Origin of the sequence: Nonomuraea spiralis (genome assembly GCF_014648435.1) — a bacterium.
Classification (GTDB): domain Bacteria; phylum Actinomycetota; class Actinomycetes; order Streptosporangiales; family Streptosporangiaceae; genus Nonomuraea; species Nonomuraea spiralis.
This window is the reverse complement of the sequence record NZ_BMRC01000009.1, coordinates 114,355-227,173: the sequence shown is the minus strand read 5'-3', so window position 1 is coordinate 227,173 and position 112,819 is coordinate 114,355. Positions and strand designations below refer to the sequence as shown.

The following is a 112,819-nucleotide window of genomic DNA, read 5'->3' as shown; positions in this document are numbered from 1 at the left end:
TCCTGCGGTGCTGGGCGACGACGTTGGTGGCGATGCCGTACAACCAGCCGCGGACGACGCCGCGGCCGGAGTCGAAGCCGGCCCGGCCGTGGAAGGCGGCCAGGAAGATCTCCGCGGTGAGGTCGTCGGCGGCCTGGGTGCCGAGCCGGCCGGCGACGTACCGGTGGATCTCGGGAAAGTAGCGGTCGTAGAGCACCCCGAACCTCTCGGGGGAGCGCAGGGACTCGGCGATCACCCGCTCGTCCTCGACCGTCATGGTTTGTGTCACACCCCTACTTGGTGGGAGCGCCCGTCCCTATTCACGCCCTGTCAGCTCGTGCGGGAGGGCCGCGCATTCCGCGCCCCGCCGACCAGGCGGGAGCTGGGCCGTCGTTCGTCGGCCGAGGCGAACGCTGTGGGCAATTTTCCATTTTTGACCCCATTCGCCCCCGCGGCCCGCGATGATCAAGGGCGGTCGACTGCCCACGGGGGGCGCATCGACCGTTGATTGGAGCGCAATTTTGCGGAAGAAACTCCCTCTGCTCGCCACCGCCTTCGTGGCGCTGGCAGCGTTGATTCCCGTACCGGCGGCCGTCGCGGACTCGACCGCGACGACCCGCACCATCACCTGGGCGCCCTGTGAGGAGGAGCCCAGCGCCGAGTGCGGCAAGCTGACCGTCCCGATCGACTGGTCCAAGCCGAACGGGGCGAGCATCGACCTCGCCGTCGCCCGCCGCAAGGCCACCGACCCGGCGGCCCGCGTCGGCTCGCTGGTGATCAACCCCGGTGGCCCGGGCGGCTCCGGAGTGGAGGCCGTGTACGGCGCTCCCGGTTCCTACACCGAGGAGCTCCAGAGCCGGTTCGACATGGTCGGCTTCGACCCGCGCGGCGTGGGCCGCAGCCACCCGGTGATCTGCTCGGCGTCGGTCTACAACCAGATGCCGCAGACCGTGATGCGCAGCCAGGCCGACTTCGACGCCTGGAACGCCTTCACCAAGAAGCTGCACCCGGACTGCCGGGCCCGTACCGGCCCGCTCTACGACCACGTCGACTCCGTCTCCGTGGCCCGTGACATGGACGCCCTCCGCGCCGCCCTCGGCGAGGAGAAGCTCACCTACTACGGCATCTCGTACGGCACCCTGATCGGGCAGATGTACGCCGAGCTGTTCCCCGGCCGCATCCGGGCGCTCGCGCTCGACAGCAACATGGACCACAGCCTCGGCCTCCGGGGTTTCTACGCCACCGAGGCCCTGGCCGTCGAGGACGGGTTCGACCAGTTCGTCGGCTGGTGCGAGCAGGACACGAGCTGTGTGCTGAACGGCCGCGACATCCGCGCGATCTGGAAGAGCCTGCTGGACAAGGCCCGCCGCGGCCAGCTGGTCTACCCCAGCACCGGACAGCGCATGACCGAGCTGCAGGTCATCTACAACGCCGCGCTGGGCAACGAAGGGCCCGACTGGCGCACGCTGAGCGAAGTGATCAACTGGCTGAACGGCGGCCCGGCGCCCGAGTGGGTGCCGCCGCTGCCCGGCCGCGGGCCGGTGCAGGGGGACGTGGCCGAGCTGCCGACCACGATCCTCTGCCAGGACTACAACCTCAAGGTGCGCAACTACGCCGAGTACGCGGAGCTGATGCGGACCGCCGGCCGGCTCGCCCCGGACACGCGGTACCACCCGTACCCGACTGACGACCTGCCCATCTGCCTCAACTCCACCACCAAGAACCCGCCGCACACCCTGCGTTACACCGGCAAGGCTCCGCTGCTGCTGGGCAGCTCGATGCACGACCCGGCCACGCCGTGGATCTGGTCGGCGAACGCGGCCCGCCAGCTCGGCCCGAAGGCCGTGCTGCTCACGTACGAGGGCTGGGGTCACCGCATCTACGGCAAGGACAAGTGCCAGACCGACATCATCGACCAGTACCTGACCGACCTGAAGGTCCCGCCGAAGGGCACCCGCTGCGCGGTGGGCACGCCTGAGGAGACGTTCAAGAAGCAGACGAAGCGGGCGTGGCCGTCCGACAAGCTGCCCTGGGCCGGCTAGTAAGCACGTCATGGGTACGGCTCCCAGTGGGCCGTACCCATGCCCTCAAAGGGATATTTGCCCTGCTGAACCCCTCGTTATGGACAATTCAGCGTAAGAAGGAAACTGACGAAGGGGGGTGAGTCAGTCATGATCGAGATCAAGAGCATCGACAAACCCGACGAACGGCGCGACTTCCCGAAAGGCCACCTGGAGGTCTGCGAGCTGAGCGGCCTGACTTTCGGGGTCGCCACCTTCGAACCGGGATGGCACTGGACGGATTCCGTCAAGCCGATCGCCGGAACGCCGTCGTGCCAGTTGCACCACAACTGCTTCATGGTCTCCGGCCGGATGCGTCTGCGGATGGACGACGGCACCGAGGCCGAAGTGGGACCGGGCGACGTCTTCGTGTGTTCGCCGGGCCATGACGCCTGGGTCGTCGGGGACGAGCAGGTCGTCCTGTACGACTTCGCGGGCGCCGCCGCCGAGTACGCCAAGGCAGCCGGCGGCTGACGCCGCGAGCCGGTCAGGCGGGCGCGTGAGACCGCCTGGGAATGACCTCTTCCAGAGCCTCGGCGACGGTGGCGCGTACGCCGAGGCGGCCTTCCAGACCGGTGATGCGCATCAGTCTGGCCGGCTGCGGGGTCGGCGCGGCGACCATGACCGTCCGTCCCGTTGCGGTGATACGTTTCCACGCGCCGATCAGCGCGCCGAGTCCGGCCGAATCCATGAAGCCGACGTCGGACAGATCGATCAAAGTGACGGCGGCCGGCCGGCCGTCGAGGTAGCCGGTCGCCCAAGCCTCTATGGCTCCGGCGGTGTGCAGGTCAAGGTCACCGGCCGGGTGCAGAACGACCGTTTCTCCCGCGGAGTTGGCGAGAAGTCGGAAAGTGTCCACTTTCACTGCTATCACTTCCCTTCCCGATCCGCTCTCCCCTCGACAGGGCCCGACAAACCCCGCCACCAGCCCGTACGCGGCCGAGCCGCTGCTCGATCGGCGTTTCTTCGCAGGCGATCGGGGTGAACTCGCGCGGCCATTCCCGAGCCGAATGTGCGTTCATTTCATACATAAGTAAAGAAATGCTGGGAAGCGGCAAGGACACATGATCGCCGACGTACGAGGAGATGAGAATCATGGTCCTGCTCGGCCTGCTGCTCATGGTCGCCGGGTCGGCCGCCGTGGCCGTCCTGTTCACGCGGACGACGGCCACCGCCACCGCCGACCTCACGCTGCTGGGCGTCACCTTCCGGGTCGGTGACCTGGAACTGTTCAGCGCGGGCGCCGCCACCGCCGCCGCGTTCATCTTCGGGGCGTTCCTGATCGCGGCCGGGACGAGCCGCAGGCTGGCCCGCCGCCGCGAGCTGCGCCGCCTCCTGTCCGAACGCGCCGACGCCCCGCAGACCGAGACCGCCCCCGCCCCACAGACCGAGAGTGTTCCGGCCCAGCGGACCGAGAGTGTTCCCGCGGAGGAGAGCCGGACCGTGCCCGCCCGTCGCCGGGCTCCGGCCGACCGGCTGGTCGCCGGCCGCCGCCGCCCCGCCACCGGGTGACCGGCGCGCCGGCCGGTCAGGCCGGCAGGGCGTCGGCCGTGGCGACCACCAGGCCGAACAGGTCGCCGATCGTGGTCAGGGCGGCGTCGTGCAGGGCCCCGGCGGACAACGGCGTGCCGTCGGGACCGGCCAGCGGGCGGGTGGCGCAGGCGTCGGCGACGACCGTGGGACGGAAGCCCAGGTTGAAGGCCCCCTGCGCGGTGAACGCGACGCACATGTGGGTCATGAACCCCGCCAGGACCAGGTCGGGCCCGGCGCCCAGGTCCGTCAGCACGTCCCGCAGGCCGGTCTGCTGGAAGGCGTCGGGGAACGTCTTGACCACCACCGGCTCCCCGTTGCGCGGCGCGACCTGCGGGCTGATGGCCCCGATCTCGGCCCGGACGTCGTACGGCGTGCCGGGGCCGCCGTCGTTGACGACATGCACGACGCGGGCTCCGGCGGCGCGGGCACGTTCGAGCAGGCGGGCCCCGGCCGCGAGGGCCTGGTCGGCGCCGGGCAGGGCCATGACGCCGGTGCGGTAGGTGTTCTGGTAGTCGATCAGTACGAGGGTCGAGTCGGCCAGGCGGGCCGGTTCGGCGGGCAGTCCGACGACCTGGCGCAGGGTGGGCGAGACGGTGGTGCTCATGGCGGGGGTTCCTTTCGGGCAGGCTCGCGCCGCCGCCCGGCATGGACGGCGTACGCGGGAGAATCAAGGGGTCAGGCCACCGTGTGGAAACGGCGGCGGTAGGTGCCCGGACCGGTGCCCAGGCGGCGGCGGAAGGCGCGGTGCAGGGTCTCCACCGAGCCGAGCCCGCTGTCGGCCGCCACTCGCGGCAGCGGCAGATCGGTGGTCTCCAGCAGCCGGCGCGCCACCTCCACGCGCGCCGACTCGACGTACGCGGCCGGGGTGAAGCCGGTCCGCTGCCGGAACACCCGGCTGAACTGCCGCTGGCTCAGCCCCATCCGCGCCGCCAGCTCGACCGTGGTCAGCTCCTCGGCGAGGTGCTCGGCGATCCACAGGCGCAGGTCGTCGATGTCGCGGCGGCCGGAGGCGGCCTGCGCCAGCGGGACGCTGAACTGGCTCTGGCCGCCCTGGCGCTTGAGGTAGACGACCAGTTCGCGGGCCACCGCGAGGGCGATCTCCTCGCCGTGGTCCTCGGCCACCAGGGCGAGGGTCAGGTCGAGGCACGCGCTGATGCCCGCGCCCGTCCACACCCGGCCGCTGGACCGCAGGAAGATCGGGTCGGGATCGACCGTGACCCTCGGGTGGTCGGCGGCCAGTTGCGCGGCGGTGGACCAGTGGGTGGTGGCGGTCAGGCCGTCCAGCAGGCCGGCCTCGGCCAGGATGTGCGCGCCGACGCACACCGAGGCCACCCGGCGGGCGCCCGGGGCGGTCCGCCGTACCCAGGCCACCACTTCGGCGTCGGTCAGGGCCCGCGGCCCGGTGGGGGTGACGGTCACCGCGCCGGGCACCACCAGGGTGTCCACCTGGTCGCCGACCTCCTCGAACGTCAGGTCGGCCACCAACCGCACCCCGGCGGACGTGCTGACCTGGCCACCCTGCGGACCGGCGAGCCGCACGTCGTACAGGGCGCGCCCGGCGACCCGGTTGGCCAGGGCGAACACCTCGGCCGGGCCGGTGACGTCGAGCAGGTCGACGTCCGGGAAGAGCACGATGACGACGCGGTGCGCAGCAGGCATGACCCGATTGTCACCGACCTGGCGGAATGACCGCAACGACACTTATCTGGCACATTCGGCCATCGCCCGCCCGTTCAGGCACGGGCGCCGCGCAGCGCGGCGGGATCCCCGAGGCGCACGGCGAGCAGGGCGACGTCGTCGGTGAAATCGGCTCCCCCGTGGGCGAGCAGCAGTTCGCACAGCTCCTCCAGGGGCAGGTCACGCAGGCGGTCGGCGGTGTGCGCCAGGCTCGCCATGCCCCGGTCGAGGCCGTGCGCGGGGTCCTCGACGAGCCCGTCGGTGTAGAGCAGCAGCGTGGACCCGGCCGGGATGACCTGCTCGTGGTCGGGGCGGGGCAGGTCGGGGGTGACGCCGAGGGGATGGCCGCCGTCGGCGCGCAGGTAGCGGGCGCGCCCCTCGACGGGCAGCAGCAGCGGGGGCAGGTGGCCGGCGGTGGCCCACCGCAGCCGCCAGGCGTCGTCGCCCTCCTCCTCCAGGCGGGCCAGCAGCACGGTCGCCATCGGGCCGCCGTGCAGGGCGTGCAGGATCTCGTCGAGGCGGCGCAGGATCTGGGAGGGCGGCTCGCAGTGCTCGTAGGCCAGCACCCGCAACATGTTGCTGATCTGGCTCATGACGGTGGCCGAGCGCAGGTCGTGGCCCATCACGTCGCCGACCATCAGGCAGGGTACGCCGTCGGGCAGCGTGATGGCGTCGTACCAGTCGCCGCCGATCCGCGGGACGCTGCTGGAGGGCAGGTAGCGGGCGCAGGCCGCCAGGCCGTTCAGGGCGGGCAGCGGCGGGAGCAGGCTGCGCTGGAACTCCTCGGTGTTGCGGCGGATGCGCTCGTAGAGACGGGCGTTCTCGATCGCGACGCCGGCCGCGCTGGCCAGCGCCGCGACGATCCGCTCGTCGTCGCCGGTGAACGGCATGCCCGTACGTTTGTCGGCGAAGTACAGGTTGCCGTAGACCGTGCCGCGCACCAGGATCGGCGTGCCCAGCAGGGTACGCATCACCGGATGGCCCGGCGGGTACTCGCGGAAGCTGGGATGGGCGGGCACGTCGTCCACGCGCAGCGGCCGGGGGTGGGCCATCAGCTCCTCCAGCAGGCCATGGCTGGTCGGCAACCGCCCGATGGCCTGGTAGACCTCCTCGGAGACCCCGTACGTGAACAGGTCGGCGAACTCGCCCTCCTCGTTGAGCACGCCGAGCGCGCCGTAGCGGGCGTCCACCAGGTCGGCCGAGACCTCCACGATCGTCCGGAGCGCCGTGTTCAGCTCCAGCTCGGAGCTGATCGCGAGGACGGCCTCCAGCAGGCGGGCCATCCGGCCGTGCAGGTCGCCGATCTGTTCCAGGCTCGCCTGCAACCGCCGGAGCTTCTCGGCCCCGAACGGCCCCAGATCCCCGCCGAACGCGCCGCCCTCCCGCGGCCGCTGTCCGCCCACCTCACCCCCCGAGCTGCCCTTGCCCAGGTCATGCCCCCGGTCACCGGCATGACACCTGGTCAGGGCACCGGCCGTGCGGGGCGGTCAGACGCCGAACGGCGCCGGGTAGGTGATGGTCCCGTCCGGCACCGGCAGCGTGTCGTCGAAGACCAGCGCCATCATCGCCTCGTCGGGCGCCTCGAACGACGGGCGGATCCCGTACGCCGAGGCGCGGGTGAAGCCGAACCTCGGGTAGTAGGCGGCGTGGCCGAGCACCACGACGAGGTTCTCGCCCATGGCGCGGGCGGCGTCGAGGCCGTGGCGGATGGCGGCCGAGCCGGCGCCCTGCTTCTGGAAGCCGGGCAGGACGGCGCAGGGGCCGAGGGCCAATGCCGGCTCCTCGCCGACGAGGCAGCGGGTGAGCAGGGCGTAGCCGGCGATCGTGCCGTCGGACGTCTCGGCCACGACGGACAACCCCGGGATCCACGCCGGGTCGGAGCGCAGCGCCTCGACCAGGTCGGCCTCCAGCGAGGTGGGGAAGGCGGCGAGGTTGACCTCGCGGATGGCGGGGATGTCCCGTTCCGTCTCGGGACGGGCGGTCCAGGCGCGGGTCATGACGCTCCTCACGGGTCGGCGCGGGCACGGCGGCCGGAGACCGGGATCGAGGACGACCGCCATCGGGCCAGCGTACCGACCGCCAGCCGACCGGCCCCCGTGCCGGCCGGCCGCCGCGGGTCAGCCGGTCAGGGTGGTGACGCGCAACCGCGGGTCGGACCTGATCTCGGCGTCGGTGAAACGTTCGGTCACCCAGCCGCCGCGCGAGAACAGCGCGGTCTGGTCGGCGTGGTGCGGCGAGCTCGTGTCGGTGGACAGAGAGTAGGTGAGGATCGTCCGGGTGCGGGGGCCGTCCGGGGTGAGTTCGACGGCCATCATGAAGCTGGAGCCGGTGTTCACGTCGGGGTAGCGCCCGTCCTTGCCGAGCGGGCCGGAGTTTCGGACGCGGTCGAAGCAGCCCTCCCCCTCGGTGCAGCCGGGGATCGGGACCGATCCGTAGTGCTGGGCCTGGCCGGTGGTGAGGGTCAGCGGCAGGCGGTTGGCCTGGAAGAACAGCGCGGCGTCGGCCAGGGCCTGCCGCACGGTGGTGGCGTCCCGTCTGAGCCCGCGCGGCGTGGTGAGCGGCTGCTCGGGGTCGAACGGCACCCGCCACCACGGCTGCTGGGGCTCCCCCGGCTTGCCGGGGCGCTGCAGCCCGTCGAAGAACTGCCGCCACAACACGGCCCCCTCGCCGTCCAGCGTGGCCCGCCCGTCCCAGCGGGTCAGCGTCCGGCACGCGGCCCGTACGTCGACCCGCTCCCCCGAGGTGGCCCGCAACTCGCGGTGTTCGCGGCACAACGCCGCAAGGTCCGGGCGCATGAGCTCGAACCCGTAGTTGCGCTTGCTCCGGGCGGTGGCCTGGAGCGTCTCCAGGGTGAAGCCGGGCGCGCCGAGCCCGTCGGCGCCCTTCAGCCGCCGGTCGATCATGTCCAGGCTGACCCGGGGCCGCAGCTCCACGTCGGTCCGTACGGCGCCCCAGACCTGGTCGTAGCCGGTCAGCGGGGCGGCCGGGTTCGTCATCCACGGGCTGTTGTTGGAGTTGGCGACGTAGTCGGCGCGGGTCAGGCCGGGCCGGCTGCCGGGGCCGAAGATGCCCGGCACGACCGCGTCGGCGTCCTTGCCCCACAGGCACGCGGACGTCGAGCCGTCCAGGACGAAGGCGTCCAGCGACGGGTCGGGCGCGGGCCTGGCGCAACGGCGGGCCAGGGCGTCGGTGACGTGCGGGACCACCGAGGCGTCGGCGAAGGACGCGGTCCCCCCGACGTCGGTGGCCAGCGTGTAGACGAACGGCAGTCCCTGGTACCTGTCCTGCGCGGCCCGCAATCCGGGCAGGTCGGCGGCCTTGGACATCGCCAGCCACTCGTCGGCCGAACGCAGGTTGGCGGCATTGGGATCGGCGAGCGCGTACGCGTACCCGCCGCCGCGCCCGGCGGCCAGCACCGGGCCGTAGCGGGAGGTGAACAGGGTGCGCGAGACGAAGCCGCCGTCCTGGAGCGGCACCTCGACCTCCTGGCGGCCCATCGGCTCGGGCCGCCCGTCGATCAGGTAGGTGGTGGGGTCGCCCTTGGCCAGTTCGAGCCGGTAGAGGGTGAAACGCTGGGCGTGGGAGACGGTGTGGGTCCAGGCGACGTTCCTGGTGTGGCCGATCTGCACGACGGGGGTGCCGTACAGGCTGGCGCCGGAGACGTCGAGCACGCCGGGGATGGTGAGCTGCACCTGGTAGAAGCGGCGGATGCCGTTCCACGGGAAGTGCGGGTCGGCCAGCAGCATGCCGTTGCCGCCGCGGGTCGCCTCGCGGCCCAGTGCCCAGGCGTTGCTGCCGGGCGCGCGGCGTGGGCCCTCGTCCTCGTCGTCGCCGCCGACGATGGCCTCCTTGAGCGCGGAGCCGCCGGACATGCGGTTGAGGTCGAGGAGGTTGGCCCAGACGTCCTCGGCGGTGATCGGGCCCACCCACTCCTTGCCGCGGCAGGCGGGGTCGGGCAGGTTGGCCACGCCGGTGTCGTCGAGGTAGCGGTTGTAGCCGGCCGCGTACCCGTTCACGAGTTCGCGCAGGTCGGCGCTCGGGCCGAGCGGGGCGGGCGAGGCCAGCAGCCGCCGGACGACGCCGGAGTCCGCGACGCTCTTGTGGTAGAGGTCGCTGGTGAGGTTGGCGACCGGGCGTACCGGGTCGTCGGACTTCGCGTCGGGGCCGAAGAACCGGGACCGTTCGCCGCGCAGCGTCACCACCCACGAGGCCATGACGCACAGGTTGTCCTGGGCGAAGGCGTACCCGTAGCCGAAGCCGAGGCCGCCGTGGTCCTTCGCGGACACGTGCGGGATGCCGTATTCGGTGCGCCGGATCTCGGCCGAGTAGCGGCCGTCGGCGGCCACGGCCGGCGGGCCCGTGAGCAGCGTGGCGACCAGGGCCGGCACGAACGCCGCGGCCAGCGGTCGAAGCTTCATGTGGCTCCTATTCGAAACGCGCGTTGTCGGGCGCGGTCATGTGCCGCAGCAGCGGCAGCGCGGTCAGGATCACCAGCAGGGACGCGGCCAGCCCGCCGCCGACGCTCGCGAAGTAGACCGGCCCCGGCATGGCCAGGGAGGCCCCCTTCATCCCCATCGCGTCGATGAACGGCGCGGCCACCCCGAACCCGGCCCCCGCGGCGACCACGGCCGCCAGGACGAGCGGCAGCGCCGACTCCAGCAGCACGACCGCGCCCAGAGTGCGGCCGGGCGTGCCCGACAACCGCAGCAGCGTGAACGGCTGCCTGCGCTCCATCAGCCCGCCGCCGACCGCCACCACGAGGCTGCAACCGCCGGCGAGCAGGGTGAGCGCGACCATGGCCAGCGCGACGTTCTCGGCCTGGGTGTAGAGCGTCGCCCTGACCTGGGCGACCTCGTCGAACGTCATCGGCGGGCCGGCGCTCTGGGTGGCCAGCAGGGTGCGGATGCGTTCCAGCGCCGCCGGGTCGGCCATGGTGACCAGCACGGCGGACAGGTTGAGCCCGGTCGCGGAGACGGCCTGGCTGCCGGGGCCGGCGAGGGGGATCAGTTTGTCGATGGTGAGCGGGTTGTCGGCCCATACCACCCGGTCGAACTGGCCGGCGACGGCCTGCGCGCCCTGCGGGCATTGCCCGAGCGCGGGGAAGCGGGCCAGGTTCGCGCACTCGACGACCGCCCGGGGCGGCGGCGGCCGGTCGGGGCGGATCACCCGGTTCTCCTCCTCCTTGGCGGCGTAGACCGGCAACACGCCGACGCCCGGGTAGGCCCGCAGCCTGGCCAGCAGGTCGGCCCCGGCCTGCGGCGACAGCCCGTTGCCGCCCAGGGGGCCGAGCGGGGCGCGCAGCACGCCGGACAGCGTGCCGCCGGCCACCGCCCGCTGTCCGTCGAGCACAGCGGGGACGATCCCCGCGATGGCCGTCCCGATGAACACCGCGAGGACGAGCCCGCTCACCGACCGGAAGGCGGCCTTCGGGTCGGCGGCCAGCCGGCGCGCCGCGAGCAACATCGCCGCTCCCCTGGTCAGCCGGGCGGCCAGGCGGGCGGCCAGCATGGTCAGCCAGGGCCCGGCCAGGATCAGCCCGATCATGATCAACGCCAGGGCCGCCGTGGCCGACACGGTGTCCGGCTTGCGGTCCTCGGTCCGGAACACCGGGCCCGCGAACAGCGCCAGCCCGGCCAGCAGCGGGATCACCCGCCAGGCCCGTGGCGGTCGCGGCGCCCCCTTCCTGAGCGCGCCGAGCGGCGAGATCCGTACGCGGCGCAGCGACCACAACGCGCTGGCCCCCGCCAGCAGCGGGACGCCGGCCAGCACGGCCGCGTACTGCCATCCGGCCGGGGCCACCGTGTCGGGGAAGAATCGGGAGCCGGTGATGGGGATGCCGGTCACGGCCGGGCGTACCAGGAGGAACAGTCCGATCCCGGCAGCCGTGCCGGTCAGCGCGCCGAGCGCCGAGTCCACCGCGGCGAACAGGTTGACCTGCCGGGACGTCCCGCCCACCAGCCGGATCGCGGCGAAGCGCGCCTCGCGGCGGGCGGCGGCCAGCCGGGTGGCGCTGTTCACCAGCACGACCAGCGGCACCAGCAGCCCGACGGCCGCGATCGCGAACCCGAACTGGTAGATGTCGGCGTTGTCATCGACGGCGGGCTCGGCGGCCGTCGTGTCGACCTGCCTGGTGCCGAGCAGCGCGGCGACCTGTTCGGGCGTACGTCCGAGCACGATGGTCAGGGCGTCGGGGCCGGACAGGGCGGCGCGGCCGATCGTGCCGGCGCGGGAGCCGGGGAACCGGTCGGCGAGCTGCTCGCGCGGCACCGAGTCCAGCAGCCGGGCCAGCGCCGGGGAGACGTAGTACTGGCCTGGGGCGGGCATGCGGGACAGGCCGGGGATGACGGGGGCGCGCGCGCCGAGCGCGGCGGCGTCGAGGCGCTTGATCGCCCGGCCCGCGTAGTAGTCCTCGCGGTAGTTCCACAGGGCGCCGGTGGCGGTGGGGTCGAGGACCCAGCCACTGGGGGCGGTGCCGCGGGTGCACTCCCAGCAGGTACGTTCGTTGGCCGCCTGGAAGGCGTTGAACAGGGAGAGCGTGGTCAGCAGCACCGCCACGCCGACCGCGACCCCGGCGACGATCAGCGCGAGCCGGGCCGTCGCCTCCCTGCCACCGGCCAGCGACAGCCGCAGGCCGAGGGCGATCATCGTACGACCTCGCCGGCGTAGGGGTCGGTGAGCCTGCCGTCGCGGACGATGACCTCCCGGTCGGCGGAGGAGGCGACGCGGGCGTCGTGGGTCACCACGATCACGGTCGTGCCCTCCTCGCGGGCCAGGCCCACGAGCAGCTCCATGACGTGCTCGCCGGTCAGCGAGTCGAGCGCGCCGGTCGGCTCGTCGGCGAACAACACCCGCGGCCCGGTCGCCAGCGCCCTGGCCACCGCCACGCGCTGCGCCTGACCGCCGGACAGCTCGCCGATGCGCCGGCCGCCCAGCCCGTCCAGCTCCAGACGCTCCAGCCAGCCGTCCGCCCGCCGGTACGCCTCCTTGCGCCTGGTACGTGCGAGGAGCAGCGGCAGTGCGACGTTGTCGGCCGCCGTCAGCTCCGGCACGAGCTGCCCGAACTGGAACACGAAGCCGAACGCCGTGCGCCGCAGCCGGGTGCGCCGGTCGTCGCTCATCGTGTCCAGGCGCCGCCCGTCGAACCACACCTCGCCGCTGTCGGGGGTGAAGATCCCGGCCAGGCAGTGCAGCAGCGTCGACTTGCCCGAGCCGCTCGGGCCCATGACCGCCAGGACCTCCCCGGCGCCGACCTCCAGGCTGGCCTCCCGCAGCGCCGGTGTCCGGCCGTACGAGCGGCTGATCTCGCGCGCTTCCAGGATCATGACGTACGTACCAGCTCGGCCAGCGCGTCCAGCCGCGCCTGGGTGACGTCGATCCAGCGCAGGTCGGCTTCGAGGTGGAACATGCCGTGGTCGGCCAGCAGCGCGTCGGCCAGCGAGTCACCCCGCTTGATCTGGGCGAACTCCCGCATGCGCCGCAGATGCGTGGCCCGCTGGAGGTCGAGGTAGGCCGCCGCGTCGCGGCCCAGCATCAGCGCCAGCACGACCTTGGTGAACAACACCGTCTGCAGGTACGGCTCGGCCGCGACCGGCTCGCTCAGCCACTCCTCGACCTCCCGCGCGCCGATCGGGGTGATCGCGTAGCGCTTGCGCTCGGGGCCGTCGCCGGGCTCGCTCTGCCCGGCGGTGACCTTGCCGTCCCTGGCCAGCCGGCCGAGTGTGGAGTACACCTGGCCGAAGGGCAGCGACTTGCCGCGGCCGAAGTAGGTGTCGTAGTCGCGCTTCAGGTCGTAGCCGTGGCTCGGCTCCCGTTCCAGGAGACCGAGCAGCGCAAGAGGAACGCTCATGCCCCGTGACTAGATACCGAGAGTATATCCGCGAGGCATAAGCGTCCGGGCGAGGGCCGCGTGGCCCTTGGTCAGGAGGTGGTCGTGGACGGGCTCGGCGCCGGGGCGCCGGACCGGTCGCCGTGGTCGCGGTGCCGTCGGCCCTGCCCTTCGTCCTGCCCTTCTTCGTCCGAGGCGCGCCCCTTCCCGTGGCGGGCGGTCACGTCGTGGATGGTCATGGCGGTGGACGTGCCGTCGGTGACCTTGGCGGTGAGCATGACCTTCTGCCCGGTCTTGATCGCGCTGATGCCCTGGTCGCGGCGGCCGACCCGGGTGTCGGCGTTGACGACGTACTCCTTGGTGTAGCCGTCCGCGCTCTTGACCGTGACGGAGTCCTGGCTCACGGCGGTGACCTCGCCGTACTGGGCGGCGACCGTCACGTACGCCCCCTTCCCGTCGGGGACGACGAACTCCCCGTGGACGGGCGGGCCGCCGAACCCGTGTCCCATGCCCTTGCCGGGCGAGGTGGCGGTGGCCGAGGGCGTCTCGGTGGGCGACGGGGACGGCGACTGCGCCGAGGCGTAGGCGACCCCGGCCCCCGTGGCCAGGACGACCGCGGTGGTCGCGGCGAGCAGCAAGGAACGGGAGAAGCGGCGCTTGGGTGGCTCGTTCGTCATGGTCTCCGTCGTACCGAATCCGTCGGAACCAGCGTTCATCATCTTTCCTCCCTACCGACTACAACAGCACAACAGTGCACTAACCCAACCAAAACGGTCATAAACCAACAAAAGGTGCGGCCAGCACGCGAACCGCGTGCGGGCCGCACCTTTCGGCTCAGGATCCGAACCTTCGGCTCAGGACCGGGATCTTCGGCTCAGGAGCCGGAGACGCGTACCGTCGCGCGCTCGCCGTCGCGCAGGACGGAGATCCGGGTGCCGGTGTCAGGCACCTTCACCCCGAGCTCGGGCAGGTCGGGGTTCCAGTAGACGCCACGCCGGTCGTCGAACACCGGGACGCCCGGACGGGCCGGGAACACGGCCGGCACGCCCGCCGAGTGCAGCCGCAGCCGGTCCGTACGCTCGGTGCCGAACGGCGCGTCGAACACCTGGAGCCGCGCCCCGGCGGTAGTCCCGCTGGTCCAGCGCAGCGGCTCCGGACGGGCGTCCACGGGCAGGATCATGCCCTCGCCGGGGTGGTTGCGGGTGGTGTTGTCGCCGTACCAGGCGTCCCACAGCCAGATGAGCACCCCCTGCTGGTACGGGTAGTGCTCGACCCGCTGACTGCCGGTCCATCCGAAGTTGTACGGCCCGGTCCGCAGGTAGGCGTTGTAACCGGTGTACCGGCGGTTCTCGGCGAGGTAGGCGCGGGAGAAGCGCTGCACGCCCACCTCGCCGCTGCGCGTGAACCCGACCGCCGTCCACTCGCCCTCACCCTGCTCGACGTCGTCGGCGAACACGCCGGGCACCTCGATGCCGTCCACCCGGAAGCCGGACTCGGAGGTGTTGGAGTCGGTCGAGTAGCGGAAGCGGAACCAGATCTTGGCGCCCGCGTACGGGCTGAGGTCGTAGCTGAGCTCGCGCCAGTCCGACTGCCCGGTGAGCGGCTGCCCGACCGGCGTCCAGGACGCGCCGTCGCGCGAGACCTCGGCGTACAGGTAGTCGTAGCCCTGCTCGATCGCGTAGGCCGCGTGCGCCTTGAGCGTCGCCTCGGTGGCCCGGCCGAGGTCGATCTGCCGGGTGAGCGTCTGCTCAAGGTTGTCGCCCTTGCCGCTCCACCACTGCCACTCCCCCTGGTACGGCCTGCCGAGCGGCGTACTGATCTCGCGCGGCGGAAGGTCCACCACCAGCGCCTGCGGATCGCGGGTGTTGTAGGAGCCGACGCCCAGGGTGTGCGTGGACGGGGTGGCCGCGCGCGCCCGGTCGTAGGACAGCCAGCCGAGCTGGAGCTTGCTCCAGGCGTCCAGGTCGCCGGCGTACTCGCCCAGCGGCCCGGTCCGCGAGCTCAGGTAGGACCCGGACGACATCAGCGACCAGAAGTTGACCGCGTTGTCGCCCGCGCCCGAGTACAGGTCCGGCAGGCCGAGGTCGTGGCCGTACTCGTGGGCGGTCAGGCCGACGCCACTGTTCTCCCCGGCCGTCAGGTAGTCGCCGATCCAGATGCCGGTGTCGCCGATCTGCGTGCCGCCGTTGCGGTTGCCGTCGGGGCCCGCCTGGCCGCGCTCGGGCCAGTAGGCGAAGTAGCGGTGGGCCCAGACCGCGTCCGCGCCCTGCGCGCCGCCGCCCCACGTCTCGTCCACACCCGCGTGTACGACCTGGTAGTGGTCGAGGTAACCGTCGGGCTCGTCGAAGTCGCCGTCGTTGTCGTAGTCGTAGCGGTCCCAGACGTCGTACTTGGCCAGTTCGGCGCGGATCTGCTCCGCGGTCCTGCCCTTGGCCTTCTCGGCGTCGTACCAGGCGTTGGCCGAGTCGCGTACCAGGTCCCAGTTGTTCCAGCAGATGCCGCCCTCTTCGGGGGCGCACCGGTCGCTGCCGTAGCGGGCCTCGTTGTACGGGACGCGTACCCAGTCGCTGACGTAGCCGTCGATGTCGTAGCGGCCGGAGGACTGGAGGCGGTAGTAGTCGCGCAGCGAGTTGCCGCCGGTCGCGAAGTAGGACTTGTCGTAGGAGGCGCGGTTGAAGTCCGGACGCCAGAGGGTGTGGTTGTCGTCGGTGCCGCGCGGGTCGGGGATCGCGTTGTGGCGGGGGCCGGGCTGTCCGCCGTACTTGACCTGGCCGTCGATCTTCGTCTCGTTGTCGACCTTGTCGCCGAACTCGGCCAGTACGACGAAGATCTGGTCCTTGCGCTCCTGAGCGAGCTCGACGTAGCGGTGGCCGACCTTGACCGAACGGCCGGTGCGTGCCTTGGCCGCCGCCGCGTCCGGGGATAAGACGCCTTCGACGGCCTGCCTGCGCAGTGCCGCCTGCTCGCGTTGCTGGGGGCTGAGCGGGGAGATCTCCCGGCTCGTCTTCTTGGCCGGTGGCGCCTGCGCGGTCGCGGCGGAGACCGGCTGGGTGAGGGGCGGGGTGACGAGCGCGGCGAACGCCACGAGGGCGGCCGCCGCGGAGAGAGTGATTCGCATGGCATGTAACATGTCACACTCCAAGCCCGCCCTCTACCCCCGCACGATCTTCCCTTCGGGCACGCGCCCGTCGTCACTCGACGATCAGGTTGACCGGGATGTTGCCGCGGGTGGCGTTGGAGTAGGGGCAGACCTGATGGGTGGCCTCGACGAGCTCGCGGGCCGCCTCCGGCGCGATGTCGTCGGGCAGCTCGACGCGGAGCGTGGCGTCGAGCTGGAAGCCGCCGGCGCCGTTGGGCGAGAGGCCGATCTCCGCCGTGACCGACGCGTCCGAGACGTCGAGCTGCTTCTGTGCCGCCACGAGCCGCATCGCCGAGGCGAAGCAGGCGGCGTAGCCGGCGGCGAAGAGCTGCTCGGGATTGGTGCCCTCGCCGTCGCCGCCCAGCTCCTTCTGGAGGGCCAGCTTGACGTCCAGCCTGCCGTCGGAGGAGACCGCGCGCCCGTCACGGCCGGCGGAGGTGGCGATGGCGGTGTACATGCTCATGTCCGGTGAACCCTTCTTCGGTGAGCCAGACAGACCTGTCTGTCTGGTCTGTTGGACATGAGACTAGACAGGTCTGTCTGGTAACGTCAAGGGGTGAGTGCACCGACCCCGAAGGACCCCCGTCCGAGCCCGGCGCGCGCCCGCGTCCTGGAGACCGCGGCACGGCTGTTCTACGCGGAGGGCGTGCACTCGGTGGGGATCGACCGCATCATCGCGGAGGCGGGCGTCGCCAAGGCGACCTTCTACCACCACTTCCCGAGCAAGGACGACCTCGTCCGGGCGTACATCACCGAGCAGAGCGCGCTGCAGCGGACCGTGGCCGCCTCGATCCGCGCGGCCTCGCCCCGGGAGACGCTGGAGGCCATCTTCGCGTTCATGTGCGAGTTCGGGTCGAGCGCCCAGTACCGGGGGTGCCCGTTCGTCAACACGGCGGCCGAGTACCCCGATCCGGCGCATCCCGTACGGGAGGCGATCGCCGAGCACCGGCGCTGGAACCGCGACCTGTACCGCGACCTCCTCGACGCCGACGGCCACCCCGACGCCGAGCGCACCGCCGACATCCTGCTCCTGATCAGGGACGGCCTGGTGGTCGGCTTCGACCTCGACGACCCGGCACGCGTCCGCGCCACAGTCAAAGAAACCCTGACCCGCACCCTGACCCCTTAACCCCACCCCCTAAGCACCACCACTCCGAGCCCAACGCCCACCTCACCCCCGACGCCCCGCCCCCTGCCCCGGCCCTGCCCGACCCGGCCTCACACTCCCGCCTCGGACGCCCTCACCGCCTCCCGCCATCGGCCATCGCCCCCGCGCCCTCACCCGAGTCGGCGTTGGCGTAAACCAGGGTCGGGTTCCCTGCCCCCGCACCCCCGCCTCGGGCCAGCCCTCACCCAGGCGACTCCGATCCGGAGCCCCCGGTCCTGGGCCGCCCTGATGCGGAGCCACCCCGATTCGGGCCGCCCTGATGCGAGGCAGGGGCGTCTCGCGTCCGGGTGCCCTTCGTGGTCCCGCGTGGGATGCGCCCGTCGGATGCGCCGGCCCCCTCCTCTCCCACCGGGCCCCTCACGCTGGGCCCCTCACGCTGGGCCCCTCACGCTGGGCCCCTCACGCTGGGCCCCTCAACGCTGGACCCCTCACGCTGAGTCCCTCTCGCTGAGTCCCTCTCGCTGGGTCGCCCTTCCTCTTCCGCCTGGGCCCTCCCTCTCGCCTGGCTGGATCCGGTGGCCGCAACCTTGGAGGATTGTGGGGGTTTTGTGTCTTATGGGTGGTTTGTCTGGTATTACTTGGCAGCGCCATTCCTCCCCTCCCCACCGCTAACGAGGCAGTCATGTCGATGTCCGGAAATATCAGGAGAAGCGTGGCTGTGGCGGTGACCGTCGTCCTCGCCCTGCTCGTCGCCTCCCCCACGACCGGCGCGACCGCCGCCACCACCCCGGCCACCCCGGCCGCTCCAGCCACTCCGGCCGCCCCCGCCCGGCCCAACATCATCTTCTTCCTCGTCGATGACATGTCGGCCGACCTGCTCCCCTACATGGACACGGTCCGCGGCCTGGCCGACGGCGGCACCACGTTCACCGACTACTACGTGTCCGACTCCCTGTGCTGCCCCTCCCGGGCCACGATGTTCACCGGCCAGTTCCCCCACAACACCGGCGTACGGACCAACCAGGGCTACGACCGCGGCGGCTACCAGGCGTTCGCCAAGCACGAGGGCCGGACGTACGCCGTCCCCCTCCACGAGGCCGGCTACCGCACGGGGTACCTGGGCAAGTACATCAACGAGTACCCCGCCCGCCCCGGCTACCAGGTGCCCCCTGGCTGGGACGAATGGCACGTCTCCGCGGGCGGCGGCTACAACGAGTTCAGGTACCAGCTCACCCGCTACATCAAGGAGAAGTCGGGCGCCCGGCGGCCGATCACCCCTTCCAAGGGCACGTACCTGGTGGACGAGCTGGGCAGGCGTGCGACCGCCTTCATCGAACGATCCCGCGAGTACGCCCCCGGCCGCCCGTTCTTCCTCCAGGTGTCCCCCTTCTCCCCGCACAACAGGGTGGACGTCAAGCCCGGCGACACCGAGCCCCGCTTCCCGCCCGCGCCGCGCGACCGGCCGAAGGATCGGTTCCCGGCCGGCGAGTTCCCCCACGGCGACTGCGGCGGCCCCGACTGCGACACCATCGACGTGACCACCCTGCCCGCCTTCGACGAGGACACCGCCGACAAACCCTCCTGGGTACGCCGCAAGCCGATCGGCGCCAAGCGCGTCAAGGAGCTGCGTGAGGACTTCCGCGACCGGATCCGCATGGTCCAGTCGGTCGACGACATGGTGGGACGGGTCCTGTCCACGCTGACCGAGCGCGAGCGCGGCAACACCTACGTCGTGTTCGCCAGCGACAACGGCTTCCACCTCGGCCAGCACCGCCTGGTACGCGGCAAGTCCACCGCCTACGACCACGACGTACGGGTCCCGCTGCTGGTCAAGCGGCCGGCCACGGGACAACACGACCGCCTGGTGAGCAACGCCATCGCCCAGAACGTGGACCTGTTCCCGACCTTCCTCGACATGGCCGGCATCGCCCCGGCGACGCGCGACAGCCGGGACGGCCGCAGCCTGCTCCCCCTGATCGAGGGCCGGCAGGTCACGGACTGGCGGCAGGCGGCCCTGGTCGAGCACGTACGCCCGGATCCGCGTACGCCGGGCAAACCCGACCCCGACGCCGACCGGCTGAAGAAGGGCAACGCGCAGCCGCCCACGTACAACGCCGTACGCACCGCCGGTGAGCTGTACGTCGAGTACGAGGGCGACCCGAAGCCCGAGTACTACGACACCGTCACCGATCCCCGCCAGGAGTCCAACGACCCCGGCAACACCCGGACGGCGTACCTGGCCAAGGTCCTCCAAGGTCTGACGACCTGCGGCCGGCCCGGCGCGCCCGACTGCTGGACGGCCGCCCACCTGCGCTGAGCCGCGGGCGGGACGGACGGCGGGGTACGGCGGCCGATGTACCCCGCAGGTTGACCCTCTTCGGATCGGCGGTTGACGCCCCGACCGCCGGTCCGTCCGTAGCCTGGGACGGTCGGGAGTCCGAACCGAAGGAGAACCATGCGGTTCACGTCCACCCTGGCCGGATTACTGCTGATCACGGGCGCGATGACGGCGCCGGCGACGCCCGCCGAGGCGGCCGCGTGCGCGACCGTACTCTCCCACCCTGACGGCTACGGCATCACCTGCGCCGACGTGCAGCGGCGCCCGCAGAGCGACGGCTCTGAGCTGCGGGACGTCACCATGACCTCCACCGCGATCTTCCAGGCGGCCGGCGGCACGCCGGTCATCAACCCGCTGTCGCGCCCGATCACCGTCCGCGTCTACCTCCCGAAGGGGTACGACCCGCAGCGCGCCGCCCGCTACCCGGCGCTCTACCTGATCAACGGGGGCGGCGACAACTACGACTCGTGGACCGCCAAGGCCGACCTCGTCTCCCTCGTCCGGACCGCGGGCGCCTTCAAGGGCATCGTGGTGATGCCGACCGGCGGGATGACCGGCTGGTACGCGGACTGGGCCGGCCGTACGGACGGATATTTCGCGCCGAAGTGGGAGACGTACCACATCAACCAGCTCATCCCGTGGATCGACGCCAACTTCAACACCGTCGCCAACCGGTCAGGACGCGGCCTGGCGGGGTTGTCCATGGGCGGCTACGGCACGCTCAGGTACGCCGCCGCGCACCCCGGCGTGTTCTCGGTGATCGGCGCCTTCTCACCGGGCATCGACCTGCGCGCCAAGCCCGCCCAGGCCACGATCTCCGACTCGATGTGGCAGTCCGGCGCGGCCGTCAACCTGACGGACCTGGGCGAGTTCCGGGTCAACAAGTACGAGAACGGCAGCCCGCTGCCCGTCCCCGACCAGGACGTGCAGCGCCGCTACCGCCTGGACACCCTGTTCGGCCCGCACACCACCACCGTCTTCCACGGCCGGACCGTCGACGACTGGCCCGCGGCCAACCCGGCCGACCTGGTCACGCAGGGCAAGTACGCGCCCTACGACGGACGCCTCGCCCTCTACGCGGGCGGCTGCGCGACCGTCCCGCACGTTCCCGGGGGCAGCGAGCCCGCGCCCGCCGAGTGCGGCTACGACACCAGGGCGAGCGACAACGCCGGGGGTGTCAGCGAGCCGATCCTCGGGGCGTACGCGAGCGAGTTCGACGCGACGCTGACCGGCCTCGGCGTCGGCCACCGCTACTGCTACACGAAGGGCGGCCACGACTGGAACGCCTGGCCGGCCTACCTGGTCGACTTCCTCCAGTACGCCTACGGCACCGCCCCGGCCCGCTGCCCCGCCGTCTGACGCCCCCTGCGCATCCGTCTCCCGTTCCCATCCCGCTTCCAAGTCGCCCGCAAGTACCGGCCGGTACTCCTGGACCGGTGACGAACCATCGCCTGACCCGAGTCCTGGCCGCCCTGGGCGCCGCCGTCCTCGTGCTCGCCGCGCACAGCACCGCCGCCGCGGCCGACCCGGCGAGCTGGAGGTGGGGCGCCCTGCACTCCACCGACGGCCTGGCGAGCGCCCGGGGCAAGGTCGTCGCCGGCCAGTCGGGGCTCGCCGTGACCGGCTACCTCGACGACGACCGCGGCAAAGGCTGCTCGTGGGTGGTCCTCAGGTACCAGAGCGCGAGCAACGGGCGCTGGCGGACGTTCGGGATCTACAACTGCGTACCGGGCACGGGCTCCTTCCGGAAGGGCGTCGGCGGGGTGCTGCAGATCCGGGCGCAGGTGTGCCGGGGCACCTCCAAGCGCCCGGTCGGCAGGTGCTCGCGCTGGCGGACCATCTACACGCAGGGCGGATGACCGCCGCGTGAGCCCTCGGGCCGTCAGCCGAAGGATGTAGCCCGATCTCGTCAACCGGCAGGAGTTCCGGCCGCCGGGCCGTCACTAGGGTCGTCTCAGACCCCATGACCTGCCCGGAAGGACCGAAGATGGCCTCTGCCCGCAAGACGCTTCTCACGGGCTCGCTCACTTTCGTGGCGGGCCTGGCGCTCTGGCTGTTCGGACTGGACGAGGAGATCTTCATCGTCACGCCGTCGAAGGTCGGCGTCGTCCTGATGGTCCTCGGCGGCCTGGAGATCCTGTACGGCGTGCTCAAGACCGTCCGCGACGACGCCTAGGGTCAGCCGGCGCGCTTCTTGCTGGCGATGATGTAGAGCACCAGCTCACCGCAGGCGTGGCAGACGGTCACGTCCCCGTCCGCGCGCAGGTGGTCGGGCACCGCCCGCGCGCCGCAGAACGCGCACGGCCGCTCGACCGGCTCCCGATCCCCGCGCGTGGCCCCGGCCGTCGCCAGCAGCGCGCAGCCCAGGCAGATCGAGACCGACTTGCCGACGACGAGGTCCGCGGGATCGGGCGCCGAGCCGCAGAAGGCGCACTCGAACACCGCCGCCACGCCGATGTAGTCGCTCGGCCGCCCGTTCTCCTCGGACAACACCGTCCGCAGGACGGTCAGGCAGCGGCTCGCGACCTCGTCCGTGACCCCGGCCCGCAGAAGTTCCGCCCTGAGCGCCGCGCGGGCGCCGGCGTTCTCGGGCGGGAGCGCCTTCAGCAGCGCGAGCAGCGCCTCGTCCAGGGCGCGCAGTGCGTCGGCGGCCTGGGCGGCGAGGTCACGCATGCCGCCTCGCCGCCCCGGCCGCGCCCTCCGGGTCGCTCGCCCCCTCGCCGGCGAGCGACGGACGCGGAATGCCGGGCCCGTACTCGCGGGCCGTCCCATCGCGTACGAACCATTTCCACTCCGGGCCCGCCCGGAAAGGAGCCGGACGGCACTGCCGGGCGCTTTTGGCGACTCGCCGAGAAACGCTTCTTCGTGATCGTTCTAGAATTCCACACCAATGTGCGCGGCCCGCGTCAATGGCCGTCGGCGCGTCCACTCCGGGCCGGTTGAATTCGTGCGGCACGAAATCGGCGGCCGGCTCGATCCGGCGCGCGCCGATGAGCGCCGCACCGTCCGGCGCGAGGGGCATCCGCTCAGCCCCTGCCGCCGACCAGCGGGGCGGACGCCTCTGCCGGGTGGCGCGGACGGCGATAATTTTCATCCTTAAACCGGATCACGTATTCCTCATTTCAGACGGAGGTCGAGGCACTCCTTTCGCGGCCATCATGGCCCCGGTCGCAAAATGCGTCAACGGGAGCCGGGCCTACATTTTCCCTATATTGCGGCGTGCCGCCGTCTTGCGAACTTCGATCTGTCCCGGCACGCTGGCAGGCGTGGCGGATAACCGTACTGGAAAGGGCCGCGAGCGAGCGGCGCGCCGATGGTGGGCCGCGCCGCGCGGCGAAATGTTCAGCCTTCCGGAAATCCTCGCCAAGCTCGCGGACCCCGACCGCGAGGCGCCCGGCGATCCAGAGCTGCGCGAGCTGTTCGAACGGGACCAGGACGACCGGCGCGACGGCGTGCTCAGGGACGGCGGCGGCGGGCGCGACCTGGCCCGGCGGGCGCGGTGCATGGAGAAGTTCGCGGCCGGCGAGGTCAGGTCGCCGGGCGACTACTACCACCTGGCCATGGTGATGCAGCACGGCGGGCTGGCCGAGCACTACCACCTGGCGTTCGAGTTGTCGCGGCGGGCGGCCGACGCCGGTTGCCGGCCGGCCCGGCGGCTGGCGGCGGCGGCCCTCGACCGATGGTTGCTGCACATGGGCCTGCCCCAGCGGTACGGCACCCAGTACGTCGACACGGGCGGCCACTGGTCCCTCTACCGCGTCGACCCCGTCACGACGGACGCCGAACGCGCGGTCTGGGACGTCCCGCCCCTGGCGGAGGCCCTGGCACGGGCGGAGGAGATGAACTGGGCGGACGGCCCGCGATGACCCACCCGCGAATCACCACGAACACGGCTCAAAGCCGATAAAGGAGGTGATGTCGGGCTCATCTGCTTGTGTTGCTGAAAGTGGGGCCCGCACCGGGAAAACGGCCAGGATTTTGCCGCCGGTTTTCCTGCAGATCCGGGCCGTCGGCGGGGTCGCGGGTGAATCTGGCCATGACATTTTCCCGTCCCGGTCGAGACAGGCAGGTTTCCCATGGTCAGACGGGCTCTCGTGGCGCCGGTCCCGCTCGCGCTCTCTCTGGTCGCCGCCCTGGCGATCGCAACGCCGGCCCACGCGGTGACGCAGGAGGAGAAGCTCTCCGCGCTCGCCGGGCTCACCCAGCCCACCGCGGCCAGCGCCGCCTCCTGGCGGGACGCCTGGAAGGACCGGCGGTCGTGGGCGGACTTCGGCTTCGACTGGTCCAGCGACGGCTGTTCGAGCAGCCCGGACGAGCCGCTCGGCTTCGACTTCCGGCTGGCGTGCCGGCGGCACGACTTCGGCTACCGGAACTACCAGGCCGTGCACGAGTTCCGTGCGAACAAGGAGCGCATCGACCAGGCGCTCTACTTCGACCTGCAGCGGGTGTGCGCCCAGTACTCCTTCTTCCGCCGTCCGAGCTGCGAGGCCCTGGCCCTGATGTACTACCACGCGGTCCGCCGGTTCGGCGCCCCCCGCGTCAGCGACGACGAGGTCCGGGACGTACGGAACAGGCCCCGGCCGAACGACGACGCACGCGAGGACGACATCCCGGACGAAGACCTGCCGGACGTCAACCTGCGGCCCAACAGCCTGCCGATCGACGACGTGCTGAACGCGGCGCTGAACTTCTTCTAGGGCAGCAGGGCGCTGCTGAGCCCGCACACGGCGGTGATCAGGTTGTCCCCCAGCGAGCGCCACGCCTGCTCGGGGGAGGCGGCGGCACGGCCGGCGGCCAGGTCGGCCTCCAGCTCGGCACTCATGTGCACGACGAGCAGCCGGATCATGGCCGCCTGCCGCTCGGACAACTCCAGCGCCCGGTCCCGCATGGACGGCGGGCGCAGGAGCTCCAGGCGGCGGAACGAGGGCGTGCTCAGCGTCGCCTGTGCCGCGTACTCGCGGAAGGTGGGCTCCACGACGGCCTGGGCGAGGAACCGTCCGTACCAGGACGGGGTGCCCAGCTCGATGTGGTGCTCGATGCTCGGCGCGATGGCGCACGTGATCCAGTCGCGCAACGTCACCTCGCCGGACGCCTCCAGCGCGGCCACCATCGGCAGGCGGTGCAGGTCGATGGCGGCCGCGTGCCGGGACAGGATCGCCTGGATCAGCTCGTCACGGGTGCTGAAGTGGTATTGGACGGCGGACTTGTTCCGCTGGCCGGCCGCTTCGCGGATCATCCTGATCGACACGTTCGCGAAGCCGTGCTCGGCGTAGAGCCGCTCCGCGGTCGCCATGATCTTGTCCTTGACGCGGGTCGAGCGGGCAGGCGGCGCGGCGACCGCCGTACTGACGTCCATGACCGTCCTCGATCTTGTCTACAGCACCGTCCCCGAGCGAGTATCCCATGCCGCCGGAAGGGGACAGAAGGTCACCAGGTGACCCAGACATCCTGAAGGCCGCCGGACAGACCACCCGTACGCAGCCGCAGGTCCTCGGGAGCGTCGCGCAGCCGCAGGTCGGGCAGGCGGCGTGTCAGCAGGCCCAGGACGACCTGAAGCTCCACCCTGGCCAGCGGCTGGCCGAGGCAGTAGTGGCGGCCGGCGCCGAAGGTGAGGTGCTGGCTGCCGTTGTCCCGCCGCGGGTCGAACCGGTCGGGATCGGTGAACTTGGCCGGGTCGCGGTTCGCGGCGGGGACGTTGGGGATCAGCGTGCTGCCGGCGGGCACGGTGACCTCGCCCAGCTCGACGTCCTCGGTGATGAACCGGGGCACGCCGCCGATCGCCGACAACGTGCTGTCCAGCCGCAGGACCTCCTCCACCGTGCCGGGGATCAGGTCGGGGTCGTCGATCACGGCCTCGTAGCGCCGCCGGTCGGAGAGCAACATCGCCGTCATGATCGCGATCATGTTGGACGTGGTCTCGTGGCCGGCCAGCAGCAGCCCGCGTACGGTGGCGATGAGCTCGGCCTGGCTGAGCCTGCCGTCCTCGGCGTCGCTGATCTGGGTCAGCTCGCTGAGCAGGTCGTCGCCGGGGTTCGCGCGGTTGCGGTCGACCAGGTCCGACACGTACGCGTTGAACTCCCGGTAGGCCGCGTCGACCTCCTCCTGCGTGTTGCGCGTCAGCGTCAGCATCGTGCGCGACCAGTGCGCGAACTTGTCCTGGTCCTCGCTCGGCGCGCCGACCAGGGCGCAGATGACGCGTACCGGGAGGGGCAGGGCCAGACCGGATGACAGGTTGCCCGGGGAGCCCTTGGCCAGCATGTCGTCCAGCAGGTCCTCGGCCATGACCTCGACCCGGGAGCGCCACACCTCCATCTTGCGCGCGGTGAACCAGCGGCTCAGCAGCCGCCGCCAGCGCATGTGGCCCTCGCCCTCGTTGATGTCGCCGGCGCCTTCCTTGCTCCGGCTGAACAGGCCGCCGTCCTCCGTGGTGGACAGCCGGGCGGCGCCGTCGCGGGCGAGGTTGCGGCTGAAGCGCGGGTCGGCCAGCACGGCGCGGGCGTCGTCGTACCTGGTCACGAGGGTCGCCACGTCGCCGCTGGGCAGCCGTACGTGGGACACGGGACATTTCGCCCGCAGGTCGGCGAGTTGTGGCGGCGGTTCCAGCGCCATGGGGCGGTCGAAGGGGAAATCGGGGATCGCTTCTGCAGTCATGCGTCCTCCAGCTTGAAAGCCCGACACTTCGGAATATAAGGCGATCGCCTTATTTAAGGCAATCGCCTTGACTGGATGGATTACTTTGGGTTTGGGGATCTACCTGGGCATGACGAAGTGAAGGGTGTGCTGGTCAGCGGGGATTACGCGCCCTTGAGGAAAGCCCGACCCCTTGAGGAAAGCCCGCGGCCCCGGTCCGGGGAGAGCCCGCGGCGCGGGTTCGGGAGAGCCCGCGGCGCGGGTTCGGGAGAGCCCGCGGCGCGGGTGCCGCTCTTGTCGTCGCCGCGGGGTGGTCAGCGGTAGCCGGTGAGGCCGTCCGCCAGTTCTTCCGCGTCGCCGTCGTGGTGGGCGGACAGGGCCTGTTGCAGGGCGAAGGTGTGGCGGATGGCGGTGACGCGGGCGGCCAGGGCGGCGTCCGCGGAGGCCGTCCGCGCCAGTACGCGGGCCAGGAAGTCCCCGCCGTACCCGGCTTCCAGGGCCGCCAGGTCCTCGGCCGGGTCGCCGATCGTCACCTCGTCCCAGTCGATCACGCCGGCGAGCCGGGGCAGGCCGTCCTCGTACTCCCACAGGACGTTCTCGGGCCCGAGGTCGCCGTGCACCACGGCCTCGGCGACGTACGGGAGATCGTCGAGCGCGGCGAGTTCCCGTTCGGCGCGACGGCGTCCGTCCGGCGACATGAGGGCGAACAGGTCGGCGCGGACCTCCGCCGCGAACCGCCGCCACTGGTCGCGCGGCGCGGGCAGGACCGCGCGGGCCCGCTCGTCCGCGCCCGCCGCGGCGAGCCCGGCCAGCAGCGCGGCGTACTGCGCCGCCGCCGCGTCGGCCACCCGGGGGTCGGCCACCTCGTACGGCTCCAACGGCGCCCCTGGCACACGCGTGAGCACCAGGTACGGCGGCTCCCCCGTGCCCTCCGACAGCGGCAGAGGCGTACGGAACCCGAGATCGAGCCCGGCGAGTACACGCAGCACGGCGGCCCGCCGCGGCAACCGTACGGCCGCCGCCCGGGTACGCGGCAGGCACACCACCCGATCCGGCCCGACCACCACCCGGTGGAACTGCCCCTCCCGGACGACCGGCTCGCCATCCCCGAGACCGGGCGCCACCCGCTCCAGCAACGCCCGCTCATCACGCTCAAGACCGGACGCGGGGGTGTGGTCGCTCATTCGGACTCCCAGAAGGCTCGGACCATCATGAACCGATACGCATCGGATTACTGCGATGCGTCGATGACTCCCTATGATCGCATCCATGACGGAGTCCTCACTCATGACCGATTCCGAGCTGTCCGACGCCCTGCGCGCGCTGGCGAACCCCACACGCCTGCAACTGCTGTCGTGGTTGCGGGAGCCGGAGCGGAACTTCTCCCTGGAGGGGGCGATCGCCGACCCGGTGGAGGTCGGGGTGTGCGTGACCCACATCCAGGCCAGGGTGGGGCTGGCGCAGTCGACGGTGTCGGCGTACCTGGGCGAGTTGCAGCGCGCCGGGCTGGTACGGGCCACCCGCGTCGGCAAGTGGACCCACTACAAGCGCGACGAACGGCGCATCGCGCAACTCGTCGCCACGCTCGGCCACACCCTGTAGAGGCGGCGACCGGCCGGCCGGCGGGATCCTCGACTTGTGTCGTATCGACATTTTGCGATATTTCTATATCTCTAATGATCGACAGATGACGAGGGGACCCCCATGGCCACCATCGACGGCCTGGATCTCGGCACGTTCGGGATCTACACGTTCGACTTCGAACACCAGCCGGCCGCGCGGATGCGCGAGTCGATCCAGGAGCTGGAGGAGCTGGGCTGGCGGGCGTTCTGGGTGCCCGAGCTGCTCGGACGCGAGGCGCTCACGCACGCCGGTTTCCTGTTGTCGGCCACACAACGGATGCACGTCGTGAACGGCATCGCCCGAGCCTGGGCCCGCGCGGCGAAGTGGACGTACGGCGCCGCGCTGTTGCTGGCCGACGCCTACCCCGACCGGCACCTGCTCGGCCTGGGATTCGGCGGCGAGCCCCGCCCGGGGACGACGCCGCTGGCGGCCATGCGCGCCTACCTGGACGAGATGGACGAGCTGGAGACGCCCAACCCGGCGCCCGCGTCCGGGGTGCGGCGCATCCTGGCCGCGTACGGGCCCAAGATGCTCGAACTGGCCCGCGACCGGGCCGCCGGCGCCCAGACCTACCACGTCAACGTGGCGCACACGGCCGAGTCGCGGGACCTCCTCGGCCAGGACGCGTTCCTGGCCGTCGAGCATGCGGTGTTGTTCGAGACCGACCCCTCCGTGGCGCGGGCCGTCGCGCGCGAGCACCTGCACCTCTACCTGAGCTCGCCGTACAACGTGGCGAAGTTCCGGCGGCTGGGATACACGGAGGAGGAGATCAGCGGCGGCGGCAGCGACCGCCTGGTGGACGACCTGGTGTTCTGGGGCGACCTGGACACCATTGCGGGCAGGCTCCGCGGCCACGTCGAGGCGGGCGCCGACCACGTCGCCGTCCAGGTGATCGGGATCGAGCCGGGCGGGACGGCGATGCCCCACTGGCGCGAGCTCGCCGCCGCGCTGTCCCCTGGCCAGACCTCCTGAAGTATGCAACCGATCGGTCGTTAATATAGTTTGTGCGGCATGACTCAAGAGACGCCGTCCACCGAAGGGCCGGACGCACGCCCATGCTGACCTCGCGCTGGATCGCCGGCCCCGAGAGCCGCAGCCCCGGGCCGCTGGTGGCCGCCCTGACGGACTTCCGCATGCGGCGGCTGCTCGACCTGCCCGGCATCGTCCGGCACGGCCGTTCGCTGAGCCGCCACTGGCCGGAGTTGCCCGGCGCGGTCGGCATGTGGCTGTGGGCCGATGTCCCCGGCCGCCGCGTCGGTTCGCTGTCGGTGTGGCGGAGCGAGGAGGACCTGCACGGGTTCGTACGGCTGCGCGAACACGTCGCGATCATGCGCGCCTACCGCCATCGGGGCACCCTGCGATCCCGTACGTGGGAGGTCGAGCACCTGGACCGGGCCGAGCTGCTGCGGGCCCTGCGGTGATCGGCGTCATAGCCGACGCCCGGCGGGCACGCTAGGGTCGGGCGGGAACGGGCAGCCGGAAGGCGGGGACGGATGGCGTGGGCAACCCGGGTGGTCGCCGTCGTCCTGGCCGTGGTCTCGCCGGTGCTCGTGCTCGCGGCCGTGCTGCTCTACGCCGCGCTCCCCGCCGAGTGGCAGGTCCCGGAGATCTTCACGCCGCTGGCGGCGGCGGGGGCCACGTTCCCGGCGTTCGCCGCGTTCCTCATCGCGCACCGGCCCGGGCTCAGGCTGGCGTGGCTGATGTGCGCGGGCGGCGTCGGCGGCGCGGTCAACACGTTCTGCCAGGCGGCGATGTTGTCCGCCGCGGCGGACGGGAACATCGAGCTGGCCGGGCTCGTACGGTTCCCGGCCCACATCGGCTGGGCGGTGTCCGGGCTGATGCTGGAGATGTTGTTGCCGCTCTACTCCCCCGACGGCAGGCTGCCGTCGCGGCGCTGGCGGGCCGTGGTGCTGCTGGGCGTGGTGTCCACGGCGGTCGAGCTGACCCACATGTTCGTACGGCCGGACCCGCCGGCCGAGGGTTACCCGCTGCCCGCGGTCATCCACAACCCGCTGGAGATCCCGGAGCTGGCGCCGTACTGGCCGGTGGTCTCGCCGATGGCCTGGACCGGCATCCTCGCGACGCTGCCGCTGGCCGCCTGGTCGCTGCTGCTGCGTTTCCGCCGGGCCGATCCGGTGGGCCGGCGGCAGATCGGCTGGCCGCTGTTCGCCTTCGGCGGGTACATCGTGTTCATGCTCGTGGGCGTCGTCGCGCTGGAGCTGACCTGGTTGTCGATCGTCTGGGCGGCGCTCATCCCGGTCGCGCTGGTGTTCTCGGTGACCCGCCACCAGCTCTACGGGATCGACACGGTCGTCAGCCGGACGTTCGTCGCCGCCGGGCTGCTGGCCGTGATCGGCGGGGTCTACTTCGGGATGGCCACGCTGTCGAGCCTGGTCGTGGCGGGGTACCACCAGGTCGCCGGGCTCGCCTCCGCGCTGCTCACGGGCGCGTTCTTCCAGCCGTTGCGCCGGACGCTGCAACGCGCCGTCGACCGGCTGCTCTACGGTTCGGTGGGCGATCCGCGCGACCTGGCCGAGCGGCTGGCCCAGGAGGTACGCCGGGGTGATCCGGGCCAGGCGCTGGCGGCGGTGGTCGGCGTGCTGCGCGAGGGCCTGGCGGTGCAGGGGGTCGCGGTGGAGGTGACCAGCGGCGAGCCCGGCCACCCGGTCATCGTGGCGAGCGCGGACCGCGAGCAGGCCGGCGACCGCCCGCGCGAGGTGCCCCTGGTCTGGCACGGCGAGTGGGTGGGGCGGCTGCTGATCGGCCCGCCCGCACCGCGCCGCTTCCCGGCCGCGCACGACGAGCGGGTGCTGGACACGCTGGTCCCGTACGCGGCCGACGTGGCCCACGCCGTGCGCATGGCGGCCGACCTGCAACGTTCCCGCGAACGTATGCTGGCCGCCCGCGAGGAGGAACGCCGGAGGCTGCGCCGCGACCTGCACGACGGCCTCGGCCAGACGCTCAGCGGCCTGGCCATGACCGTCAACATGGCCAGGCTCAGCCTGCGAACCTCTCCCGAGGCGGCCGACGGGCTGCTGGGCGAGCTGCGTACCGGCATGGACGCGGTCACGGGCGACCTGCGGCAGCTCGTCTACGGCCTGCGCCCGCCCGCCCTGGACGACCTGGGCCTGGCCGCCGCCGTACGGGCGCTGGCCGGGCCGGACGGTTCGGCCGCCGAGGTGGTCACCGAGGGTGACCTGACCGGCCTGCCCGCCGCCGTCGAGGTGGCCGTCTACCGGATCGCGCAGGAGGCGCTGACGAACGTGCGGCGGCACGCGCGCGCCACCCGCGTCCGCGTCGAGCTGCGCCGCGAGCCCGGGGCGCTGCGCCTGCTGGTCGCCGACGACGGCGTCGGCCTGCCCCCTGGCCACCGGCCGGGCGTCGGCCTGGCCTCGATGCACGAGCGTACGGCCGAGCTGGGCGGGATCTGCCTGGTCACGGGCGCCCCGGACGCGGGCACGACGGTCGAGGTGATGATTCCCGTCCAGCCCGCCTGACCGTGTGCCTTACCGGGTGTCCGCCCTTCGATCACGTAAGGTGCTAGACGATCACTCTCGGTAACTCTCACGGAGGTGTCCATGAAGCTCATGGGCCGTATCGCCTGCGCCCTCGCCGGGGGCGCGCTGCTGACCACCGTCCTCACCACTCCGGCCTCCGCCGACTCGATTGCCGCCGGCGGGCCCGTCGGCGCGCTGGTGCAACCGGTGCTGGACATGCTCAACCTTGTCAACGACACGACCACCCTGGGCGCGCTGCTCCCGAGTGGCATCATCGCCGTCCGCTGACGATCGCCCCTTCCCCCCGGGGCGATCCCGACACGGTCGGGACGTACCGTGGGCGGATGGTGGTCGAGGGCATGCGGAGGTGGGAGCCGTCCGGGCGAGGAACTGCCGCCGTTGTGGCACTGGGCGGCATTGGCCCGGTGGCCCGTCTCGTCGGTGGTGGGTGGCGACGGGCATCCGCGCCCGGCAGCCCGGCGGCGGCCGAGGCGGCCGTGGCGGCGCGTACGGCCGGTTCCCCGTTCCGCGGGGCGGGCGCCTGGGATTGGCATTTCGACACCGACCCGACCCTGCTCATGCGCTTCTCGGCCGCCACCGCCAACGCCCACCGCATCCACTACGACTGGCCGTACGCCACCCGGGTGGAGGGGTGTCCCGGCCTGGTGGTGCACGGGCCGCTCATGACGCTCGCCCTGGCCGAGACGCTGCGGCTGGAGGGGCGGGCCGAGCGGGTGACGCGGGTGGGACATCGGAACAACAGGCCGCTGTTCTGCGGCCAGCCGGCCCGGCTGCGGGGCCGCCGGACCGCGGACGGGTTCGCGCTCGACCTGCTCGGCCCCGAGGCCGGCACTCCGTGCACCAGCCTGACCGTGACGGCCCGGTAGCCGCTCTCCGCACCCGCCCGGAGCCCGTCAGAGGGCGATGACGTGTTCGGCCAGCTCGCGGGCGGCGGCGCCCGGGGCGGTGCCGGGGCGGGTCGCGCCCGCGGCGAGGGTGCCGTCGATGAGGATGAGGAGCTGGTCGGCGGCGTGGCCCGGGTGCGGGTGGCCGAGCGCGGTCAGCTCGCGTTCCAGCAGGTCGTGCACGCGCTGCCGGTAGTCGCGGGTGATCTCGTGCGCGGGATGGCCGGGGTCGGCCAGCCCCAGGTCGGCGGCCAGATAGCGGCAACCGTGGAAGCCGGGCAGCACGACGATCTCGCCGATCCGGTCGAAGACGGCCAGCAGGCGTTCGCGCGGGTCATGGCCGGCGGCGTCCATGGTGCGCGCGTAGTCGGCGGCGTCGGCCTCCGCCGCCGACCTGAGCACCTCGACGATCAGGCCGTCCTTGCCGCCGAAGTGCTCGTACAGGGATCGTCTGGCCACGTTGGCGGCCTTGAGCAGCGCGTCGACGCCGATGTTCACGCCCTGGCTGTAGATCAGCCGGTCGGCGGCCTCCAGCAGGCGCTCCCGGGGGCCGGGTCCCGTACGAACACTCATGACCTCAGACTGCCACGGGTTGACGAGTAGATCAACCGGTCGATATACATAGATAGACCGATCGATCTACCAACCAACTTCTCGGAGTGATCATGTCTTTCGCGTCCACCGCCGACGTCATCGACCGTTTCAACCGCGCCTTCGTCGAGCGTGACCGCGACCTGCTCACCGATGTGGTCGGCGAGGACTGCGTGATGGAGTCCGTCCAGCCGGCCCCCACCGGGGAGCGCGTCGTCGGCCGCCAGGCGTGCCTGGACTGGTGGGGTGCGCTCGTGGACGACCGCACCAGCCGGTTCGAGCCGCAGGAGGTCATCGTCGCCGGCGACCGGGCCACGATCCAGTGGCACTACCACTACGGCCCCGGCCCCTCCGACTGGGTCAGCGGGGTGAACGTCATGCGCGTCCGCGACGGGCAGATCGTCGAGGCGCTCGGCTACAGCAAGACCGCCGGCGAAGTCCCGCTGGCCACCGACAACTGAAGAAGGACGTCATGCGCAGCTACCACGTCGACAGCGGGGCCGGGATCGCCGGCCTGTCGATCAAGGAACACCCCGTCCCCCGGCCCGGCCCCGGCCAGGTGCTCGTCGCCGTACGCGCCACCTCCCTCAGCTTCCGCGAGCTGATGATCCTGCGCGGCGACTACGTGCTCCCCGTCAAGCCGGACGTGGTGCCGATCTCCGACGGCGCCGGCGAGGTCGTGGCACTCGGCCCCGGCGTCACCGCCGCCAGGGTCGGCGACCGGGTCACCGCCACCCTGTTCCCGAGCTGGCAGGACGGCCCCTTCGGCGTCCAGCACCTTCCCCAGCTCGGCGGCTCCCTCGACGGCCTGCTCACCGAGTACGCGCTGCTCGACGAACGGGCGCTCGTACCGATCCCCGACCACCTGTCGTACGAGGAGGCCGCCACGCTCCCCTGCGCCGCGGTCACCGCCTGGAACGCCCTGACCGGCCACGGCTCCGGCCCCCTGCCGGGCCAGACCGTCGTCACCCAGGGCACCGGCGGGGTGTCGCTGTTCGCGCTGCAGTTCGCCAAGGCGCTCGGCGCCCGCGTGATCGCCACGACCGGCAGCCCCGCCAAGGCCGAGCGCCTGGCCGAGCTGGGCGCCGACGACGTCGTCGACTACCGCGTCACCCCCGACTGGCCGTCCAGGGTCCGCGAGCTGACTTCGGGACAGGGCGCCGAGCACGTCATCGACGTCGCCGGCGACCTCGGACGGTCGCTGGAGGCGACCTCGATCGCGGGCCAGGTGGCCAGCGTCGGGTTCGTCGCCGGGGACCCGCCGCCCCTCGACCCGAGGGCGATCTTCAGGTCGGGCGCCACTGTCCGCGGCATCGCCGTCGGCAGCCGCGCCCAGTTCGTGGCCATGAACGAGCTCATCGAGGCCCACCGGCTGCGCCCGGTCATCGACCGGGTCTTCCCTTTCGAGCACGCCCCCGACGCCTATCACCACTACGCTTCGGGCCAGGCGTTCGGCAAGATCGTGATCACGGTCTGAACCGCCGCCGGAAGAGAGCCGTCCTGCCGGGAGAGCCGCTTGGTGGTGTTCGCATGCGCGGGATGCGGTGCCGTCCTGACCGCGAGGGTGTCGCGGGTCGACTTCCCCGACCACGCCGACCAGCGCCACGGCTACGGCCTGCTCCCCGCCCTTCTGGAGCCCGGCACGTACACGATCCGGGACGAACCGGTGGGGCCACCCTGGTTGTCGTGGGCCGAGATCGGCGCGGACGCGGCGGCGGCCCGAGGCGTGTACACGCAGGTGCGCTCCCTGTCGTACGGCCCCCGGGGAACGGTCGGGATCGCGCCGGGCGACCTGCGCGGGACCGTCCACATCCTGGAGGCGTGCGGGGGCGCCTGTTGCGGCCTGGACGACGGGTACGGCCCCAACCTGGCGTGCGCCGGATGCGGGCGCGCGGTGGCGGTCCGCGTGGACGACTGCGGTCGCTGGCAGGTGGTGTGGCTGAACCCGCGCGCCGTACGCCCGGTCAGCGTGGAGGGCACCGCCCACGCCGCGCTCGCCTGGACGGACCTGCGGGAGGAGTGGCCGGTCACGCCGCCCGTGGACCATCCCGGCACATGGAGCCCGCGCTGGGCGGCGGCGGTCGCGGTGGCGCTGGCCCAGGTGCTGGCGCTGTCGGGCGGCGGCCGGGTCGCCGTCCCCGAAGGACGGGCCGCCATGGCCTTCCGCCCCACGCTCGACAAACTGCTCCCATCGGGCCCGCCGAACCGACGGCTCACCCTGGCCGGCCCCGGCCTGCCCGGCGGCGGCCGGGACCTCGCCCTGGTCCCGCGGCATCCGCAGACGGGCGAGGTCTGGCCGTGCGACGACGCGGAGGCGGTGGTGCCGCTGGCCGCCGGTGTGTGGCTGCACATGGCCTTCCACGACGAACGGCGGCTCGTCCCGGCGGCGGCCGGGATACCTGCCGGTGTCCGGCGGGACGACCCGCCGCCGATGTCGCCCTGGTGTGCCTTCCGGCCTGACGCGGACGTGTTCCTCGGTGCTCTGGCGCGGTTGCCGGCCGTGCGGGAGCCGTGGTTGCGCGCGATCCACGACAGGGTGAGCGAACGCCCGTACAGCAGCCTCTAAGGGCGGCGGGTCAGCAGGGGGTCTCGTAGAACTCCGGGTACGAGCCGCGGGTGCCCACCCACGTCACGTCGCCGACGCAGTTCTCGTACTTGACCCCCACCACTGTGGTGCGGGTGGAGTCGCTGTAGTAGTACGTCTCGCAGTGGTAGTCGATCTGGCAGGCGCGGGCGTGCGCGGGCGAGCCGATGACGGTGAGGGTGCCGAGGGCGAGCAGGACGGCCAGCGATGCGCGGCGAATCATGGAGATCCTTCCTGACGCGAGGAAGCGCTATTGCCCTTGATGGTCGATCATCGGAGCGAACAGAGCAATACAGTTCAATACGGTCGATGCCGGGTACCGTCGCGGAGGCGAAAAGATCGACCTTGCTCCCGACATAGGATCTTTCCATCTGGTAATCGCCCGTTTGTCGAAAGGCTTCCATGACCCACCCCCTCAGCCGCCGGTCCGCCCTGCTGGGGGCCGCGGCCGTGGCCGGACTCGCCGCGTGGGAGCGACCGGCCGAGGCGGCCGGCGCGGCCGGGGCCGGTGGGGCGGCCGCGTTCGACGCCGCGCGCGAGCGATGGGTGAGCCTGCTGGCCGGCGGCTCGTACGACCCCGCCTACCTGGAGAAGACGCGGGCGGTCGAGGGTTCGGCCAACGCGGTGCTGCGCAAGATGAACCCGGTCGCCGGCCGTCCCAGCCTGTGGCCCGACCTGCCGCTCGACGACCCCCGTACGGGCAACTTCAACCGCGCCTACAACCGCATGCGCGCCCTCGCGCTGGGCTGGGCCACGCCCGGCACCTCCATGCACCGCGACCCGCGGGTCGCCGAGACCGCCGCCGGCGCGCTCGACTTCCTGTACGAGCACGCCTACCGCGAGGGCCTCGACCGCCGGGGCAGCAACTGGTACTGGTGGGAGATCGGCGTCCCCCGCGCGCTGACCGACACCTGCGCCCTGCTCTACGACGGCCTCCCCCAGGACCGCCTGCGCCGCTGGCTGCGCCCGCTGCGCCACTGGTGCCCCGACCCCGAGCGCCGCGTCAGCCATCCCGGCGTGGTCGAGACCGGCGCGAACCGGGCGAGCAAGGCCATGGCGGTGGCGATGCGCGGGCTGCTCACCCATGACGCCCGGCTGGTCAGGCGGGCCAGGAACGCGGTCTCCGACCTGCTGCGGCGCACCGGCGGGCCGGGCGACGGCTTCTACCGGGACGGCTCGTTCATCCAGCACGACGTGTACCCCTACAACGGCAGCTACGGCGTGGACTACCTGGAGAGCGTGGCCAAGCTGATCGCCATGCTGGCCAGATCGCCGTGGGAGATCAGGCGGATCGGGAACGTCTACGACATCGTGGACCGTTCGTTCATGCCGTTCATCTTCGACGGGCTGATGATGGACTGCGTACGCGGGCGGCAGATCTCGGTGCAGGGCCACCGCGACTACCACTCGGGGCAGAAGGCGGTCGAGGCCATCCTCACGCTGCTGGAGGCGGCGCCCGAACGCCATGCCCGGCGCTGGGGTCCGCTGGTGAAGGGCTGGCTGACCCGCAACCGGGCCGTCCCGTACGACACGGTCGCGCCGCTGGCGGGCATCGCGCGGGCCGAGGCCCTGCTGGCGGACCCGTCGGTGCCGGTGGGCCCGCGCATGACCGGCACGTACGTCTTCGCCGACATGGACCGGGTCGTGCACCGCCGTCCCACCTGGGCGTACGCGATCGCGATGAGCTCGGAGCGCATCGGCGCGGCCGAGGCCATGAACCAGGAGAACCTGCACGGCTGGTACACCGGCGACGGCATGACCTACCTCTACACCGGCGGCGACCTGACCCACTGGAACGACGACCTGTGGCCGACGATCGACCCGTACCGGCTGCCGGGCACCACGGTCGACACGCGCGGGCGCGCCGACCTCCCCCACGGCAAGCGCCGCCTGCCGCCCACCCCGTGGGCGGGCGGCGTGGCGCTCGACGGCGAGTACGGCGTGGCGGCCATGAAGCTGATCGCCGACGGCTCCTCGCTGCGGGCCAGGAAGGCCTGGTTCCTGCTCGACGACGCGGTGATCGCCCTCGGCGCCGGCATCACCGCCTCCGACGGCCGCCGCGTCGAGACCGTCGTGGAGAACCGCAACACCCACGGCGCCCACCCGCCGCTGACCCGGGGCGACGGCTGGATCCACCTGGACGGGGTGGCCGGGTACGCGCTGCTCGACGGCGCCGAGGCGAAGGTGGTGCGCGAACGGCGCACCGGCCGCTGGCGGGACATCGACACCGGCGCCACCACCGGAGGCGACACGACCCCCGTCAGCAGGCACTACACCACGATCATCGTCGACCACGGCGTCGATCCGCGCAGGTCCCGCTACGCCTACGCCGTGCTGCCCGACGCCTCCGCCACGCAGACCGCGGCCTACGCCGGGCGAGTCAAGGTCCTCGCCAACAACCGTACGGTGCAGGCCGTCTCCCGCGACGACCTGATCGCCGCCGTCTTCTGGCGCGCGGGCAGCGTCGAGACCGCGCACGGCCGGCTCACCGCCGACGGCCCGTGCACGCTGCTGGCCCGCCGCGACGGGCATCGGGTACGACTCGCCGTCTCCGACCCGTCCAGGACCGCCGACGAGGTGCGGATCAGGCTGCCCTGGCCGGTCAAGTCGGTCAAGGAAGCCGACCGCGGCGTACGCAGGTCCAAGCGGGCGGTCAAGGTCGAGGTCGGCGGCAGCCGCGGCCACGCCCGTACGGCGGTGGTACGGGTCTGAGCCCGTTCAGGAGGCGGGTACCCGTGGCAGGAGGTCGGCCATGGGGACGTCCGGATCGGCGAGCCGCCGCGGGTCGGCGGAGTGCCCGGCGGCGACCAGGCCGCGCAGGTGGCCGGCGGCGCCCGGGTTGTCCACGGTCAGGGCGGCCACCGGGATGCCGCGGTCGAGCCAGAAGGCGGTGAACCCGGGCTCGCCGGGGACGCCCCGGGTGACGACGCGGTCGGAGGTGGCGGGCAGCCCGACGTATTCGAGGGTGGACCCGTACTGGGTGGAGAAGAAGTACGGGACGTGGTCCACGACCGTGGGGCGGCCGGCCAGCGTGGCCGCGGCGGCGGTCCCGTGGACGACGGCGTTGTCCCAGTGCTCGATCCGTACCGGTTTCAGGTAGCGGGGGTGCCGGTGGCGGGCGACGTCGCCGGCCGCCAGCGCCGCCGGGTGCGAGGTGCGCAGGTGCCCGTCGGTGAGCACGCCGCCGTCCACGCGCAGCCCGGCGGCCTCGGCGAGTTCGGTGTTGGGGGTGACGCCCACGCCGACGACGACGAGGTCGGCCGGGACGCGCCGCCCGGCGACGGTGCGTACGGCCTCGACGGACCGCGTCCCGAGCACGGCCTCGACGCCGTCGCCGGTGAGCAGGTTCACGCCGTGGTCGAGGTGCCTGCGGGCGAGGAGGCCGCCGATCCGGTCGCCCAGCACGTGGTAGAGCGGCGCGGGCAGCGGATCGACGACGGTGGTGCGTACGCCGAGCGCGCGGGCGGCGGCGGCGACCTCGCAGCCGAGCCAGCCGGCGCCGATGACGACGACGTCGGAGGCCGCGCGCAGGGCCGCGCCCAGGCGTTCGCTGTCGTCGCGGTCGCGCAGGTAGTGGACGCCGTCGAGGTCGGCGCCCGGCACCCGCAGGCGGCGCGGGCGGGCGCCGGTGGCGATCAGCACCTGGCCGAACGCGAGCTCCACGTTGCGGCCCAGACGTACCCGGCGGGCGTCCAGGTCGAGCGCGGTGGCTGGGGCGCCGAGGGCCAGGGTGACGTCCTGGTCGGCGTAGAAGCGCGGTTCCAGGACGTCGAGCTCGCCGGGCTCGATGGTGCCGAGAAGGTAGCCCTTGGACAGCGCGGGACGCTGGTAGGGCAGGTGGTTCTCGTCGCCGACGAGCGTGATCGGCCCGTCGTAGCAGTGGTCGAGCCGCAGTGCGCGGGCGGCCTGGGCGCCTGCCAGGCTCGCGCCGATGATGACGACGCCGGGGTCGGCGGCCATGGGGATGCTCCTCGTGAACGGGGTGAGCGGTCAGACGACGCGGTCAGACGACCTGGAGGTTGGCCATCATGGCCATGTCCTCGTGCTCGGCGTTGTGGCAGTGGAACAGGAAGCGGCCGCGGTAGCCGTCGAACCGGGTGATGATCTCCACCGCCTCGCCGGGCCGCAGGGAGACGGTGTCCTTGAGCCCCGCGTCGTGGGGCAGCGGAGGCCGGCCGTTGCGCGAGAGCACCCGGAAGCCGACCAGGTGCAGGTGGACGGGGTGATGGACGTCGGCGACCATCCGCCACACCTCGACGTCGCCGAGGCCGACGGTGACGTCGGAGCGCGCGGGGTCGAACGGCAGCCCGCCGATCAGCCAGCCGCGGCCGTGGTCGAGCTGCCCGGCGCGGAAGGAGAAGTCGCGCACCCGTACGGCGTCGGCCCGGCGCCATCCGGGCAGGTCGGCGGACAGGACACGCGGGACGCGGCTGTCGTCGGCCGCCGCGCGCGCGACCCGGAAGGCCATGACGTCACGGGTACGGCCGGAGCCGAGCCGGTTGACGATCCGGACCAGGCCGCCGACCGGTACGGCGGAGAAGTCGACGACCACGTCGTAGCGCTCGGCCGGCGCGATCGGCAGCAGCCGGTGGACGACGGGGGCCGCGAGCAGCCCCTGGTCGGCGCCGATCTGGACGAGGTCGAGCCGGCGCCCGTCGTCGAGGACGGCTTCCAGCTCGTAGTGCCGGGCGTTGGAGGCGTTCAGGATGCGCAGCCGGTGGCGGGCCGCGTCGACCTCGTGCACGGGCCAGGGTGCGCCGTTGACCAGGATCACGTCGCCGAGCACCCCGGCGAGGTACGGTTCCAGCACGCCCGGCCGCTCCCGCAGGGTGGGGTCGAGCGCGGGGTAGGCCAGCTCGCCCTCGGCGGTGAAGGCCCGGTCGGCGATCATGAGGGGCAGTTCGCGTGACCCCGAGGGCAGGCCCAGGGCCTCCTCGGCGTCGTCGCGGACGATCTGCAGCCCGGCCAGGCCCCGCCAGATCGCCGGGGCGGTGAAGTCCATCCGGTGGTCGTGGTACCACAGCAGCGTCGGCCGCTGGTCCATGGGGAAGGTGTAGTCCCTCGTCCGCCGGCTCAGCACCGCGTGCGGGTCGCGCATGTTCCCCATGCCGTGGCCGGAGCCGTGGCCCATCGTGGGCTCGGTCCAGCCCTCGGGCAGCACGAGGTCGGTCGGGTAGCCGTCGGAGTCCGCCGGGGTGCGCCCGCCGTGCAGGTGCACGACGGTCGGCACGGGCAGGTCGTTGCGGTGGGTCACGGTGATCGGCCGGCCGCGGCGCGCCTCGATCGTCGGGCCGGGCAACGTGCCCCCGTACGTCCAGGCCCGGGTCCGGACGCCGGGCAGGATCTCCAGGGTCGTCTCGCGCTGGACGATCTCGTAGCGGTCGGCGCCGCCGGAGGTGCCGGCCGGCGCCAGCACGGCGGGGATCGGCAGCGGCACCCGGAACGGCGGCGGCAGCGGCAGCTCGCTGCGCAGCTCGGCGCCGGTGACCGACGGGCGGCGGGCCAGCGCGGCCGAGGTGCCGAGCCCGGTGGCCGCCATGATCCCGAGCGCGCCGCCGATGCCCAGCGCCTGCCGCCTGGTCACGCCGCGGGGGCGTCCGGGAGCGGCGTCGTGCTCACGCATCGCGGTCCTCCCGCCGAGGGAAGGGGCGGCGCCAGACGGTGATGAACTGCACCGTGAGCGCGGCCACGGTCATCACGCCGAGCGGGATGTGCAGCCACAACGCGCCGTCGAGCCCGGCGAAGTACTGCACCGTCTCGGCCGCCACCACCGCCGCCGTGGCCACCGTGGGCCAGAACTCGCGCAGCCGTACCCACACCACGATCGCCGCGATCAACTGGAGGTAGCCGAGCGAGGTGACCACGTCGGCGCCGACGGCGTGCCAGCGCAGGCTGTCGTAGTCGCCGGTCAGGTACACGCCGGCGAACACCGGCTGCCCGGCGATCGCCACCATGTGCGTGCTGACCAGCGCGCGCAGCGTCCACCCCGCGGGTCCCGTTCGGCGTGCGGCGTCGGCTCCCGCTCTGCCGGCCACGGTGAGCATGAGGGATCCCTCCCACTCTGTTCTCGTTCTTCCTGTACGCCTCCAGACGCTATGGCTCTCGGGTTATCTTGTCCAAGATCTGTATTGCTATGCTGTTATGACCGAGGAGGCATGATGGATCTGAACGCGCTCAGGCAGTTCCTGGTCGTGGCCCGGCTCGAACACCTCAGCGCGGCGGCCGAGGAGCTGCGGGTGGCGCAACCGTCGCTGAGCCGGACGATCGCCCGGCTGGAGAGCGAGCTGGGCACGCCGCTGTTCGACCGCGCCGGCCGGCTCAGGCTCAACGACGCGGGCCGGCTCTTCCGCGGCTTCGTCGAACGTTCCCTGGGCGAGCTGGACGCCGGGCGCAGGGCCGTCGCCGAGTCCGCCGGCGAGGGCTACGGCACCGTACGGCTGGCGTCGGAGACCTTCCTCACCCTCACCGGGCCGCTCGCGGCCTACAAGCGTGCCCATCCCTCCGTCGAGGTCGAGCTCCACTGGGCGCCCGCCGACGACATGGCCGGACGCCTGCGCGCGCAGGAGTTCGACCTGTGCGTCGCCTCGCAGCCGATCCACTCCGAGGGCCTGGAGTCGGTCCAGTTGCTCGACGAGCCGGTGGGGGTGGCCACGCCGCTCGACCACCCGCTGGCGGGCCGTACGTCGGTGACCATCGACGAGCTGGCCGACCAGCCCTTCGTCACCGCCCGCAAGGGCCACTGGCAGCGCCGGCTGCTCGACCGGCTCTTCGCCGCCCGCGACCGCACGCCGCGGATCGTCTGCGAGGGCGACGAGTCCAGCGCCATCGCCGACCTGATCAGCGCGGGGCTCGGCATCGGGCTGGTCCCGTCCATCGCCCGGCGGTCCACCACCCGCGCGCCGCTGAGCTGGGTCGATGTGGACAGCCCCGACTGCCGCCGTACGCTCACGCTGTTCTGGGGCGCCGACAGCCACCTGTCGACCGCCGCCCGCCTGATGCGCACCACGATCACCAGCTGGGACTGGGTCACCAGCGACCCCCAGGAGAAGCGCGGCTGACCGAAGGCCCTCAGATCGTGACGGCGAACTTGCCGAAGGTCCCGGCGGTGAAGTCGGCGATCGCGCTCGGCGCCGCGGCCAGCGGGTAGGAGCGGGCGACCGGCACCCGCAGGCGGCCCTCGACCACGTCGGTGGCCAGCCGGGCGAGGGTGGCCGGGTTGGGGTCGGCCATCACGGCCGTGGCCTTGAGGTCCCTGGCGGGCTCCTCGGGCAGGTAGTGCAGGGTGGAGGCCAGCCGCCCGCCGTCGGCCAGCAGGGCGGCGACGGCCGGGCCGTCGCCCGCCAGGTGCAGCGCGGCGTCCACGCCGCCGGGCGCGATCGCGCGCACCGCCGCCGTCAGGTCCTCGTGGTCGACGGTCCAGGCGGCGCCCAGTCCGGTGACGAACGCGGCCTCGGCCCCCGGCCTGGCGGTGGCGATCACCCTGGCGCCGCGCGCGGCGGCCATCTGGACGGCGAACGCGCCCACGCCGCCGGTCGCGCCCGAGATCAGGACGGTCTCCCCCGGCGCGGGGGCGACGGCCTCGACCGCGTCGAACGCGGCGGTGCCGGCCAGCCCCAGCACGCCCGCGCGGGTGTGGCCGAGCCCTTGGGGCATCCGCGCCAGGCCGTACCCGTGGTTCACCGAGACGTACTCGGCGTAGCCGCCCTGGCCCAGGGTGGGACGCATGACCACGCCGAAGACGTCCTCGCCGGCGGTCAGGCCGGTCACCCCCTCGCCGACGGCGGCCACGGTGCCGGCGAAGTCCTTGCCGAGCACGACGGGGAACTCGTACTCGTACACGCCCTTGAGGTGGCCGCCCAGCACGCCGAGGTCGAAGCCGTTGACCGAGGAGGCCAGCACCCGGACCAGCACCTCGCCGGGGGCGGGCTCAGGGGTGGGCAGGTCGGTGGCCGCCAGGCCGGCGCCGAAGCCGGTGAATGCCATGGCACGCATGATGATCACTCCGTTGTGTCGCGAATGCAGCAGTAATTTCCGTGCGCTGGTTACTTCTTGTGCGCGGATCGATCCTGCTGCACAATGCCGCCATGGCGGAAGAAGGCACTTTGGCCCGCGTAGGGCACACCGATGTGCGCGACCCGATCGGCGAGGGCCACCCGACCTGCCGGCTGCGCGACGTTCTCGACCGGGTCGGCGACAAGTGGAGCGTCCTGGTGATGAACCTGCTGGGCGACGGCCCCAAACGTTACTCCGAGCTGCGGCGCTCCATCGAGGGCATCTCCCAGCGGATGCTCACCCTCACCCTGCGCAGTCTGGAACGCGACGGCCTGGTCGAGCGGACGGTCACCCCCACCTCGCCGCCCCGGGTGGACTACGCGCTCACCCCCGTCGGGCAGACGCTCTCCGTCCAGGTCTCCGGGCTCATCGCCTGGGCCGAGGAGCACCGCCCGTACGTGGCCACCGCCCGCGCGCGCTACGACGACGGCTCGGCGAACGTCTCGGAGATCAGGCCCGGCCAGTAGGCCGCCCGCCATCCGGCGGCTCAGAGGCTGCGGGCGGTGATGTCGCCGTACGCGGTGGTGGCGTGGATGTCGAGGGGGGCGCCGGCGCCTTCGGCGTTCATGAGCGAGTTGTGGACGCGGCCGTAGGAGGTGCCGGCGTCCAGGGAGGCCGAGACCCCGGCGGCGGCGCCGACCGACACGTCGCCGGCCTCGGTGCGCAGCACGACCTTGCCGCTCACGGCCTCGGTGACGTGGATGTCGCCCTTGCCGGTGCTGATCTGCGCGGAGCCGTTGAGCCGGCCGATCGTGACGTCGCCGGCCGCGGTGGTGAGGCGGGCGGACGCGGCCTCGTCGATCTTGATCGTGCCGAGCGAGCCGTCGAGGACGACCTCGCCGAACCGTCCGACGGCGCGGAAGTCGGCGGCGGCGACCTTCGCCTCGATCCGGGAACCGGCCGGGAGCTGGACCGTCACCTCGACGGAGCCGGAGGGGCCGAGGTACTGGTTCTTCACGGTGGTCTCGATCCGCAGGACGCCGTCGCCGTACTCCACCTTGGTCTGCTCGGCGGCCTGCGCGTCGCGGCCCTTGGAGGCGTCGGCGGGCCGGATCTCGACCACGGTGTCGGCCCTGTCGGCGGCGATGAGCTGCACGCGCCCGGCGGGGATGTCGAGGACGGCGGCGATGGGGGCGGGGGTGGTGAAGGTCTGCATTGCTCTCTCCTGCGCTCGTTGTTTCTGACAACGGAAACGCTACGTTGCTTTCCAAGAGCGCGCAACATCCATGTTGCGAAGAAAATGCATTCATGCAGGTCAACGTCAGCTAATCGTTGCGCCGGCTTGCCGGATAACGCAACGACCTTCGCTCGTTTCGTTGCAATGGATTGAACGTTAACGCTATGCTGGGCGGCGATCGGGAGAGACGAAGGAGATCGCGATGCCGGGAGGCAGGCTCACCCAGCACGACCGCCAGCAGATCGCCGTGGGGCTGGCCGACGGCCTCGCCTACGCGGAGATCGCCAGGCGGCTCGACCGTCCCACCTCCACCGTCACGCGCGAGGTGATGCGCAACGGCGGGCCCACCGCCTACCGCGCCGACCTGGCCCACCGCGCCACCGAACGCCGTACGCAACGGCGCGCCCAGCCCGCGCCGCGCGCGCCCCAGGCCGTCCCGCAGGCCCACGGGCGCGACGCCGAGGCCGTGCGCGAGTACGAGGAGACGTTCACCACCGTGCTGATGCAGGGAGGGCTGCCCAAGATGATGGCCCGGGTGCTGGGCTGCCTGTTCACCACCGACGCGGGCAGCCTCACCGCGTCCGAGCTCGCCCAGCGCCTCCAGGTCAGCCCGGCGACCGTCTCCAAGTCGATCGCGTTCCTGGAGGGCCAGGGCCTGGTCCGCCGCGAACGCGACGAACGCCGCCGCGAGCGCTACGTCGTTGACGACGAGCTGTGGTACCAGTCGATCATCACCAGCGCCCAGGACAACGCCCGGCTCGTCGAGATCGCCCGCCAGGGCGCCGGCGTCCTCGGCCAGGGCACCCCGGCCGCCACCCGCCTGGAGAACGTCGCCCGCTTCCTCGACTTCGTCACCGAGAGCCTCATCCGCGCCGCCGAGCAGGCCCGCGCGGTCCTCCACACGAAGCCCGGGCCCCGTGTGCCGGACGAGCGCTGATCAGGAGCGCCTTCGTCACGGAAGGCCCTCCGCCCGCCACCCTGCGCATCCATACTGTCCCTGTGGACGACCTGGCGCTCGTGCTCTTCGACTACATGCTGGATCTTCGCAATCGCGGCATCTACTCGGAAGAGGAGGCCGTCCGGCGGGTCCGCGACCTGCCGCCGCTCGGCGCGGGCGACGCCGAGCGGGCCGCCGACCGGGTCAAGGAGCCGCCGCTCCTGCTCCCGGAGCCGGCCATGATCCTGTTGCAGGACATGAACGTGGGCGTGCCGCTGCTGTTCAGCACCCTTGAACACCGGCGCAACCACTTCCTGCTGCTGCACGAGAGCCTCCGGCCGCGCGACGGCGGCTCGCTCGGCCCCCACCGGGCGGTGCGCGACTGCCTGACCGCCACCATCGACCTGCTGACCGACCGGCACGAACCGGCCGTCATGGACCGCGGGGCCCGGCTGGCGGACGCGTTCGCCGCCGCCACGGGCTCGGCCCTCGCGTTCAACCTCGCCGGCCGCGTGCACTTCGAGCCGTACTCGCCGGCCGCCGGTTCCCAGTCCTACGAGCACGACGTGGCGATGCGCGCGTTCCGCCGGGCCTGGAACTCGGGCATGCCGCGCCCGGCGAGCGGAACGCCGGACACGTTCCCCGGCTACGACGACTCCTTGGAACGTGCCGAAGACTGCTTCCGGCGCGCCGCCGCCCTCGACGACGGCGTCGAACGGGGACGCGCGCTGGCCTACCTGGCGCTGATCGACCTGACCCGGGCGATGACCGGCAGGCCGCCGGACCTGCGGCAGGTCGAACGCCGGCTGGAGGAGGCCGACCGGCTGCTCCCGACGCGGGCGGACCCCACGGTCTGGGCCAGGCTCTGGCTGTTCGCCGGTGACCTGCGCGACCCCTCGGTCCTGCTGCGCGCCCCTCGTGTCCACGTACGCAACGCCGGGCAGATGATCGCCGAGCACGGCCTGCACGCCACCGCCTGGCTCTACCTCACCGCGATGGAGCTGGCGTGCGGCGCGGCGGACCGCGACCGGCTCGCCGTGTGCTCGCAGCACCTGCGGCCGTTCCTCCCGAGGACCGGCATGGAGCAGGCCCGGCTGCACGCCGCGAGCCTGCTGCTGCACGCCCTGCCCGGCGACCCGACCGGCTGCGGGCAACATCTGACGGGCATGCCTCCGGAGACCTTCCTCGACTACGGCCAGCCGGCGGCCGCCGTCCACGCGCTGCTGCACGCCCGGTACGACGGACCGACCCTGGACCGGGTCGGCGCCGCGGCCCGCCGCGGGAACGGCGCACTGAGCAGGGCGTTCAGCCTCGCCAGGACCATCTCCTTCGACCCCGTCGCCGACCCCGGGGACCAGGAGGCCGACCCCGTCGCCACGGCCGACGCGGCACTCGGCTACCTGGTCGAGAACTGCCCCGACACCGCCACCGTGTGCCTGGACGGGCTGCCGCGGCAGATCAGGCAGCTCCCCGCCCGGTCCGGGGCCGACGTCGCCCACCTGCTGCTCCGCATGGTGGGGCTGGTCGGCGGCGCGGGCGTGCATCTCGGCGACCAGGGACATCGGCTGATCCAGCAGTCGCTGTTCGAGATCGTCTCGCTCGCCGCGGTCCGCGGTTTCCCCGACACGGACGCCATCTGGCTGGCCGCGCACCAGCTCGCCAAGGGCTTCGTACTGGCCGCGGCGCTCGACGGCGACAGGCGCCCGGTGGACGCCATGACCCAGAACGTGAGCCAGGCCCTGCGGGTGCACGGCACGACCGGCGCCGAGTTGTCCGCCGGGGCCTGGCAGGTCAACGGCGGGGCGTCGGCGCAGCTCGCCGCGCCCGTCACCGTCCGCGAGGGGCAGCCGGGCGCCGACGAGGCCCAGACCTCCGCCAACTGGCGCCGCGTCTACCACCGCACGCTCGCCCGCGACCTGGCCAGGGCCGGCATGGCCGCCGACCGGCCGATCCGCGGGCTCCGGCAGGTGCAGGACGTCCTGGGCGACTCGGCCTGTCTGCTGTCCCTGCTCACCGGCGACATGCAGGGCGACTACGGCAACACCGTCACCGCCGAACTGATCACCGGGCGGGCCACCGAGGTCGTCGTCACCTACAGTCCCGGCCGGCCCGGCCTCTGGGGCACGATGCTCCTCGGCGGCGAGCGTGGCGTGATCGACCTGTCCGTCCTGTTCGGCGGCATGCCCACGCTTTTGGACGCCGTACAGGAGGACGCGCTCACCCGGCACCTGTCGCGCGAGGCCGAGGAGCGCCTGCGGGAGGAGGCCGGGCGGCTGGGCCCGATGCTGGACTGGCTGTCCGGGCTCGACGACACGGTCACCACGCTCTATCTGTGGCCGCACGAGGCCGCCCATGTGCTGCCGTTCTGGCTGCTGCCGTTCGGCGACGGCATCGTGGCCGACCGCTTCACGGTCAGCGTGCTGCCGTGCCTGGCGCCGCTGTTCCGGGCGGACGCCGCGGCGCAGGAGGAGGGGGTGCTCGCCGTCGCCTCGGCCGCGGGCGGCACCCGGTACGGCCTGCCGTACGAGGAGTCGGTGGAACGCAGCGCGGCCGGGATCGCAGCCCTGTTCGGCGGCCGGGCGCTGACGGGAGAACGGGCGACGCCGGCCGAGCTCCTGACCAGGGCGGGCCGGACGCCGTACATCCACCTGGCCGCGCACGGGATGCAGGACCCCGACGCGCCGCTGTTCCACTGCCTGTTCCTGGCGGGCGAGGACGGCAGGCTGTTCGCCGACCAGATCCTGCGCTGCGACCTGAGCGCGGTCCGGCTGGTGACCATCGAGGCGTGCGAGTCGCTGCTGATGCGCTACGACTACCTGGACAACCTGTTCGGCCTGCCGTCGATGTTGCTGCGCGCCGGCGCCGGGGCGGTGGCGGGCGCCTGCTGGTCGGTACGCCCCGAGGTGTCGGCGCTCTTCTTCGCCACGCTCTACCAGCACCTCTACCGTTCGGGTGAGGTCGGAGCGGCCTTCGCCCACGCCCAGGCCCTCACCCGCCGGGCCTACCCCCAGTACGCGGACTGGGGAGCGTTCTGCCTCGTCGGGCACGCCGGATAGGAGAACCATGGACGAAACGATCTTCGAGCTGCCGCTGCGACCGGCGGCCGAGCATCCGGTCGAACTGGAACCGCGCCGCGTGCTGGGCGGGCCGCCCGGCGGGCCGCTGGCCAGGCGGATGTCCTTGGGCGAGCCCGTACTGGCGCCGCTGGAGCAGCCGGAGGGCGAACGCGCCGCCGTCGACCGCTACCTGCTGGACACGCTGGCCACCCACGACTTCTTCGAGCTGCACCTGGTGATGACGCTCTACCCCGACCCCGGCGAACCCTTCGAGGACGCGGCCATGGGCGTCAGCCTCACCACCCCCGACGGCCGCGAACGGCCCATCGCCTGGTCGCTGTTCCCGCTGCGCTCCGCGGTGCCGGTGAAGGTGACGAACAACGTCGGGATCAACGCCAAGCTCGGGTTCGCCGAACCGTCGCTGGCCCACAACACCGAGCACAGCAGGGACGACGTCTTCGTCCTGGGGCTCGGGGAGCGGGAGAGCGATTTCGAGTGGCGGCTGCGCCGTACTCGGGCGGCCGAGCTGTCGGGCGTCCAGCGCATGTTCGCGGTGGTCAAGGCCAGGAAGGGCACGCCGTTCGAGATGACGATGATCGTGTCGGCCTCGGTACGCCGGTCCAGGCTCGGCCTCTCCCGCTTCCGCGCCAGACTGCCCGAGGTAATCCGCAACGTCTCCTGGCCCGCCCGCTGAACCGCCGGGTTCCACGGCCGTCAGGAAACGCCGATCCAGCGGCGGTAGGCGTCCGGGTCGACGTTGCCGCCGCACACGACGGTGACCACGTGCCGGCCCGCGAAGCGGTCGCGGTCTTCGAGGATCGCGGCGAGGCCGAGCGCGGCCGACGGCTCGACGACCAGGCCGGCGTGGTCGAGGAACATCCGCATCCCGGCGATGATCGACGCCTCCCGGACCAGGACGGCGTCGTCGGCGACCAGGAGGAGATCGTCCAGGACGGCCGGGATGGGACGCCGGCCGGCCACGCCGTCGGCGATGGTGTCGGTCGGCCCGGTGGTGACGACCCGCCGCCGGCGCCACGAGTACGTCATCGCGGGCGCGCCCAGCGGCTGGACGCAGATCACCTCGACGTCGGGCGCCAGGGATTTCAGCACGTGCCCCACCCCGGTGGCCAGCGCCCCGCCCCCGAGCGCGATCAGGACGGCGTCGAACGAGGGCACTGCCGCCACCAGCTCCAGGCCGATGGTCGCCGCGCCTTCGCAGGTCTCAAGATCCAGGCTGTCCTCCACCAGGCGTACGCCGTCGTACCGCGCGATGGCCGCCGCCCGTTCGCGGGCCGTGTCGAAGTCGCCGTCCACGAGTTCCAGCCGGGCGTCCAGGGCGCGGATGCGGTCGAGCTTGGCGGCGGGGACGGAGCGGGAGGCCACGACGGTGACGTCCAGGCCACGGCGGCGTCCGGACCAGGCGAGGGCCTGGCCGAGGTTCCCCGCGCTGGCACAGACCACGGCCGCCGCCCTGCCGTCGACGCCGGTGAGCAGGCTCGTGACCAGTTCCGTGCCGCGGGCCTTGAAACTGCGGACCGGGTTCGCCGTTTCCAGCTTGACGCTCACCGCACAACCGAGGTGGGGTTCCAGCGCCTCACAGCAGTAGAGCGGGGTGTCGAGGAAGATCGGGTCGATCACCCGGCGGGCCGCCCGGATGCGAGCGGTGTCGAGGCGCGTCGCTTGCACGGCACAACAGCGTAGCGACGCGACGCCTGTCAGCACGATCTTCTCCGTACGAACAGCCAGGGCTCGGCGAAACCCCCGACCGGCGATTCCAACAGGCCCCGGCCGGAGGGGATGCCGTACCGCCAAGTCCGGACACGTTGTGTGATCGCCCCTACACTGTCTGGCGCGGGTCTGTGCGGCCTCATGGGCCGGTCAGGAGAGGCGGGGTTGAGGGCGATGAGCGAGGTCCCTGGCGTCGGAGAGACCGCAGGGCTCGGGCTGGAGTCGGTCACCTGCCATGAGGACCTGGTGAAGCTGCTGGCCGAGCGGTTCGTACGGGCCGACGTGTCGTTGCGGGAGTTGCAGGCGCGGGCCGACAAGGCGGGCGGCGCCCGGCTGCCGCGTACCACCTGCGCCGACATGCTGGCCGGGCGGCGTTTCCCGAAGAAGGCGGTCATGGTGGCGTTCCTGCGGGGATGCCGGGTGCCCGACCATGAGCTCCCCGCGTGGGAACGGGCGTGGGAGCGGGTACGTGTCGGCCGCCTGTCCGGCAGGACGGCCGGGGACGACCACGTCCCTCCGGCCTCCCACGACACACCGCCCCCCGCCGCCCCCGAGCCTGGGGCGTCGGCGTCTGGTGGGTGGCGGCGGCGGGGGGTGTCGGCGGCTGCGGTTGTCGTGTCCGTGGTTGTCGTGGCGGTTCTGGGGGTGGTCGTCGTACTGCGGCTGGAAGGGCAGGGGGAGGTGCCCGGCGGGGTGCCGGCTCATGTCGTCGATCCCGCCCATGTCGTCAGTGACGACGGGCGCGCGTTCCCTCGGGGCGGGTCGAGCCGGTTCACCGTGAGGGTCAGCGCGGCCAACACCGGCGTACGGCTGATCCGCCGCCTCGACGTAGGGGTCGGCCTCCAGGACGCCACCGTCACCGTCAACGGCACCCCGGCCGCGAGGTGGCGCCCCCTCCTTGAGGACGGCGTCTACAAGTGGCGCAACCAGATCGTCGACGTGCCCCCGAAACTGACGGCGGGCCGGCGTTCGCTCACCGTCGTCAACACGTGCGTGTCCGCCTCGGGCTGCAACGAGTTCCTCTACACCGTCGAGCACGAGGTCAACGGCGTCTGGTCGATCGCCGACACGGTCGACGTCGGCCGCGACCACAGCGCGAGCGAGGCCGCGCACGACTACCGCGTCGTCGGCGAGGACTGGGCAGACCGCCAGACCTTCGCCTACCCGCCCCGGAAGGACGACTGGAACGTCCGGTGACGCCGTACGGGCGGGATCGTGCTCGGGCATTATGGAAGGACGTACTATTCTGTAATCCCATAGTGAAGGACGTACACAATGGCCTCCATCCGGCATGAGATCGTCGTCGACGCCTCCCCCGAGCGTGTCTGGGACGTGTTGCGCGACGTCGGCGCCGTGCACGAACGCCTGCTGCCGGGCCGGGTGACCGACACCAGGATCGAGGGCGACCAGCGGTTCCTGACGTTCCCCGACGGGCACGTCATCAGGGAGCTGATCGTCGCCGTCGACGACGACGCCCGCCGCCTGGCCTATGCCGTCGTGGAGGGCGCGCGGCCCCCGCTGGAGCACCACCACGCGACCTTCGAGGTCCGCCCGGAGGGCGACGGCGCGGGCCGGCTGATCTGGACCGCCGACGTGCTGCCCGACTCCTCCGCCGCCGAGGTCGGGGTGCGCATGGAGTACGGCGTACGGGAGATGAAGCGGGCGATCGAGGCCGGTGAACGCTCTTGACAACGATGTCACTAGGATGACCGGCCGGACGTGTCATCGTCCGTCCGACCGGCCGACCCACGAGAGGCGCACCACCATGGCGGACCCCGACGCCACCGCACTCGACGACCCGGTGGGCGCCTCGCTGCGCGGCCACCACGCGCACCTCGCCCGCCGCCTCGGCGCCGCCGCCACCTACGAGGCGGAGGTCGCGACCTTCTCCGCCGTGTCCGCCGACCCGGACGAACGGGAGTGGGCCGACCTGGCCCGGCTGCTCGGCCGGGGCCGGCTCGCCGACCTGTTCAGCCGCCCGGCGGTCCCGCCGCCGGACTGGGAGCCGGTCTTCGTCCTCGAAGGCCGCCAGCTCGTCCGGACCGGCGCCCCGGCCGCCGGGACCGCCGTGAACAGCGGGGACGTGGTCGAGCTCGGTGCGGAGAGCGTGCCCGGGATGCTCGATCTCGTCGCGCGGACCCAGCCGGGGCCGTTCTGGCCGCGTACCCGCGAACTGGGCACCTACCTCGGCGTCTTCGAGGACGGCGCGCTGGTCGCGATGGCGGGCGAGCGGCTGCGGCCGCCGGGCTGGACCGAGATCAGCGCCGTCTGCACCGCGCCCGAGGCCCGCGGCCGAGGGCACGCCGCCCGCCTGGTCAGCGCCCTCGTCGCGCGGATCGTCGCCCGCGGCGAACGTCCCTTCCTGCACGTCGCGGAGGCGAACACCGGCGCGATCGCCCTCTATGAACGGCTCGGCTTCGAGACCCGCGGGCCCGTGACCTTCCGCGGGTTCCGCACCCCCTGACGGCCCGCCCGGAAAAACCCGTTGCCGGGGATGCTCCGCGAACGTAGGGTTTTGCGCTCGTGATCGCAGTGGTGGAGCGAGTCCTGCCTGCCCGGCTGGGTACGGGATTCCGATGGTTGCTGGCCTCCAGCTGGTTGACGAATCTCGGTGACGGGGTCGCGGCCGCCGCGGGCCCCCTGTTGATCGCGACGCTGACCCGCGATCCGCTGATGATCTCGTTGTCGGCCCTGGTGAGCTGGGCGCCGCCGCTGCTGTTCGGCCTGTACGCGGGCGTCCTGTCCGACCGGTACGACCGGCGCAGGATCGTGCTCGTCGCGAACGCCGTACGGGCCGTGGTGCTGGCGGTGCTCGTCGTGCTCATGATGACCGGCACCGTGAGCGTGGTGACGGCGCTGGCCGCGCTCACGCTCCGGGCCGTCGCCGAGGTGTTCGCCGACAACGCGACGGCCACGCTGACGCCGATGATGGTCGACCGGGACGATCTCGTCGTCGCCAACGCCCGCCTGGGCACCGGGTTCATCACGCTCAACCAGCTCGCCGGCCCGCCGATCGGCGCGGCGCTGTTCGGCCTGGGGCTGACCTGGCCGTTCGCGAGCCAGTTGCTCCTGGTGCTGGCCGGGATCGTGCTGGTCTCGCGGATCACGCTGCCGCCGCGCGACCAGCCGGCCGGCGGTCGCGGGCCGGGCACCGTACGGGAGCTCGTGGCCGGGTTCAGCTGGACGTTCCGGCACGCCGCGGTCCGTACGCTGGCGCTCACCATCCTGATCTTCAACTTCACGTTCGGCGCGGCCTGGTCGGTGCTCGTCCTCTACACCCAGGAACAGCTCGGCCTCGGCGCCATCGGGTTCGGCCTGATGACCACCCTCAGCGGGATCGGCGGCCTGGTCGGCACCGCCCTGTACGGCACGATCACCCGCCGTCTGAGTCTCGGCGCCCTGATGCGGATCGGGCTCATCATCGAGACGCTGACCCACCTGGGCCTGGCCCTGACCCATTCGCCGTGGGTCGCCGGCGCCATCTTCCTGGCCTTCGGCGCGCACGCCTTCATCTGGGGCACGACCTCGGTCACCGTCCGCCAGCGCGCGGTCCCGCGCGAGCTCCAGGGCCGGGTGGGCAGCGTCAACACCGTCTGCGTCTACGCCGGCCTGGTGGTCGGCTCGCTGATCGGCGGCGTCCTGGCCACCCGGTTCGGGGTCGCGGCGCCCTTCTGGTTCGCGTTCGCCGGTTCCGCGGTGTTCGTGGTGCTGCTGTGGCGGCAGCTCATGCACATCGCGCACGACGACTGAGCGCCCCTCCCCCACGCTTCGTGCCCTTGCCCTTGCGCAGGGCCGACGGCTTGTGCACGGCCTGCTGCCCGCTTACCGGTCTGCTTCGTCCAGGCCAGGGCGCGTGCGGCTGACAAAATGCCAAATCGTAAAGTGAGCAGGATCGCAACTGTGATGTAGGGAGTACCCGTTGCACGAGAAACTGTCGTCGATCTACGACAACGTCCTGCGCCGCAATCCTGGCGAGGTTGAGTTCCACCAGGCGGTGCGGGAGGTGCTCGAGAGCATCGGCCCGGTTCTCGGCAAGCATCCCGAGTACGCCGAATCGAAGATCATCGAGCGGATCTGCGAGCCCGAGCGGCAGATCATCTTCCGGGTGCCGTGGCTGGACGACCGGGGCGAGGTGCAGATCAACCGGGGCTTCCGGGTGGAGTTCAACAGCGCGTTGGGGCCGTACAAGGGTGGGCTGCGGTTCCATCCGTCGGTCTACCTGGGCATCGTCAAGTTCCTCGGGTTCGAGCAGATCTTCAAGAACGGCCTGACGGGCCTGCCGATCGGCGGCGGCAAGGGCGGGTCGGACTTCGACCCCAAGGGCCGTTCCGACCGCGAGGTGATGAGCTTCTGCCAGAGCTTCATGACCGAGCTCTACCGGCACATCGGCGAGTACACCGACGTCCCGGCCGGTGACATCGGCGTCGGCGGGCGCGAGATCGGCTACCTGTTCGGCCAGTACAAGCGCATCACCAACCGCTACGAATCCGGCGTCATCACCGGCAAGGGGCTCGTGTACGGCGGCGCCCAGGTACGCACCGAGGCCACCGGCTACGGGTGCACGTTCTTCGTCGACGAGATGCTCAAGGCGCGCGGCACGTCGTTCGACGGCAAGCGGGTCGTGGTGTCGGGCTCCGGCAACGTGGCGGTCTACACCGTCGAGAAGGTCCAGCAGCTCGGCGGCGTCGTGGTGGCCTGCTCCGACTCCTCCGGCTACGTGCTGGACGAGAAGGGCATCGACCTCGACCTGCTCAAGCAGATCAAGCAGGTCGAGCGCGGCCGTCTGGACGCGTACGCGGAGCGCCGGGGCGGCCACGCCGTCTTCGTGCCCGACCACAACGTGTGGGAGGTGCCCTGCGAGGTGGCGATGCCGTCCGCCACGCAGAACGAGATCACCGGCCGGGACGCCGCGTTCATGGTGGACAACGGTTGCATCGCGGTCGGCGAGGGGGCCAACATGCCGACCACGCCGGAGGGCATCAAGCTGTTCCTGGAGGCGGGCGTCGCGTTCGGGCCGGGCAAGGCGGCCAACGCGGGCGGCGTGGCGACCAGCGCACTGGAGATGCAGCAGAACGCCAGCCGTGACTCGTGGACGTTCGACTTCTCCGAGCGCCGGCTTCAGGAGATCATGCAGGACATCCACGCCCGCTGCCTCCAGACCGCCGACGAGTACGGCATGCCGGGCAACTACGTGGCCGGCGCCAACGTCGACGGCTTCCGCCGCGTCGCCGACGCCATGCTGGCCCTGGGCCTGATCTAGGGGCCCCTGCCGGTGCCGCCGACGCCCTGATCGGGCCTCCCGGAGTTCGCCGTCGCCTCCCGTGGACGATCTCAGACCGCGATACTGGGGCAAGCAGGATAAGCGGGGCAGGGAGGGACGGGGACGTGCCTGGCTGGGCGGAAGCGGGAGTGTGGGGCCTGGTCGCCGGGGGCGCGCTGATCCTGGGCGCGGGCATCGCCTGGCTGTTCCGGGTCCCGGCGCGGCTGATCGCGACGATCATGGCGTTCGGCGCCGGCGTGCTGATCTCGGCGTTGTCGTTCGAGCTCATGGACGAGGCCGAACGCACCGGCGGGCTCGCGCCCACGGCCGCCGGCTTCCTCGCGGGGGCCGGCGCCTACGTGGCCGCCAACGCCTGGCTGGCCCGCCACGGCGCCCGGCACCGCAAACGTTCGGGTGATCAGCAGCCGGGCGAGGGCGACGTACAGGGCAGCGGCGCCGCCATCGCCGTCGGCGCGCTGCTCGACGGCATCCCCGAGTCGGTGGTGCTCGGCCTCTCGCTGCTGCACGGCGGCGAGATCGGGATCGCCGTCGTGGCGGCGGTCTTCATCTCCAACGTGCCCGAGGGCCTGTCCAGCGCCGCCGGGATGAAACGGGCGGGCCGCAGCCTGTCCTACGTGCTGGGGGTCTGGGGCGGCATCGCCGTGGCCAGCGGCGTGGCCGCCGCGGCCGGCTATCTGACCCTGCGATCGGTCTCGCCGGCCGTCATCGCCGTCATCACGGCGGTCGCCGCGGGCGCCATCCTGGCCATGGTCGCGGACACGATGATCCCCGAGGCGTTCGAACGCGCGCACGTCCTCACCGGCCTGATCACCACCGTCGGCTTCCTGTCGGCCTTCGCCATCGACCGGCTGAGCACCTGACGGACCGGCGCCCCCGCGGCCGGGGGCGGGCGGGATGTCAGTGGTGCATGTCGTGGCGGCGGCGCGGGGCCTTGCCGTAGCCGAACACGCCCATCATGCCCTGCTCCTGGTGGTAGAGGTTGTGGCAGTGGAACATCCACTCGCCGGGGTTGTCGGCGTGCACGTCGATCTTCAGGCGCTTGCGCGGCATGACGTTCACGGTGTCCTTCCTCGGCCCGCGCCCGCCGCTCGTCAGCACCTGGAAGGTGTGGCCGTGCAGGTGCATGGGGTGCCACATGTGGGTGTCGTTGTGCATGACGATCCTGATCGTCTCGCCCTGGTCGACCCGCAGCCGCATCGGGTCGTTGGCCAGGCGGCCGTTGAGCGTCCACTCGTTGCCGCCGACGCGCTGGCGCCAGCCGAGCGTGACGGTGACGGTCCTGGACGGCGGGGGGAGCCGGTCCGCCCTCAGCGACCGCAGATCCTGATAGCTCAGCGTCCGCCGCTGGAGCTCCGGGACCTGGCCGTTCGGCGACGGCGTACGGGCGCCGGGCGCCGTACGCACCACCGCGAACGCCCTCCCGGCCTTGCCCTCCGCCATCGCCATCAGCGGGAACGCCCCCGCCTCCAGCGTCACGAGGAAGTCGTAGCGCTCGCCCATCCCGACCACGAACGTGTCCACGGTGACGGGCTCGCAGGGGAACCCGTCGGCGTGGGTGACGGTCATGCGGTGGCCGCCGAGTGAGACCCGGAAGGCGGTGTCGGCGGCCGCGTTGATCACCCGGAACCTGACCCGGTTGCCGGGACTCGCGGTGTACGTCATGGGGTCGTCCGCGGTGCGGCCGTTGACCAGGTAGTACGGGTAGCGCACGTGGCCGGACGTGCCGCCGAGGACATGGCTGGTGAGCGTCACGTCGTGCGGGGTGGTGTTCATCTTCCGCAGCGCGTCGTCGGCGTTGCCGTTGACGCCGTCCAGCCAGTCGTCGAGCATGACCGTGAACTCGTGGTCGTAGGAGTGCGGCTCGTCCGGGTCCTCCACGATGAGCGGGCCGTACAGGCCGCGGTCGCTCTGCATGCCCACGTGCGAGTGGTAGAAGTACGTGCCGGCGTCGGGGACGGTGAACACGTAGTCGAACGTGTCGCCGGGCTGGGTGGCCCGCTGCGAGAAGCCGGGGGCGCCGTCCATGGCGTGGGCGATCCTGATGCCGTGCCAGTGAACGGTGGTCGCCTCGGGCAGGTCGTTGACGAGCCTGGCCCGTACGGTGCCACCGGCCGTCGCCCGGATGGTCGGGCCGGGCAACAGGCCGTCGTAGGCCCAGGTCTGCAGGGCACGCCCGTCGAGGACCACGGTGCCGGGACTGGCCCGCAACACCCGGCCTCCCGGCGCCGCCGTGGTGCCCCCGCCCTCGGACGCCGCCGCGGCGACCGCGGGAACGCTGCCAATGGCGGCGAACATGCCGCTGACGAACAACCTGCGAGTCACGACCCCGCGCGAATCTTCCATAGTGGATCCCCCCGTCCACCTCGCAAAATAACGGAGAGTCGCCGGGAGAGCGCTGTGCCACGCTAGGCGGAGCGCCGCCTAGGTCTCAAGTCGTGACCGCCGAGGCGTTTTCGCCCGCCCCGGACCGGGTGCACGCGGCCCCGAACTCCAGGGACAACCGCCGGTTGTGGCCGGGCGACCTGCGGTTGTTTGATCGCCGGGCGTCGTACTCGCTTTGATGCTTCCGATCGCGGATCGGTCGTACGGGCGAGTGACGAGGGGCGGCGCACATGGGGAACGGGCACCGGTTGGGGCGGCGGTTCGGATGGCTCTGGGGGGCGTACGGGACCAGCGCGCTCGGCACCTGGCTCGCCTTCGGCGCGTTCCCGCTGATCGCGGTCCAGGTGCTGCACGCCGGGCCGGCGGAGGTGGCGGCGTTGTCCTCGGTGGGGGCGGCGGTGGGCGCGGCCGTGGCGGTGCCGCTCGGCCCGTGGGTGGAGTTCCGCAGCAAACGGCCGGTGCTGATCGCGACGGACCTGGCGCGGTTCGCGGCGCTGCTGACGATCCCCGCCGCGTTCGCGCTCGGCGTCCTGTCCTTCGCGCAGCTGCTGCTGGTCTCGGTCGTCGTCGCGGCGGCCGACATCACCTTCCGGGCCGCCTCGGGCGCGTACCTGAAGACGTTGTTGCCCGCTGAGGACCTGCTCGTCGCCAACGTCCGGTTCGAGTCCACGACCTGGACGACCACGATCATCGGGCCGCCGCTGGGCGGCGCCGCGATCGGGCTCCTCGGCCCGGTGGCGACGGTGACGGCCGACGCGGTCAGCTACCTGCTCTCGGCCCTGGGCATCCGCGCGATCGGCGGCGCGGAGCCGCGCCCGGAGCGCCCGAAGGCCGCGCGGATGCGCGCCGGGGACCTGCTCGACGGCTGGCGGTACATCCTCGCCGACGCGACGCTGCGCCCGCTGTTCTTCAACACCGCCCTGTTCAACGGCCTGGTGATGGCCATTGACGCGCTGCTGGCCGTCCTGATGCTCGGCGAGCTCGGGTTCGAGCCCTGGCAGTACGGCCTCGCCTTCGCCGTGCCGGCGATCGGCGGGCTGCTCGGCTCGCGGCTGGCCCGGCCGCTCGTCACCCGGTACGGGCAACATCAGGTCCTGGTCGCGGCCGGGGCGCTGCGCGTGCTCTGGCCGGTCGGCCTGGCGTTCGTGGGGCCGGGCGGCGGCGGGCTGCTGCTGGTGATGGCCGTCGAACTCGGGCTGATCTTCTGCTGCGCGGTCTTCAACCCCGTCCAGGCCACCTACCGCCTCCAGCGCACCCCCGACGAGCGGGTCGCCCGCACGCTGTCCGCCTGGGCGGTGACGACCAGGGCCTCGACCGCGCTGCTGACGGCCGCGTGGGGCGTGCTGGGCAGCCTGCTCGGAGCGCGTACGGCCATCGCCCTGGCCGGTGTGCTCCTGCTTGCGACCTCGCTGCTGCTCCCCCGCCGCGCCGCCGCGGCGTCCCCGGAAGTCCACGTCACCCAAGGAATCCCTCAAGGAGAGAAATGACCGTCACCTCCCCCACGCTGGACCCCCGGACGGCCGCTCTGCTCGTCCTGGACTGCCAGCCGGCGATCCTGGCCGCGCTCCCCGGCCCGGAGGCGCTGCTGTCGCGGGTGGCGGACGCCGTCGCCGTCATGCGGGCCGACGGCGGCACCGTCGCCTACGTACGCCTCGGGTTCACCGAAGCCGACTGGGCGGCGATCCCGCCGGCCAACAGGACCTTCTCCCTCTTCGGCGAGCGGCGCCTCCTGCACCACGAAGATCCGGCCACGGACGTCCACGACCGGCTCGCCCCCGAGCCCGGCGACATCGTCGTGCGCAAGACCCGCCGCGGCGCGCTGTCCACGACGGACCTGGATCGGCGGCTGCGCGATCGCGGGATCACCACGCTGGTCGTCGCCGGCCTCACCACCAGCGGCGCCGTACTGTCCACCGTGGCCGACGCCGCCGACCGCGACTACCGGCTCCACGTGCTCTCCGACGGCGTCGCCGACCCGGACCCGCGGGTCCACGAGACCCTGATGACCGGCGTGCTCCCCAGGCTGGCCGACATCGTCGACACCGCCGGGCTGCGTTCGCTCCTGCACGGGAGCCGCCGGAGGTGAAAGCCATCGGGGTCCGCGGCGGAGTAGGCGCGTGAGAAAGCGGATGGCAGGGGCCTGAACGCGCGGCCGGATCGAATACCCATCCCCTGGATTGTCTTGTTGCCAGAAGTTGACAAGGACGGCGCGCGACGCGCGCGATCGCCTCCCGAGGACGATCTACTGCTCGTGGGATCCGGCGCTGGTCTAGACGGGAGAGAACGTATGGAGGGCGGCGAGACGCGAGGGTTGCTCTCCCCGATCCTGCTTCTCCTGATCTGGAACCGGCCGGGCCACGGCTACGACCTGATCGACCGGCTGGCGGACCTGGGCGTGGCCGCGGTGGAGCCCGGTCATGTGTACCGGCTGCTGCGCGGCCTCGAACGGGACCAGTTCCTGGTCTCCTCGTGGATCACCTCGCGGGCGGGCCCGCCGCGCCGCAAGTACGAGATCACCGCCTCGGGCCTGAGCGACCTGAAGGCGTCCATGATCCGGCTGCGGCACCTGGGGCGTGTCCTGGACACCTGCGTGGCCCTGTGGGAGGAGCCCCGGCCGCCGGACGCGGGCCCGTCCCGTTCCCGTGTCGTCTCGTGGCAAGGAGACAGTGGATGACACCTGTGTCGTCGGCGTTCGACCGGCGGGTCGCCCCTGGCGGCGCTCTCGCGGAGGAGGCCGCCCGGATCGCCCTGGTCTGCCGGGCCATGGCGCTGCGGTTCGCGGACGGCGGCCGGCTGCTCGTCTTCGGCGACGGCGGCGGCTCGGCGGACGCGCAGCACGTGGCCGTGGAGTTCGTCCATCCGGTCGTCGTCGGGAAGAGGGCCCTGCCGGCCCTCTCCCTGTCCCATGACGCCGCGCACCTGACCGCCGTCGCCGGAAGCCTCGGGTTCGAGGAGGTGTACGCGGCCCAGGTGCGGTTGCTCGCCACCGGGAAGGACATCGCGCTCGGGTTCTCCTCCGGCGGCCGCCGCGCGGCGGTGTCGCGCGGCCTGGAGGCGGCCCGCGAACGCGGCCTGCTCACGATCGCCCTGGTCGGAGAAGCCGAGGACGAAAGCGGGGGCGGGCCGGTCGCGGACCACGTCCTGGCCGCCCGGTCCGGCGATCCGCTCGTGGTGCGGGAGATCCACATGACGGTCTACCACCTGCTGTGGGAGCTGGTGCACGTCTTTCTCGACCAGCCGGAGGCGGCCCGATGACGACCGACCCGACGACCGACCCGACGACCGACCCGACGGCCGACCCGACGGCCGACCCGACGACCGGCCCGACGACCGATCCGCGGGACCGGGTCTGCGTGACGTGCTCGGACCTCGCCCTGCCCATGCGCGTCGTGGAGCTGCTCCCCGACGGGATGGCGATCGCGGAGGGCGACGCCGGTCCGGAGGAGATCAGCGTGGCCCTGGTCGACGCCGGGCCGGGCGACGTCGTCCTGGTGCACGCCGGCGAGGCCATCGTGGTGGGAGGAGGATGCGGATGAGCACCACGGAAGGGGCCGGAGTCGAGGCCCTCTACCCGTTCCTGTACGTCCGGCCCACCGACCCGGACGCCCTGCTGGAGGAGGTGCGCCGGTCCTGCGTGGCCAAGGCGCGGGAGATCGTCTCCCTGCGGGAGGAGGTCGCCACGCGGCACGGCGAGGACCTTTCGCGGTGCGCGGCGCGGATGGCCGCGGCGTTCGCGTCCGGCGGCAGGCTGTTCGTCTTCGGAAACGGCGGCAGCGCCACGGACGCGCAGGCGCTCGCCCAGCTCTTCGCCCATCCCGCGAGCGGCCGGGCCCACCCCGCGACCTGCCTGTCGGCGGACATGGCCGTCGTCACCGCGCTGTCCAACGACGTCGGGTACGACCTGGCCCTCGCCCGCCAGGTCGCCGCGTTCGCCCGGCCCGGGGACGTCGTCGTGGGCCTGTCGACGAGCGGCGGCTCGGCGAACGTGCTGAACGCCCTGCGGGAGGCGCGGCGCCGCCGTGCCCTGACCGTCGGCGTGGCCGGCGGCGACGGGGGACGGATGGCGGCGGACGACGCCGCCGACCACCTGTTCGTCGTGCCGTCGTCGTCGGTGCACCGGATCCAGGAGGCGCAGACCACCCTCTGCCACGTGTTGTGGGAGCTGGTGCAGGAGGCGCCGGCCGGTGACGGCTGAGCGGCACGGCCGGATCCGGGTCCGGGTCGAGGGCCTGGTCCAGGGCGTCGGATTCCGGCCGTTCGTCAGCACGCTCGCCGGGACGCACGATCTGGCCGGGTTCGTGGGCAACGATCCGGAGGGCGTGTTCATCGAGGCTCAGGGCGAGCCGTCGGCGCTGCGGGCCTTCGTCGCCGACCTGGAACGGCGGGCGCCGCCGCTGGCGCTGGTCGAGCACGTCGCCGTGACGGACACGGAGGTCGTCACGGAGGTAGTCGCGGGGACCGGGTTCCGGATCGTGGCCAGCCGGGGTGAGGGCGTCCGCCAGGTGTTCGTGCCGCCCGACACGCCGCCGTGCGAGTCCTGCGCGGCCGAGACGATCGACCCGGCGGCACGCCGGCACGGCTACGCGTTCACCAACTGCACGGCCTGCGGGCCGAGGTTCACCATTATCACGGACCTGCCCTACGACCGGCGCAACACCACGATGGCCGGGTTCGGCATGTGCCCGCGCTGCTCGCGGGAGTACCTCGACCCGGCCGACCGGCGTTTCCACGCGCAACCGGTGTGCTGCCCCGCGTGCGGGCCGTCGCTGCGGCTGCTCGGCGCCGACGGCCGCCCCGCGCCGGGCGACCCGGTCGGGACGGCGGCGCTCTGGCTGGCGCAGGGCGGGATCCTGGCGGTCAAGGGCGTGGGCGGGTTCCACCTCGCGGCCGTGGCCGGCGACGAACGGGCGGTGAGCACCCTGCGTGCCCGCAAGCACCGGGAGGGCAAGCCGTTCGCGGTGCTCGCCGCCGACCTGGCCGCGGCCCGCGAGCTGGTCCTGCTCACTCCGGGCGCGGAGGACGTGCTGGCCGGGCCGCGGCGGCCCGTCGTCCTGCTGCCGCGGCGTCCCGGGGGCCCGGTGGCGGCCTCAGTGGCGCCGGGCAACCGCGAGCTGGGCGTGTTGCTGCCGCCGACGCCGCTGCACCTCCTCCTCGCCGTACGGCTGGGCGTTCCCGCCGTCCTGACCAGCGGGAACCGGTCGGACGAGCCGATCGCGCACCGGGACGAGGACGCCCTGGAACGGCTGTCCGGCCTCGCCGACGGTTTCCTCACCCACGACCGGCCCATCCACGTCCGCGCCGACGACTCGGTGGTGCGCGTGTTCCGCGGCCGGGAGCTGCCCGTCCGCCGTTCGCGCGGTTACGTGCCCGTTCCCCTGCTCCTGCGACGGCCGCCGGCCCGGCACGTGCTCGCCTGCGGCGGCGAGCTGAAGAACACTTTCTGCCTGGTCAAGGGCCGGCACGCGATCCTGTCGCAGCACATCGGCGACCTGGAGGGCTACGAGACGCTGCGGTCGTACACGGAGGGGATCGGCCATCTGAGCCGGCTGTTCGGCGTCCGGCCCCGGCTCGTCGCCCACGATCCGCACCCGGAGTACCTGTCCACCAAGTACGCGTTCGGCCTCGACGACGTCGATCTCGTCGGCGTGCAGCACCACCACGCCCACATCGCCTCCTGCCTGGCCGACAACGGCGAGGAGGGCCCGGTGATCGGCGTCGCCCTGGACGGGCTCGGCCTGGGCGACGACGGCACACTCTGGGGCGGCGAACTGCTGGTCGCCGGCCTGCGGGGCTTCGAGCGGGCGGGCCACCTGGAGGCGCTGCCCATGCCCGGCGGGGCGGCGGCCGTACGGCAGCCGTGGCGCATGGGCGTGGCCTACCTCGACGCGATCTACGGCGACGCGCCCCCGGACCTGCCCTTCGTCCGGCGGCATCGGGAACGCTGGGCGGCCGTGGCGGCACTGGCCCGGACCGGTACGAACGCGCCGCTCACGTCGAGCGCGGGCCGGCTGTTCGACGCGGTGGCCGCGATCGCCGGGCTGCGTGACCGCGTCTCCTTCGAGGGCCAGGCCGCGATCGAGCTGGAGCAACTGGCCGACCCGGACGAGCGGGGCGGTTATCCGGCGGCGCTGACGTCCGGGCGGGAGCTGGTGCTCTCCGGCGCCGACCTGGTCCGCGGGGCGGTGGAGGACCTGCTCGCGGGCGCCGCCGGGCCGCTGGTCTCCGCGCGCTTCCACAACGGGCTCGCCCGGGTGCTGGTACGGGCGGTGCTGGCGGTGCGCGAGCGGACCGGGCTGCGGGACGCGGCGCTGTCCGGCGGCGTCTTCCAGAACGTCGTCCTGCTGGAGCGGGTGGTGTCGGGCCTGGAGGCGGCGGGCCTGCGGGTGCTCGTCCACTCCCGGGTCCCGCCCAACGACGGCGGCCTCAGCCTGGGACAGGCCGCGGTCGCCGCCGCCCTCGACGCGGACGGGTGAGCGCGTCTCAGCAGATGCGCGGCAGCGGGTCGCCGACGAGCATGTCGACGATCCGGGTGCCACCGAACGCGGTGTCGAGCAGCACGAGGCCGGGCGGTTCTGCGCGTACCCGGCCGACGACGGCGGCGTCCGCGCCGAGGGGGTGCGCGCGCAGCGCGTCCAGCGCCCTGCCGGCCTGCTCGCCGTCGACCACGGCGACGAACCGGCCCTCGCAGGCGACGTACAAGGGGTCGATGCCGAGCAGTTCGCAGGCGCCGTTCACCACCGGGCGCACCGGCACCGCCCGTTCCTCCAGCACGATGCCGAGCCGCGCGGACCGGGCGAGCTCGTTGAGCACGGTGGCCACCCCGCCGCGGGTGGCGTCCCGCAGCACCCGCACGCCGGGGACGGCGTCGAGCAGCGCGGCGACGACCTCGTTCAGCGGCGCGGTGTCGGAGGCCAGGTCGGCCTGGATGTCCAGCTCGCCGCGGGCGATCATGATGGTGACGCCGTGCTCGCCGATGGGCCCGGAGACGATGACCGCGTCGCCCGGCCGGATCGCCGACGGCCTCAGCTCGGTCTCCCGTTCCAGGACGCCCACGCCGGCGGTGGTGACGTAGCAGCCGTCGGCCTTGCCGCGTTCGACGACCTTGGTGTCCCCCGTGACCACCCGGACCCCGGCCCGTTCCGCCGCGGCGGCCATCGAGGCGGCGATCCGCCGCAGGTCGGCGATGGGGAATCCCTCCTCCAGGATGAAACCGGCCGACAGGTACAGCGGCCGGGCCCCGCACACGGCCAGGTCGTTGACCGTGCCGTTGACGGCGAGGTCCCCGATGTCGCCACCGGGGAAGAACAGTGGGAACACCACGAAGGAGTCGGTGCTGAAGGCCAGCCGCGAGCCGCTGACGGTGAGCACGGCGCCGTCGCCGAGCGGCTCCAGGATCGGGTTGCGGAACGCCTCGACGAACACCGCCTCGACCAGCGTGTGCGAGGCGCTCCCGCCCGCGCCGTGGGCCAGCGTGACGCGTTCCTCCCTGACCCGCGCCTTGCGCCCGCGGGCCCGCTCGATGCGCAGCAGCACCTCCTCCTCGCGGGAGGCCGGTCCGGCCGGCTGCCCGGCTTCGCGGACGGCCTGCTCGGCCCATCCCGCGGTACGTTCGGTGGTCATGCCGTGGTCGTCTCCTTGGCCCGCCCGCGGGTGAAGCGGCCGAAGTTGTAGTACGCGGCGCAGGCGCCCTCGGAGGACACCATGCACGTGCCGATCGGCGTCTCCGGCGTGCACGCGGTCCCGAAGACCTTGCACTCCCACGGCTTGAGCACGCCCTTCAGCACCTCACCGCACTGGCACGCCTTCGGGTCGGCCACCCGTACGCCCGGCACCTGGAAGATCCGCTCGGCGTCGTGGGCCGCGTACTCGTCGCGCAGGCGCAGCGCGGAGTGGGAGATGAAGCCGAGCCCGCGCCACTCGAAGTACGGGCGCAGTTCCATCACCCGGCCGATGGCCTCCAGCGCCCGGCCGTTGCCCTCCCACGGCACCACCCGCGTGTATTGGTTCTCCACCTCCGCCCGCCCCTCGGCGAGCTGGCGCAGCAGCATGAGGATCGACTGCAGCACGTCCAGCGGCTCGAACCCGCAGCAGACCAGCGGCTTGCCGTGCTCCTCGGCGATGAACCCGTAGGGCCGGCAGCCGATGACGGTGGAGACGTGGCCGGGGCCGATGAAGCCGTCCAGCCGGAGGTCCGGCGAGTCCAGGATCGCCTTGATCGCCGGGATGATCATCACGTGGTTGCAGAAGACGGAGAAGTTGCCGAGTTCCTCGGCCGCGGCGCGCAGGACGGTCATCGCCGTGGACGGCGCGGTCGTCTCGAAGCCGATCGCCATGAAGACGACTCTGCGGCCGGGGTTCTGGCGGGCGATCTTCAGGGCGTCCAGCGGGGAGTACACCATGCGGATGTCCGCGCCGGCGGCCTTGGCGTCCAGGAAGGAGCCGTCGCCGCCGGGGACCCGCATCATGTCGCCGAACGAGGTCATGATCACGTCCGGTTCGCGGGCGATCGCGATCGCGTCGTCGATCCGTCCCATGGGGATCACGCAGACCGGGCAGCCGGGGCCGTGCACGAGGTTCACGTTCGGCGGCAGGTAGTCCTCGACGCCGTGCTTGTAGATCGTGTGCGTGTGGCCGCCGCACACCTCCATGAAGGTGTAGCGGCGGCCGGGCTCGCACAGCTCCTCGATGCGCCGGGCCAGGGCCTGTGCCTTCTGTGCGTCGCGGTACTCGTCGACGAAGCGCATGCCGGCGCCTTTCACGTGATGTCGGATTCGGCGAGCGCCTGCAGCTCGTCGGTGTAGGCGGGGCCGAGCCCGTTCAGCAGCGCGAGCGTGGCCGCGGCCTCTGCCTCGTCGATCCGCGACATCGCGAAGCCCACGTGGACGAGGACCCAGTCACCGGGCCGGACCGGGCCGTCGAGCAGTCCGACGCTGATCGCGCGCCGGACGCCGGCGACCTCGACGGTGGCCAGGTCGGACCGGTCCGGCAGGAGTTCGACGATCTCTCCAGGGATACCTAGGCACATCGGCTCGGGGTCACATCTTTCTGATCTTGAGGTAGCGCTTCAGTGATGGGAGCTCCTCCCAGAACATCTTCAGGAGCACCACGCCGGCCAGCCCGGCCAGCAGTGTCACGACGGGTCGCCGCATGTCGTCTTCCCCTTCTCAGCCGGGTGGGAGGTTGGGCATGACCGGCAGGATCGGGTTGTGCTTCTTGGGGCTGATCCCGGTCGAGCGCCGGGCGTCGGCGGTGCCGTCCCGGTGGTGTCCCGGCCGGCGCCTGCGCGCTCCGGGGTCGTTGCCCTGTCTGACGCCCTTGACGTGCGCGGACGTGTCCGGCGCGACGTCGGGCTTGCCCACCTTGATGTGTGCCATGTGGCGGGTCCTACCCCGGCCGGCTCCGAGTGTCGTCGAGCTGGGCGAAATACTGCTCGATCTTTGCCCATACCTGATCGCCGCCGGACAGACCGCTCCATTCACGTCGTACCAGGGCCACCAGGCGATAGCAGTCGTCGATGGGCACCACCCAGCACTCAGTGGCCCCCCGTACGCCGTTGACCAGCAGCGCCTCCACCATGGGCCGCATCGTCCGCAGCGGCCCGGCGCGGCCGGCGATGGCCTGCCAGGCCGGGACGTCCAGCTCCCAGCGGGTGGCGCCCAGCGGGCTCGGGTAGTGGGCGGTGGCCGAGCCGTCCGGCCTGGTGACGAAGAACGCCAGGCTCACGGGCACGCCGAGGTCGGCCGGCCGCAGCCCGGTGAGCCGCTGCCGCCGGTCGGGCACCTGGAGGAAGTGGCCGTCGCTCTCCGGCGTGAACAGCAGCGCGCACGCCCGGCACGCGCACATCACCTCCGCCGAGCGCGCGTCCACGACGTGCGCGTGCTCGCCCTGGACGGGCGCCTCGCACAGTTCGCAGCGCTCGCCGTCCTCCCGGCGGCCCGCCGTACGCCTGAGCAGGCGGCCGTACGCGGTCGTGCTCACACCGGGCCGCCTGGCCGGGTGAGCAGGGCCTCGGCGGGGACGAAGGCGGCCGGCGCCGCCCGGCTCACCTCGACCGTGCCCAGCTCCGGCGCGACCGCGCGCACCGCCTGCTCGACCGCCTGCCGTACCGGCTCCGAGCCCGACGAGCAGCCGCCCGTCAGCCGCACCCGCGCGACGTCGGCCGTCACCTCGGCCAGCCGCGCCTCGACGCCGTGGGTGCGCAGGACCGAGGCGAGCCCGTCGAGCGCGCGCTCGACCCGCCGCCGGAGCGGTTCCGGGTGGATGTCGTGCAGGACCAGCAGGTGGCCGAGCAGCTCGTCGTCGGCGAGCGCGGCGGCGACGGCGGTGCCCGCCGGGGCCCGGTCCATGACCCGGGACAGGGCCTCGCCGTACACCTCGGCCAGGATGGCGACGGCGTCGAGCGCCGCCTCCGCCGACGGGCCGGGCATGCCCTCCAGCCGACCGAGGGTCTCCTCCAGCCGTTCCAGCAGCCGGGCCACGGCCTGGTCGTCGAGGCGGCCCCGCTCAGCCGTCTTCTCGTCCACTGCGTCCCGCTCAGCCATGGCTCGCGCCGAACATCGGGGAGTGCAGCTTCTTCACGGTGCGTCCCTTTCCGACGTACATGTGCACGCCGCAGGGCAGGCAGGGGTCGAAGCTGCGCACCGCGCGCATGATGTCCACGCCCTTGAAGTCGTCCGGCCCGTTCTCCTCGAAGATGGGCATGTCCTGGACGGCGTCCTCGTACGGCCCCGGCGTGCCGAAGCTGTCGCGCGGGCTGCCGTTCCACGGCGTGGGCGGGTACGGGTGATAGTTGGCGATCTTGCCGTCCCGGATGACCAGGTGATGGGAGAGCACGCCGCGCACCGCCTCGTGGAAACCGACGCCGATCGCCTCGTCCGGCACCGTGAAGTCGGTGAACACCCGGGTGTCGCCGGCGTGCATGCGTTGCATCGCCTGCTCGATGAAGAACACCGCCATCGCCGCCGCGTAGGCCACGAAGTACACCCGGGCCCGGTTCCGTTCGAGGGCGTTCGACCAGGGCGGGATGCGCCATTCGAGGGTCGTCTCCGGGAGCTCCGGGCCCTTCGGCAACGAGATCTGCACGCCGGAGCCGGTCGCCTTCACGTACGGGGTGTCCACGATGCCCGACAGTGCGGTGACGTACAGCCGGGCGAAGGCGCCGCCGCCGGTGTCGAGGGCCAGGTGGTCGCCGGTGCGCTGATCGAGCCACCGGGGGCTCATCACCCAGCTGTAGTTGCCGTCGAAGTCGCGTTTCTGCGGCGCGGGCAGGGTCGTCTGGTTCCACGGGTGGCGGATGTCGACGGGGTTGCCGAGCGGGTCGTGCGTGACGAACGGCTCCTCGCCCGTCCAGTCGTCGTAGTACGAGCTGCCGAGCAGGATGCGGATGCCGAGGTTGATGTCGACGAGGTTGTTGGTGACCAGTTCGCCGTCCACCACGATGCCCGGGGTGACATACATCGCCTTGCCCCAGTCGTTCATCGTCTCGTAGCGGTAGTCGACCACGCCGGGGTCCTGGAAGGCGCCCCAGCAGCCCAGCAGGATCCTGCGGCGGCCGACCTCCTCGTACCCGGGCAGCGCCTCGTAGAAGAAGTCGAACACGTCGTTGTTCAGCGCGACGGCCTTCTTGACGAAGTCCACGACGCCGAGCAGCCGCGACAGGTAGTCGGTGAACAGGGTCGGCTCCGGCATCGTGCCGACCCCGCCGGGATAGACGGTCGAGGGGTGTACGTGCCGGCCCTCCATCAGGCAGAACATCTCTCTGGTGACGCGGCTGACCCGCAGCGCCTCCTTGTAGATGTCACCCTCGAACGGGTTGAACGCCTCCATGATGTCGGCGATCGTGCGCTTGCCGTGGATCGCCGCCCCCGGCGCCTCGGTGGTCCTGGCCCGCCGCAGCAGCGACGGGTTGGTGTCCTTGACCATCGCCTCGCAGAAGTCCACGAAGACCAGGTTGTCCTGGAAGATCGTGTGGTCGAACATGTACTCGGCGGCCTCGCCGAGATTGATGATCCACTCGGCCATGGGCGGCGTCTTGATGCCGTACGCCATGTTCTGGGCGTACACCGAGCAGGTGGTGTGGTTGTCGCCGCAGATGCCGCAGATCCGGCTGGTGATGAAGCCCGCGTCCCTGGGGTCCTTGCCCTTCATGAACACCGAGTAGCCGCGGAACAGCGAGGACGTGCTGTGGCACTCGGCGACCCGCCGGTTGGCGAAGTCGATCTTCGTGTAGACACCCAGGTTGCCGATGATCCGCGTGATGGGATCCCACGACATTTCGACGAGCTGACCCGGTTGTCCCCGACCGGGGGCTTCCTGCTCGGAGATGGCCATGTGCTGGTGAGTCCTCTCTGGCGTGGCGGGCCCTTACGGGCGCCACCGCGGATCGAAGCCGCTCGTCAGCGCGTCACGGTTGTGCCGCCATCTGGGCTCGGTGTTCGCGGTGTGGTTGGTGATGCCGCGCATGCGGCGGATGAACGCCCCGTAGGGCTTGATCAGCATCGAGGACAGGCTGCCGCCCGGCGGCATGTCCATGAACGGCATGAACTTGTCGGGGAACCCGGGCATCGTGCAGCCGATGCAGATGCCGCCGACGTTCGGGCAGCCGCCCACGCCGTTCATCCAGCCGCGTTTCGGCACGTTGCAGTTGACGACGGGCCCCCAGCAGCCGACCTTGACCTGGCACTTGGGCGAGTTGTAGTCGCCGGCGAAGTCGGCCTGCTCGTAGTAGGCGGCCCGGTCGCACCCCTCGTGCACGGTCTTGCCGAACAACCACTGGGGACGCAGCAGCGCGTCCAGCGGCGGCGGCGGCGCGGACCCGGCCGCGTGGAAGAGCACCCAGGTGAGGGTCTCCATGAAGTTCTCCGGCTGGACGGGACAGCCCGGCACGTTGACGATGGGCAGCCCGCCGGCCGACCGGAAGTCCCAGCCCAGGTAGTCGGCCAGGCCCATGCAGCCGGTCGGGTTGCCCGCCATGGCGTGGATGCCGCCGTAGGTGGCGCAGGTGCCGATCGCGACGACCGCCCAGGCCCTGGGCGCGAGCTGATCGATCCAGGTGTTGACGGTCATCGGCTCGCCCGTCTCCGGGTCGTTGCCGAACGACGTCCAGTAGCCGTCCCCGTTGATGCGCTCGTTGGGGACCGACCCCTCCATGACGAAGATGAACGGCTCCAGCTCCCCGCGCGCCGCGGCCCGGAACGGGGCCAGGAAGTGCTCACCGCCCACCGTCGGCGACAGGACCTTGTTGTGCAGGTGCACCTTCGGCAGCCCGGGGACGAGCCCGTTGACGACGTCCTCGATCGCCGGCTGGGACGCGGCCGTCACGGAGACGGTGTCGCCGTCGCAGCTCATGCCCTCCGAGATCCACAGGATGTGCATCTCGTCGAATCCGCTCGTGTGCTCGCCCATGTCGCCTCTCTCCTTCGCGTCGGCGGACTGTTCCCCCGTCCGGTCCGTCAGGTGGTCCCGGCGGCCGGCTCGAACGTGATCGACTCCACCACGACGCTCTCCTCCGTGACGCTCTCCACGTCCAGCCCGCCGCAGCCGCGGCAGGCGAGGAGGTCCGTGGCGGTGCGCGCCTCCTGCTCGGCGCCGCAGCCCGCGCAGCGCACCCGCAGCGGTTCGGCGACGAGTTCGACGCTCGCGTCCTGCACCACGGTGCCCGCGGCGGCCATGCGGAATCCCAGGTCGATGACCTGCGGGTCCACCGGGTGCCCGCCGACGCGGACGCGCAGCGCGTTCACCCGGCGGCCGCCGGCCCGTCCCAGCGCGGCCTCCACGATCGCGTCGCACAACCCCAGTTCATGCATCGGTGGTCTCCTTCTCGGCCGTTCCGGCCGCCTCCTGCCAGGCCAGCTCCGCGACCAGGCGGACGGCCTCGTCCACCGCGGCGGCCACCGGCTCGGACAGCCCCATCACCTCGTCCAGGACCGCGGGCCGGCAGCCCACGACCAGCACCCGTTCGACGCCGCCGCCGAGATGACTCAGCAGCCTGAGCACGGCGTCCGGGTGCAGCCCGTGCCCGTCGATCGCGGCGGCGTCCCCGGCCGGTCCGTCCGCGGCCTCGATGACGGCCAGCGTGCCCGGCGGCCCGTCGACCGGGACGGCGTCGACCATGATCAACGTGTCGTAGCGGCCGTCCAGGAGCTCGTAGGCGAGGTGCACGCCGCGGATGCCGTAGTCGGCGACGTCGGCCGTGGCGGGCATCGCCGTCCCGGTCAGGCGCCTGACCACCTCGACGCCGAAGCCGTCGTCGCCCAGGAACACGTTCCCGATCCCGGCGACCAGGACGTTCCGCGCGGCACTCATGACGCCTCCAGCGGTTCGATCTCGTCCAGCGTGAAGTAGCGGTAGCGGCCGTACCAGCGGTGCAGGTCGGCGCCCGGGTCGTCCTCGACGGTGACGGCCAGGTGCCAGGTGTCGTCCACGTCCAGCAGGACGTCCTCGACCAGGCCGGTACGGCCGGTGAGGAACATGTCCTGGGGATCGGTGCCGGTCAGCCTCGGCCGGAGCCTGACCCGGCTGCCCTTCGACACCTCCACGCCGGCGACCGTCACGCTGCCGGGGCCCGCCGCCGGGCGGGGGGCGCGGATCGTGCCGTGCAGCCTGGACAGCGCGGCGGGCGGCATGGACTCGACGCGGTCGATGATCTCCGCGGCCCGCGGGTCGGTGGCCCTGGCCTCGCGCTTCTCGGCGTCGGTGAGCGTGAGGGTGCGCAGCGACAGGATCTCGTCGATCTCCGTGGCGTCGTGCAGGTCGCCGGGGCTCTCGGGGGCCACCCGCGGGTGGTCGTACAGGATGATCGGGGAGGAGAGGACCACGTCCCGGCTGCCCGGCTCGCCGGCCAGCACGGGGAAGGCGCCCTCGTTGGCGCAGTCGCGCGCGGCCGCCTCGGCCCACCGAGGCGGGTCGAGCAGCGAGACGAACGCGCCGCCGCGCACGGCGATCAGGGTGTGACAGCCGAGCAGCGAGGCGCGCAGCGCCTCCTCGCGGGTGGCGTCGGCGGGGGTGGACGGGTCGTCGTTCTCGATGCGGCACCGCAGGCGCAGAAGCGGGAAGGGCGTCTCGCACGGCGTGGCCGAGACGACGGCCGTCGCCCGGAGCGCCGCGCGCTCGATCAGCACCTGCCCGCCGGGCAGCGGCTCGCGCTCCGCCCCCGCCGGCACGGTGACGGCGACGCGCTTCTCACCGGCGAGCAGTTCGGCGGCGCTCGTGCGTACGTCGAACTCGCGCGGGACGGCCTCGTCGAAGGTCAGCTCCAGCCGCGGGCCGTCCTGGAGGGAGTCGACCGGGCTCAGGGTGCCGTCGTCTGCGCGGCGCAAAACCTGCCGCCGCTGCTGGTGCAGGAAGCGGATCCGCAACTCGATCGCGGTCTCGCCGGCCGGTTCGAGCAGGCATTCCGTCTGCTGACGCCACGACTCGGCCGAGCCCGCCACGCCCGCGCCGTTGAGCCCCCTGACCTGCGCCCATACCGGCGGCACCAGCACGCCGAACTGCCACCTGACCCGGTTCTTCCCGGACGAGCGGCGGTAGGGGTACAGCAGGTACCCCTCGTAGAGGATCGCGTCGGCGATCGCGCGAACGGCGTCGAAACTGTCATCCGGGCCCACATCGACCGGTATAGCAACACATGGACACGTAGAGTAAGTAACTTCGCACAGTATGTGCAGAACTCACCTACCCACGCGGGCGCGGCGAGACATTCTTCCGCCGGGTACGTGATCTGATACTGAGGGTGACCGAAGGAGCGAGCGATGGGCGCGAGAACGGCGTGGGTCTGCGCACTGCTGGCGACGTTCATCGCGGTGGGCCCGCCGGCGGTGGGCACCGAGCCGCCCCCTGAGCCGTCCGCGGACCCCGTCAAGCGGCCGGCCGCCCCGTTCGGGGTGTTCCTCGCCTCCGACGGGCGCGGCCCGTCCCTGTTGCCCGCGTTCGAGTCGTGGCTGGGGGCGGAGGTCCTGGTGGGGCGGACGTACGTGCCCGGCGAGGCGTGGCAGGCCCTGGGCGGGCCCGACTTCATCCTGCAACCCTGGTTGCGCTGGCGGGCGGCCAAGCCGTCGCGCATGCTCGTGGTCAACGTGCCGATGATCGTGCCGAACGAGGGCGGCCTCCCGGACGAGGCCGTGTCGGCGCTGCTGAGGGCGGGCGCGGACGGCGCGTTCGATCCGTATTTCGACAGGCTGGCGAGGGTGCTGGTGTCCGGGCGCGCGCCGGACACGGTGATCGTCCCCGGCTGGGAGATGAACGGCATCGTCTACTCCAGCCGCTGCTCGGCCGATCCGGAGGCGTGGAAGGCGTACTGGAGGCGGATCGTCACCGTGATGCGGGCGGTGCCGGGACAGCGCTTCCGCTTCGACTTCACCCCCAGCCGGGGGCCGGACGCCATCGGCTGGACCGACTGCTACCCGGGCGACGACGTGGTCGACATCATCGGCATGGACAGCTACGACCAGAGCCCCGGCCACGAGTTCGCCGACTACGTCGCCCAGCCGTTCGGCCTGGGGGCGCAGGCCGACTTCGCGACCGAGCACCACAAGCAGATCTCCTTCCCCGAATGGGGGCTGTTCCGGTACGGGGACCGGCCGGAGTTCGTCCGCGACATGATCGGCTGGATAGCGCAGCACGACGTGGCCTATCACTCGATCGTGGACTACTGCCCGCACGGCGTCTGGCAGTGCCCGGCCAACCCGAAGTCGTCGCAGGTCTTCAAGCAGCTCATGCGCGACCCGGGCTTCAACCCCGGCGCGACACCCCCGCCGACGACCCCGCCGACGACCCCGCCCACCGCCCCACCGACCGCCCCACCGGTCCCTGCGCCGCCCGCGGCGCCCGCGGCGCCGCCCTTGTCCCCGCCCCCGAGCCCTCAGCCCGGCCCGGCCGTCACCTCCGTGGCGGTGGCGTCCGCGGGGTGAGGCGGGCGGGCCAGGCGGAGCGTGTGCGCGGCCAGCCGGTCGAGGGTGCTCGCCAGGTCGAACTCGGCCGCGCGCGACCGGGCCGCCCGCTCCTCCGCGTGCCGCAGGGACGGGACGGTCAGCCGGTCCAGGACGGCCGCGGCCAGCGCCGCCGGATCCTCCGGCCCGACGAGCGCCCCGGTGTCCGGGGTGACCACCTCCACGAGCCCCGGCACGGCCGCGGCCACCACGGACCGGCCGGTGGCCATGGCCTCCAGCGCGGTCAGCGGCAACCCCTCCCAGCGGGAGGGCAGCGCGACCAGGTCGGCGGCGGCGTACCAGGGCCGGGGATCGGCGCTGGCCCCGGGCATGAGGACATCGGGCGGCGCGGTGGAACGTACGCGGTCGAAGTCGTCCCCGTCGCCGACGAGCGCGAGCCGGGCGTCCGGAAGCCGCGCGGCGACCTGCCGCCAGCTGTCCACCAGCAGGTCCTGGCCCTTCTGCCGGGTGATCCGGCCGACGCAGACCACCAGCGGGCCCCGGGCGGCCAGGCCCAGGGCGCGGCGGGCGGCCTCGCGCCGGTCCTGGCCGGCGGGCGGGAAGCGGGTCAGGTCGACGCCGTTGCGTACGACGGTCAGCGGGCCGCGCAGGCCCGCGTCCTCGGCCTGCCGGGCCTCTCCCGTGCCGACGCAGACCACCAGGTGGGCCCATCGGGCGGCGGCGCGTTCCCATGCCGCCGTCGCGGGTGCGAGCGGGCCGCGGCAGGCCAGCCAGGACCAGCCGTGCGGCTGGAACACCGTCGGCACACGGCCGCGCAGCGCCACCCGGCCGGCCAGCCCGGCCTTGGAGGAGTGCAGATGCACCACGTCAGGACGGAACCGGCGGACGATCCGGCTCAGCGCGACGACGGCCGCCAGGTCGGCCGGACGCGGCGCCCGTACGGCGGGCCAGGGCAGATGCGGCAACCCGAGTGCGGCCAGCCGCTCGCCGAGCCGTCCCCCGGGCGGCGCGGCGACGGCGACCGCCCACCCGCGCCGGCTCTGGTCGGCGCAGACACTCTCGACGCAGGCCGCGACACCACCGTCGGTGGGCTGCGTGACGTGGAGCACGCGAGGCGCGACACCACCGTCGGCGGGCCGGGTGACATGGGGCACGCGGGGTGGGACGGAGGCGGTCACCGTGACCTGCGCAGCGCGCGGACGATCCGGTCGAGCGCGCCCACCCGCCCGCACAGCGCCCGCGCCGCCGGACGGGACCGCGCCGCGAAGGCGTAGACCGTCGCCACCGGAGTCCTGGCCAGCAGGAGCCGGTGGGCGACGATGAGCCGGCCACCCCACTTGGTCTTGTGGGACTCCGAGCCGCGCAGCAACGACATCGTCGGCCGGCCCAGCCGGTGCGCGATGTCGAGGTCGGTACGCAGCAGCAGCGTCACGACGTCGAACCGGGTGCGCAGGCCGGGATGCGTGCCGTAGAGGTAGCCGCCGACGAAGTCCTTGCCCACGATCGCCAGGTCCACCGCGACGACCTGCCCGTCCAGCCGGTACTCGGTCAGCCGTGCCTGCTGCTCGGCCACCAGCCGCCGCGCGGCCCTGGACAGGTGGGCGTGGAAGCGCGGCCTGGTGTGCTCGACGTTGATGCCGCGGCCCTGCCATTGCAGGGCGTGCAGGTCGAGCAGGCGGGCGACGGCGGGCTCGACCTCGGCGGCGGGCACGTCCCGGACCTGGATCGGCGCGTCGTCCACCCGTTTGAGCTCGCGGCGCAACTTGTTGCCGCGGCTGCCGGACACACCGGCGAGCACCTGCCGGAGCGGCACGCCGGGCAGCTCGACGCAGGTGGAGGCGGGCAGCCGCCAGGAGCGGCCGGGCCAGGCGGCCATGAGCCGCTCGGCGTCGGCCCCCGGCCGTACCTCCGGCAGGTCGAGCACGTCCCAGCCGGGCAGGCCGGCGAGGGCCCGGCCGAGTGCGGCGGGCAGGTCCTCGTCGCCGTCCTCCATCAGGACGTCGGTGTAGTCGGACTGGTCGCCGCCGAGCGGCCGCAGGACCCGCACGCCCGCCCGCCGCGCGATCATGAGGGGCGCGGCGGCCACCAGCCGTCCGCCGCGGCGCAGCAGGAGCACGCTCAGCCGCGCGCCGTGGCCGTACGCCTCCCACCACGACGACACCCAGGCGTGCGACTGGAACGGCGTCGCCGCCCGGGAGCGGTCGTGCAGCCCGGCCCACTCCTCCGCCAGGTCGCGCAGGCGGTCGAAGCCGGTCACGGTCTCGATGGCCAGGTCCCGCTCCCGGCTGGTCGCGACGGTCATGCCGGCGTCGTCTCGACCGGCCGGCGAGGGGACGCCGTCTCCCGGTCGTCGCGCCGCGGCCCGGCGGGGACCGCCATCCAGATCAGGGCGGCGAGGAGCAGGCCCCCTGCCGTGCTGACGGCGGCGGCCACCAGCGGGCGCGGCGAACTGGGCGCGGCGGGCGGCACGGCCGGGGCGAACCCGGCCAGGCGGACCCCGGTGTCGGCGCTGTGCCGGTTGGCGTACGCGGTGAGCGCGCCGGCCACGCTGTTGGCCCGTCTGGCGGCCTCGTCCGCGGTGTCGGCGACGGCCGCCAGCCGGATCAGCGGCGCGTCGGGCGACGCCGACGCCTGCAACGTGGTCCGCAGCAACTCGCCGTCGGACAGGTAGGCGTCGCCGCCCGCCCCGGCGAGCAGACCGGGATGTACGGTCACCCGCGCGAACGCCTGCGCGAAGTCGGCCTCCTGGGTCGGAGCGCCCTGCCGTACGCCGCTGACCACCGTGTAGGCGTCGGCCGTGTAGACAGGTCGCTGGACCAGCGAGTACGTCAGCCCGGCCCCCATGCCGATCAGCGGGAGCGTGAGCAGTGACCAGGTACGGAGCGCGCCGGCGACGCGCTGGACCGGGTGAGTCATGTCAGCCTTTCCTGGTGGTGCCTGGTGAGCAGGCGGTCGTAGAGGTCGTGCAGCCGCCGGGCTTGGCGGCGCACGTCGTAGCGGTCAAGACCGGGCGGCGGGGGCAGCCGCGTACGGGGTCCGGCGAGCAGCGCCGCCAGCTCGGCGGTCAGCCGGTGGGGCGGCACCCTGCGGGCGCCGGGCGCCGTCCCCGGGGGCAGGTCGTCGATCGCCGGGCAGGAGCCGTACAACACGGGCAGGCCGGCGGCGAGCGCCTCGACGACGGCCAGCCCGAACGTCTCCTCCTGCGACGGCGCGGCCAGCACGTCCATGGCCGACAGCAGCTCCGGCACGTGCGCCGACTCCCCGGCCAGGACGACGCGGCGCCCGACGCCGAGCCGCGCCGCCAGCAGGCGCAGCCGCGGCAGTTCCGGGCCGTCGCCGACGAGGAGGAGCACCGCGCCGTCCAGGTGCGGCAGCGCCTCGACGAGCAGGTGGAAGTTCTTGCCCGCCACCATGCGGCCCAGCCCGCCGACGACGAACGCCTCCGGCGGGATGCCCAGACGCGCCCGCGCCAGGCCGGCGGCCCGCGGGTCGTGGCGGAAGGCGGACAGGTCGACGCCGTTGGGGATGGTGACGACCCGCGAACGCGGCAGGCCCCAGGCGTGCAGGCGGTCGGCCACGGTCGGCGAGACCGCGACGACGGCGTGCGTCAGCTGGGTGGCGGTCCGGTACAGCGAGCGGATCGGCGCCGTGACGGCCCGTCCCTCGATGTGCCGGGCGCCGGCCGAGTGCTCGGTGGCGACGACGGCCGGCACCGCGGCCAGCCGGGCGGCGAGCGGCGCGTAGACGCAGGCGCGGAACAGGTGCGCGTGCACGACCTGGTAGCGGCCGGCGCGCATGAGGGCGGTGAGCCTGGGCAGCGCGCGCAGGTCCCGGTTGCCGTCCATGCCGACGACCCGTACGGGTGATCCGCCGGCCCGGATGGCGTCGGCCAGGACGCCGGGCGCGGTCAGGACGGCGACCTCGCTGGCGCAGTCCATGTGGGGCAGCAGCGTGCGCAGTTGCTGCTCGGCCCCGCCGGCGGCCAGCCCGGTGATGACGTGCAGGACCTTCATCGGCGCAGCTCCCAGCGCAGCCGGTGGCAGGCGGTCTTGGCCAGCAGGCGGGCGGCGGTGTCGCGGTCGCCGACGTAGCGGCGGGGCAGGGCGTGGCGGCCGGCGAGCCTGCCGGGCCGGACGGCGCAGGCGTGCTCGTAGCCCGCCCGGCGTACGGCGGCGATCTCGCGGGCGGTCAGCTCGCCGTAGGGATAGGCGAAACCGGTGACCGGGGCGCCGAGCACGTCCTGGAGGATGTTCCTGCTGGTGGTCAGCTCGTCATCGAGCTCGCCGAGCCCGGCGGCCGGCAGGTGCGGATGGCTGTGGGTGTGGGAGGCGACCTCCATGCCGGCGGCGGCCACCCGGCGCAGCGCGGCGGCGTCCATCAGGGCGCGGGGGGCGACGTCGGCGTCCCAGGCGTTGTGCCCGCCGATCCGGCCGGCGACCACGTACACGGTGGCGGTGAAGCCGTGACCGGCCAGCACCGGTACGACGTCGGTGTCGAAGTCGGCGTAGCCGTCGTCGAAGGTGAGCCCCACCAGGCCGCGCCGGCTGCCCGGGTGGTCCAGCAGGTCGCGTACCGACACGCCGCGCAGGCCGCGCCGGGCGAGCCAGCGCATCTGCGCGGCGAAGCGCCCGGGTGAGACGACGATGTCGAAGGGGTCCTCTCCGCGTTCGTCGACGGAGTGGTACATCCAGATGAGCGGCAGCGCGCCGGTGCTCGTGCTCATACGCGTTCTCCTTCCCTGGCTGCCGGGACGGCCGCCCGGATCGGGGACAGGCCGAGACGGTGGAGACCGGCCAGCATGAGGGCGGCGGTCACGGTGATCCCGGCGGCGTTGGCCACGGCGATGCCGCCCTGCGCCAGGTCCGGGACGAGCGCCGCGGCGAGCGCCGCGGTCAGGGTGAGGCCGGCGGCCATCGCCAGGGCCGGGTACCACAGCCCGCGCCCGGCGCAGAAGTAGGCGCGGCACAACACGCCCACGACGGTGTGGCCCGGCAACCCGATCGTGTAGAGCCGCAGGACGTGCTCGGTGGCGGTGGCGGCGGCGCCGTCGAAGGCGCCCCGGCGCAGCAGTACGGCCACGATCGCCGGGCCGAAGGCGACCAGCAGCGCGCCGGCGCTGACCGTGACGGCCCCCGCCGCCAGCAGGTCCCGGGCCAGCAGCCGCCGGGCCCGGCGCGTGTCCCCGGCGGCGAGGCTGCGGGCCAGGCGTGGATACGTGACGGTGGCCAGCATGAGCGCGACCACCATCGGCACCTGGGCGATCTTCTGCGCGTAGTTGAGGTGGGAGATGGCCCCGGCGGGCAGGTCGGCGGCCAGCACGCGCTCGACGAGTACCTGTCCCTGCCGCAGGAGCGTGAAGACGATGATGGGCAGCAGCGCGGCGACCGGCAACACCAGGCGCCGGGGCAACCGCCGGGGCAGGCCGACCCGCCGCAGGTACGCCGGCGCCTGCGCGACGACCATGAGGACGGCCCCCGCGGCGACGCCCCACGCGGCGGCCCGTACGCCGAGCGCGTCGTGCCAGAGGGCCAGGCAGGCGACGAGGGCCACGTTGTAGGCCAGGCCGGTGACCGCGGGCGGGCCGAAGACGTTGTTGGCCCGCAGGGCGGCGCTGGCGTATCCGGCCAGCGCGAACGGCACGACGCAGACACAGCAGATCCGCCAGCACTCCACGGCCAGCCCGGTCCTGGGCAGGCCGGGGGCCAGCATCGCCACCAGCCAGGGCGCGCACGCCGCGGCGCCGACGCCGACCGCGGCGAGCACGGCGGCCAGGGCGGGCAGCGTCCGCTCCACCAGTGCCGCCACCTGCGCGCGGCCGGCCGCCACGCTGAACAGCGGGATCAGCCACAGGGCCATCGCCCCCTCGATGAGCAGCGGCGCCGCCGTCTCCGGCACGGTCCAGGCGACCAGGAAGGCGTCGGTGTCGGCGTTGGCGCCGAACAGCGCGGCCATCAGCAGGTCGCGGACGTACCCGAGGGCCGATCCCGCGCCGACGAGCACCGTGGTGAGGACGGCCGCACGCAGGTCGGCCGCTCCCCGGCTCAGCACGCCGGTCGCCGCGCCGGGAGCGCGGTCGTACCGGTCCGTCCCAGTGCCAGGCCCAGCATGACCGACATGACCAGGCTGGTCGAGCCGCCGACGTCGGCGTAGGCGAAGTCCACCACGAGCCACGTCATGAAGCCGGCCGCGGCCAGGCCCGCCGGGCGGGTCCGTCCGGGCCCGGTGAGCGACCGTACGAGGATGCCCCCCACGAGCAGCGCGAACGCCGCCAGACCGGCCAGCCCCTGCTCGCTGAGCACCAGCAGGTACATGTTGTGCGGGGACAGCAGCGGCTGGCGGCGGTAGCCGCTCGCCTCGTCCTCGATGTCGCTGCCCGAGGACAGGGCCAGCGGCGCGTAGGTGTCGCGCCAGGCGGCGAACCCCCTGGGGCCGACCCCGGTCACCGGGTGGTCCCGCCACATGCCGGCCGCCGCCTGCCACAACTGGAAGCGGTCGGTCACCGATTTGTCGGGCTGGGTCAGCGAGGAGGAGATGGAGGCGACGCGTTCGGTGATCACCCCGCTCGCGGGCCCGCCCACCAGCGCCAGGAGCACGGCCGAGGCCGTCGCGGCCATGGCGGCCCGCGCGGCCAGGCGCGCGTCGCGCAGCACGAGCATCACCACCACGGCGCAGCCCGCGGCGAGCCAGGTGCCGCGGCTGAGCGACATGACGAGCGGCGGGCAGAGCGCCGCCGCCGCGATCAGGGCGGCGGCGCGCCAGGACGGCCGCCCGGCGAGCGCGACCGCCAGGGCGATGATCAGCCCGAAGCTGACCATGCTCGCCAGTGCCATGACCTCGCCCGCGCCGAACGTGCCGACCGCGCGGATCATCTGCCCCCCGTACGAGGCGCCGCTCCCCGTGAGCGTCTGCCAGAAGCCGATCGCGGCCTGGACGAGCGCCACGGCGGCGACGGCGCCGCCCACCAGCAGGACGTCCGAACGCTGCCGTACCGCGACCGCCACGGCGACCGGGACCAGGACGAACACCTGGAGGAACCGGGCCAGCCCCGGCAGGGCGAGCAGGAGGTCGGAGGCCGTGACGGCGGCCACCGTCACGGCGACCGCCGCGGGCGCGGCGAGCAGGACCCACCGTCCCGGACGCGCGCCGCCGCGCACCAGGCTCGCCGCGGCGGTCGCCACGAGCGCCAGCGACATCAGGTCGGCGACGTGCACCCGGAGGACGTCGGCGGCGTGCGGTTCGGCGGGCACGCACACCGCGATCACCGTCAGCGCGGCCCACAGCGCCGGCCGCGCCACCAGGCGGCCCAGGGACGCCGGGGTCGTCCTGATCATGATCGCCCCGGCCACAGCAGGCACCCGACCGTACGGATCATGATCTTGATGTCCCGGCGCAGGGACCAGGTGTCGATGTAGTGGTTGTCCAGCCGCGCCCGGTCCTCGATCGAGGTGTCGCCGCGCAGTCCGTGGGTCTGCGCCCAGCCGGTGAGGCCGACGGGCAGCCGGTGGCGGCGTCCGTAGTGGTGGTCGGCGCGCGAGAACAGCTCCACGAAGTGCGGGCGTTCGGGGCGGGGGCCGACCAGGCTCATGTCGCCGCGCAGCACGTTCCAGAGCTGTGGCAGCTCGTCCAGCGAGCAGGAGCGCATCAGCCGGGCCGTCCGGGTCAGGCGGGGGTCGTCGTCGATGCTCCAGCGGGTGTCGGACTCGCCCGCGCGCAGCGGGGCGAACGTACGAAGCTTGACGATCTCGATGGGGGTCCCGGCGATCCCCACCCGGACCTGGCGGAACAGCACCCCAGGACCGCCCTGCCGGCGCAGCAGGAGCATGCAGACGGCCAGCACCGGAGCGCTGACCACCAGCCCGGCCACCGCCAGCACGACGTCCAGCGCGCGCTTGAGCGGCCAGGACAGGCGTTGCTGCGGCAGGGGGCGCATGCGCAGCACCGGGAAGCCCCGGATGTGCTCGGCGCCGGAGACGAAGTCGACCAGCACCCCGCCGGGCTGCGGCGCCAGGTACACCGGATATCCCGCCTGCCGGGCCTGTTGCGCCAGCCGGTGGGAGTGCTCCTCGCCGCCCGGAGGCGGCGCCAGGAGCACCACGCGGGCCCGGTGCCGGCGGGCCATGGCGAGCAGCTTCTCCGGATCGTCCACGAGCGGCGTGCACGACGCCTGGCCCAGCACGTCGCAGGCCCCGCCGACGGGCGCCAGGCCGTACTCGCTGTGCCGCAGCAGGGTCAGCGCGAGGTGCCGGGCGTGCGCGCCGGACCCGGCCACCAGCGTGGGCACCCGTACGCCGCGGCGGCGGGCCTGCCGCAGCACCACGTAGACCAGCCCCCGCCCGGTGAGCGTCAGCCCGAGGTACGGCACGACGACCAGCGCCACCTCGCCCGCCCGCACGACCAGCGCGGCCTCGTGCTCAAGTGCCGCGACGGTCAGCACGCAGGCGATCGCGGTGACGCAGCCGCCCCGCCACGACCATCCGTCCGTCAGGGACGGCGACAACCGGATCCGGTACGTGCCGCCCGCCAGGTTCAGCAGGAGGAGCAGACCCACAGCCATCCCGGCGAGCAGCGCGCCGTACCCCGCGTCGAGGACGGGCGCGGCCAGCGCGACGGCGTCGACGCTGGCGTCGGCCAGGGAGCAGAAGGTCCAGGACGTCACCGGCCGTCGCCGGCCGCGGCCGGAGCGGAGGCCGCGCCGCTGCGCAAGGAGCATGCCCGTTGACGTGGAATGCGGGAAGGGGTCCTCTTCCCTCAGAGGTGTGACCATATCTGCTCCATTGCGCGACCATTTCAGGGCGGGGCATCCGCGTACGGCGTGGGGGTATACATGTCTCGCTTATCGCGAAAATTCGCTCATCTCTGACTCCATTCCGATAATCGCCCCGATTCGCGGGCAGCGACCAACTTACTTGGAGGCTTCCCAGGTAAGGCCGCACCCACGGGATGGCGTCCGATAAAGATTGCGAATCTTCAGGTGTCGCGGAGCTTTACCATTTGCCCGGTTTCGACGTTCAGGTAGCGATGAAGATCTTTACCGCGCCGTAGGGGCGACGTGACGCGGCCAGGCCCGACGCACGGGCTCGCCCTGGCAAGTGGTGCAAGTCGTGACGTTCGGCGGCGGAAATTACCGCAGAAAAGGTACAAAACATGAGAGGCGAGATGATGCGCCTATTCCTTCGCCGCCGGGCGACTGGACCACGCGAAACCAGTGGTCCCCTCAAGCCGTACGGGCGACGTACAGGACGCGGTCATGGGCGTCCTCGTCGGCCGGGTCGCGTACCTCGGTGCCCACCAGCCCATGGGTGGCCACGACGCGCAGTCCGGCCTGCTCGGCGGCCCGGCGTACGGTCCGGCCGGAGTGGTGGCGCTGCACGTGCCGCATCGACAGCCGGTCCCAGCCGGCGCCGGCCCGTTCGAACAGGTCGAACTGCGTGACCACGACCCCGTCGGCCTCGATCAGCGGCGACTCGGCGAACCAGGCCACGTACCGGTCGCCCCGGTCGACGACGACGGGGGCGCCGAACGTGCGGCGGTAGTAGCCGATGGTGTTCAGGTCGAAGAGCACCACCCCGCCGTCGGCGAGCTGGTCGCGTGCCGCCGTGAGCGCCTGCCGCAGCTGCTCGGCGTCGGTCAGGTACGTCAGCGGCACGTCCACGCCGGCGACCACGTCGAAGCCGGTGAGCCCCGGCGGAGGCCGCAGCAGCGATCCCACCAGGAACGGGATGCCTTCCGCCCCCGGCCGCCGCCGTGCCACCGCCACCATCTCCGGGGACAGGTCGTAGCCGGTCACCTCGAAGCCCCGCTCCTTGAAGGCCGCACTGCTGCGGCCGGTGCCGCACCCGGCGTCCAGCAGCCGCCGCCCGCCGGACCCGTGCCGGTCGGCGGCCTCGGCGAAGCGGCCCACCAGCGCGGCGGTGTCCATCCGCGCGTTCAGCTCGTCGTAGCGGGCGGCGATGCCGTCGTAGGCCGCCAGCGTCTCCTCGACGTGCGACATGCGTGCCTCCGGTCGAGAGCGGGGAGACCGCGCCGGGCCACGGGCCCGGCGCGGCCGCCGAACAGACCTACCAGATGAACCACGCCTGCCGGTTGATCCGGCGGCCGGTGACGCGGCGCAGCAGCTTCCTCATGGAGATCACCTCCCTTCCGTGACGAACCGCTGGTGGTCAGGTGTGGCTTGCGGTACGCCGCAGCTCGAAGGGCGGCGGGGTGATGATGCCCTCGACGTGGGGCCGTCCCCCGCCGCGGCGAACCTCCAGGCGCGCGTCGTGGGTCAGGGCGGCGAGCAGGTCGGCGGCCAGGCTCTGGGCGACCGACGCCCCGGCGCAGGTGAACGGGCCGCCGCCGAAGGGCAGGTAGGGCCCGCGGGGTTCGGAGCCGTCCCACCGGCCGGGCCGGAACCTGGCGGCCTGCGGCCAGTACCGCTCGTCGCGGTGCAGCAGGTACGGGCAGACGGCCACGCTCTCGCCCGGTTCCAGCGGTACGCCGCCGACCCGGTGGGCCCGGCGTACCGGGCGGCCGAGCAGCCACGCGACCGGCCAGAGCCGCAACGACTCGCGTACGGCCGAGCCGGCGGGCACCTGGGCCAGATCGACGTCATGGGCCGCCGCCTCCAGCAGCGCCCAGGCGACCACATGGCCCACCGGCGCGACCGACGTGCGGAACAGCAGCAGGTACACCTGCGCGACGTGCTCGGCGGGCGTGCCGGGCGGGGTGGCGCCCAGCACCGCGTCCAGCAGGTCGCCCGGCGGACCGCCCGGCCGATCGCCCGGCCGATCACTCGGCAGGTCGGCGGTTCGCGGGGTGGCGCGGCGGTGGCGTGCCTCGGCGGCGATCGTGCGTACCACGCGGGCCCACAGGGCGCGCCGCGACAACCGCGCGAGCCGGCCGCCGGGCCGGATCAGGACCTCGCGCCGGACGACGTACGCCATCAGCTCCCGCAGCGAGGGCGAGCTGTCCGGCCGCAGCAGGGCGCCGGCCAGGAACCGGTGGACGGCGGCGCGCCCGGCGTCCGGCCACACGCTGACCTCCCCCAGCTCCGCGACGACGGCGGGCAACCGCTCGCGGTGGGCGGCCACGTGGGCGCGCAGCGTCGTACGGGCCGCCCGCCCGATCGCCACCTGGGTCGCCCGCGGCCCCAGCACTCCCCCGCCGACGTGGAAGAAGCCGGACACGTCGTCGTAGTCGCCCGCGTCGTCGTGCAGGACGCGCAGAGCCTCGGCGGGGTCGGCCACGCACAGCGCCCCGTCGTCAGGAAGCCGGAACACCGGCCCCCGCTCGCGGGCCGCCCGCTCCACGAACCCCAGCGGGTCGCGACGGTACTCCCGGGCCGCCCCGATCGCCCACGGCCGTCCCTCGCCGGGCACGATCCGATCCGGTTCCCCAACCGTCGTCATCCCCACCTGCCCCATGCCATCCGTGAATCGGGTGTACACGCAGGCGGCGCAGGTGCGCCCCGCCAGGAGAACGGCATCGCCCGCCCATACCGGACCGGCGACGCAAAATCAGGAACAGCCCGCAGTGTATAGCTAAGAACTCCCGTTCCTGGTTATGAAGTGATCTATGGGAATAGCGTGATCATATTGACAAATTTGGTCATAACCACCCGAATGACCGGTGAGCGGACCGGACAGGCTCACGGGGCACTCGGGGTCAGGAAGTCGCCGACGAGGCGTTCGTAGCGAGCGCGGTCCACGTTCCACGCCTCCGTGTGCGCGCCCTGCTCGAACGGCTCGAACCGGATCTCCCAGCCCAGCCGCCTGCCCACGGCCACGAGACCGTACGCCTCCTGGATCGGGTGCTCGGTGTCGGGGACGGTGTGGATCAGCAGGAGCGGCGGCCGGGTCCGCGGCGGATGCCGGATCAGGCTGAGCCTGTCCGGGTCGACGCCGGTACGCCACCGGGCGACCTGGTTCGCGAGGCTCCCGATGAAGGCGGGCGCGTGGAAGTTCCTGGCGCCCTGTTCGGCGGTCATTCCCACGTCGATCATGGGCGCGTCCATGACGACCCGGTCGACCAGTCCCGCGAGCGGCGACCGGCCCAGGAACTGCCCGATGACCTGGCCGCCCATCGAGGTGCCGTACAGGACGAACCGGCGGGCGCCCATCGTCCGCGCCTGGCGCAGGGCGGCCTCCAGGTCGCGCCATTCGGAGTCGCCCAGGTGCAGCAGCCCGTCGGGCGAGGGCGGGGCGCCTTCGTCGTTGCGGTAGCTGATGTCCAGGAACGGCAGCTCCAGCCGGTGCACGACGGGCAGGACCTTCAGCTCGGCCTTGCGCCGCCCGTTCTGGCCGTGGACGGCGACGACCCAGGTGTCGCCCTTGCCGGGCACGTACCAGGCCGGCGCGGGCCCCAGCTCGGTGGGCACCATGATCTCCGTGTAGCCGATCCCCCAGGCCACCTGGGGATCACCGGGGGGCACGTTGCCGAAGTGGCCGGGCGTGCCCACCGAGGGCGTCGAACCGCGCAGCACCTTGCGCGTCACCCGGCCCGGCGCGCGGGACACGATGTCGCCGAGCATCGCGTACGAGCCGGTCCACTCCAGCCAGTACGTGCCCGGCTTCCCGGTCTCCGGCGTCTGCGCGAGCGTCACCAGGTCACCCCGTACGGCGAGGACCTCGGCGTTGCCGGTGCCGTAGTGGACGACCCCGATCGACTGCTCGCTGCCGAACCAGGCCCCGATCCCCGTCGCCGCGACCAGGACCATCACGACCGCCAGGCCCGTGATCCACACCCACCGCCGTCGTCCGTTCCCGGACACCATCGAAGCCCCTCCCCGTCGCGTCCTGACGTATACACAGTAAACCACAGACGTTTACGGCGTATACATCAGAACGTACGATGACCGGAGAGGGGCATTTCCGTGCGGGGGGGCCGAGCTCCCCCGCAAGGACGGTTCTACGTCAGCGGCACCGCCCGGTTCAGGGCGGGCGGGGTCACCGGCCCCTGCCGCAGGTAGGCGCGCATGGCCTCGTAGTCGCGCTCGCCGCGCACCGCGTCGGTGTACCCGGCGAAGGCGGTGTAGCCGTCGGCGCCGATCAGCGTGTACGCCAGCGCCGCGAGCCGGTACGTCCTGCCGGTGTCGAGCGGCTGCCCGTTGACGATCACGTCGGCCGGGTTGATCCGGTCCCCCACAGGCTTGTTCGGGGAGTAGGAGAAGCGCACGTTCCCGGACACGGCCAGCGGGGCGAACTTCACGGTGCCGTCGGCCTGCGTCTGCCACTGCTGCTCAAGGGCCTGCTCCACCTGCGCGCCCGTGACCGAGACCGTGAGCACCGGGTTGGCGTAGCCCCACGCCGCCCACGACTCGCCCATGAGCACCTGGCCGTCGCTGTCGGCGGGGTTCGTGCCCTTGGCGAACTTCAGGTCGCCGCGCAGCGAGTTGGAGCCCTTGGACGGCGCCACGGCCACCATGGCCAGGTCGGCCTTGCCGCCCGGGGTCTGCTGCGAGTCGAAGTACGCCACGTCGGCCACGGTGTTGCCGAGCGTGCTCTGCCCGGTGGCGTCACGCGTCCTGGTGAGATCGCCGGTGATGGTCCCGTACGGCTTGGCGTAGGTCTCCTTCTGCTTGGCGTTCCAGTAGTCGACCAGCTTCACCATGGTGGGGTCGGGGGCGATGTCGCGGGTCACGGGGTGGTTGGCCGCGGTGGTCTCGGACCTGATGACGTCACGGGTACGCCGGTCGAGCTTCAGGTTGACCTCGCTGATGAGGCGGCCGTGGTTGGCGGCCTCGACGACCGGGCGGGGGCTGCCGGCCGGGTCGGGGATCGAGCAGTTGAAGTACCAGTGCCAGTGGCCGGTGACGATGGCGTCGATGTCGGGCGAGGCGTTCTTGGCGAAGTCCCAGATGGGCCCGGCCTTCTGGTCACCGCAGCCGGTGTAGTCCTCCCCGGCCTTGCCGCCCTCGTGCACGTTGGCGACGATGGCCTTGACGCCACGCTTCTTGAGGATGGCGGCGTACTTGTTGGCCGTCTCCACCAGCGGCAGGTTGTCCAGCGCCGGCTGGTAGGAGGTGGAGCCGTCCACCGTGGTGGGCGTGGTCAGGTTGATGAACCCGACGGGGATGCCCTGGAAACGCTTGATCACGTACGGCGGGAGCACCGGTTCGGTGTCGCCCTTCCGGGCGATGTTGGCCGTGGAGATGGTGAAGTCGGCGCCGGCGAACTGCTTGCCGTCGGAGTCGGCGAAGCAGCTGTCGAGCCCGATCTCGCCGAAGCACTCGCCCTTGCCCATGTGGTCGCGCAGGAACCCCAGGGAGCGGTCCAGCTCGTGGTTCCCGACCGCGGTGAACTCCACCTTGATCTTGTTCAGGAACTCGATCGTGGGCTCGTCGGCGTGGTACGACACCTCGGTCGGCCAGCCGCTGAAGTTGTCACCGCTGGCGAACGTGATCGTGTTCTTACGACCCTCCCGGAGCTTGTTCAGGTGCGCCGCCACGTACGGCGCGCCACCCACCACCAGGGTGTTCCCCTGCGGGTCCTTGATGGTGCCGTCGGTGGCGTTGCTCTGCGGGGTGATGTAGCCGTGGAAGTCGGTCAGGGACAGCAGTTGCACGTCCACGGGCTTCGGCTGGGCCAGTGCCGGCGGTGAGGCTGTTGAGGCCAGAGTGACGCCTAAGGCGACAACAATCCACTTGCGGAACGAAGACATACATACTCCTAGATAGGTGATATAGCGGGAGAAAAGCGGATCAGCCCTTCGAGCCGGTGAACGCGATCCCGGCGATCAGCTGCCGTTGCATGACCACGAAGAGAACGATCACGGGCAGCGAGGCGACGACGGACCCGGCGAAGAGGATCGGGTAGTTGGTCAGGTACTGGCCGCGCAGCGAGGCCAGCCCGGCGGAGAGCGTCATCATCTCCGGGTCGGTGTTGACCACCAGCGGCCAGAGCAGGCTGCTCCAGGACCACATGACGGTCAGCAGCCCGAGCGCCAGCAGGCCGGGCCGCACCAGCGGGAGCATGATCCACCAGTAGATCTGCAGCGGGTTGGCGCCGTCCAGGCGCGCCGCCTCGTCCAGCTCCTTGGGCAGGGTCTTGAAGAACTGCCGCAGCAGGAACGTGCCGAAGGCCCCGAAGACCCCTGGGGCGATGAGCGCCTGGAGGGTGTCGAGCCAGCCGAGCTCCTGCATGATCTGGTACCGCGGGAGCAGGAACAGCTCGCCCGGCACCATCAGCACGGCCAGGAACAACATGAAGACCGCCCCGCGCCCGGGGAACTCCAGCCGCGCGAACGCGAAGGCCGCCAGCGAGCACAGCAGCAGCTGCCCGGCGGTCACCGCCACGGTGACGATCACGGTGTTGAGGAACTGCCGCCCGAGCGGCACGGTCCGGAACACGTCGGCGAAGTTGTGCCACTGCCAGGAGGGGACCACCGTGGGCGGCACCCGCATCGACTCGGTCATCGTCTGCAGCGAGACCACGAGCTGCCAGACGAACGGCGTGATCATGATCAGCCCGCCGGCGAGCAGCACGGCGTGCACGATCCAGCGCCTACTCATAGTGGACCCACCGCCTCTGCAGCCTGAACTGGACGGCGGTCAGCAGGAGGATCAGCGCCAGCAGCACCACCGCGATCGCGGCGGCGTAGCCACGGCTGTTCTGCACGAAGCCCTGCTCGTAGAAGAGGTAGACGATCGTGCGGCTGCCCGCCAGCGCCGGGCTCTTGATGTCGATCATGAGGTAGACCAGGTCGAACACCTGGAGGGCGTTGATCAGCGTGATCACCATGACGAAGAACGTGGTGGGCGTGAGCAGCGGCAGCGTGATGCGGAAGAACTGCCGCAGTTTGCCCGCGCCGTCGATCGAGGCGGCCTCGTAGTAGTGCTTGGGGATCCCCTGCAACCCGGCCAGGAACAACACCGCGTTGTAGCCGAGCGAGGTCCAGATCCCGACCACCGCGACCGCGTAGATCGCGAAGTCGGGGTCGGACACCCAGTAAGGCCCGTCGATCCCCACCTGGGCGAGCAGGTAGTTGATCAGCCCGAAGTCGCCGTTGTACAGGTAACGCCAGGTCAGGCCGACGGCCGCGGGCATGGTGACCACCGGCAGGAAGTACAGCGTGCGGTAGAAGCCGAGCCCGCGCAGCCCCGGGACGTTGAGCAGCGCCGCGATCACGATCGACAGCGGCACCCCGATCAGCACGAGCACGGAGTAGAGCAGCGTGTTGCGCAGGGCGCCGATCATCTCGTCGTCGCCGAGGAGCTCGGCGAAGTTGTCGAGGCCCACCCACGTCTGCCCGCCGAACACGCCGGACTCGGTGAAGCTGAGATAGAGCGTCTGGACGATCGGCCACAGGTAGAACACGGCCAGCCCGAGGGCCATGGGCGCGATCAGCCCGTACCCCCAGAGCCAGTCGCGCCGCGCGGGCCGCCCCGGCGGGGCCGCCGCCTTGGCGGCGGCGGCCCGTTCCTCGGTCAGCACCATCGGCTACTCCTTGGCCAGGATCTCGTTCATCTGCGTGGCGATCTCCTTGGCCGCGTCCGCGGTCGCCCGCTTGCCCGCCCAGGCGTCGGCCAGGACCTTGTTCTGCACGTCCTGCCACTTGGCGGTGTCGAGGGAGACGGGGTACGGCACGCCGTTCGGGATCGAGGCGTCGAACGTCTCCTTCAGGCGGTAGTTCGGGAAGGAGTTGAACCAGCCGTCCTGGGTGCCCGCCCGGGAGGAGACCGAGGCGCCGCCGGAGTCGCTGAGGATCTTCTCGGCCTCCTCGGAGGAGAGGAACGTGGCGAACTCCAGGCTCTCGGCCGGGTGCTCGCTCTTGGCCGAGACGGAGTTGGCCAGGCCGAGCAGGATGACGGCCTCCTGCACCGGCCCCTTGGGCAGCGGCGCCACGTCGACCTTGTCGCCGCGCTCGGTGTTGGCCTTGAACGTGGTGGCGAGCCAGGAGCCGCCGTAGTACATGCCGTACTTGCCGGTCATGAACAGCTGTACGGGGTTGGTGTCGGTGGTCACCTGGACGGGCGGCGCGACCTTGTCCTTGTTGATCATGTCGGTCCAGAACTCCAGGCCCTGGATGGAACCGGGCTCGTCGAAGCCCGACTTCTTGCCGTCGGCGGAGATGACGTGGCCGCCGGCCTGGACCATCGTGGGGTAGAAACCACCCTGGTCCCACAGGGGGGCCAGCAGGCCGTACTGCTTCTTGGCCGGGTCGGTCAGCTTCTTGGCGGCGGCCTTGAGGTCGTCCCAGGTCCAGTCGGCGGTCGGGTACTTGACGCCGGCCTTGTCGAAGAGCTCCTTGTCGTACCAGAGCACGGGGACGCCGACGTCGCGCGGCAGGCCGTACAGCTTGCCGTCGTAGCGGTAGCCGTCCACGATCGCCTGCGGGAAGGCGCCGACGTCGGCGTTGTCGATGGGGGCGATCACGCCGCCCTTGGCGTACATGCGGACGTTGAGGCTGTTCATCCAGAAGACGTCGGGGGCCGCGCCGCCGCTGGCCGCGGTCTGGAGCTTGGTCCAGTACTGGTCCCACGGGGTGATCTCAAGCTTGACCGTGACGTCGGGGTGCTTCTTCTGGAAGGCGTCGATGATCTTCTGCGTGCTGGGCTGGTCGTTCTTCTCCCAGATCGCGTAGCTGATCGTGACTTTTCCGGGCTTGGTGCTGGTGGTGTCGCTGCCGGAGCCACAACCGGCCACGGTCATCGCCAGGGCGGCGGCCAATGCCATACGCAGGCGCATGGGGATTTCCTTTTCTCTAGATGCCGTCTCGTCCGCAAGCCGTCTGCGAGCCGAAGGACGGCGTCGGGGGGGTGGGGGTCAGGGTCTCGATGGGCGTCTCAGAAGCCGGTGTTGGTGAAGCTCGTCCTCGCCACGACGTCGGCGTATCCGTTGACGTCGAAGTCCTCGGCGTAGAAGAGGTGGAATCCGGCGGCGTCGGCGGCGACGGCGGTGCCCGACTGGTCTCCGGCCGTGTTCGGGTTCATGCGCTCGCAGGGGAACCGGCCGGTCGTCGTCCCGTCGGCGTTGAAGCCGCGGGCGTACACCTCGTAGGAGCGGCCGCTGTTCCACATGTCGGATTCGGTCCAGCCGACGACGAACCGCCCGGAGTCGTCGACGGCGACGGACGGCGATCCCTGGACCGCGCACCGGTCCGCCGTTCCGACCTTCCCGCAGAGCGGCGGGTACTCCTTGCCGCCGTCGGAGACCGTGTTCGGCGCGAACTTCCCGTACGCGACGGGGGTCTCCGCGAACCGTCCGCCCAGGGAGGGCGTGAGTCCCCGCATCCGGACCCGCCACACGGTCGTCACGTCGCCGCCGGTGACCGCCACGTTGTCGCTCCAGACGACGACGCTCTCGCCGCCCGGGGTCGTCGCCACCGCCGGCGCCAGGTGCTGGCCGGCCGCGTTGGTGTTGATCTTCGTGGCGGGCGCGACCGTCGTGCCGGTGGCCGAGATCCGCCTGCCGTACACGTCGGGGGCCTGCTGCCAGACCACGGTCGCGGTGCCGGCGCCGTCGACGGCCACGTCCGGCCGGTCCCCCGTGGCCACCTGGAGCGGCCCGAAGGTCCGGGAGGTCAGGGAGGCGTAGCCGGCCGCGCGGACCGTCCCGGTCGGCGCGTCCTCCCAGACCACCGTGAACCCGCCGTCGCCCCGGACCGCGATCCTCGGCCGGGTCTGGTCGCCGCTCCACTGCGGGTTGTTCGCCCAGACCGCCGCGCTCAGCGTGCCCGACGGCGAGAGCCTTCGCACCGCGATGTTGTGCTCGCCCCGGCAGTCGCCGTCCTCGGCCCAGGCGACGTAGGCGTTGCCCGCGTCGTCGACGCCGGCCGACGGCTGCACGTGGTTCCAGCCGGTGGCGCAGCCGACCCCGCCCATCGAGACCTTCACGGGGCCGGTCACCGACTGCCCGTCGCGGTAGATGCGCGCGTAGACCTCGGTGCCGTCGACCGAGGCACGGTCGCGGTCGTCCTCCCAGGTCACCGCCGTGTACCCGGCGCGCATGGCGGCCGCCCTGGGCGCTCGCTGGTCGTCGGGCCCGTTGGCGGCCATCTGGAGCACGGCTCGCGGGTAGGCCGCGGGGACGAACTTGATCACCTCGTCGAGCATGGCGGTGAAGTCCGCGTCGTAGGCCGCGTAGACCGCCGCGTCGTCGATGCGGACGAAGGAGTCGTCCGAGGCGGTCAGGGAGCCGCGATTGAGGTTGTGGGAGCCGGTGTAGGCGTAGCGCCGCTGGGCGCCGCCCGCCGCCGCCGACGGCCCGTCCACCAGGATGATCTTCGAGTGGAGGCCGTCGGCCTCGCAGGTGCCGCCGGCCGGGTAGCGGCAGCCGCCGGGCCGGTAGGTGTTCACCACGATCCCGCCCTTCGCGAGCTCCTGGGCGGTCGCGACCGTCTGGTTGCCCTCGGAGACGAGCACCTGGACGGTGCACCCCTGCTGCTTCTTCGCCTTGAGCTCGGCGATGACCAGCGGCCGGTCCGTGGCGAACTGCGACTGCACCACGCGGATCGTGCCGGGGCAGCCCACGTCGCGGATCATGGCCGCGACCAGGTCGGCGCTGCCGTACGTGGCCTGGTCGTAGGCGGTGTCGCGGGGCTCCATCCACACCGTGACCTTGCCGCTGGTGGCGGTGAACGGCGCCCGCCACGTGGTCCGCACCCGGGAGACCAGCGTGTCGAACACCTGCCGGTAGCCCTCGGCCAGCCCGGCGTCGCCCGAGCTGATCAACATGTTCTGGTGGAGGCCGTTCTCGGGGCTGAGGTTCTGCGAGCTCTGTACGACCACGTCGGTCCTGCCGTCCGTGAGCCGGCTGAACACGAAGAACTTGTGGTGGTTGATGTCGGTGTCCGGGCCGTTGCAGCCCATGTCGCACAGCGTGACGGGCACGCCGGCGGCGGCCAGCTCGTCGAGCAGCGGGTCGTGATCGGACCCCTCGGACACCACCCGTACGTCGACCCCGCGGGCGTGGGCCGCCACGAGCTTGTCCTTGACGACCCGGAGTTCCAGCACGTACGTCGCCACGCGCAGGGTCGAGCCGGACTCGGCCAGGTCGATCAGGCCCAGCAACCTGGTCAGCAGGGAGCCGTCGAGGGTGCCGTCCACGCTGGGCACGCTGAAGTGCGCCGATAACTCGGGGGTCGCCGCTTGCGCCGGAGTGATCATGCCGAGCAGGCAGGACAGGCCGGCCAGGATGACGGACAGGCGTTTGATCATGCTTGCCTCTCTCCACTGAGGTTGCGCCGGATGTCGCGGGTCCAGGCCGCCACCTCGGCCTCGGTCTCCGCCCGTTCCCTGGGCCAGCCCTGCACGTCCGGCCGCGTCTGCCACGGCTCGGGGCCGGTCTCCTTGCGGTACTCCACGCCCAGCGCGGCGAGCCGCCGCTCGTGGTGGCGCAGGCGTGCGGTGAAGTCGTCGAAGTCGCCGCCCCGGGGGCTCCACACGACCTCGGCGAAGGCCGACAGCCGGGGGAAGGCCATGTAGTCGAGCGCGCGGGGCGAGTCGATGTGCTCGGTCCAGAGGTTCGCCTGAGCGCCGAGCACGTGGCCGGACTCGGCCTCCGTGAGCTCGGGCGGCACCGGTTCGAAGGCGTAGACGTCGCGCAACGAGATCACGCTGCCGATCGGCACCGGCTCGTCGGGCCGGTCCGACTGCCGGAAGTCGAGGTAGACCTGCGTGAACGGGCAGGTGATCACGTCGTGCCCGGCCCGTGCCGCCGCGACCGCGCCGTACGTCCCGCGCCAGGACGCCACCGTCGCGCCCGGCGGCAGGCCGCCCTCGATGATCTCGTCCCAGCCGAGCAGGCGTCGCCCGCGCGCCGTCAGGTGGTCGGAGAACCGGTGGATGAACCAGCTCTGCAACTCCTCCTCGTCACGCAGGCCGAGCTCGCGGATGCGCCGTTGGGCCGACGGGCTCTCCCGCCACTGCGTCTTGGGGCACTCGTCGCCGCCGACGCAGACGTACTCGCCGGGGAAGATCTCCATGACCTGGTCGAGCACGTCCCGGTAGAAGGCGAGCGTGGCCTCCTCGACGTTGAGCACGTTGGGAGAGACGCCCCACCCGGTGGCGACCTCCAGGCGTTCGTCGAGGTTGCCCAGCTCCGGATAGGCCGCGATGGCGGCCTGCGAGTGGCCGGGCAGCTCGATCTCGGGCACCACGGTGACGAACCGGTCCGCCGCGTACGACACGATCTCGCGCAGGTCCTCCTGCGTGTAGAAGCCGCCGTGCGGACGGCCGTCGAACAGGCCGTGCCGGCGGGCGCCCCGGGGGCTCTCCCGTCGCCAGGCGCCGATCTCGGTCAGCTTGGGATAGCCCGTCACCTCCAGCCGCCAGCCCTGGTCGTCGGTGAGGTGCAGGTGCAGCACGTTGAGCTTGTGCGCGGCCAGCAGGTCGATGTACCGCAGCAGGTCGGGCTTCGGCAGGAAGTGCCTGGCCACGTCGATCAGGCAACCGCGCCAGCGGAATCTCGGCCGGTCCTCGACCGTGACCGGGGCGAGCAGCCAGTCCCGTTCGCCGACCGCGCCGCTGCGGAAGGCCGCGGGCGGGAGGAGCTGGCGCAGGGTCTGCGCGCCGTAGAACGCCCCCGCCGCGTCACCCGCCTCGACGCGCACCCCGTCGGGGCGTACGGCCAGGCGGTAGGACTCGGGGCCGAGCCCGGCCGCCAGCGTGAACTCGATCCCCCCGGCCCCCGGCCCTCCGGGCGGCAGCGGCAGGCCGGTCACCGGGGACAGCGCGCCGCGCAGCCAGCCCTCCACCCGCGACAACTCGGGAGGCGCGGCGATCACTGTGTCCGCGGTGAGGACGAAGGGCTCCGCGCCGTCTCGGGTGAGATGAACGGGTCGTGGCAGCAGCAAATCAGATCCCTGAGGAGTTGGGGGGTCGGCGGCCGTCCGGCCCTGCGAGCATGGCGGGGACGGACAGGAGTGCTTACGTCGCGGTCGGCCGACGCCGTAGCATGGCGCGCCCGCACGGGACCGGGGGCAGGACGAGGCGGAGGGCGCAGGCATGGACGCCCGACCCAAGGAATCGCCCACGGTCAAGCCTCATGATCTGGCCTCTTTTCTGAGAGTGACCGCCTCGCTGAGGATTTATGATGGAGTTCACCATTAAGATTCGTCAAGAAGGGTTATCAGTGACGCTCTCCGTGACCGGCGGCGACCTTCAGCGGCTGCGGCGGCTCAACGCGCTGGCCGCGCTCGCCGCCCTTCGCGCCGGGGGCCCGGCGACGCTGACCCAGCTCGCCGAGCGCGCCGACCTGGCCAGAGCCACGATCAAGGTGGTGATCCAGGACCTGATGGAGCTGGGCTGGGTGGTCCAGATGGATCCCAGCGGCGGGGAGAAGGGCAGGCCGGCGCGCCGCTACCGGTTCCGCGCGGAGGCGGGCCGGGTGCTCGGGCTCGACATAGGAGCACACAAGGTGCTCGCGGTCGTGGCCGACCTGGACGGCAACGTCCTGCACACCACGCGCGAGCCGGTCACCCCCGAGCAGCCGCGCGCCGAACGGCTGGCCGCCGTGGACCGGGCCGTCGACGCCTGCCTGACCGGCTCGGGCACCTCGGCCCCCGACATCTGGATCGCGGTCGCCGGCAGCACGGGCTACATCGACCTGCACGGACACGTCGTGCTCTCGCGGGCCATCCAGGACTGGTCGGGCGTGCCGCTGGCCGACCACCTCGAACAGCGGCTCAGGTGCACGGTCCTCGTGGAGAACGACAGCAGGCTGGCCGCCCTCGCCGAGTGCCGCAGAGGCGTCGCCCGCGACACCCGGAACATGATCTTCCTGCACGTCGGCCGGCGGGCCGGGGCGGCCGTCGTGCTCGACGGCGTCCCCCTGCGCGGCGGCGGGGGCGCGGCGGGCGAGATCGGCGTGCATCCGCTGTTCAACGTGGGCGGGCTGCTGCAGGCCGTCCCCTCCGTGGAGCCCGGCACGCCGCCCGACGCGGTCGCGGGAGCGGTGTTCGAGGCCGTCCGGCGCGGCGACGACGAGGCGCGCCGGGCCGTCCTGCGGTACGTGAAGGTGCTCGCGCTGGCCACCACCGCGATGGCCCTCACCGTCGACCCCGACCTGGTGGTGCTCGGCGGCGGTTTCTCCCGGTCGGCCGACGTGCTGCTGGAGCCGCTGCGCGGCGAGCTGGAGACGATGTGCCTGCGCGCCCCGGAGTTGCGGGCCTCCGTGCTGGGCGAGGAGTGCGTGGCGGTCGGGGCCGTCTGCCACGGCGTCGAGCACCTGTCCACGATGCTCTTCAACCCCGAGGTGGGCCCGCTGACCGCGGTTGCCCCGCCGCGTTAATGGTGTAGCTCACCGTATCTCATGACCCTTGACAGAAGGAGTACTGCGCCGCACTATCTTCACCACTAACTTTATTCCTAAAGAAAGTCCTCTCACATGGCAGGCACGGACCGCGGCGACCTCACCAGGACGGCGATCCTCGCCCTCCTGGGCACGGTCGGCCCGTTGAGCCGCAGCGAGATAGCCCGCGAGTTGGATCTCAGCCCGGCCACCGTCACCCAGCTCACCAAGGAGCTTATCGGGCACGGGATGCTGGAGGAGCTGGACCTCAAGCCGTCGCGCGGCGGCCGTCCGGCCCAGCGGCTCGGGGTGGTGGGCAGTGCCGGGCGGGCGCTCGGGGTCAAGGTGACGGCCGACCACCTGGTGCTGGTGGACGTACGGCTCGACGGCGAGGTGCTGGGCTCGTGGGAGACGCCGCACGACCCGGCCGCGCCCGACGCCCTCGACCGCCTGGCCGCCGCGGTGGAGTCGGTGGTGCGCGAGCTCTCGGCGGGGCCGCCGCTGCTGGGCGTCGGTGTCGGGGTGCCGGGCAGCGTGGAGGACCAGGCGGTCGGCACGGTCAGGGCGCCGACGCTCGGCTGGCAGGCGATGCCGGTGGGCGAACGGCTGCGCCGCCGGCTCGACCTGCCCGTCCTGGTGGAGAACGACGTCAACGCCCTGGCCGCGGCCGAACGCCTGTACGGCCGGGGGCGTACGCACCGGGACTTCCTCGTCCTGACGATCGGGCGCGGCGTCGGCGCGGCCATCGTCGCGGACGGCCGCGTCTACCGGGGCGCACGGGGCGGCGCGGGCGAGTTCGGCCACCTGCCGGTGGACCCGCAGGGCCCGCCGTGCGGCTGCGGCGCGCGGGGCTGCCTGGAGGCGTTCGTCGGATCCGCCGGCCTGCTCGCCGCCGCCCACGCCAGGACGACCGGCCGCACGCCCGGTACGGAACCGCCGGCCACCCGCGACCCGCTGGGCGCGGTGGCCGCGCTCGGTCGGGCCGCCAGGGGCGGCGACGCCGACATCCGCGCGGTGTTCGCCGAGGCCGGCGCGATCCTGGGCCGGGCCACGGCGGGGCTGATCAACGTGGTGGACCCCGAGGTCGTGGTGGTGCTCGGCGAGGGCACGGCCGAATGGCCGCTGTGGCGGACCGGGTTCGAGCCGGCCCTGCGGGCGCAGTTGTACCCGGGGCGGCGCGACATCTCCGTCGAGGTGGAGAGCTGGGACGACACGAGCTGGGCCCAGGGAGCGGCGGCGCTGGTGCTGGCCACCCCGTTCGACGCCGCCGGGGCGGCCGGCGAGCAGGGCCGCCTGGTCCGCGCCCGCCTGATCGGAGCCGCCTCGTGAGCGTACGGCAGGCCCTCCCCGACGCCTCGCCCGCACCACGGGCCACCCACCAGGCCCCCAGGCGGTCCGGCAGGTGGCGCTACGCCGGCACGGTCGCGGTGTTCCTGCTGCCGAGCCTGATCCCGCTGACCCTCTACACGCTGATCCCGATGGTCGGGTCGTTCTGGACCAGCCTCCACGAATGGGACCTCATCACCGACATGCGGTGGGTGGGACTCGGCAACTACGTCGAGCTGATCGGCGATCCCGACACCAGGGCCGCGTTCCTGCACACGCTGTCGTTCATCGCCGGCTACCTGCCGCTCGTCTACCTCGGCGGCCTGGGTCTCGCGGTGCTGCTCAACCGGGCGATGCCGGCGCGCGCCCTGCTGCGCGGCGTGTACTTCCTGCCGGTGATCACGAGCTGGGTGGTCGTCGCGCTGATGTGGAAGTGGCTGCTCAACCCGGCCAGCGGCGTCGTCAACTGGGCGCTCGGCCTGGTCGGCGTGAGCGGGCCCGGCTGGTGGACCGATCCGGACTGGGCGATGCCGTCGATCATCCTCGCCTCGGCCTGGAAGGACCTGGGGTTCGTGATGATCATCCTGCTGGCCGGGTTGCAGGCGATCCCCCGCGAGTACCAGGAGGCCGCCATGGTGGACGGCGCCACCGCCTGGCGCAGGTTCCGGCACATCACGCTCCCGCTCCTGTCACCCTCGACGTTCTTCGTGGTGGTGATCTCGCTGATCAACGGCTTCCAGGTGTTCGACCAGGTCAAGATCATGACGGGCGGCGGGCCGGGCGGCGCGACGCAGGTGGTGGTCTCGCAGATCTACGACCTCACCTTCCGCTACGGCAGGGCGGGCGCCGCCTCGGCGCTGTCCTGGCTGCTGTTCGCGTTCGTGCTGCTCGTGACGGTCGTGCAGATCAGGGGCCAGAAGCGGTGGGTCACGTATGGGTAAGGTCCTCCGTCTCCTTCTGGTCGGCCTCGGCACGCTGGTCATGTTGTTCCCGTTCGCCTGGGCGGTGATCACCTCGATCACGCCGAGCGACGCCGTCCTGGCCGTGCCGCCCGACTTCACGCCCGAGGGCGCCAGCCTCGACGCGTACGGCCGGCTGCTGGAGACGTTGCCGTTCTGGCGGATCGTGCTCAACAGCGCGTGGATCGGCGCGGCGTCCACCGGGCTGCAACTGGTCACCAGCGCGATGGCGGCCTACGCGTTCGCCCGGCTGCCCTTCCCGGGGCGGGGCGCGTTGTTCGCCGTCTACCTCACGACGCTGATGATGCCGCTGCCGGTGCTGGTCGTGCCGCTGTTCATCGAGATGCGCACGTTCAACCTGGTGGACACCTACTTCGCGCTGCTCGCGCCGACGATCGCCTCGGCGTTCGGTGTGTTCCTGCTGCGGCAGGCCGTCAACCAGGTGCCGCGCGAGTTCGACGAGGCGGCCGTGCTGGACGGCGCCGGACATTTCCGCATCTTCGTGCACGTGGTGCTGCCGCTGATCCGGCCGGCCCTGGCCACGTTCGCGATCTTCGGCTTCATGGCGAGCTGGAACAGCTACCTGTGGCCGCTGATCATCATCAAGTCGCCCGAGTTCATGACACTGCCGCTGGGCCTGGCGACCCTGCACGGCCAGTTCACCACCCAGTGGGACGTGGTGATGGCGGGTTCTGTCGTCAGCGTCGTCCCGATCCTCATCCTGTACGTCTTCGCGCAGAAGCACGTCATCGCCAGCGTCGCGCAGAGCGGGCTCAAGTAAAGGAAATCCCCCCATGTCACGACCCATCAGGATCGCTACCGCCGTCGTGGCGGCCGCGTTGCTCGCCACGGCCTGCTCGCAGGGATCGGCCACCAAGGGCGCCACCGGCGGCGGCGGCCCCGGCGGCGGCAAGGTGACGCTGCGGTACTTCACCTTCTCCGCCGCGCCCGACCACGTGAAGGACCTCGACACGATCGAGAAGGCCTTCGAGAAGGAGAACCCGAACGTCGACGTCGTCGTCGAGACGGCCCCCTTCGACCAGTACTTCACCAAGCTGCAGACCAGCATCGCGGGCGGCACCGCGCCGGACACGTTCGAGCTCAACTACGAGAACTTCGTCACCTACGCCGCCGCCGGCTCGCTGCTCGACCTCGCCACGGTGGCCGGCGACGGCGACACCTCGGTGTACGCCCAGGAGTCCCTCAACGCCTTCAAACGGGACGGCAAGCAGTACGCGCTGCCCGCCTCGTTCTCCACGGTCGTACTCTTCTACAACAGGGAGCTGTTCAAGGCGGCCGGGGTCGCGCCGCCCACGGCGGACTGGACGTGGGCCGACGAGCAGGCCGCCGCGGCCAAGCTGACCGACAAGAAGAAGGGCGTGTTCGGCGACTTCCAGCCGGTGCAGTTCTTCGAGTTCTACAAGACGCTCAAGCAGGCGGGCGGCGAGTTCCTGTCCGCGGACGGCACGAAGTCGGCGTTCGACAGCCCGCAGGGGGTCAAGGCGGCCGAGTGGCTGGTGTCGAAGGTGGGCAAGACCATGCCGACCGAGGCCGAGATCGGCGGCACCGCCGACTACGACACGAACCTCTTCAAGTCCGGCAAGCTCGCCATGTGGCACAACGGCATCTGGCAGTTCGCGGGCCTGAAGGACGTGCCGTTCGAGTGGGACGTGGTCGTCGAGCCCGGTGACTCGGCCAAGGCCAGCGCGGTCTTCCACAACGCGGTGGCCGCCTCCTCGGGCACCAAGCACGGCAAGGAGGCCTGGGCCTGGGCCCGCTTCCTGTCCGCGTCCGGCACCGCCGCCACCACCCGGATCCAGTCGTCGTGGGAGTTGCCGCCCGTCTCCGACCAGCAGGTGTTGTCCGGCTATCTCAAGGATCCCGTACCGGCCAACCGCCAGGCCGTCTTCGACTCGCTCAAGTCCATCGCGCTGCCTCCGGTGATCAAGCGCCAGCAGGAGATGCAGGACGCGGTGACCAAGCAGCTCAGCGAGGCGGCGGCCGGGCGCACGTCCGTGGCGGACGCGCTCAAGGCGGCCGCCGCCGACGTCGACAAGCTGCTCGGCTAGCTCTTCCCATCCACGCACCCAGGAGAGATTCGTTGTCCCTCGTCGCGCACAGCCTCGACGTGATCAAGAGATTGCAGGCGCCGTCCGGGGCCTATCCGGCCTCGCCCACCTTCTCCGCCTACCGCGGCTACTCCTGGCTGCGCGACGGCGCGTTCATCGCCGAGGGGGTGAGCAGGCACGGCGACGTGTCCGGCGCGGACGCCTTCCACGCCTGGTGCGCGCGGGTCGTCGGCGACCGCGCGGGCCAGGTCGACGTACTGGTGTCCCGGGCGGGGCGCGGCGAGGCGGTCCCGGTCGCGGACATGTTGCCGACCCGGTTCACCCTGGACGGCGTGAACGGCGACGACGACTGGTGGGACTTCCAGCTCGACGGGTACGGCACCTGGCTGTGGGCGCTGCGCGAACACACCGTCCGGCACGGCCGGGCGGTCCCCGGCGTCGAGAAGGGCGTCCGGACCGCGGCCCGCTACCTGACCGCGTTCTGGCAGCTGCCCTGCTACGACTGGTGGGAGGAGCACGTCGAGCACCGCCACGTGGCCACGCTCGGCGCGGTCCACGCGGGCCTGCGGGCCGCCGTCGCGCTCGGCGTGCTGAGCGCGACGGAGTCGGCCGCGGCGGCCGAGGCCGTCGCGGGCATCGCGGACCTCGTGGCGCGCGAGGGCGTCGCCGAGGGCTCGCACCTGCGCAAATGGCTGGGCAGCGACGCCGTGGACGCGAGCCTGCTGGCGTGCGTGGAGCCGTTCGGGCTGTATCCGGCCGGGCATCCGGTCGGCGAGGCGACGGTCGCCGAGGTCGAACGGCAACTCGCCCGCGACGGCGGCGTGTACCGCTACCTGGCCGACACCTTCTACGGCGGCGGGCGGTGGCTGCTGCTCGCCGGGTTCCTCGGCTGGAACCACGCGCGCGCCGGGCGGCGGGCCGAGGCCGCGCGCTACCTGGAGTGGATGGCCGCGCAGGCGACCCCGGAGGGCGACCTGCCCGAGCAGGTGTCCGACCTGCTGCTGGCCCCGGACCGGCGGCAGGAGTGGCTGGACCGCTGGGGGCCGGTGGCCACGCCGCTGCTGTGGTCGCACGGCATGTACCTCATCCTCGCCGACGAGTTGGGAGTGACGGCGTGATCAGGCATCGACCCCACGGATCGGGGCACCCCTACGCGGAGACCGAGGACCAGCGTGTCCCGGCCAGGCCGCTGGCCGGGGAGAGCGTGGAGCTGCGGGTACGCGCGTCCGCGCAGGTCGTCTCCGTCGTCTGCGAGTGGGCCGTGGACGGGGCCGCCCCCGTCGAGCTGCCGCTGACCAGGACGGATCCGGGCGGTTCGGCCGCCGCGGTGGACGGCGGGCATCTGGCCGCCGCGCAGGCGCGGGCCACCCGCGCCGCCGCCGGCTCCTGGCGCGTGCGCACGCCCGCCCTCCGGGCCGGCAGCCGGTACGCCTACCGCTTCCTGGCCACGACCGGCGACGGCGGCAGCCGGGCGAGCCGCTGGTTCGAGGTGACCGCGGCGACCTGGTCCGAGACAGGCGGCAAGCTGGAGGTGACGGGCGCCGACCGGATCGTGCCGGGCAGCGTGCGCTGGCTGGCCGACGGCGACGGCATCCTGCGCGTACGGTTCGAGCTGCCGCTGGAGCCGGAAGAGCACGTGGTCGGCTTCGGCGAGCGGTTCGACGCCGTGGACCAGCGGGGTCGTGTCCTGGACGCGGTGGTCTTCGAGCAGTACAAGGCGCAGGGCGCGCACGGGCGCACGTACCTGCCGATGCCGTACGCGATGGTCGTGGGCGGGCCGGGGAGCTGGGGCTGGCATGTCCGGACCTCCCGGCGGACCTGGTACGACGTCGGCGCGGCGCGGCCCGGCCGGATCGTCGTCGAGGCCGAGACCGACGGCGATCCGGTCGTGCGGTTCTACGACGGCGAGCGCCCCGCGGACGTGCTGCGCGACTTCCTCGACGAGATCGGCCGCCCGGTCGAGCTGCCGTCGTGGGTGTTCCGGCTGTGGGCCAGCGGCAACGAGTGGAACACCCAGGAGCGCGTGCTGGCCGAGATGGACCGGCATCGCGAGCACGGCATCCCCGTGGGCGCGCTGGTCATCGAGGCGTGGAGCGACGAGACGACGTTCACGGCGTTCCGCGGGGCCGCGTACGAGCCGTCCGAGGAGCCCCACAAGCTGGCCGACTACACCTTCCCCGCGGACGGCCCCTGGCCCGACCCCAAGGGCATGGTGGACGAGCTGCACCGCAGGGACGTCAAGGTGCTGCTCTGGCAGATCCCGTTGCAGAAGACCCGCCCCCATCCCCGCCATCAGGCCGCCGTGGACGCCCGTCAGCTCGTCGAGCGCGGGTACGGCGTGCGCGAGGCCGACGGCCGCCCGTACCGCAACCGGGGCTGGTGGTTCCCGCTCGCGCTCATGCCCGACCTGTCCTCCCAGGAGGTGCGCGACTGGTGGACCGCCAAGCGCCGCTACCTGGTCGAGGAGGTGGGGATCGACGGGTTCAAGACCGACGGCGGCGAGCACGCCTGGGGCCACGACCTGCGTTACGCCGACGGGCGTGACGGCGCGGCGGGCAACGGGCTGTTCCCCGTGCACTACGCCCGCGCGTTCGGCGACCTGCTGCGCGAGTGCGGCAAGGCGCCGGTGACGTTCAGCCGGGCCGGGTTCGCCGGGTCGCAGCCGCACGGCGCCTTCTGGGCCGGGGACGAGGACTCCACCTGGGACGCCTTCCGCTCCTCGATCAGGGCCGGGATCACGGCCTCGGCCTGCGGCATCGTCTACTGGGGCTGGGACCTGGCCGGGTTCTCCGGGCCGGTGCCGGACGCCGAGCTCTACCTGCGGGCGGCGGGGGCGGCGGCGTTCATGCCGATCATGCAGTACCACTCCGAGTTCAACCATCACCGCGCGCCGCTCAGGGAGCGTACGCCGTGGAACGTCGCCGAGCAGACCGGGGACGAGCGGGTGATCCCGGTGTTCCGGCGGCTGGCCCTGCTGCGGGAGCGGCTGGTGCCGTACCTGGCCGAGCAGGCGCGGACGGCGACCGGCGGCGGCGCGCCGCTGATGCGCGGCCTGTTCTTCGACCACCCGGACGATCCGGCCGTCTGGCGGCATCCCCTGCAGTACCAGCTCGGGGACGCGCTGCTGGTCGCGCCCGTGACCGAGCCCGGCGTCACCGAGACCTCCGTCTACCTGCCCGCGGCCGAGGGCGGCTGGATCGACGTCTGGACCGGGCACGCCCTGGCCGGCGGGCGGACGGTGACACTGCCCGCGCCCCTCGACCGTCCGCCCGTGTTGTGCGCGGCCGGGCACTGGTCCCGTCTCTCCCGTATGTTCGCCGACTGACAGGAGCACACCCCCATGAGCCGGTTACGGTCGGGCGCCATCGTCATGGTGCTCGCCCTGTTCGCGTCCCTCGTCTCCATCCCCGCCTACGCGCTGGACGGCGTCCACCACAACCCGACCGGAACCGACGACCTCTACTCCGCCGAGCCGACGGAACGTGTCCCCCGCGACCCGATGGCCGGCGACGCGGTCCAGATCAACGCGACGACCTGGCCGATCGAGGCCGGCCAGACCGTCTGGGTCACCTGGACGAAGAACGGCGTGAACCAGACCCCGGTCGGCGCCGCCTGGGACCACAACAACGGCAACAACAGCTACTGGCGGATCAACCTCGGCACGTTCGCCCGCGGCGACAAGATCTCCTATACGGTCAACGCCGACGTGAACGGCGGCGGGCAGAAGAGCACCGGCCCGTTCGCGTTCACGGTGACCTCGTGGAGCACGGTGACGAACGTGACCGGGTTCGTGAACAACACGACGTCCGTGGATGTCACGACCGGTGACAGCGCTGGGAGCTTCACGCCGAAGATCCGTTTCGCCTTCCCCGCGCTCGACCGGTTCAGAACGCAGATCGCCCCAAGCGGCACAGGTCTCAATATTTCCGGCGTCGCTGGATATACGGTGACGAACTCCGCCAGCACCTTGACGATCTCCACCCCCTCCCTGGTCCTGAAGATCCAGAAGTCCCCGTACCGGCTCTCGGTCTACAAGGGTGACGGCACGACGCTGATAACCCGCCAGTACGACCCCGCCACCTTCAGGAACATCGGCTGGGCCAGCGACGGCGCCACCACGATCACGAAGATCGAGGACCACTTCATGTCCCCGGCGGGCGAGCGCTTCGAGGGCTTCGGCGAACGCTACGACCGGCTCGACCAGCGCGGCACCGACGTGCACAACTACGTCTACAACCAGTACCGCGACCAGGGCGCCACCCGGCGCACGTACCTGAGCGTGCCGTTCTTCCTGAACTCGGCCGGGTACGGCGTGCACATCGCGGGCACCCGCTACGCGATCTTCAATCTCGGCACGCACCTGAGCGACCTGGCCGGCTTCACCGTGGACACCGGCGGCGGGCTGGACTCGACGCTCGACTACCACTTCTTCGCCGGCACCCCGGCCGAGATCGTGGACGACTACACGGCGGTCACCGGACGGCCGCAGCTCCCGCCGAAGTGGGCGTTCGGGGTGTGGATGTCGGCCAACGAGTGGAACACCCAGGCCGAGGTGAACGCCGAGCTGGCGAACGTGGACACCTACAAGATCCCGCACACCGCGATGGTGCTGGAGCAGTGGAGCGACGAGGCCACCTTCTACGTCTGGCACGGCGCCACGTACACCCCCAAACCAGGCAGCGGCAAGCTGGCGTACGGGGATCTGACGTTCCCGGCGGGCAGCGCGTGGCAGGACCCGAAGGCCATGGTCACCAACGCGCACAGCAAGGGGATCAAGATGGTCCTCTGGCAGATCCCGGTGTTCAAGGAGAACTTCGACACCAACCCGCCGACCGCGCCGCAGCAGCACCTCAACGACAAGGCGTACGCGCAGGCGCAGGGGTACGTCGCGAAGAACGCCGTCAACGCCCCCTACCGCATCCCGACCGGCCAGTGGTTCGGCGACAGCATGGTCCCCGACTTCACCGGCACGGCCGCGACCAACTGGTGGATGAGCAAACGCGACTACCTGATCGACGAGGTCGGCGTCGACGGCTTCAAGACCGACGGCAGCGAGGCGATCTTCGGCAGGGGCACGCAGTTCGCCGACGGCCGCAAGGGCGACGAGATGCACAACGCCTACCCCAACAGCTACACCGGCGCCTACAACTCCTACGTCAAGGGCAAGAACCCCAACGGCACGATCTTCAGCCGGGCGGGCACGACGGGCGCCCAGAGCAGGTCGATCTTCTGGGCGGGCGACCAGAACTCCAGCTTCTCCGCCTTCCAGGAGGCGGTCCGGGCCCAGCTCAGCGCCGGGCAGTCGGGCGTGCCGTACACCGCGTGGGACCTGGCGGGCTTCACGGGCACCTTCCCCAGCGCCGAGTTGTACCTGCGCTCGGCCGCCCAGGCCACGTTCTCGCCCGTCATGCAGTACCACTCGGAGAAGGCCGATCCCGCCACCTCCGAGGCCCGTACGCCGTGGAACGTGCAGGCGCGCACCGGTGACACGAGCGTGGTGCCCACCTTCCGCAAGTTCGCCGATGTGCGGATGAACCTGATCCCGTACCTCTACACCGAGGCCAAGTCCGCCGCCACGACGGGCGCGCCGATGATGCGGGCCATGAGCTTCGCCTTCCCGGGCGACGCGACGGCGGCGGCGCTGGACCAGCAGTACCTGTTCGGCTCCCAGTTGCTGGTGGCGCCGATCACCACGCAGGGCGCCACCGGCAAGAACGTCTACCTGCCCGCGGGCGAGTGGTACGACCTGTGGAACGGCGGCCGCTTCACCGGGCCCGGCACCAAGACGTACAACGCCGGGCTGGACACGATCCCCGTCTACGCCAAGCCCGGCGCGATCGTCCCGCTCAACCTCAACGCCGACTACCAGCTCGGCGGCGAGATCGGCAACAGCGTGGACACGTACACGAACCTGACCTTCAGGATCTATCCGGCCGGATCGACGTCGTACGCCTACTTCGAGGACTCGGCGAACGCCACCCGCACGATCACCTCGGCCGAGAACTGGGCCGGTCACGCGGTGACGGTCACCGTACCCGCGCTCACCACGACCGGCACGTTGCAGGTCGCGAGCACGAAACCGGCGTCGGTCACCGGCGCGACCGCCCGTCCGACCCTCGCCGACCTCAAGGCCGCGGCCGAGGGCTGGTGGTGGGACCCGGTGCAGCAGCTCACCCACGTGAAGCTGGCGAGCGCCGCGGGCAACCGGACGATCACGCTCAACGGCGTGGACAAGGCCGCCTACGAGGCCGAGTTCGCCACCGGCACCGGTACCTCCACCAACACCGACCACGCCGGGTACACCGGCACCGGCTTCGCGGACGGCTTCGCCACCTCGGGCGACGCGGTGACGTTCCAGGTCAGGGCCGACGCGGCGGGCAACCACCAGCTCAGGTTCCGCTACTCGACCACGGTGGCCGCCACCCGGACGGTCTATGTCGACGGCGTCGCCGCCGGCACGCTCTCCCTGCCCGCCCTCGCCAACTGGGACACCTGGGGCACGGCCACGCTGGCCGCCTCCCTCACCGCGGGCGCCCACACCGTAAAGATCGCGTACGACGCCTCGAACACCGGCGGGATCAACCTCGACAACCTGGTGGTGGCACGGCCATGAGACGAGCGCCGCTCTTCCTGATCACCCTGCTCCTGCCCCTCCTGGTGGCGCTGCCCGCGCAGGCCGCCGTCCAGCGGGTGCAGTTCACCAGCGGCTCCACGTACCTGATCGTGGAGTTCCTGGACGACGACCTCGTGCACTTCGAGCTGGCCAACGGCACGTCCCCGGGAACCGGCTCACCGATCTTCACCACGCCGCAGGTCGCCAAGACCGACTACACCGGCCCCGCGAGCTTCAACCAGACGGGCAACACGCTCACCACGGGCGCGATGAAGGTCGAGGTCACGGCCGGCACGCTCTGCGTGAAGGTCTCCGACCCCACCCGGCTGCTGTACGAGGCGTGCCCGCGCAACCTGGCCCAGGCGTGGAAGGGCCTGACGATCACCAAGGGCTCGATCCAGAACGCGTACGGGCTGGGCGAGCAGTTCTTCATGGGCGGCAACGCCGACGGTGACTGGGTGGGCCGCAGCCGTACCCCGGGCGGCCCGTACGGCAACGCCATGGCGTACGACACCGACAACGGCCCGGTGGGCAACGCCCAGATCCCGGTGCTGTTCGCGGTCGGCGCGGCGAACCTGAACTACGGCCTGCTGCTCGACCAGGTCTACAAGCAGGAGTGGAACCTGGCCGGTGACCCGTGGACCGTCGACACCTGGGGCGACCAGCTCAGGTGGTACACGATGACCGGGCCCGACCTGCCCGACCTGCGCAAGGACTACATGGAGCTGACCGGCCGGCCGCCGGTGCCGCCGAAGAAGGCGTTCGGCATGTGGGTGTCGGAGTTCGGCTACGACAACTGGGCCGAGATCGACAACCGCCTGTCCGGGTTGCGCACGGCGAAGTTCCCGGTGGACGGCTTCGTCCTGGACCTGCCGTGGTTCGGCGGGGTGACGGCGGGCTCCGACAACACCAGGATGGGCGGCCTGACCTGGGACACCACCGCCTTCCCCAACCCCTCGGCGACCATCGCGGGTTATCAGGCGAACCAGGGGATCGGCCTGATGACGATCGAGGAGTCCTACGTCGGCAAGAACCTGCCGGAACACGCCGACCTGGCCTCCCGCGGCTACCTCGTCCGGGCGGGCTGCGCGGCCTGCGCGCCCGCGTACCTGACGAGCAACGACTGGTGGGGCCGGGGCGGCATGATCGACTGGACGCAGAACGCCGCCGGCGACTACTGGCACACGCTCAAGCGTCAACCGCTGATCGACGCCGGCATCCAGGGCCACTGGCTGGACCTCGGCGAGCCCGAGATGTACGACGCCGCCGACTGGACCTCCGGCGTCCAGCCCGGCAAACACGCGCACGCCGACTACCACAACGTCTACAACCTCAAGTGGGCCGAGAGCATCGCCCGCGGCTACGCCGCGTCCGGGACCAGACGCCCGTTCATGCTGGCCCGCTCCGGCGCGGCCGGCATGCAGCGGTACGGCGTGGCCATGTGGTCGGCCGACATCGGGTCCAAGCTGACCGCGCTCGCCCAGCAGCAGAACGCGCAGATGCACATGTCGATGTCCGGCATCGACTACTACGGCTCCGACATCGGCGGCTTCCGCAGGGAGATGCTCAACTCCGACCTGAACGAGCTCTACACGCAGTGGTTCGCCGACGGCGCCTGGTTCGAGGTGCCGATCCGCCCGCACACCGAGAACCTGTGCAACTGCGCGCAGACCTCACCGGACAAGATCGGGCACACCGCCAGCAATCTCGCCAACCTCCGCCAGCGTTACGAGCTGACTCCCTACTACTACTCGCTGGCCCACCGGGCCTACAGGTTCGGCGAGCCGGTCGTGCCGCCGCTCGCGTACTACTACCAGAACGACCCGAACGTGCGCACGGCCGGCCACGAGAAGCTCATCGGCCGTGACCTGCTGGTCGGCGTCGTCGCGGGCGCGGGCGAACGCGCGCGGGACGTCTACCTGCCCGCCGGCACCTGGTACGACTACGCCACCGGCGAGAAGCTCACCAGCACCGGCCAGTGGTTCGCCGACCGCCCGCTCTGGGTGAACGGCGCCTTCCGCCTGCCGGCCTTCGCCAGGGCGGGCGCGATCATCCCCAAGATGCACGTGGACGACAAGACCATGAACGTCATGGGCAAGCGCACCGACGCCACCACCAGGAACGAGCTGATCGCCCGCGTCCACCCCGACGCCGCCGCCACGAGCTTCACCCTCTACGAGGACGACGGCGCCTCGACCGGCTACCAGACCGGAGCCGTCCGCACCACGCAGATCAGCCAGCAGCTCACCGGAGGCACCGCGACCGTCACGGTGGCCGCCGCCGCCGGCACCTACCCGGGCGCGGCGTCCAGCAGGCCGAACGTGGTCGAGCTCGTCACCGGCACCCAGGCCTCCGCCGTCACCCTGAACGGCGGTGCATTGACCCAGTACGCCACCAAGGCCGCCTTCGACGCGGCCGCCGGCGGGTGGTACAACGCGGGCGGCAACCTCGTCGTGGCCAAGTCGGCGAGCACGGCCGTCAGCACGGCCAAGACGTTCGTGTTCACGCTCGGCCAGGCCCCGGTGTCGGTCACGTTCACGTGCGCCAACGGCACCACCACGCCCGGCCAGTCGGTGTACGCCGTCGGCAGCGCGCCGCAGCTCGGCGCGTGGTCCGTGGCCAGCGCGGTCAAGCTGTCGCCGACCTCGTACCCGACCTGGACGGGCACCGTCGGCCAGCTCCCGCCCAACACCTCGATCGAATGGAAGTGCGTCAAACGCCAGGAGGCCAACTTCCCCGACACCGCCGACCAGTGGCAGCCGGGCGCCAACACCGTCCTCACCACCCCGGCGACCGGCAACGGCGGCACCACGTCCGGCACGTTCTAGCCACATCCGGCACCTGACCCACGCCCCAGTTACATCGAAGTTCGATATAACTGGGGTGTGGCATTTTCTCAGGCGGATCCCGATCCCGCGTTGGACCTCGACGAGCTGGTCAGCGCCATCGAGGACTTCAACACGTACTTCATCCGTCTGCCCTCCGTCCGGAGGCTCAGCTTCTCGACCCTGTCCGTGTTGCACACGCTGGCGAGCAAGGGTCCGATGCGGCTCACCGACCTGACGGCCACGGAACAGCTCAAACAGCCCGCGCTCACGAGCCTGGTGGCCAAGCTGGAGCGGGACGGGCTGGTGTCACGCCGTCCCGACCCGCACGACGGGCGGGCCGTCCTGCTGACCCTCACCGAGGAGGGCAACGGCATCGTCCGGTCCCGGCGCGCCGACCGGGTGAGCCGGGTCGCCCGCCTGGTGGAGCACCTGAACGACGACGAACGCGCGGCGCTCGCCGGGTACACGGGCCTCCTGGGCCACCTGACCGAGATCGCCGCACGCCTCGAAGAAACAGGAGAGCAGCCCTCTTGACGAACCACCCGAACCACCCGAACCACCTGAACAACCCGAACCGCCCCTTCCCTCTGCGCCCGGAGCCGCTGCACGTACCCGACGAGGTGCTCGACGACCTGCGGCGCAGGCTCCTGACGACCAAGTGGCCCCCGGCCGCCGGACCCGACGACGGCACCTACGGCGTACGCGCCGACCACCTGCGGGAGCTGGTCACCTACTGGGCCGACGGCTTCGACTGGCGCGCGGCCGAACGAGCGATCAACGCCTACGAGCACTACAAGGTGGACGTCGGCGGCGTGCCGGTGCACTT

Annotated in this window: 106 protein-coding genes (2 of these 106 running past the window's edge); 51 read left to right on the top strand and 55 right to left on the bottom strand. The window is 72.2% G+C overall.

Annotated elements, in window-relative coordinates:
• Positions 1-268 carry the 5' portion of an RNA polymerase sigma factor gene (locus IEZ27_RS23855; protein WP_229824266.1) on the bottom strand. 329 nt of this gene lie to the left of the window's left edge, so 268 of the gene's 597 nt are visible here — the first part of the coding sequence; it begins with the start codon at positions 266-268; its stop codon lies off the left edge, out of view.
• 232 nt (positions 269-500) lie between these two features.
• On the opposite strand from IEZ27_RS23855, the gene IEZ27_RS23850 reads away from it, so the two are divergent.
• Together IEZ27_RS23850 and IEZ27_RS23845 are read left to right on the top strand one after the other, a co-directional pair.
• Positions 501-2,021, top strand: a complete 1,521-nt coding sequence (locus tag IEZ27_RS23850; protein WP_189649271.1) for an alpha/beta fold hydrolase — start codon at positions 501-503, stop codon at positions 2,019-2,021.
• Between the two features lie 129 nt (positions 2,022-2,150).
• On the top strand, positions 2,151-2,513 hold the full coding sequence (locus IEZ27_RS23845) for a cupin domain-containing protein (protein WP_189649270.1): 363 nt from the start codon (positions 2,151-2,153) through the stop codon (positions 2,511-2,513).
• A 13-nt stretch (positions 2,514-2,526) separates the two neighbouring features.
• Here the strand turns inward: IEZ27_RS23845 and IEZ27_RS23840 are convergent, their stop codons facing one another.
• Entirely contained in the window at positions 2,527-2,898 is a 372-nt protein-coding gene (locus IEZ27_RS23840) for an STAS domain-containing protein (RefSeq protein ID WP_189649269.1), read from the bottom strand.
• Between the two features lie 227 nt (positions 2,899-3,125).
• Between IEZ27_RS23840 and IEZ27_RS23835 the strand changes: the two genes are divergently transcribed.
• On the top strand, positions 3,126-3,551 hold the full coding sequence (locus IEZ27_RS23835; RefSeq protein WP_189649268.1) for a hypothetical protein: 426 nt from the start codon (positions 3,126-3,128) through the stop codon (positions 3,549-3,551).
• A 16-nt stretch (positions 3,552-3,567) separates the two neighbouring features.
• Here IEZ27_RS23835 and IEZ27_RS23830 read toward each other — a convergent pair whose 3' ends face one another.
• From IEZ27_RS23830 to IEZ27_RS23780, 11 genes are all read right to left on the bottom strand, one after another.
• Positions 3,568-4,176, bottom strand: a complete 609-nt coding sequence (locus tag IEZ27_RS23830) for a cysteine hydrolase family protein (protein ID WP_189649267.1) — start codon at positions 4,174-4,176, stop codon at positions 3,568-3,570.
• 71 nt (positions 4,177-4,247) lie between these two features.
• Positions 4,248-5,231, bottom strand: a complete 984-nt coding sequence (locus IEZ27_RS23825) for a GlxA family transcriptional regulator (RefSeq protein ID WP_189649266.1) — start codon at positions 5,229-5,231, stop codon at positions 4,248-4,250.
• Between the two features lie 74 nt (positions 5,232-5,305).
• Entirely contained in the window at positions 5,306-6,652 is a 1,347-nt protein-coding gene (locus tag IEZ27_RS23820) for a PP2C family protein-serine/threonine phosphatase (protein ID WP_189649265.1), read from the bottom strand.
• An 84-nt stretch (positions 6,653-6,736) separates the two neighbouring features.
• Positions 6,737-7,246: a GNAT family N-acetyltransferase gene (locus IEZ27_RS23815; RefSeq protein ID WP_189649264.1), complete on the bottom strand. Its 510-nt coding sequence runs from the start codon at positions 7,244-7,246 to the stop codon at positions 6,737-6,739.
• A gap of 120 nt (positions 7,247-7,366) precedes the next feature.
• The gene (locus tag IEZ27_RS23810) at positions 7,367-9,667 is read right to left on the bottom strand and encodes a penicillin acylase family protein (protein WP_189649263.1); all 2,301 of its coding nucleotides are present in this window, start codon (positions 9,665-9,667) and stop codon (positions 7,367-7,369) included.
• Between the two features lie 7 nt (positions 9,668-9,674).
• Positions 9,675-11,894, bottom strand: coding sequence for an FtsX-like permease family protein (locus tag IEZ27_RS23805; RefSeq protein WP_189649262.1), 2,220 nt, complete (start codon positions 11,892-11,894; stop codon positions 9,675-9,677).
• Positions 11,891-12,571, bottom strand: coding sequence for an ABC transporter ATP-binding protein (locus tag IEZ27_RS23800; RefSeq protein WP_189649261.1), 681 nt, complete (start codon positions 12,569-12,571; stop codon positions 11,891-11,893). Before IEZ27_RS23800 ends, IEZ27_RS23805 begins: the two co-directional genes overlap by 4 nt.
• A complete protein-coding gene (locus IEZ27_RS23795) occupies positions 12,568-13,095 on the bottom strand; it encodes a PadR family transcriptional regulator (protein WP_125636263.1) in 528 nt (175 codons plus the stop codon). The genes IEZ27_RS23800 and IEZ27_RS23795 overlap by 4 nt, the downstream gene beginning before the upstream one ends.
• A 71-nt stretch (positions 13,096-13,166) precedes the next feature.
• Positions 13,167-13,751: a hypothetical protein gene (locus IEZ27_RS23790; protein ID WP_189649260.1), complete on the bottom strand. Its 585-nt coding sequence runs from the start codon at positions 13,749-13,751 to the stop codon at positions 13,167-13,169.
• 197 nt (positions 13,752-13,948) lie between these two features.
• Positions 13,949-16,192: an immune inhibitor A domain-containing protein gene (locus IEZ27_RS23785; protein WP_189649259.1), complete on the bottom strand. Its 2,244-nt coding sequence runs from the start codon at positions 16,190-16,192 to the stop codon at positions 13,949-13,951.
• Between the two features lie 73 nt (positions 16,193-16,265).
• The gene (locus IEZ27_RS23780; protein ID WP_189649258.1) at positions 16,266-16,676 is read right to left on the bottom strand and encodes an organic hydroperoxide resistance protein; all 411 of its coding nucleotides are present in this window, start codon (positions 16,674-16,676) and stop codon (positions 16,266-16,268) included.
• Between the two features lie 93 nt (positions 16,677-16,769).
• On the opposite strand from IEZ27_RS23780, the gene IEZ27_RS23775 reads away from it, so the two are divergent.
• The 5 genes from IEZ27_RS23775 (at position 16,770) to IEZ27_RS23755 (ending at position 21,835) form a co-directional block, all read left to right on the top strand.
• The gene (locus IEZ27_RS23775; RefSeq protein WP_189649257.1) at positions 16,770-17,342 is read left to right on the top strand and encodes a TetR/AcrR family transcriptional regulator; all 573 of its coding nucleotides are present in this window, start codon (positions 16,770-16,772) and stop codon (positions 17,340-17,342) included.
• 691 nt (positions 17,343-18,033) lie between these two features.
• Positions 18,034-19,638, top strand: a complete 1,605-nt coding sequence (locus IEZ27_RS23770) for a sulfatase family protein (protein WP_189649256.1) — start codon at positions 18,034-18,036, stop codon at positions 19,636-19,638.
• Positions 19,639-19,776: 138 nt separating this feature from the next.
• Positions 19,777-21,018, top strand: a complete 1,242-nt coding sequence (locus IEZ27_RS23765; protein WP_189649255.1) for an alpha/beta hydrolase — start codon at positions 19,777-19,779, stop codon at positions 21,016-21,018.
• 77 nt (positions 21,019-21,095) lie between these two features.
• The gene (locus tag IEZ27_RS23760; protein WP_189649254.1) at positions 21,096-21,518 is read left to right on the top strand and encodes a hypothetical protein; all 423 of its coding nucleotides are present in this window, start codon (positions 21,096-21,098) and stop codon (positions 21,516-21,518) included.
• 128 nt (positions 21,519-21,646) lie between these two features.
• Positions 21,647-21,835, top strand: a complete 189-nt coding sequence (locus tag IEZ27_RS23755) for a DUF5708 family protein (protein ID WP_125636256.1) — start codon at positions 21,647-21,649, stop codon at positions 21,833-21,835.
• 2 nt (positions 21,836-21,837) lie between these two features.
• Here IEZ27_RS23755 and IEZ27_RS23750 read toward each other — a convergent pair whose 3' ends face one another.
• Positions 21,838-22,332, bottom strand: a complete 495-nt coding sequence (locus tag IEZ27_RS23750; protein ID WP_189649253.1) for a hypothetical protein — start codon at positions 22,330-22,332, stop codon at positions 21,838-21,840.
• Positions 22,333-22,997: 665 nt separating this feature from the next.
• On the opposite strand from IEZ27_RS23750, the gene IEZ27_RS23745 reads away from it, so the two are divergent.
• Together IEZ27_RS23745 and IEZ27_RS23740 are read left to right on the top strand one after the other, a co-directional pair.
• The gene (locus tag IEZ27_RS23745; RefSeq protein WP_189649252.1) at positions 22,998-23,525 is read left to right on the top strand and encodes a hypothetical protein; all 528 of its coding nucleotides are present in this window, start codon (positions 22,998-23,000) and stop codon (positions 23,523-23,525) included.
• 210 nt (positions 23,526-23,735) lie between these two features.
• Positions 23,736-24,356 carry a phospholipase gene (locus IEZ27_RS23740; RefSeq protein ID WP_189649251.1) on the top strand — a complete coding sequence of 207 codons (621 nt, stop codon included), beginning with the start codon at positions 23,736-23,738 and terminating at the stop codon, positions 24,354-24,356.
• On the opposite strand, the gene IEZ27_RS23735 is transcribed toward IEZ27_RS23740, so the two are convergent.
• From IEZ27_RS23735 to IEZ27_RS23725, 3 genes are all read right to left on the bottom strand, one after another.
• Positions 24,353-25,015 carry a TetR/AcrR family transcriptional regulator gene (locus IEZ27_RS23735; RefSeq protein ID WP_125636253.1) on the bottom strand — a complete coding sequence of 221 codons (663 nt, stop codon included), beginning with the start codon at positions 25,013-25,015 and terminating at the stop codon, positions 24,353-24,355. The two genes, IEZ27_RS23740 and IEZ27_RS23735, sit on opposite strands and share 4 nt — an antisense overlap.
• A gap of 71 nt (positions 25,016-25,086) precedes the next feature.
• Positions 25,087-26,310 (bottom strand): cytochrome P450, encoded by a 1,224-nt coding sequence (locus IEZ27_RS23730; RefSeq protein ID WP_189649250.1) that lies wholly within the window; start codon positions 26,308-26,310, stop codon positions 25,087-25,089.
• Positions 26,311-26,603: 293 nt separating this feature from the next.
• Positions 26,604-27,473, bottom strand: coding sequence for a phosphotransferase family protein (locus IEZ27_RS23725; RefSeq protein WP_189649249.1), 870 nt, complete (start codon positions 27,471-27,473; stop codon positions 26,604-26,606).
• Positions 27,474-27,558: 85 nt separating this feature from the next.
• Between IEZ27_RS23725 and IEZ27_RS23720 the strand changes: the two genes are divergently transcribed.
• From IEZ27_RS23720 to IEZ27_RS23695, 6 genes are all read left to right on the top strand, one after another.
• Positions 27,559-27,891 (top strand): ArsR/SmtB family transcription factor, encoded by a 333-nt coding sequence (locus IEZ27_RS23720; RefSeq protein WP_125636250.1) that lies wholly within the window; start codon positions 27,559-27,561, stop codon positions 27,889-27,891.
• Positions 27,892-27,993: 102 nt separating this feature from the next.
• Positions 27,994-28,884: a TIGR03620 family F420-dependent LLM class oxidoreductase gene (locus IEZ27_RS23715; RefSeq protein WP_189649248.1), complete on the top strand. Its 891-nt coding sequence runs from the start codon at positions 27,994-27,996 to the stop codon at positions 28,882-28,884.
• 83 nt (positions 28,885-28,967) lie between these two features.
• On the top strand, positions 28,968-29,333 hold the full coding sequence (locus tag IEZ27_RS23710; protein WP_189649247.1) for a hypothetical protein: 366 nt from the start codon (positions 28,968-28,970) through the stop codon (positions 29,331-29,333).
• A 72-nt stretch (positions 29,334-29,405) separates the two neighbouring features.
• Positions 29,406-31,409 (top strand): sensor histidine kinase, encoded by a 2,004-nt coding sequence (locus IEZ27_RS23705; RefSeq protein WP_189649246.1) that lies wholly within the window; start codon positions 29,406-29,408, stop codon positions 31,407-31,409.
• Between the two features lie 81 nt (positions 31,410-31,490).
• Positions 31,491-31,697, top strand: coding sequence for a hypothetical protein (locus tag IEZ27_RS23700; protein ID WP_189649245.1), 207 nt, complete (start codon positions 31,491-31,493; stop codon positions 31,695-31,697).
• A gap of 137 nt (positions 31,698-31,834) precedes the next feature.
• Positions 31,835-32,296, top strand: a complete 462-nt coding sequence (locus IEZ27_RS23695) for a hypothetical protein (RefSeq protein ID WP_229824265.1) — start codon at positions 31,835-31,837, stop codon at positions 32,294-32,296.
• A 27-nt stretch (positions 32,297-32,323) separates the two neighbouring features.
• On the opposite strand, the gene IEZ27_RS23690 is transcribed toward IEZ27_RS23695, so the two are convergent.
• The gene (locus tag IEZ27_RS23690) at positions 32,324-32,887 is read right to left on the bottom strand and encodes a TetR/AcrR family transcriptional regulator (protein WP_189649244.1); all 564 of its coding nucleotides are present in this window, start codon (positions 32,885-32,887) and stop codon (positions 32,324-32,326) included.
• Between the two features lie 92 nt (positions 32,888-32,979).
• Between IEZ27_RS23690 and IEZ27_RS23685 the strand changes: the two genes are divergently transcribed.
• The 3 genes from IEZ27_RS23685 to IEZ27_RS23675 are packed head-to-tail and all read left to right on the top strand — an operon-like array spanning position 32,980 to position 35,471.
• Complete coding sequence (locus tag IEZ27_RS23685) at positions 32,980-33,366, top strand: nuclear transport factor 2 family protein (protein ID WP_189649243.1); 387 nt, start codon at positions 32,980-32,982, stop codon at positions 33,364-33,366.
• Positions 33,367-33,377: 11 nt separating this feature from the next.
• Positions 33,378-34,382 carry a zinc-dependent alcohol dehydrogenase family protein gene (locus IEZ27_RS23680; protein WP_189649242.1) on the top strand — a complete coding sequence of 335 codons (1,005 nt, stop codon included), beginning with the start codon at positions 33,378-33,380 and terminating at the stop codon, positions 34,380-34,382.
• Between the two features lie 42 nt (positions 34,383-34,424).
• Complete coding sequence (locus tag IEZ27_RS23675; protein ID WP_229824294.1) at positions 34,425-35,471, top strand: hypothetical protein; 1,047 nt, start codon at positions 34,425-34,427, stop codon at positions 35,469-35,471.
• Between the two features lie 10 nt (positions 35,472-35,481).
• Here IEZ27_RS23675 and IEZ27_RS23670 read toward each other — a convergent pair whose 3' ends face one another.
• Positions 35,482-35,712 (bottom strand): DUF6289 family protein, encoded by a 231-nt coding sequence (locus IEZ27_RS23670; protein ID WP_189649240.1) that lies wholly within the window; start codon positions 35,710-35,712, stop codon positions 35,482-35,484.
• Positions 35,713-35,891: 179 nt separating this feature from the next.
• Between IEZ27_RS23670 and IEZ27_RS23665 the strand changes: the two genes are divergently transcribed.
• Positions 35,892-38,201: a polysaccharide lyase 8 family protein gene (locus tag IEZ27_RS23665; protein WP_189649239.1), complete on the top strand. Its 2,310-nt coding sequence runs from the start codon at positions 35,892-35,894 to the stop codon at positions 38,199-38,201.
• A 6-nt stretch (positions 38,202-38,207) separates the two neighbouring features.
• Here IEZ27_RS23665 and IEZ27_RS23660 read toward each other — a convergent pair whose 3' ends face one another.
• Genes IEZ27_RS23660 through IEZ27_RS23650 form a run of 3 tightly spaced genes read right to left on the bottom strand, consistent with a single transcriptional unit; the run spans position 38,208 to position 41,533 of the window.
• On the bottom strand, positions 38,208-39,449 hold the full coding sequence (locus IEZ27_RS23660) for an NAD(P)/FAD-dependent oxidoreductase (RefSeq protein WP_189649238.1): 1,242 nt from the start codon (positions 39,447-39,449) through the stop codon (positions 38,208-38,210).
• A gap of 43 nt (positions 39,450-39,492) precedes the next feature.
• Positions 39,493-41,112, bottom strand: a complete 1,620-nt coding sequence (locus IEZ27_RS23655) for a multicopper oxidase family protein (RefSeq protein WP_189649237.1) — start codon at positions 41,110-41,112, stop codon at positions 39,493-39,495.
• On the bottom strand, positions 41,105-41,533 hold the full coding sequence (locus IEZ27_RS23650) for a hypothetical protein (protein WP_189649236.1): 429 nt from the start codon (positions 41,531-41,533) through the stop codon (positions 41,105-41,107). Before IEZ27_RS23650 ends, IEZ27_RS23655 begins: the two co-directional genes overlap by 8 nt.
• Before the next feature lie 111 nt (positions 41,534-41,644).
• Here IEZ27_RS23650 and IEZ27_RS23645 point away from each other — a divergent pair, with 111 nt between their 5' ends.
• Entirely contained in the window at positions 41,645-42,547 is a 903-nt protein-coding gene (locus IEZ27_RS23645) for a LysR family transcriptional regulator (protein WP_229824264.1), read from the top strand.
• 10 nt (positions 42,548-42,557) lie between these two features.
• Here the strand turns inward: IEZ27_RS23645 and IEZ27_RS23640 are convergent, their stop codons facing one another.
• On the bottom strand, positions 42,558-43,481 hold the full coding sequence (locus tag IEZ27_RS23640) for an NADP-dependent oxidoreductase (protein ID WP_189649235.1): 924 nt from the start codon (positions 43,479-43,481) through the stop codon (positions 42,558-42,560).
• Positions 43,482-43,573: 92 nt separating this feature from the next.
• On the opposite strand from IEZ27_RS23640, the gene IEZ27_RS23635 reads away from it, so the two are divergent.
• Entirely contained in the window at positions 43,574-44,008 is a 435-nt protein-coding gene (locus IEZ27_RS23635; protein WP_125636220.1) for a winged helix-turn-helix transcriptional regulator, read from the top strand.
• A gap of 20 nt (positions 44,009-44,028) precedes the next feature.
• Here IEZ27_RS23635 and IEZ27_RS23630 read toward each other — a convergent pair whose 3' ends face one another.
• On the bottom strand, positions 44,029-44,697 hold the full coding sequence (locus IEZ27_RS23630) for a DUF4097 family beta strand repeat-containing protein (protein ID WP_189649234.1): 669 nt from the start codon (positions 44,695-44,697) through the stop codon (positions 44,029-44,031).
• 223 nt (positions 44,698-44,920) lie between these two features.
• Here IEZ27_RS23630 and IEZ27_RS23625 point away from each other — a divergent pair, with 223 nt between their 5' ends.
• The 3 genes from IEZ27_RS23625 (at position 44,921) to IEZ27_RS23615 (ending at position 49,405) form a co-directional block, all read left to right on the top strand.
• On the top strand, positions 44,921-45,655 hold the full coding sequence (locus tag IEZ27_RS23625; RefSeq protein WP_189649233.1) for a helix-turn-helix domain-containing protein: 735 nt from the start codon (positions 44,921-44,923) through the stop codon (positions 45,653-45,655).
• Positions 45,656-45,717: 62 nt separating this feature from the next.
• A complete protein-coding gene (locus tag IEZ27_RS23620; RefSeq protein WP_189649232.1) occupies positions 45,718-48,711 on the top strand; it encodes a CHAT domain-containing protein in 2,994 nt (997 codons plus the stop codon).
• A gap of 7 nt (positions 48,712-48,718) precedes the next feature.
• Positions 48,719-49,405 (top strand): hypothetical protein, encoded by a 687-nt coding sequence (locus IEZ27_RS23615; protein ID WP_189649231.1) that lies wholly within the window; start codon positions 48,719-48,721, stop codon positions 49,403-49,405.
• Between the two features lie 20 nt (positions 49,406-49,425).
• On the opposite strand, the gene IEZ27_RS23610 is transcribed toward IEZ27_RS23615, so the two are convergent.
• Positions 49,426-50,397: a threonine ammonia-lyase gene (locus IEZ27_RS23610; protein ID WP_189649230.1), complete on the bottom strand. Its 972-nt coding sequence runs from the start codon at positions 50,395-50,397 to the stop codon at positions 49,426-49,428.
• Positions 50,398-50,613: 216 nt separating this feature from the next.
• On the opposite strand from IEZ27_RS23610, the gene IEZ27_RS23605 reads away from it, so the two are divergent.
• From IEZ27_RS23605 to IEZ27_RS23580, 6 genes are all read left to right on the top strand, one after another.
• Positions 50,614-51,636, top strand: a complete 1,023-nt coding sequence (locus IEZ27_RS23605; RefSeq protein ID WP_189649229.1) for a hypothetical protein — start codon at positions 50,614-50,616, stop codon at positions 51,634-51,636.
• A 78-nt stretch (positions 51,637-51,714) separates the two neighbouring features.
• Positions 51,715-52,128, top strand: a complete 414-nt coding sequence (locus IEZ27_RS23600; protein WP_189649228.1) for an SRPBCC family protein — start codon at positions 51,715-51,717, stop codon at positions 52,126-52,128.
• A gap of 76 nt (positions 52,129-52,204) precedes the next feature.
• Positions 52,205-52,903, top strand: coding sequence for a GNAT family N-acetyltransferase (locus tag IEZ27_RS23595; protein ID WP_189649227.1), 699 nt, complete (start codon positions 52,205-52,207; stop codon positions 52,901-52,903).
• Positions 52,904-52,962: 59 nt separating this feature from the next.
• The gene (locus IEZ27_RS23590) at positions 52,963-54,189 is read left to right on the top strand and encodes an MFS transporter (protein WP_189649226.1); all 1,227 of its coding nucleotides are present in this window, start codon (positions 52,963-52,965) and stop codon (positions 54,187-54,189) included.
• A gap of 169 nt (positions 54,190-54,358) precedes the next feature.
• Positions 54,359-55,699, top strand: a complete 1,341-nt coding sequence (gdhA, locus tag IEZ27_RS23585) for an NADP-specific glutamate dehydrogenase (RefSeq protein ID WP_189649225.1) — start codon at positions 54,359-54,361, stop codon at positions 55,697-55,699.
• 125 nt (positions 55,700-55,824) lie between these two features.
• Positions 55,825-56,580, top strand: a complete 756-nt coding sequence (locus IEZ27_RS23580) for a ZIP family metal transporter (protein WP_189649224.1) — start codon at positions 55,825-55,827, stop codon at positions 56,578-56,580.
• A gap of 37 nt (positions 56,581-56,617) precedes the next feature.
• On the opposite strand, the gene IEZ27_RS23575 is transcribed toward IEZ27_RS23580, so the two are convergent.
• Positions 56,618-58,063 carry a multicopper oxidase family protein gene (locus IEZ27_RS23575; RefSeq protein ID WP_189649223.1) on the bottom strand — a complete coding sequence of 482 codons (1,446 nt, stop codon included), beginning with the start codon at positions 58,061-58,063 and terminating at the stop codon, positions 56,618-56,620.
• Between the two features lie 269 nt (positions 58,064-58,332).
• Between IEZ27_RS23575 and IEZ27_RS23570 the strand changes: the two genes are divergently transcribed.
• The 7 genes from IEZ27_RS23570 (at position 58,333) to hypF (ending at position 64,575) form a co-directional block, all read left to right on the top strand.
• Positions 58,333-59,589 (top strand): MFS transporter, encoded by a 1,257-nt coding sequence (locus IEZ27_RS23570; RefSeq protein ID WP_189649222.1) that lies wholly within the window; start codon positions 58,333-58,335, stop codon positions 59,587-59,589.
• Positions 59,586-60,188 (top strand): cysteine hydrolase family protein, encoded by a 603-nt coding sequence (locus IEZ27_RS23565; RefSeq protein ID WP_189649221.1) that lies wholly within the window; start codon positions 59,586-59,588, stop codon positions 60,186-60,188. Before IEZ27_RS23570 ends, IEZ27_RS23565 begins: the two co-directional genes overlap by 4 nt.
• A 201-nt stretch (positions 60,189-60,389) precedes the next feature.
• The gene (locus IEZ27_RS23560) at positions 60,390-60,776 is read left to right on the top strand and encodes a helix-turn-helix transcriptional regulator (RefSeq protein WP_125636191.1); all 387 of its coding nucleotides are present in this window, start codon (positions 60,390-60,392) and stop codon (positions 60,774-60,776) included.
• A complete protein-coding gene (locus tag IEZ27_RS23555; protein ID WP_189649220.1) occupies positions 60,773-61,357 on the top strand; it encodes a D-sedoheptulose-7-phosphate isomerase in 585 nt (194 codons plus the stop codon). The genes IEZ27_RS23560 and IEZ27_RS23555 overlap by 4 nt, the downstream gene beginning before the upstream one ends.
• Entirely contained in the window at positions 61,354-61,638 is a 285-nt protein-coding gene (locus IEZ27_RS23550) for a HypC/HybG/HupF family hydrogenase formation chaperone (protein WP_189649219.1), read from the top strand. Before IEZ27_RS23555 ends, IEZ27_RS23550 begins: the two co-directional genes overlap by 4 nt.
• Complete coding sequence (locus IEZ27_RS23545; RefSeq protein WP_189649218.1) at positions 61,635-62,297, top strand: D-sedoheptulose-7-phosphate isomerase; 663 nt, start codon at positions 61,635-61,637, stop codon at positions 62,295-62,297. The genes IEZ27_RS23550 and IEZ27_RS23545 overlap by 4 nt, the downstream gene beginning before the upstream one ends.
• Positions 62,287-64,575, top strand: a complete 2,289-nt coding sequence (gene hypF, locus IEZ27_RS23540; RefSeq protein ID WP_229824263.1) for a carbamoyltransferase HypF — start codon at positions 62,287-62,289, stop codon at positions 64,573-64,575. The genes IEZ27_RS23545 and hypF overlap by 11 nt, the downstream gene beginning before the upstream one ends.
• A 7-nt stretch (positions 64,576-64,582) precedes the next feature.
• Here hypF and hypE read toward each other — a convergent pair whose 3' ends face one another.
• The 12 genes from hypE to IEZ27_RS23485 form a co-directional block, all read right to left on the bottom strand.
• Positions 64,583-65,722, bottom strand: a complete 1,140-nt coding sequence (gene hypE / locus IEZ27_RS23535) for a hydrogenase expression/formation protein HypE (RefSeq protein WP_189649217.1) — start codon at positions 65,720-65,722, stop codon at positions 64,583-64,585.
• Entirely contained in the window at positions 65,719-66,846 is a 1,128-nt protein-coding gene (gene hypD / locus IEZ27_RS23530; RefSeq protein ID WP_189649216.1) for a hydrogenase formation protein HypD, read from the bottom strand. Before hypD ends, hypE begins: the two co-directional genes overlap by 4 nt.
• A gap of 11 nt (positions 66,847-66,857) precedes the next feature.
• Complete coding sequence (locus tag IEZ27_RS23525) at positions 66,858-67,127, bottom strand: HypC/HybG/HupF family hydrogenase formation chaperone (protein ID WP_125636180.1); 270 nt, start codon at positions 67,125-67,127, stop codon at positions 66,858-66,860.
• 10 nt (positions 67,128-67,137) lie between these two features.
• Positions 67,138-67,251: a DUF6893 family small protein gene (locus IEZ27_RS55595; RefSeq protein ID WP_379478604.1), complete on the bottom strand. Its 114-nt coding sequence runs from the start codon at positions 67,249-67,251 to the stop codon at positions 67,138-67,140.
• Between the two features lie 15 nt (positions 67,252-67,266).
• Entirely contained in the window at positions 67,267-67,476 is a 210-nt protein-coding gene (locus IEZ27_RS23520; protein WP_189649215.1) for a hypothetical protein, read from the bottom strand.
• A gap of 10 nt (positions 67,477-67,486) precedes the next feature.
• Positions 67,487-68,080, bottom strand: a complete 594-nt coding sequence (locus tag IEZ27_RS23515; RefSeq protein ID WP_189649214.1) for a DUF5947 family protein — start codon at positions 68,078-68,080, stop codon at positions 67,487-67,489.
• Positions 68,077-68,643, bottom strand: a complete 567-nt coding sequence (locus tag IEZ27_RS23510; protein ID WP_189649213.1) for a NifU family protein — start codon at positions 68,641-68,643, stop codon at positions 68,077-68,079. The genes IEZ27_RS23515 and IEZ27_RS23510 overlap by 4 nt, the downstream gene beginning before the upstream one ends.
• Positions 68,636-70,375: a nickel-dependent hydrogenase large subunit gene (locus IEZ27_RS23505; protein ID WP_229824262.1), complete on the bottom strand. Its 1,740-nt coding sequence runs from the start codon at positions 70,373-70,375 to the stop codon at positions 68,636-68,638. Before IEZ27_RS23505 ends, IEZ27_RS23510 begins: the two co-directional genes overlap by 8 nt.
• A gap of 90 nt (positions 70,376-70,465) precedes the next feature.
• Positions 70,466-71,506 carry an NADH-quinone oxidoreductase subunit B family protein gene (locus tag IEZ27_RS23500; protein WP_189649211.1) on the bottom strand — a complete coding sequence of 347 codons (1,041 nt, stop codon included), beginning with the start codon at positions 71,504-71,506 and terminating at the stop codon, positions 70,466-70,468.
• Positions 71,507-71,553: 47 nt separating this feature from the next.
• The gene (locus tag IEZ27_RS23495; RefSeq protein ID WP_189649210.1) at positions 71,554-71,907 is read right to left on the bottom strand and encodes a hydrogenase maturation nickel metallochaperone HypA/HybF; all 354 of its coding nucleotides are present in this window, start codon (positions 71,905-71,907) and stop codon (positions 71,554-71,556) included.
• Positions 71,900-72,406: a hydrogenase maturation protease gene (locus IEZ27_RS23490; protein ID WP_189649209.1), complete on the bottom strand. Its 507-nt coding sequence runs from the start codon at positions 72,404-72,406 to the stop codon at positions 71,900-71,902. Before IEZ27_RS23490 ends, IEZ27_RS23495 begins: the two co-directional genes overlap by 8 nt.
• A complete protein-coding gene (locus IEZ27_RS23485; protein ID WP_229824261.1) occupies positions 72,403-73,707 on the bottom strand; it encodes a hypothetical protein in 1,305 nt (434 codons plus the stop codon). Before IEZ27_RS23485 ends, IEZ27_RS23490 begins: the two co-directional genes overlap by 4 nt.
• Before the next feature lie 144 nt (positions 73,708-73,851).
• Between IEZ27_RS23485 and IEZ27_RS23480 the strand changes: the two genes are divergently transcribed.
• Complete coding sequence (locus IEZ27_RS23480; protein ID WP_189649208.1) at positions 73,852-75,009, top strand: glycoside hydrolase family 26 protein; 1,158 nt, start codon at positions 73,852-73,854, stop codon at positions 75,007-75,009.
• Here the strand turns inward: IEZ27_RS23480 and IEZ27_RS23475 are convergent.
• The 9 genes from IEZ27_RS23475 to IEZ27_RS23435 all read right to left on the bottom strand — a co-directional run bounded on the left by IEZ27_RS23475 (position 74,961) and on the right by IEZ27_RS23435 (position 84,979).
• The gene (locus tag IEZ27_RS23475; RefSeq protein ID WP_189649207.1) at positions 74,961-76,097 is read right to left on the bottom strand and encodes a glycosyltransferase; all 1,137 of its coding nucleotides are present in this window, start codon (positions 76,095-76,097) and stop codon (positions 74,961-74,963) included. The two genes, IEZ27_RS23480 and IEZ27_RS23475, sit on opposite strands and share 49 nt — an antisense overlap.
• 65 nt (positions 76,098-76,162) lie before the next feature.
• Positions 76,163-77,290 (bottom strand): GNAT family N-acetyltransferase, encoded by a 1,128-nt coding sequence (locus IEZ27_RS23470; protein ID WP_189649206.1) that lies wholly within the window; start codon positions 77,288-77,290, stop codon positions 76,163-76,165.
• Positions 77,287-77,904, bottom strand: coding sequence for a lipopolysaccharide biosynthesis protein (locus tag IEZ27_RS23465; RefSeq protein ID WP_189649205.1), 618 nt, complete (start codon positions 77,902-77,904; stop codon positions 77,287-77,289). Before IEZ27_RS23465 ends, IEZ27_RS23470 begins: the two co-directional genes overlap by 4 nt.
• Positions 77,901-79,001, bottom strand: a complete 1,101-nt coding sequence (locus tag IEZ27_RS23460; protein WP_189649204.1) for a glycosyltransferase — start codon at positions 78,999-79,001, stop codon at positions 77,901-77,903. The genes IEZ27_RS23465 and IEZ27_RS23460 overlap by 4 nt, the downstream gene beginning before the upstream one ends.
• Entirely contained in the window at positions 78,998-79,711 is a 714-nt protein-coding gene (locus IEZ27_RS23455; RefSeq protein ID WP_189649203.1) for a polysaccharide deacetylase family protein, read from the bottom strand. The genes IEZ27_RS23460 and IEZ27_RS23455 overlap by 4 nt, the downstream gene beginning before the upstream one ends.
• Positions 79,708-81,036 (bottom strand): lipid II flippase MurJ, encoded by a 1,329-nt coding sequence (locus tag IEZ27_RS23450; protein ID WP_189649202.1) that lies wholly within the window; start codon positions 81,034-81,036, stop codon positions 79,708-79,710. The genes IEZ27_RS23455 and IEZ27_RS23450 overlap by 4 nt, the downstream gene beginning before the upstream one ends.
• Positions 81,030-82,319, bottom strand: a complete 1,290-nt coding sequence (locus tag IEZ27_RS23445) for an O-antigen ligase family protein (RefSeq protein ID WP_189649201.1) — start codon at positions 82,317-82,319, stop codon at positions 81,030-81,032. The genes IEZ27_RS23450 and IEZ27_RS23445 overlap by 7 nt, the downstream gene beginning before the upstream one ends.
• Positions 82,316-83,644, bottom strand: coding sequence for an exopolysaccharide biosynthesis polyprenyl glycosylphosphotransferase (locus IEZ27_RS23440; RefSeq protein ID WP_189649200.1), 1,329 nt, complete (start codon positions 83,642-83,644; stop codon positions 82,316-82,318). The genes IEZ27_RS23445 and IEZ27_RS23440 overlap by 4 nt, the downstream gene beginning before the upstream one ends.
• Before the next feature lie 558 nt (positions 83,645-84,202).
• Entirely contained in the window at positions 84,203-84,979 is a 777-nt protein-coding gene (locus tag IEZ27_RS23435; RefSeq protein WP_189649199.1) for a class I SAM-dependent DNA methyltransferase, read from the bottom strand.
• A 2-nt stretch (positions 84,980-84,981) separates the two neighbouring features.
• Between IEZ27_RS23435 and IEZ27_RS23430 the strand changes: the two genes are divergently transcribed.
• Positions 84,982-85,134: a hypothetical protein gene (locus IEZ27_RS23430; RefSeq protein ID WP_189649198.1), complete on the top strand. Its 153-nt coding sequence runs from the start codon at positions 84,982-84,984 to the stop codon at positions 85,132-85,134.
• A gap of 14 nt (positions 85,135-85,148) precedes the next feature.
• Here IEZ27_RS23430 and IEZ27_RS23425 read toward each other — a convergent pair whose 3' ends face one another.
• From IEZ27_RS23425 to IEZ27_RS23390, 8 genes are all read right to left on the bottom strand, one after another.
• Complete coding sequence (locus tag IEZ27_RS23425) at positions 85,149-86,378, bottom strand: cytochrome P450 (protein WP_189649197.1); 1,230 nt, start codon at positions 86,376-86,378, stop codon at positions 85,149-85,151.
• 239 nt (positions 86,379-86,617) lie between these two features.
• Positions 86,618-87,742 carry an alpha/beta hydrolase family protein gene (locus tag IEZ27_RS23420; protein WP_189649196.1) on the bottom strand — a complete coding sequence of 375 codons (1,125 nt, stop codon included), beginning with the start codon at positions 87,740-87,742 and terminating at the stop codon, positions 86,618-86,620.
• 134 nt (positions 87,743-87,876) lie between these two features.
• Positions 87,877-89,538, bottom strand: coding sequence for a bifunctional metallophosphatase/5'-nucleotidase (locus IEZ27_RS23415; protein ID WP_229824260.1), 1,662 nt, complete (start codon positions 89,536-89,538; stop codon positions 87,877-87,879).
• A 130-nt stretch (positions 89,539-89,668) separates the two neighbouring features.
• Positions 89,669-90,478, bottom strand: a complete 810-nt coding sequence (locus IEZ27_RS23410; protein ID WP_189649194.1) for a carbohydrate ABC transporter permease — start codon at positions 90,476-90,478, stop codon at positions 89,669-89,671.
• The gene (locus tag IEZ27_RS23405) at positions 90,471-91,403 is read right to left on the bottom strand and encodes a carbohydrate ABC transporter permease (protein ID WP_189649193.1); all 933 of its coding nucleotides are present in this window, start codon (positions 91,401-91,403) and stop codon (positions 90,471-90,473) included. Before IEZ27_RS23405 ends, IEZ27_RS23410 begins: the two co-directional genes overlap by 8 nt.
• Positions 91,404-91,406: 3 nt before the next feature.
• On the bottom strand, positions 91,407-92,654 hold the full coding sequence (locus IEZ27_RS23400) for an ABC transporter substrate-binding protein (protein WP_189649192.1): 1,248 nt from the start codon (positions 92,652-92,654) through the stop codon (positions 91,407-91,409).
• Positions 92,655-92,752: 98 nt separating this feature from the next.
• Positions 92,753-95,125, bottom strand: a complete 2,373-nt coding sequence (locus IEZ27_RS23395) for a phospholipase D-like domain-containing protein (protein ID WP_189649191.1) — start codon at positions 95,123-95,125, stop codon at positions 92,753-92,755.
• Entirely contained in the window at positions 95,122-96,762 is a 1,641-nt protein-coding gene (locus IEZ27_RS23390; RefSeq protein WP_229824259.1) for a beta-N-acetylhexosaminidase, read from the bottom strand. Before IEZ27_RS23390 ends, IEZ27_RS23395 begins: the two co-directional genes overlap by 4 nt.
• Positions 96,763-97,040: 278 nt before the next feature.
• On the opposite strand from IEZ27_RS23390, the gene IEZ27_RS23385 reads away from it, so the two are divergent.
• From IEZ27_RS23385 to IEZ27_RS23335, 11 genes are all read left to right on the top strand, one after another.
• Positions 97,041-98,198 carry an ROK family transcriptional regulator gene (locus IEZ27_RS23385; RefSeq protein ID WP_229824258.1) on the top strand — a complete coding sequence of 386 codons (1,158 nt, stop codon included), beginning with the start codon at positions 97,041-97,043 and terminating at the stop codon, positions 98,196-98,198.
• Between the two features lie 96 nt (positions 98,199-98,294).
• Positions 98,295-99,527, top strand: coding sequence for an ROK family transcriptional regulator (locus tag IEZ27_RS23380; RefSeq protein ID WP_125636132.1), 1,233 nt, complete (start codon positions 98,295-98,297; stop codon positions 99,525-99,527).
• The gene (locus IEZ27_RS23375) at positions 99,524-100,465 is read left to right on the top strand and encodes a carbohydrate ABC transporter permease (RefSeq protein ID WP_221762225.1); all 942 of its coding nucleotides are present in this window, start codon (positions 99,524-99,526) and stop codon (positions 100,463-100,465) included. The genes IEZ27_RS23380 and IEZ27_RS23375 overlap by 4 nt, the downstream gene beginning before the upstream one ends.
• Positions 100,458-101,264 carry a carbohydrate ABC transporter permease gene (locus tag IEZ27_RS23370; protein ID WP_189649189.1) on the top strand — a complete coding sequence of 269 codons (807 nt, stop codon included), beginning with the start codon at positions 100,458-100,460 and terminating at the stop codon, positions 101,262-101,264. Before IEZ27_RS23375 ends, IEZ27_RS23370 begins: the two co-directional genes overlap by 8 nt.
• 13 nt (positions 101,265-101,277) lie before the next feature.
• Positions 101,278-102,552 (top strand): ABC transporter substrate-binding protein, encoded by a 1,275-nt coding sequence (locus tag IEZ27_RS23365; RefSeq protein WP_189649188.1) that lies wholly within the window; start codon positions 101,278-101,280, stop codon positions 102,550-102,552.
• Between the two features lie 32 nt (positions 102,553-102,584).
• Positions 102,585-103,670, top strand: coding sequence for a glycoside hydrolase family 15 protein (locus IEZ27_RS23360; protein ID WP_189649187.1), 1,086 nt, complete (start codon positions 102,585-102,587; stop codon positions 103,668-103,670).
• Entirely contained in the window at positions 103,667-105,877 is a 2,211-nt protein-coding gene (locus IEZ27_RS23355; protein ID WP_189649186.1) for a glycoside hydrolase family 31 protein, read from the top strand. Before IEZ27_RS23360 ends, IEZ27_RS23355 begins: the two co-directional genes overlap by 4 nt.
• A gap of 15 nt (positions 105,878-105,892) precedes the next feature.
• Positions 105,893-109,165 carry a TIM-barrel domain-containing protein gene (locus IEZ27_RS23350; RefSeq protein WP_189649185.1) on the top strand — a complete coding sequence of 1,091 codons (3,273 nt, stop codon included), beginning with the start codon at positions 105,893-105,895 and terminating at the stop codon, positions 109,163-109,165.
• Entirely contained in the window at positions 109,162-111,993 is a 2,832-nt protein-coding gene (locus IEZ27_RS23345; RefSeq protein WP_189649184.1) for a TIM-barrel domain-containing protein, read from the top strand. Before IEZ27_RS23350 ends, IEZ27_RS23345 begins: the two co-directional genes overlap by 4 nt.
• A gap of 57 nt (positions 111,994-112,050) precedes the next feature.
• Positions 112,051-112,527: a MarR family winged helix-turn-helix transcriptional regulator gene (locus IEZ27_RS23340; RefSeq protein ID WP_229824257.1), complete on the top strand. Its 477-nt coding sequence runs from the start codon at positions 112,051-112,053 to the stop codon at positions 112,525-112,527.
• A protein-coding gene (locus IEZ27_RS23335; protein ID WP_229824256.1) for an epoxide hydrolase family protein crosses the window boundary here: on the top strand, positions 112,524-112,819 show its beginning. The gene runs 973 nt beyond the window's last position; 296 of the gene's 1,269 nt are visible here — the first part of the coding sequence; its start codon is at positions 112,524-112,526; its stop codon lies off the right edge, out of view. Before IEZ27_RS23340 ends, IEZ27_RS23335 begins: the two co-directional genes overlap by 4 nt.

Excerpts from the sequence above, each read along its gene's own strand:
- IEZ27_RS23845 (WP_189649270.1), top strand. The coding sequence starts at position 2,151 with ATGATCGAGATCAAGAGCATCGACAAACCCGACGAACGGCGCGACTTC.
- IEZ27_RS23835 (WP_189649268.1), top strand. The coding sequence starts at position 3,126 with ATGAGAATCATGGTCCTGCTCGGCCTGCTGCTCATGGTCGCCGGGTCG.
- IEZ27_RS23830 (WP_189649267.1), bottom strand. The coding sequence starts at position 4,176 with ATGAGCACCACCGTCTCGCCCACCCTGCGCCAGGTCGTCGGACTGCCC.
- IEZ27_RS23825 (WP_189649266.1), bottom strand. The coding sequence starts at position 5,231 with ATGCCTGCTGCGCACCGCGTCGTCATCGTGCTCTTCCCGGACGTCGAC.
- IEZ27_RS23815 (WP_189649264.1), bottom strand. The coding sequence starts at position 7,246 with ATGACCCGCGCCTGGACCGCCCGTCCCGAGACGGAACGGGACATCCCC.
- IEZ27_RS23810 (WP_189649263.1), bottom strand. The coding sequence starts at position 9,667 with ATGAAGCTTCGACCGCTGGCCGCGGCGTTCGTGCCGGCCCTGGTCGCC.
- IEZ27_RS23805 (WP_189649262.1), bottom strand. The coding sequence starts at position 11,894 with ATGATCGCCCTCGGCCTGCGGCTGTCGCTGGCCGGTGGCAGGGAGGCG.
- IEZ27_RS23800 (WP_189649261.1), bottom strand. The coding sequence starts at position 12,571 with ATGATCCTGGAAGCGCGCGAGATCAGCCGCTCGTACGGCCGGACACCG.
- IEZ27_RS23795 (WP_125636263.1), bottom strand. The coding sequence starts at position 13,095 with ATGAGCGTTCCTCTTGCGCTGCTCGGTCTCCTGGAACGGGAGCCGAGC.
- IEZ27_RS23790 (WP_189649260.1), bottom strand. The coding sequence starts at position 13,751 with ATGACGAACGAGCCACCCAAGCGCCGCTTCTCCCGTTCCTTGCTGCTC.
- IEZ27_RS23785 (WP_189649259.1), bottom strand. The coding sequence starts at position 16,192 with ATGCGAATCACTCTCTCCGCGGCGGCCGCCCTCGTGGCGTTCGCCGCG.
- IEZ27_RS23780 (WP_189649258.1), bottom strand. The coding sequence starts at position 16,676 with ATGAGCATGTACACCGCCATCGCCACCTCCGCCGGCCGTGACGGGCGC.
- IEZ27_RS23765 (WP_189649255.1), top strand. The coding sequence starts at position 19,777 with ATGCGGTTCACGTCCACCCTGGCCGGATTACTGCTGATCACGGGCGCG.
- IEZ27_RS23755 (WP_125636256.1), top strand. The coding sequence starts at position 21,647 with ATGGCCTCTGCCCGCAAGACGCTTCTCACGGGCTCGCTCACTTTCGTG.
- IEZ27_RS23750 (WP_189649253.1), bottom strand. The coding sequence starts at position 22,332 with ATGCGTGACCTCGCCGCCCAGGCCGCCGACGCACTGCGCGCCCTGGAC.
- IEZ27_RS23745 (WP_189649252.1), top strand. The coding sequence starts at position 22,998 with ATGTTCAGCCTTCCGGAAATCCTCGCCAAGCTCGCGGACCCCGACCGC.
- IEZ27_RS23740 (WP_189649251.1), top strand. The coding sequence starts at position 23,736 with ATGGTCAGACGGGCTCTCGTGGCGCCGGTCCCGCTCGCGCTCTCTCTG.
- IEZ27_RS23735 (WP_125636253.1), bottom strand. The coding sequence starts at position 25,015 with ATGGACGTCAGTACGGCGGTCGCCGCGCCGCCTGCCCGCTCGACCCGC.
- IEZ27_RS23730 (WP_189649250.1), bottom strand. The coding sequence starts at position 26,310 with ATGACTGCAGAAGCGATCCCCGATTTCCCCTTCGACCGCCCCATGGCG.
- IEZ27_RS23725 (WP_189649249.1), bottom strand. The coding sequence starts at position 27,473 with ATGAGCGACCACACCCCCGCGTCCGGTCTTGAGCGTGATGAGCGGGCG.
- IEZ27_RS23720 (WP_125636250.1), top strand. The coding sequence starts at position 27,559 with ATGACGGAGTCCTCACTCATGACCGATTCCGAGCTGTCCGACGCCCTG.
- IEZ27_RS23715 (WP_189649248.1), top strand. The coding sequence starts at position 27,994 with ATGGCCACCATCGACGGCCTGGATCTCGGCACGTTCGGGATCTACACG.
- IEZ27_RS23710 (WP_189649247.1), top strand. The coding sequence starts at position 28,968 with ATGCTGACCTCGCGCTGGATCGCCGGCCCCGAGAGCCGCAGCCCCGGG.
- IEZ27_RS23705 (WP_189649246.1), top strand. The coding sequence starts at position 29,406 with ATGGCGTGGGCAACCCGGGTGGTCGCCGTCGTCCTGGCCGTGGTCTCG.
- IEZ27_RS23700 (WP_189649245.1), top strand. The coding sequence starts at position 31,491 with ATGAAGCTCATGGGCCGTATCGCCTGCGCCCTCGCCGGGGGCGCGCTG.
- IEZ27_RS23690 (WP_189649244.1), bottom strand. The coding sequence starts at position 32,887 with ATGAGTGTTCGTACGGGACCCGGCCCCCGGGAGCGCCTGCTGGAGGCC.
- IEZ27_RS23685 (WP_189649243.1), top strand. The coding sequence starts at position 32,980 with ATGTCTTTCGCGTCCACCGCCGACGTCATCGACCGTTTCAACCGCGCC.
- IEZ27_RS23680 (WP_189649242.1), top strand. The coding sequence starts at position 33,378 with ATGCGCAGCTACCACGTCGACAGCGGGGCCGGGATCGCCGGCCTGTCG.
- IEZ27_RS23670 (WP_189649240.1), bottom strand. The coding sequence starts at position 35,712 with ATGATTCGCCGCGCATCGCTGGCCGTCCTGCTCGCCCTCGGCACCCTC.
- IEZ27_RS23665 (WP_189649239.1), top strand. The coding sequence starts at position 35,892 with ATGACCCACCCCCTCAGCCGCCGGTCCGCCCTGCTGGGGGCCGCGGCC.
- IEZ27_RS23660 (WP_189649238.1), bottom strand. The coding sequence starts at position 39,449 with ATGGCCGCCGACCCCGGCGTCGTCATCATCGGCGCGAGCCTGGCAGGC.
- IEZ27_RS23655 (WP_189649237.1), bottom strand. The coding sequence starts at position 41,112 with ATGCGTGAGCACGACGCCGCTCCCGGACGCCCCCGCGGCGTGACCAGG.
- IEZ27_RS23650 (WP_189649236.1), bottom strand. The coding sequence starts at position 41,533 with ATGCTCACCGTGGCCGGCAGAGCGGGAGCCGACGCCGCACGCCGAACG.
- IEZ27_RS23645 (WP_229824264.1), top strand. The coding sequence starts at position 41,645 with ATGATGGATCTGAACGCGCTCAGGCAGTTCCTGGTCGTGGCCCGGCTC.
- IEZ27_RS23640 (WP_189649235.1), bottom strand. The coding sequence starts at position 43,481 with ATGCGTGCCATGGCATTCACCGGCTTCGGCGCCGGCCTGGCGGCCACC.
- IEZ27_RS23635 (WP_125636220.1), top strand. The coding sequence starts at position 43,574 with ATGGCGGAAGAAGGCACTTTGGCCCGCGTAGGGCACACCGATGTGCGC.
- IEZ27_RS23630 (WP_189649234.1), bottom strand. The coding sequence starts at position 44,697 with ATGCAGACCTTCACCACCCCCGCCCCCATCGCCGCCGTCCTCGACATC.
- IEZ27_RS23625 (WP_189649233.1), top strand. The coding sequence starts at position 44,921 with ATGCCGGGAGGCAGGCTCACCCAGCACGACCGCCAGCAGATCGCCGTG.
- IEZ27_RS23615 (WP_189649231.1), top strand. The coding sequence starts at position 48,719 with ATGGACGAAACGATCTTCGAGCTGCCGCTGCGACCGGCGGCCGAGCAT.
- IEZ27_RS23605 (WP_189649229.1), top strand. The coding sequence starts at position 50,614 with ATGAGCGAGGTCCCTGGCGTCGGAGAGACCGCAGGGCTCGGGCTGGAG.
- IEZ27_RS23600 (WP_189649228.1), top strand. The coding sequence starts at position 51,715 with ATGGCCTCCATCCGGCATGAGATCGTCGTCGACGCCTCCCCCGAGCGT.
- IEZ27_RS23595 (WP_189649227.1), top strand. The coding sequence starts at position 52,205 with ATGGCGGACCCCGACGCCACCGCACTCGACGACCCGGTGGGCGCCTCG.
- IEZ27_RS23575 (WP_189649223.1), bottom strand. The coding sequence starts at position 58,063 with ATGGAAGATTCGCGCGGGGTCGTGACTCGCAGGTTGTTCGTCAGCGGC.
- IEZ27_RS23570 (WP_189649222.1), top strand. The coding sequence starts at position 58,333 with ATGGGGAACGGGCACCGGTTGGGGCGGCGGTTCGGATGGCTCTGGGGG.
- IEZ27_RS23565 (WP_189649221.1), top strand. The coding sequence starts at position 59,586 with ATGACCGTCACCTCCCCCACGCTGGACCCCCGGACGGCCGCTCTGCTC.
- IEZ27_RS23560 (WP_125636191.1), top strand. The coding sequence starts at position 60,390 with ATGGAGGGCGGCGAGACGCGAGGGTTGCTCTCCCCGATCCTGCTTCTC.
- IEZ27_RS23555 (WP_189649220.1), top strand. The coding sequence starts at position 60,773 with ATGACACCTGTGTCGTCGGCGTTCGACCGGCGGGTCGCCCCTGGCGGC.
- IEZ27_RS23550 (WP_189649219.1), top strand. The coding sequence starts at position 61,354 with ATGACGACCGACCCGACGACCGACCCGACGACCGACCCGACGGCCGAC.
- IEZ27_RS23545 (WP_189649218.1), top strand. The coding sequence starts at position 61,635 with ATGAGCACCACGGAAGGGGCCGGAGTCGAGGCCCTCTACCCGTTCCTG.
- hypE (WP_189649217.1), bottom strand. The coding sequence starts at position 65,722 with ATGACCACCGAACGTACCGCGGGATGGGCCGAGCAGGCCGTCCGCGAA.
- hypD (WP_189649216.1), bottom strand. The coding sequence starts at position 66,846 with ATGCGCTTCGTCGACGAGTACCGCGACGCACAGAAGGCACAGGCCCTG.
- IEZ27_RS23525 (WP_125636180.1), bottom strand. The coding sequence starts at position 67,127 with ATGTGCCTAGGTATCCCTGGAGAGATCGTCGAACTCCTGCCGGACCGG.
- IEZ27_RS55595 (WP_379478604.1), bottom strand. The coding sequence starts at position 67,251 with ATGCGGCGACCCGTCGTGACACTGCTGGCCGGGCTGGCCGGCGTGGTG.
- IEZ27_RS23520 (WP_189649215.1), bottom strand. The coding sequence starts at position 67,476 with ATGGCACACATCAAGGTGGGCAAGCCCGACGTCGCGCCGGACACGTCC.
- IEZ27_RS23510 (WP_189649213.1), bottom strand. The coding sequence starts at position 68,643 with ATGGCTGAGCGGGACGCAGTGGACGAGAAGACGGCTGAGCGGGGCCGC.
- IEZ27_RS23505 (WP_229824262.1), bottom strand. The coding sequence starts at position 70,375 with ATGTCGTGGGATCCCATCACGCGGATCATCGGCAACCTGGGTGTCTAC.
- IEZ27_RS23500 (WP_189649211.1), bottom strand. The coding sequence starts at position 71,506 with ATGGGCGAGCACACGAGCGGATTCGACGAGATGCACATCCTGTGGATC.
- IEZ27_RS23495 (WP_189649210.1), bottom strand. The coding sequence starts at position 71,907 with ATGCATGAACTGGGGTTGTGCGACGCGATCGTGGAGGCCGCGCTGGGA.
- IEZ27_RS23490 (WP_189649209.1), bottom strand. The coding sequence starts at position 72,406 with ATGAGTGCCGCGCGGAACGTCCTGGTCGCCGGGATCGGGAACGTGTTC.
- IEZ27_RS23480 (WP_189649208.1), top strand. The coding sequence starts at position 73,852 with ATGGGCGCGAGAACGGCGTGGGTCTGCGCACTGCTGGCGACGTTCATC.
- IEZ27_RS23470 (WP_189649206.1), bottom strand. The coding sequence starts at position 77,290 with ATGACCGTCGCGACCAGCCGGGAGCGGGACCTGGCCATCGAGACCGTG.
- IEZ27_RS23465 (WP_189649205.1), bottom strand. The coding sequence starts at position 77,904 with ATGACTCACCCGGTCCAGCGCGTCGCCGGCGCGCTCCGTACCTGGTCA.
- IEZ27_RS23460 (WP_189649204.1), bottom strand. The coding sequence starts at position 79,001 with ATGAAGGTCCTGCACGTCATCACCGGGCTGGCCGCCGGCGGGGCCGAG.
- IEZ27_RS23455 (WP_189649203.1), bottom strand. The coding sequence starts at position 79,711 with ATGAGCACGAGCACCGGCGCGCTGCCGCTCATCTGGATGTACCACTCC.
- IEZ27_RS23445 (WP_189649201.1), bottom strand. The coding sequence starts at position 82,319 with ATGATCAGGACGACCCCGGCGTCCCTGGGCCGCCTGGTGGCGCGGCCG.
- IEZ27_RS23435 (WP_189649199.1), bottom strand. The coding sequence starts at position 84,979 with ATGTCGCACGTCGAGGAGACGCTGGCGGCCTACGACGGCATCGCCGCC.
- IEZ27_RS23425 (WP_189649197.1), bottom strand. The coding sequence starts at position 86,378 with ATGACGACGGTTGGGGAACCGGATCGGATCGTGCCCGGCGAGGGACGG.
- IEZ27_RS23420 (WP_189649196.1), bottom strand. The coding sequence starts at position 87,742 with ATGGTGTCCGGGAACGGACGACGGCGGTGGGTGTGGATCACGGGCCTG.
- IEZ27_RS23410 (WP_189649194.1), bottom strand. The coding sequence starts at position 90,478 with ATGAGTAGGCGCTGGATCGTGCACGCCGTGCTGCTCGCCGGCGGGCTG.
- IEZ27_RS23405 (WP_189649193.1), bottom strand. The coding sequence starts at position 91,403 with ATGGTGCTGACCGAGGAACGGGCCGCCGCCGCCAAGGCGGCGGCCCCG.
- IEZ27_RS23400 (WP_189649192.1), bottom strand. The coding sequence starts at position 92,654 with ATGCGCCTGCGTATGGCATTGGCCGCCGCCCTGGCGATGACCGTGGCC.
- IEZ27_RS23395 (WP_189649191.1), bottom strand. The coding sequence starts at position 95,125 with ATGATCAAACGCCTGTCCGTCATCCTGGCCGGCCTGTCCTGCCTGCTC.
- IEZ27_RS23380 (WP_125636132.1), top strand. The coding sequence starts at position 98,295 with ATGGCAGGCACGGACCGCGGCGACCTCACCAGGACGGCGATCCTCGCC.
- IEZ27_RS23370 (WP_189649189.1), top strand. The coding sequence starts at position 100,458 with ATGGGTAAGGTCCTCCGTCTCCTTCTGGTCGGCCTCGGCACGCTGGTC.
- IEZ27_RS23365 (WP_189649188.1), top strand. The coding sequence starts at position 101,278 with ATGTCACGACCCATCAGGATCGCTACCGCCGTCGTGGCGGCCGCGTTG.
- IEZ27_RS23350 (WP_189649185.1), top strand. The coding sequence starts at position 105,893 with ATGAGCCGGTTACGGTCGGGCGCCATCGTCATGGTGCTCGCCCTGTTC.
- IEZ27_RS23345 (WP_189649184.1), top strand. The coding sequence starts at position 109,162 with ATGAGACGAGCGCCGCTCTTCCTGATCACCCTGCTCCTGCCCCTCCTG.